The sequence below is a fragment of the Diaphorobacter nitroreducens genome (assembly GCF_002214645.1).
GTDB lineage: Bacteria > Pseudomonadota > Gammaproteobacteria > Burkholderiales > Burkholderiaceae_C > Diaphorobacter > Diaphorobacter nitroreducens.
Map to the genome: position 1 here is coordinate 2,424,843 of NZ_CP016278.1, position 115,343 is coordinate 2,540,185.

Sequence of the window (115,343 nt, forward strand, 5' to 3'; positions counted from 1 at the left end):
TCGGCTTTTACCTCAGCGACCGCCGCCTGCTGGCCGAACGCCAGTCGGCCTGGCAGCACATCGAGGTCTTCGACAACCCGCAGTTCGGCCGCGTGATGCGCATCGACGGCTGCTTCATGACCAGCGAGCGCGACGAATTCTTCTACCACGAGCCGATGGTGCATCTGCCGGCCATCGCCCACCCCGGCGTGCGCCGTGCGCTGGTCGTGGGCGGGGGGGACGGCGGCGCCGCCGAGGAGCTGCTGAAGCTGCCCGGTATCGAGCAGGTGGTGCTGGCCGAGCTGGATGGCGAGGTGATTACCATGGCCCGCGATTGGCTGGGCCAGATCCACCGTGGCGCCTTTGACGACCCGCGCCTGGAGGTGCGCCTGGGCGACGCGCGCGCCTTCATCGGCCGGACCGAGGAGCGCTTCGACCAGATCGTCCTGGACCTGACCGACCCCTTCGGCCCTGCCGTGGAGCTGTACACCGTGGAGTTCTACGCCGCCTGCCGCCACGCGCTGAACCCGGGCGGCGTGCTTTCGCTGCACCTGGGCTCGCCCGTGCACCTGCCCGAGAGCCTGGGGCGCATCGCCGCCTCGGTGCGCGCGGTGTTTCCCATCTTCCGCCCCTATCTGCAGTACGTGCCGCTGTACGGCACGTTGTGGTGCATGGGCATGGCATCGGACAGCACCGACCCCGCCCGGCTCAGCGCCGACGAGGTGGACGCACGCATCGCCGCGCGCGGCCTGGGCGATCTGCAGCTGTACAACGGGGCCGTGCACCATGCGCTGCTGGCGCAGCCGAACTTCGTGCGTGCGCTGCTGGATCGGCCTGCGCTGCCGCTGCACAGCGGGGATGTGCTGGAAGAGGTGCGGGACCCGGCGGAGTTGCCGGAGGTGGTGGTGTCCGCTGCCGCGTAATGTCTAGCCCAATCGCCGCCTAGCGCTTGCTGGGCGAGCGCTGGCAGCTATCTTTTTTAAGCCCCTGCGCAGGGTTGGATGTCGCTGGCCGAGGACGTCCCCGCCAGCGACACAGAATCCCATTAGCTATCAAAAACATAGCTCCCAGCGCTTATTCCATCGCCGCTAGAGCCCAATTCGGCGCTAGACCTTCAAAGCATGTGCTGCAGGAACGCCCGCGCCCGCTCATGCCCGGGATCGGCAAAGAACTCCCCGGCCGGACGCGCCGCGATGAGTTCGCCCTGGTCCATGAAGGCCACGGTATTCGCCACCTCGCGCGCAAAACCCATCTCGTGCGTGACGACCAGCATGGTCATGCGCTCCTCGGCCAGCTCGCGCATGGTGCGCAGCACCTCGCCCGTGAGTTCGGGGTCCAGCGCCGAGGTGGGCTCGTCGAACAGCATGATGTCGGGCTCCATGCACAGCGCACGCGCGATCGCCACGCGTTGCTTCTGGCCGCCCGACAGGCGCGAGGGATAGTTGTCCCGCTTCTGCGCCAAGCCCACCTTGTCCAGCAGGGCCTCGGCGCGGGCGATGGCCGCGTCGCGCGCCAGGCCCTGCACCACCATGGGCGCCTCGATCAGGTTCTCCAGCACCGTGAGGTGTGGGAACAGGTTGAAATGCTGGAACACCATGCCGGTCTTGGCGCCGATGCGGCGCACCTCGGCATCGGACACGTAGGCGCAGCGCCCCTGCGCGTCGGTCGTGGCCAGGGTTTCGCCTTCGATGGCGATGTGGCCGCTGTCGATGGTTTCCAGGTGGTTCAGGCAGCGCAGAAAGGTGCTCTTGCCGGAGCCCGAGGGGCCGATCACCGCCACCACCTCACCGCGGTGCACCGACAGCGACACGCCGCGCAACACCTGCACATGGCCGAAGGCCTTGCGCACGTCGCGCGCCTCGATCATCTGCGTGGCGTCACTGGTCAAACTTGGCATAGCGTTTCTCCAGGCGCTGGAAGCCCCAGGTGAGCACCAGGGTCATGACGAGATAGAAGGCGGCGGCGACGATGAAGGGCGTGGTCGTGAAGTCGCGCTGCACGATGCCGCGCGCGGCGCGCAGCAGGTCGTTCAGGGCCAGCACGTAGATGAGGGACGTGTCCTTGACCAGGGTGATGGTCTCATTGCTCATGGGCGGCAGGATGCTGCGCACCATCTGCGGCAGCACGATGCGGCGCATGGTCTGGCCGTAGCTCATGCCCAGCACCTTGGCGGCTTCGTACTGGCCACGGTCCACCGACTGGATGCCGGCGCGGAAGATCTCGGCGAAATAGGCCGCGTAGTTCAGCGCGAAGGCCGCCACGGCGGCGGGGAAGTCCGGCAGGCGCACGCCGATCACCGGCACGAAGGGCAGCGCGAAGTAGATGAACAGCATCTGCAGCATGAGCGGCGTGCCGCGCATGAGCCAGATGTAGCCATTGACCGCCGCCGACAGGGGCGCAAAGCGCGACACGCGCGCCAGGGCCAGCACCAGCCCCAGGGGCACGGCCAGTACCAGCGTGATCGCAAACAGCTTCAGGGTGACCGCGGCGCCTTGCGCCAGCGGCCCCAGAAGGGAAAGAACGTAGTCCATACGGAGCCTCAGCGTGCGGCGCCAGCACAGCTGCGGCGCCGCGTTCCCGGCATTGTCGCGGCTCGGGGCCTCGACGAAACAACACCGGCCGCCCTGTTCCAAGGCGGCCGGTGCCGGGGTCGCGCCCCTTGCGGGAGAAGAAGCGCGAAGGGTCTTGCTTACTTGATGATGTTCTTGCCGAACCACTGCTCGGCAATCTTGGCGGCGCTGCCGTCCTGCTTCATGTCGGCCAGCGCCTTGTCCAGCTTGCCATGCAGTTCAGTGTCGTCCTTGCGCACGCCCACGCCGTACTCTTCGGTGCCAAAGTTATCGTCCAGCACGGCGTACTGGTCAGGCTTCTTGGCCACGTAGTAGCGGCCCACCACTTCGTCCACCACCACGGCTTCCAGGCGGCCGGTGGTCAGGTCCATCAGGGCGGTCACGTTGTCGCCGAAGGTCTTGAGTTCCTTGAACGACTTGAAGACAGCCTCTTCCTTCTTGATGGCATCCACGGCGCTGGAGCCTTCCTGCGCGCCGACGACCTTGCCGGCCAGATCGGCCTTGGCCTTGATGGCGGAGCCAGCGGGCACCACGATGATCTGGTGGTTCTCCATGTAGGGCGCGGTGAACAGGATGTTCTGCTTGCGCTCCTCGGTGATGGTCAGGCCGTTCCACAGCGCATCCACGCGCTTGCCGGACAGCTCGGCTTCCTTGGCGCTCCAGTCGATGGGCTTGAACTCCACCTCCACGCCCAGGCGCTTGGCGGCTTCCTTGGCCATGTCGATGTCAAAGCCCACCAGCTCGTTCTTCTCGTCGCGGAAGCCCATGGGCGGGAAGTTATCGTCCAGGCCCACGACGATCTTCGTGACGGCGGCCGGGGCGGGTGCAGGCGCGGCTGCGGGGGCGGCGGGTTCCTGCTTGGAGCAACCCACCAGCACGGCGCCCAGGGTCAGCAGGGCAACGGCGGCAAACTTCTTCATGGTGTAGCGATTCTTGAAAAGAACAGTCGGAACGAACAACCGGCCCGGGCACGCCGCTCGACCAGGAAGGTCGCGCAGCAAGCCCATGACCGGGCAAACCCTGAATTGTCCCACCGATGCGGAGACTGCGCCCACTCGCAGCGCTGGAACGGGGGATTTGATGCCAATAACTGCCGCAGCGCCCGTCCAGCAAGCGCGAGAAGCTATCAAAAAATAAGCACAACGGCGCCCAGGGCGCCGTTGTGCGGGTAGACGGGTAAGCAGACTGCGGCTGCGACCGCCTTCTGTAATTGCCCAATGGCGAGGGATTCCCGCCTCAGCGCGGCAGACTGCTTTCCCCCATCAGGAATTCATCCACCGCACGCGCGGCCTGGCGGCCTTCGCGGATGGCCCAGACCACCAGCGACTGGCCGCGGCGCATGTCGCCGGCGGCGAACACCTTGGGCGCGCTGGTCGCATAGCCGCCGGTGAAGTCCGTCGTGGCCTGGGCATTGCCCCGCGCATCCTTGTCCACTCCGAAGGCGTCCAGCACGGCAGCCACCGGGCTCACGAAACCCATGGCCAGCAGCACCAGGTCGGCCTGGTATTCTTTTTCGGTGCCGGGGACCTCGATGAACTTGCCATCCTTGAACTCCACCTGCACGGTCTTGAGGCCCGTGACCTTCTTGCCGTCGCCGATGAACTCCTTGGTGGCGATGGCGAACGCGCGCTCGCAGCCCTCCTCGTGGCTGGAGCTGGTGCGCAGCTTGTACGGCCAGTAGGGCCACACCAGGGGCTTGTTCTCTTGGCTTGGCGGCATGGGCATCAGCTCGAACTGCGTGACGCTGGCCGCACCATGGCGGTTGCTGGTGCCCACACAGTCGCTGCCCGTGTCACCGCCGCCGATGACGATGACGTGCTTGCCGTCCGCGCGGATCTGGCCCTTGAGCTTGTCGCCCGCGTTGACCTTGTTCTGCTGCGGCAGGAACTCCATCGCGAAGTAAATGCCGTCCAGTTCGCGCCCCGGCACGGGCAGGTCGCGCGACTGCTCGGCGCCACCCGTCAGCAGCACGGCGTCGAAGTCCTTGCGCAGCTGCTCGGGCGTGATGGTTTCCTTGGACCAGTTGGTGACCTTGCTGCCTTTGCCCAACCCGTCCTTGGCCGCGCCGATGAAGACGCCGGTACGGATCGTCACGCCCTCGGCCACCAGTTGCTCCACGCGGCGGTCGATGTGCGCCTTGTCCAGCTTGAAGTCGGGGATGCCGTAGCGCAGCAGGCCGCCCACGCGGTCGTTCTTCTCGAACAGCGTGACGTCATGCCCGGCGCGCGCCAGTTGCTGCGCGGCCGCCAGGCCCGCCGGGCCGGCGCCCACCACGGCCACTTTCTTGCCCGTCTTGCGGGCAGCCGGCTGCGGCTGCACCCAGCCGTGCTCCCAGGCGCGGTCGATGATGGCGTGCTCGATGCTCTTGATGCCCACCGCGTCGTCATTGATGTTCAGCGTGCAGGCGGCCTCGCAGGGTGCGGGGCAGATGCGGCCGGTGAACTCGGGGAAGTTGTTGGTGCTGTGCAGCACCGCGATCGCGCTCTTCCAGTCCTGGTGGTAAACGAGGTCGTTGAAGTCCGGGATGATGTTGTTCACCGGGCAGCCGTTGTTGCAGAACGGCGTGCCGCAATCCATGCAGCGGGCGCCCTGCAGCTTGGCCTGGGCGTCATCAAGGCCGATGACGAATTCCTTGTAGTGCTTGAGGCGCTCGCCAACGGGCTTGTAGCCCTCCTCGATGCGCTCGTATTCCATGAAACCTGTGGTCTTGCCCATGATCGTGGTGTCCTGTCTTTGTGCATGCTGCCGCAGCGGGGCCCCAGGCCCCGCCCGCGCGAGTTACTTGGCGGCTACCGCTTCTGTTTTAGGAGCTGCTACCGCAGGTGTAGCCTGCTCTTCCAGCACTTTTCTTTCATAGATTTCCGACAGGGCACGCTTGTACTCGGTCGGGAAGACCTTGACGAATTTGCTGCGCGACGCGGCCCAGTTGTCCAGGATCTCGCGGGCGCGCTTGCTACCCGTCCAGCGGCTGTGGTCCTCCAGCAGCTTCTTGAGCAGGGCCTCGTCCGTCTGGTCGCGGTGCCAGATGCCGCGGCCCATGTGGACCGCCTGCTCCTCGCCCGGCAGGATGCGCTCCAGCGTCACCATGGAGAGGTTGCAACGCGAGTCGAACTTGCCGTCCTCGTCGTAGACGTAGGCAATGCCGCCGCTCATGCCCGCCGCGAAGTTGCGGCCCGTCTTGCCCAGCACCACCACGGTGCCGCCGGTCATGTACTCGCAGCCGTGGTCGCCCACGCCCTCGACCACCGCCGTGGCGCCCGACAGGCGCACCGCGAAGCGCTCGCCCGCCACGCCGGCGAAGAACGCCTCGCCGCTGGTGGCGCCGAACATCACGGTGTTGCCGACGATGGTGTTGCCCACGGCCTCGCCGCGGAACTCATGGCTGGGGCGCACGATCACGCGGCCGCCCGACAGGCCCTTGCCCGTGTAGTCGTTGGCCTCGCCCGTCAGGTTTAGCGTGACACCCTTGCACAGGAACGCGCCGAAGGACTGGCCGCCCGTGCCCTCGAAGTGGATACGCACGGTGTCGTCCGGCAGCCCTTCGGGATGCACCTTGGTCACCGCGCCCGACAGCATGGCGCCCACCGAGCGGTTGACGTTCTTGGCCACCTCCATGATGCGCACGCTCTCGCCGCGCTCGATGGCGGGCTTGCAGCGCTCGATGAGCTTCACGTCCAGCGACTTCTCCAGCGCATGGTCCTGCGACTCGACGTGGTAGCGCGCCACTTCCGGGCCGACGAGCGGCTGCGCGAACAGGCGCGAGAAATCCAGACCCTGGGCCTTCCAGTGTTCGATGCCCTTGCGGGTGTCCAGCAGGTCGGTGCGGCCGATCAGCTCGTTGAAGCTGCGCACACCCAGCTGGGCCATGATCTGGCGCACTTCTTCGGCGATGAAGAAGAAGTAGTTCACCACGTGCTCGGGCTTGCCCGAGAACTTGGCGCGCAGCAGCGGGTCCTGCGTGGCCACGCCCACCGGGCAGGTGTTCAGGTGGCACTTGCGCATCATGATGCAGCCCTCGACCACCAGCGGCGCGGTGGCGAAGCCGAACTCGTCGGCGCCCAGCAGCGCACCGATGACCACGTCGCGGCCGGTCTTCATCTGGCCGTCGGCCTGCACGCGAATGCGGCCGCGCAGGCGGTTGAGCACCAGGGTCTGCTGGGTTTCGGCCAGGCCGATCTCCCAAGGGCTGCCCGCGTGCTTGATGGACGACCAGGGCGATGCGCCCGTGCCGCCGTCGTGCCCGGCGATCACCACGTGGTCGCTCTTGCACTTGGCCACGCCGGCCGCAATGGTGCCCACACCGACTTCGGACACCAGCTTGACCGAGATGTCGGCATGCGGCGCCACGTTCTTCAGGTCGTGGATGAGCTGCGCCAGGTCTTCGATGGAGTAGATGTCGTGGTGCGGCGGCGGGCTGATGAGGCCCACGCCCGGCACGCTGTGGCGCAGCGCGCCGATGTAGTCGGACACCTTGCCGCCCGGCAGCTGGCCGCCCTCGCCGGGCTTGGCGCCCTGGGCCATCTTGATCTGGATCTGGTCGGACGAGGCCAGGTACTCCGCCGTCACGCCGAAGCGGCCCGATGCCACCTGCTTGATCTTGGAGCGCAGCGAGTCGCCATCCAGCAGAGGGATGTCGGCCTGCACCTTGTCGCTGCCGATGATGGACGACAGCGTCTCGCCCTGCTGGATCGGAATGCCCTTGAGCTCGTTGCGGTAGCGCTTGGGGTCCTCGCCGCCCTCGCCAGTGTTGCTCTTGCCGCCAATGCGGTTCATGGCAACGGCCAGCGTGGCATGCGCCTCGGTGGAGATGGAGCCCAGCGACATGGCACCGGTGGCGAAGCGCTTGACGATGTCCTTGGCGGGTTCGACCTCTTCCACCGGGATCGCCTTGGCCGGATCGAACTTGAACTCGAACAGGCCGCGCAGCGTCATGTGGCGCTTGGCCTGGTCATTGATGATCTGCGCGTATTCCTTGTACGTGCTGAAGTTGTTCGCACGCGTGGAGTGCTGCAGCTTGGCGATGGCGTCGGGCGTCCACATGTGCTCCTCGCCGCGCGCACGCCAGGCATATTCGCCGCCGGCGTCCAGCATGGTCTCCAGCACCGGGTCGTCGCTGAACGCGGCCAGGTGGGTGCGGATGGCTTCCTCGGCGATCTCGAACACGCCGATGCCTTCCACGCGGCTGGCCGTACCCGTGAAGTACTTCTGCACCGTGTCGCTGTTCAGGCCCACGGCTTCGAACAGCTGCGCGCCGCAGTAGCTCATGTAGGTGGACACGCCCATCTTGGACATGATCTTGGACAGACCTTTCCCCACCGCCTTGACGTAGTTGTAGATGGCCTTGTCGGCAGACAGATCGCCGCTGAGCTCCTGGTGCATGTCCACCAGCGTCTCCAGCGCCAGGTAGGGGTGCACCGCCTCGGCGCCGTAGCCGGCGAGCACCGCGAAGTGGTGCACTTCGCGCGCCGTGCCGGTCTCCACCACCAGGCCGGCCGTGGTGCGCAGGCCCTCGCGCACCAAGTGCTGGTGGATGGCCGACAGCGCCAGCAGCGCAGGGATCGCCACCTGCGTAGCGCTCAGGTTGCGGTCGCTGATGATGAGGATGTTGGCGCCGCCCTTGATCTCATCGACGGCCTGCGCGCACAGCGAGGCCAGCTTGGCCTCCACGCCCTGCTTGCCCCAGGCCAGCGGGTAGGTGATGTCGATGGTGGCGCTCTTGAACTTGCCGTGCGTGTGCTGCTCGATCTGGCGCAGCTTGGCCATGCCCTCGAAGTCGAGGATGGGCTGGTGCAGCTCCAGGCGCATCGGCGGGTTCACCTGGTTGATGTCCAGCAGGTTGGGCTTGGGGCCTACGAAGGACACCAGGCTCATCACGATGGCCTCGCGGATCGGATCGATCGGCGGGTTGGTCACCTGCGCGAACATCTGGCGGAAGTAGTTGTACAGCGGCTTGTTCTTGTCCGAGAGCACGGCCAGCGGGCTGTCGTTGCCCATGGAGCCCACGCCCTCCTCGCCGTTCTTTGCCATGGGGGCGAGCAGGAACTTGATGTCCTCCTGCGTGAAGCCGAAGGCCTGCTGGCGGTCCAGCAGCGGCAGCGCGGACGCGGCCGGCTGCACGGCCGATTCGCCCACCTTCACGTCATCGAGCTTGATGCGCAGGTTCTCGATCCACTGCTTGTAGGGCTTGGTGTTGACGATGTTGGCCTTGAGCTCGTCGTCTTCGATCAGGCGGCCCTGCTCCAGGTCGATCAGCAACATCTTGCCCGGCTGAAGGCGCCATTTGCGCACGATCTTGCCGTCCGGCACGGGCAGCACGCCGGCTTCGGAGGCCAGGATCACCAGATCGTCGTCGGTCACCACGTAGCGCGAGGGGCGCAGGCCGTTGCGGTCCAGCGTGGCGCCGATCTGGCGGCCATCGGTGAACACGATGGAGGCCGGGCCGTCCCACGGCTCGATCATCGCGGCGTGGTACTCATAGAACGCGCGGCGGCGCTCGTCCATGGACTCGTGCTGCTCCCACGGTTCGGGGATCATCATCATCACGGCCTGGCTGATGGGGTAGCCGGCCATGGTCAGCAGTTCCAGGCAGTTGTCGAAGGTGGCGGTGTCGGACTGGCCGGCAAAGCTGATGGGGTACAGCTTCTTCAGGTCTTCGCCCAGCACGGGCGAGGCCATCACGCCTTCGCGCGCCAGCATCCAGTTGTAGTTGCCGCGCACGGTGTTGATCTCGCCGTTGTGCGCGACGTAGCGATAGGGGTGGGCCAGCGGCCACTCGGGGAAGGTGTTGGTGGAAAAGCGCTGGTGTACCAGGCCGATGGCCGAGACGCAGCGCTCGTCGGCCAGGTCCTTGTAGTACACGCCCACCTGATCGGCCAGCAGCAGGCCCTTGTAGACCACGGTGCGGCTGCTCATGCTGGGCACGTAATATTCTTTGCTGTGCTTGAGCTTCAGGCCCTGGATGGCGGCGCTGGCCGTCTTGCGGATCACGTAGAGCTTGCGCTCCAGCGCGTCCTGCACGATCACGTCGGAGCCGCGGCCGATGAACACCTGGCGCAGGATGGGCTCCTTCTCGCGCACGGTAGGCGACATCGGCATGTCCAGATTCACCGGCACGTCGCGCCAGCCCAGCAGCACCTGGCCCTCGGCCTTGATGGCGCGCTCCATCTCTTGCTCGCAGGCCAGGCGGCTGGCGTGCTCTTTGGGCAGGAAGATCATGCCCACGCCGTATTCACCGGCGGGGGGCAACTCCACGCCCTGACGCGCCATTTCCTCGCGGTAGAGCTGGTCGGGAATCTGGATCAGGATGCCCGCGCCGTCGCCCATGAGCTTGTCGGCCCCCACGGCGCCGCGGTGGTCCAGGTTCTCCAGAATTTTGAGCGCGCCGGTCACGATGTCGTGCCGCTTCACGCCCTTGATATGGGCCACGAAGCCCAGGCCACAGGCGTCGTGTTCATTGCTGGATGCATACAGGCCGTGCTGTTGCAGATGCTGGATTTCGGCAGCCTTGGTCATGGCGCGCTTCCTCAAAGATTCGCAGGGAACGCAAGCGTAGTGCAACGCAACATGGCGGCGCAAGCATTTTAATTGGGGTCAGATACCAAAAAGTCGGCGCACTTTATTGGTGCATTTTTATTAGGGACATATCAATTTCAGGAGCAGAAAACCCAGTCATTACAAAGGAAGTGCAGGCCAGTTACGGTTTGGGTGGAACCACGGAAGCGGGACGCCCCGCGCGTGCTCGGGTGAGCCGACGGGGGGTCAGCTGTTGCAGAGTCTGCACAAATCCGTCATCCCCCAGGGCCCAGCCATTCAGGCCCGACTGCGTCAGTGCCGCCTGTTCGCTGGCGGAAATTCCCGCCTGCACGAGTGCGGCATAGGCCGCGTCGCGGGCAAAGGGGGTGTTGCCCAAGGCCCAGTAGAGGGCATGCGGCGTGATGAGACGGTCACTGCGCAGGCCGATGTAGTGGCCGTGGCTGGACCACCGGAAGTCAGCCGCCGCGGCGCACAGGCCCGCGCGCACGGGGTTGAGGTCCAGATATGCCATGCAGGGCAGCAGATAGCGCTCCGCCTGCAATACGGCGCTGCGGTAGCGCCCTTCCCATAGCGTGCCCGAACGCCCATGGCGCTGGTTGAAGCGCCGCACATAGCTGCGCCCCACGGCTTGCATCATCAGAGGCAGCGATTTGCCCTCCTGCGGCGTGGCCAGCAGGTGGAAATGGTTGTCCATGAGCACATAGGCGTGCACCGCCACCTGCTGCTGCCGCGCATGCTCGACCAGCAACGACCACATGAGCTCCCGGTCCGCGGCATCCAGGAAGATCGGCTGGCGGTTGTTGCCGCGCTGGATGATGTGGTGCGGGTAGCCAGCGAGGGCGAGGCGGGGAAGGCGGGCCATGAAACCGTCTTGGGACCGTTCAATTGCTCTTAAATTTATAGCTTCTAGCGCTTCATTGGCGGGCGCTCGAGGCTTAAATGGCTCATGCCGCCACCGACCCGGCGTCATCCAGACCGAAGCGCGACCCCAGGGCCTGCGCCAACCCGAACTCTTCGAGTATGGCCGCCAGCCGCTCGCGCGCGCTGCGCTTCTTCTGGCCGGTGTAGCGCGCCAGGATCAGTTCGTTCTTCATGCTGTGCTCCCAGCCCACCAACTCCGTCACCGTGACCTGGTAGCCGCTGGCTTCCAGATGCAGGCACCGCAACACATTGGTGATCTGGCTGCCCATCTCGCGCGTGTGGATCGGGTGGCGCCACAACTCGGCCAGCGGCGTGCGCGACAGGCTCAGCGCCTTGGTGCCGCGCAGGCAGGCCGCCACCTCGGCTTGGCAACAAGGCACCAGCACCATGGCACGCGCCTGCTTGCGCAGGCCGAAGGCAATCGCATCATCAGTCGCCGTGTCGCAGGCATGCAGCGCAGTCACGATGTCAAAGCGCTCGGGCAGCTCTGCCGCGCCCGCGGCATCCGCCACCGCCATGTCCAGGAAGTGCATGCGTGCGAACCCCAAGCGCCGCGCCAATTCACGTGAACGCTGCACCAATTCCGCGCGCCACTCGATACCGTAAATCTCGCCACGGCCGAGCTGCTTGAAGAACAGGTCGTAGAGAATGAAACCCAGATAGGACTTGCCCGCGCCATGGTCGGCCAGCAGTGGCGCGTGGCCATCGGCGGACAGCTCGGCGAGCAGTGGCTCGATGAACTGGTAGAGGTGATAGACCTGCTTGAGCTTGCGGCGCGAGTCCTGGTTGAGCCGTCCCTCGCGCGTGAGGATGTGCAGTTCCTTGAGCAACTCCACGGATTGGCCTGGCCGCAGTTCGGCCAGCACCGCAGCGTCGGCGGCGCCCGTCTGCTGCGTGCCCGACTTGGCACGCGCACTGCGGTGCGGCTGCCCGGTGGTGGTAGAGCGGCTCATACTTGCGGAGCACCCTTTGCAGGCGCGCCCACCGGCCAGTGGGGCCCCACGTCCAGATCGGCCCACCCGGCCGCGCCCAGGCGCTCCAGCAATTCCATGTTGCGCTCGAAGATCTCTTGCGCCTCGGGAAACACTTCCACCGCGCGGTCGATGCTTTCCTCGCGCAACAAATGCAGCGTGGGATAAGGCGCGCGGTTGGTGCAGTTGGTCACATCGTCAGCGAGGGTGCCCTCGAACTGAAAGTGCGGGTGAAACGACGCAACCTGCAGGATGCCCGCCAGGTCCATGGATTCGACGAGCTCGTCGGCCAACTCCAGGAAATCGTTGAAATCCAGAAAGTCCGGCATGGCCAGCGGCGCGATGAGCAGCGTGGTGTCCCGCTTTTCGGGAGAGGCTTCGGCCAGCGCCTCCAGCTCGGCAGCCAGGTCTTGCAACAGTTCACGCGCATCCGTGGCATGGCTCACCACGTAGTGGATCTGGTCCTTCACATGCACGCTTTTGGCGAACGGGCACAGGTTGAGTCCGATGACGGCACGCTCGAGCCAGCGCACCATGTCCGCCACAACCACGTTGTCATCGCAGGCGGCTGCATCCTGGCGGGGCTGGTCGGGCATAGGGCTAGTGGTCATGGCAGGCGTGGTCTGAAGAGGGCTCGCATTGTATGTCTCTGCCCTGCCGCACAGGCGGACCGGGGCTGGCGCGTCAGGCCAGCAAGCGCTGACCGGTCAAGCGTTCGTGCTCTCGGGCGGCGAACCGGTCGGTCATGCCTGCGATGAAATCCGCCACCGTGCGCGCACGGCGTGCATCGTCGCCATCCAACGCCCAGCCGGCCTGCGCAGGTGGCATTTGCCGCGGGTCCGCCTGGTAAATGGCGAACAGGTCGCGCACCACCTGGCGGGCACGGTCCGTGGTCTGCATGACCTGGGGATGGCGGTACAGCGACTGGAACAGGAACCGCTTGAGTACCTGCGACTGCGCGCGCATGGCCTGCGAGAAGCCGACCAGGGCCGGCAGCCGGCGCACCGCTTCCACGTCAGCGGGCGCATGCTCTGCCAGCGCTGCGCGCGTGGCATCGATCACGTCGTACACCTGCTCGCTGAGCATGCGACGGATGGCCTCGCTCAGTAAACGGCGCCGCCCTTCGGACTGCGCGAGATGCGGGTAGTCGTTCTGCGCTTGCGCGCGGTAGCGGTCGAACAGCGGTACGTCGCGCAACTGCTCCAGCGTAATCAGGCCCGAGCGCACACCATCATCGATATCGTGGGCGTTGTAGGCAATCTCATCGGCCAGGTTGCACAGCTGCGCCTCCAGGCTCGGCTGCTGGCCGAGGAGGAAACGCCGCCCCACACCGCCGGGTTCGCGCGCCTCCAATTGCTCGGCGTTGCGCCGCGAGCAGTGCTTGAGGATGCCCTCGCGCGTCTCGTAGGTCAGGTTGATGCCATCGTAGGCGGGGTAGCGGTCTTCCAGCGTGTCCACCACACGCAGGCTCTGCAGGTTGTGCTCGAAGCCTCCATGGTCCGCCATGCACTCGTTGAGCGCGTCCTGCCCTGCATGGCCGAAGGGCGTATGTCCCAGGTCATGCGCCAGGCAAATGGCCTCGACAAGGTCCTCGTTCAGCCTCAGCGACCGCGCGATGGAACGCCCCAACTGCGCAACCTCCAGCGAATGCGTGAGCCGCGTACGGAACAGATCGCCCTCATGGTTGAGGAATACCTGAGTCTTGTAGACCAGCCGCCGGAACGCGGTGGAATGCACGATGCGGTCGCGGTCCCGCTGGTATTCCGTACGCGTAGGCGCCGGCGCCTCGGGATGGCGCCTGCCCTGGGTGCACGCCGAATGACAGGCATACGACGCCAAATGCGTCTCAAGCACCAAACAGCCCCATAACGCCCATCAGACAAGCGCAATCAGCTACTATTTTTATAGTAAACATTAGGACGCACAGCACTGGTCGATGACTTCGCGCACCAGCGCATCCGGCGCGGCGCGCATGATGGCTTTGCCGGGTCCGTCGATCAGCACGAAGCGGATCTCACCGCCTTCTGCCTTCTTGTCCACGCGCATGAGTTCCAGATAGCGCCCCGCATTGTCCTGCGCGTCAAGCACCGGTCCCCGTGTGGGCAGACCGGCCCGCTCGATCAGGCGCGTGAGGCGTTCAACGAAAGAGCCATCCACCAAACCCAGCCGCTGCGATAGATGCGCAGCCATCACCATGCCTGCGGCAACCCCTTCGCCATGCAGCCACACGCCGTAGCCCATGCCCGCCTCGATGGCATGGCCAAAGGTATGGCCGAAATTCAAAATGGCACGCAGCCCGGCTTCGCGTTCATCCGCGCCTACCACCGCCGCCTTGATCTCGCAGCTGCGCTTGACCACGTGGGCCAGCGCGCCGCGCTCCCGCGCGACGAGCGCGTCCATGTGGGCCTCGAGCCAGGCAAACAACTCCATGTCTGCGATCGGCCCGTACTTGATCACCTCGGCCAGGCCCGCCGCCAACTCGCGCGCCGGTAAAGTGTCCAACGTGTCCAGATCACATACCACCAACTGAGGCTGATAGAACGCGCCGATCATGTTCTTACCCAGCGGATGGTTGATGGCAGTCTTGCCGCCCACCGACGAATCCACTTGCGCCAGCAATGTGGTGGGCACCTGCACGAAGGGCACGCCGCGCATATAGCACGCCGAGGCGAAACCGGTCATGTCGCCGATGACGCCGCCGCCCAAGGCGAATAAAACAGTTCTACGGTCGCAGCCGTGCTGCAGCAAACCGTCAAAGATCAGATTCAGCGTATGCCAATCCTTGTGTGACTCGCCATCTGGCAAGACGACTTCGTGCAGCTGCGCATATTGCATCCGCAAGGCATTCCGCAATCTCTGTGCATACAACGGTGCAACCGAGGTATTGCTGACAATGAGCGCGGCGTACGCTGCGGGCAAGCCCTTGTAGGTGCCTGCATTCTCCAGCAGACCGTTGCCGATATAGATGGCGTAGCCCCGATCCCCTAGTTCGATCTGTACCGTAGCCATCTTCGCCATACACGCCACTCCATCTACCCAATAAAAACAGGGAGTGAACCACCCCCTGTCGAACTAACTGAACACGTGCCTCAGCGTACCGGCCCGCGATCTGTGATGACCTTGGGAGTAATAAACACCAGCATCTCCCGCTTGGTGGACTCCTTCGTTCTATTTTTGAATAGATTCCCGACCACGGGAACGTCACCCAAGACAGGTATTTGTTCTCTTGGTTGGTTTCTTCCATCTCAAAAATACCCCCGATCACGACAGTGCCGCCGTTCTCGATCAACACTTGGGTCTTGATGTGCTTAGTATCGATGGCCACCCCCTGCGTGGTGCTCTCTCCTCGACTGTCCTTGTTGACGTCCAGATCAAGAATGATGTTGCCCTCAGGGGTGATCTGAGGCGTCACTTCCAGTTTCAATACGGCTTTCTTGAAGGCGATGGTTGTCGCACCGTTCGGAGCGGTAATCGAATAGGGGTATTCCGTGCCCTGTTCGATGAGCGCCTTGGTCTGATCAGCCGTAATTAAGCGAGGACTGGAAACGATCTTGCCCTGCCCATCCGCTTCCATGGCAGACAACTCCAGAGAGAGGAACCGACTGGCGTTGGAATTGAAGATCGACAATGCAAATGATCCGACAGTGGAGACCCCTGATAAAGACGCAGGCAGGCTAACGAACGGCGACATGCCGCTCCCCCCGGTGGGGCCGGCCACATTATCATAGGTACCGCCAACTGCACTTCCGCCTGTGCGCGATCCTCCGCCGAGTCGCACCCCCAAGGAACGGCCAAACGTATCCCGCGCTTCCACGATACGCGCCTCGATCATCACCTGCCGCACCGGTACATCAAGCGTCGCCAACAACTGGCGAACTTCTTCAAGTTTGGCCGAAGTATCCGTAACAAATAGCTGATTGGTGCGCGGCTCCGAGATTGCACTCCCGCGATCCGACAGGAATCGATTGGAGTAACCGCTCGTGGACGATCCACCCTGACTGCTCATGGTCAGCTGGGTGACCATGTCGGCGGCTTTTGCATAATTCAATTGGAAAGCCTGGGTTCGCAAAGGCTCCAGTTTCTGAATCGCTAAAGCGGCTTCGTAATCCTTCTTCGTGCGCTCGTCTATTTCATCTTTGGGCGCGATCCACAGTACCGTGCCAGACTTGCGCATACCAAGCCCCTTGGCGTCCATGATGATCTGGAGAGCCTGATCCCAGGGAACATCCTTCAGCCGCAGGGTCAAAGCACCGGTAACAGTGTCCGATGTGACAATATTGAAATTAGTAAAGTCCGCAATCACTTGCAACAACGAACGAACTTCAATATTTTGAAAATTCAGGGAGAGTTTCTCTCCAGAGTATGCAGGACCTTGCGTCAATTTAGTCAAATCAACCTTCTTCGGCCGCACCTCGACTACAAACTGATTATCACTTTGATAAGCGCTATGCTCCCATTCACCAACAGGGTCAATTGTCAGACGCACACGCTCACCCTGTTGTGATGCAGTAATGGTTTGCACGGGCGTACCGAAGTCAGAAACGTCCAGTTTGCGGCGCAGGCCTTCGGGCAACGATGAACGCAGGAAATCAACAATCAGCCCCTTACCCTGCTGCTGCAAATCGACGCCCACCTGATTGTTAGGCAACCCAACAACAATACGACCGGCCCCATCTGTTCCACGTCGAAAATCAAGATCCTTCAGCGGCAAATTGTCAATATTTTGACTTTCTGCGAATGTCGTCACCTGAGGAGGAGGCATCTTTGCAGCCGAGGACGCAGCATCCAACAGCACCAGGACTGTCTTGCCTTGCAACTCTGCGCGGTAAGAAGTGGGCTGCTTGAGATTCAAGACTACACGCGCCCGCGCTCCTGCTTGCACAATGTTGGCAGACTTGACATTCCCCTGATTGATATCTATTGATGAGCGCCCGGTCCCATTGCTCACTCCAGGAAAGTCCAGTGCAATGCGCGCAGGGTTTTGGATAGAGAACCCAGTGGGCAATTCTGCTTGCGGCTCAGAAAATTCAATCCGCAGAACTTCGGCGCCACCTTGCAAAAAACCAGAGATGGAATCAATAGATCCGCGAGCTTGCGCCACAGACACCGTCAGCGCAGCCACAACTGCAGCTCCCAACATACGCCAGCACGCGTGTAAACGAAGCTTCTCTTGAATCATTTCTTCACCTCATTCCCCTCTTGCAGATCCAGTGTTGTCATACGCTCTACCCAATCGCCCGTCGGATCTTGGACAATCTCTCGCAGGCGCATATTGGTCTCGGTAATACCGACGATTTTCCCGTAGTTTTGTCCTAGATAGTTACCCGCCCGGACTTGATACAGCAACTTATCGACACTGATCAATGCGGTAGGTATACCTGCCTTATTCATGCTTCCCACCATCCGGATTGCATCGAGCGGATACGCCTCCAACGGCTCCTTCCGCCTTGCCATTTCCGGGGCAATCAGTGAAGCATTAGCCGCTGATTCTGCCGAATCCCGCCGCAAAGCCAATGTCAGTTTCATTGAATTAAGGAAGCGCTGATCAATGCGCGCTACGCGCGAGCCCACCGAAGTTTGCTTGTCTGATTTTCACGATGCGAATTCAGTCAGTCGGTTCTGGTCAGTTTTGGACCCTCGCGGGGTGGTTTCACGCCCCTGCCGGGGCCATTGGCCGCGCTCAGGACGCACCTCGGGTGTCAGGTGCCAACAGCGTTCGCTTGGCAATCACCAAATTGGCCAGACCGAACAGGCTGTACAGCTGCGCCCCGTTCTTGGCCAGCCCCTTGTAGCGGACCTTCTTGTGACGGAACAGGTTCTTCACCACGTGGAAGGGATGTTCAACCCTCGCGCGGATCTGCGCCTTGGTGCGCTCCACCGCTTGAACCAGCGCCTTCAGCGGACCTTCGGCCATCTTCTTGATCTTGCCCCGCTTGGCCGCCACGACCCATTCGATGTCGGCCATGATGCGTCCCTGCGCTTGCGCCTGTGTGACCTCTTCGCGCTTCTCAACGCCGGTGTAGCCCGCATCCAGATGAACCTTGGTTTCCTGTCCATGCAGCACCTCGTGCGCATGGGCAACGTCGCTCTCGTTGGCTGCCGTCGTGTGCAGGCTGTGCACCAAACCCGACTGCGCGTCAGCCCCGATGTGCGCCTTCAGCCCGAAGTGCCACTCGTTGCCCTTCTTGGTTTGGTGCATCTCGGGATCACGCGCGTGATCCTTGTTCTTGGTCGAGGGCGGTGCCGCGATGATGGTGGCGTCCACCATCGTGCCCTCCCGCAGCAGCAGGCCTCGCTCGGCCAGGTGGGCATTGATGCCCTCGAACAGCGCCGCCGTCAGCTGGTGCTCTTCGAGCAGGCGACGGAACTTCAGCAGCGTCGTGGCATCGGGCACCGATTCCCGCGCCAGGTCGATGCCCACGAACTCGCGCATGGACTGGCTGTCGTACAGCGCGTCTTCCACCGCCTCGTCTGCCAGACCAAACCACTGCTGCAGGAAGTACATGCGCAGCATGCGCGCAATGCCGATCGGCTGACGGCCCACCCTTCCCGCGCTCGGATACTTCGGCTCGATGAGCGCTTCCAGTCGCGCCCACGGCACAACCTGTTCCATCTCGGCCAGAAACTTCTCGCGCCGCGTGACGCGCTTCTTCTGCGCAAACTCGTAGCTGGCAAAGCTCATCTGCTTCGTCGGGGGTGGGCGTTGCTTCATGAGTGTCTACGCATGCAGGTTTCGGGCCGTATTGTTCAGCGTTTCCTTAAACGGATCAATACCACTATCCGAAACATAATCTTGGGGGAAGAATTGCTTAGGCTCTTTCAGCGGAGTAATACGCGGCTTGGTTGTTGCGCGCAACTCCGACATCCACTGACGAAGCTCTTCTTCCCCGCTGGGTCCGCATCCCGCCAGCGCAAAGACAGCACTCAAGGCAATCAGGGCAGTAATCCGCTTCATTTCTTGCCCCCCTTAGCCGCCTTCTGCGCCTGTATCTCCTCAGGATCCAGATAACGGAACGTTCTTGCTGTCGCCTCAAGCGTCAAATTGCCGGCTACATCCTTTGAAATAGGAGTAATTGCCAGATTGTTCAAGGTAACAATGCGGGATAAGTTGGCCACATCTGAGGCAAAAGCACCCATGTCGTGGTACTTTCCTGCCACGCGAATAGCAATAGGCAGCTCAGCGTAATAGTCCTTGACCACTATTTGCCCGGGCCTAAACAATTCAAATTGCAGACTCCGCCCAAGCCCCGCCTGGTTGATATCAGAGAGCAGAGCAGACATTTCCGCCTTGCTAGGCAGTTGCTTTTCCAATTGAATCACATATTGCTGAATCTGTTCTCGTTGTTTTTTTAACGCTTCCAGACTGACCGCCTTAACCAGCTTTTTCTGGTAATCCTCCCGAAGTGTCTGCTCTGTATTCCGCTCGGCCGTCAGTTCTTGCTCATACTCAGTCAACTTAAAGAACCAAAGAAAGGTAGCGACGCCCGCAGCGATGAGTGCACAAAGCAATGCACGGGGCAACACTGGCCACAAAGAAGGATCTTTAGGATCTAAGTTGTGAAACTGCCGTTGCAGATCCCCCTGCAGCTTTGCGAAATCAAGTTTTGGCTTATTCTTTTTTGCCATGTTACTTCCTCGCAGCCACGGCACTGGCGGCCTCCATTGCCTTCTGCGCTTCGGCGCTTCGCACCAGCCGGAAACGCAGATTAAAAGAGGCAACCCGACGCTGGTCCTTTGGAGTTAAGGCAACATTTGCTGCGACGATTTCCACCAATTCCGGCTTCGAAAACCATGGGGTATTGCTGGCAAGATTGCGCAGCATTTCAGAGACGCGCTCATTAGACTGAGCCATACCCTGCATAGTTACAGTTTGGTCTATTTGCTTCAAACTGGTGATATATACACCATCAGGTAATTGCGCTACCAATTCATTAAGGAGGTGCACAGGCAAATTTCGATCAGATTGCAAGTCCTCTACTGCTTTCTGCCGCGCTTGTAGAGCTGCAATTTCTTCTTCAATAGTCGCGATTTCCTTGATTTGTCCCTCAAGGACTCCGATTTCGCTTCGTAGAAAATTATTGCGATCTTGCTGGTCAGTGATCATCATCTGAAACCACCAATAAATAGCCGCAGCAATGGCAAGCCCCACCAATGCAGAAGCGAGCATGACGGCTTGAAACGCCTCCCGCCTGCGTTTACGAGCAGCCTCCCGATGCGGGAGTAGGTTGATAAGAATCACTGCAGGAACCTCCGCATTGCCAGCCCACAGGAGGTCAAGTAGGACGGCGCCTCGCGCACCATCTTTTTGAGGCGAACCCCCCCGCCCACTTCCATGCCATCAAAGGGGTTGATGACGCTGCACGCAAACCCCGTGTTCTGAATGACGGATTCCGTCAAGCCAGGCAGAGGGGCAGATCCGCCTGCGAGCATGATGTGATCCACGCGGTTGTATGGTGTACTCGTAAAGAAGAACTGCAGCGCGCGGCTGATTTCCTGAGCGAGACTGTCCACGAAGGGGCGCAGGACAGCAGATTGATAGTCTTCAGGCAAGTCGCCATTGCGCTTCTTGCCCTCCGCTTCTTCTTGTGAAAACCCATATTGGCGCACGATCAACTGGGTCAACTGCGCACCACCAAAAGCTTGGTCGCGTTCATACAAGACATCGTCATTCCGAATGACCTGCATGCTCGTCGTCATTGCCCCCACCTCAAAGAGGGCAACGACCGCATCGGCGCCCCGATTGGGCAACCCTTCAATTAGCCGCCCTGCTGCCAAGCGTGCCGCATGCGACTCAATGTCGACGACCACGGGCTTCAGTCCGGCCGCCTCCGCGAGGCCTTGACGATCTTGCACCTTCTCTTTGCGAGAGGCCGCAATCAGCACGTCGACATCGCCTGGCGCGCTCTTGCTGGGGCCCACCACGCAGAAGTCGAGGCTCACCTCGTCCAGCGAAAAAGGAATGTACTGGTTGGCTTCGGATTCCACCTGCACTTCCAGTTCCTGCTCGGACATCCCGCCGGGCAGCGTGATGCGCTTGGTGATCACAGCAGAGGATGGCAATGCAAGGGCGACATTCTTGGTTTTGGTCCCGCTCTTCTTTACAACGCGACGCAACGCCTCGGCGACTTCATCGAACTTTTCGATGTTGCCATCCGTGATCCACCCACGCTCCAGTTGCTCGATTGCACAGCACTCGAGAACCAGCGCCCCTCCCTTATCTCGCCCCAACTCCACCAGCTTGACGCTGGAAGAACTGATGTCCACACCCAGCAATGGGGCAGACTGACGACTGAACAACGACCCCATTGAGATCAAGGTGCCCCTCCGCTACTTATCTATATGACGCAACAAAACTTAACACTTCACATGAATGCTATCAGCAAGGTTCTTCACCAGCCAAGAGTTTTACCTTTCTCACACAAAAGCGGCGTTGTCAAAAGCAGACGATTTTTAGGTGCTATCGCTGAATCGTCGGCCCTATTTTTCGCGCGCTGACCAAGGCAAAGCGCCCCAGCCAAGCCGAAACGCTAAGATTTTTATAATGACGGGTTGCCTCGTATCGAGACCCTATGCCACAGCCTCCCGACAGAACATCTTCCCCGCCCACATCCTCAATGCCACGCGCCGTGCGCTGGCTTCTGCTGGGGTTCACGTGGATCCTTGGCCTGGGCGTCGCCGCAACGTTGACCGGTGCTCTCGCCATCGGACTGGGCCTTGCGGTGGCCTATCCCAATCTGCCTGATGTGTCCGATCTGGCGGACTACCGCCCTAAGCTACCCTTGCGGGTGTACTCCGCAGAAGGCGCATTGCTGGGAGAGTTCGGTGAGGAGCGGCGTAACTTGACGCCCATCCAGGACATCCCCCCTGTGATGACCAATGCAGTGCTGGCGATCGAAGACGCACGCTTCTTCCAGCACGGGGGCGTGGACTACAAAGGGGTGTTGCGCGCTGCGCTGGCCAATCTGGGACGCGTAAAAAGCCAGGGGGCTTCCACTATTACCATGCAAGTGGCGCGAAATGTTTATCTTTCTTCCGAAAAAACATTTACCAGAAAAATTTACGAAATATTACTTACATTTAAGCTCGAGCATCTGTTAACAAAAAACCAGATTCTCGAAATCTACATGAACCAGATTTATCTGGGGAATCGCGCGTATGGATTTGCAGCAGCCGCAGAAACCTATTTTGGCAAGCCGCTGAAGTCCATATCTATTGCCGAAGCAGCCATGCTTGCTGGCCTTCCGAAGGCCCCATCCGCTTACAACCCCATCTCCAACCCCAAGCGCGCAAGGATCCGGCAGCTGTACATCATTGATCGCATGCTGGAAAACGGCTTCATCACTGCCGAGGAAGCCACTGCTGCAAAGCGAGAAGATCTCAAGCTGCGCTCGTCGACGGATTCGACCCGCATCCATGCGGAGTACGTGGCCGAGATGGCGCGTCAACTCATCTACGCGCAGTACGGCCCCGAGGCATACACGCGCGGATTGAATGTGTACACCACGCTGAATGCCGGCGAGCAGGAGACAGCCTACACCGCGTTGCGCAAAGGCATCATGGACTACGAGCGCCGACAGCACTACCGCGGGCCTGAGCGGTTTGTCAGCCTGCCCTCCGCGTCTGAGGAGACCGAAGACGCCATCGACGACGCTCTGGCCAACCACCCGGATAACGGCAATGTGCTCGCCGCGGTCGTGCTGGAGGTCAACGCCAAGAGGATTCTGGCGGCCCGCGCCGATGGCGAACAGATCGAGATCACGGGCGAAGGCCTCAAGCCCGCGCAGTCCGGACTCAGCGAGAAAGCCCCGCCCAACATCAAACTGCGCCGGGGCGCGGTCATCAGGGTTGTACAAACACCCAAGAAGACTTGGGAAATCACCCAGCTTCCTGAGGTGGAAGGTGCCTTCGTGGCCATCGATCCGCGTTCCGGTGCCATACGTGCCCTGGTGGGCGGCTTTGACTTCGACAAGAACAAGTTCAACCATGTCACCCAGGCCTGGCGCCAGCCAGGTTCAGCGTTCAAGCCGTTCATCTACTCCGCCGCTCTGGAAAAGGGCTTCACACCTGCCACGGTGATCAACGATGCTCCCCTGTTCTTCAGTGCGGGCGTGACAGGCGGGCAACCCTGGGAGCCCAAGAATTACGATGGCAAGTACGACGGTCCCATGACCATGCGCGCAGGGCTTGCCCGCTCCAAGAACGTCGTCTCCATTCGCATCCTGCAGGCTGTCGGCCCCAAGAACGGGCAGGACTGGGTGACCCGTTTCGGATTCGAAGCCGACAAGCATCCTCCCTATCTGACGATGGCGCTGGGCGCAGGCTCTGTCACCCCGATGCAGCTCGCTTCGGCCTACGCGGTGTTTGCCAACGGCGGCTACCGCATCAACCCCTATCTCATCACCCGTGTCACGGACCACAAGGGACGCATCCTGTCGGATTTCCAACCTCCCGCCGTCACAGACAACCCCCGCGCCATTGAGCCACGCAACGCGTTCATCATGAACAGCATGCTTCAGGAAGTCGCGCGCTCCGGCACGGCGGCACGTGCACAGGCCACGCTCAAACGCCCCGATATCTATGGCAAGACAGGAACGACCAATGACGCAGTCGATGCGTGGTTTGCAGGCTTCCAGCCCACGCTGGCTGCTGTGACGTGGATCGGTTACGACACGCCGCGCAACCTCGGAAGCCGTGAGACCGGTGGCGGACTCAGCCTGCCCGTCTGGATCAGCTTCATGGAAAAAGCGCTTAAGGGCGTCCCTGTGGCGGAGCCCACCGTGCCCGCTGGCGTCGTGAACGTGAGTGGCGAATGGTTCTACGAAGAATATGCACGCAACGCGGGCGTCGCCAGTGTGGGTATGGAGAGCGCCACCCCCACCGACGGTGCGCCGGCTCCGGGAGCACCGCCTCCACCCGAAGAGCGCAACCGCATCCTCGACCTGTTCCGTAATTGATGAAGAGGCGGGCCTGTGCGCCCGCGCAATCATTTGCGCAGCCCCTCGCTTGTTGGCCGAGCCGCGCTGTCGCCGCTAATCGGTGAACTGGAGCGCTTCCCCCGCTTGCAAAGTGGCGTTGTGGCTGAGCGCTGCAAAGAATTCGCCGGCACCCTTGGTATCCATCCACGCCGTCCCGTCATGGCGGAAGTGATATCCGCCGGATTGCGCCGCCATCCATATCTCGTGCAGCGGCTTTTGAAGGTTAATCACGATCTGGCTGCGGTTGCGGAAAGTGATGGTCACCATGCCCCCCGTACGCTGGCCATCCAGATCAGCGTCGGTGGTGTCGTTGATACGGTCGCAGCTTTGTTCCACCGCCAGCAGCAGCTTTTCTGCACGGTCCATGAATTCGAGGTCGGTCATTACAATTTGCGTATGTTCAGAGCTCGTCAAATTCTAGTCAGGACGATTGTCCTTGCTGTGAGCACGGCAGCCTTCGCGGCCTGTGGCCAACGGGGTCCGCTTTACCTGCCCACGGACCCGGCTGCCGCGCAGCGCGCCACACTCCCTGAAACCCTCAACCCCGCCGCCTCGCGGGCTCCCGCCTCGTCGCCAGCCGATTCCGCTTCTACTACCCGTCCATGACCCATCCCGTTCTGCCCGGCCACCCCCACTTGCACTACCACGACCAAGCGCTTCAGTTGGAGGGCCTTCGCCTTGCCGACCTGGCCCGGGAGTTCGGCACGCCCCTCTACGTCTATTCCCAAGCGGCCATGCTGGACGCCCTGGGGGCGTACCAGCGCGGGTTCGCTGGGCGCAAGGTGCAGATCTGCTATGCCATGAAAGCGAACTCGTCGCTCGCTGTCCTGCAGCTTTTCGCACGCCACGGTTGCGGCTTCGACATCGTTTCTGCCGGCGAACTGCAACGCGTGATTGCAGCCGGCGGCGACCCGGCGAAGGTGATCTTTTCCGGCGTAGGCAAGACGCGCGCAGAAATGCGCCAGGCGCTGGAGGTCGGCATTGGCTGCTTCAACGTGGAGAGCGAGGCAGAACTCGACGTGCTGAGCGAAGTGGCCCAATCCATGGGATTGCGCGCGCCGATCAGCATTCGTGTCAATCCCAACGTGGACGCCAAGACGCACCCCTACATTTCCACGGGCCTCAAGGGCAACAAGTTCGGTATCGCCCATGAACGCACGGTCGCCACCTACCAGCGCGCAGCCGCCCTGCCCGGCTTGCGCGTGGTGGGCATCGATTGCCACATCGGCTCCCAGATCACGGAAGAGAGCCCGTATCTGGACGCCATGGATCGCATGCTGGACCTCGTGCAAGCCATCGAGGCCGCAGGCATCGCGATCCACCACATCGATTTTGGCGGTGGTCTGGGCATCGATTACAACGGCGAAACGCCACCACGGGCCGACGCGCTGTGGGCCAAGCTGTTGGCGAAGCTGGACGCGCGCGGCTACGGTGACCGCCAATTGATGATCGAGCCCGGTCGCTCCTTAGTGGGCAACGCCGGTGTTTGCCTGACGGAGGTGCTCTACCTCAAGCCAGGCGAGCAAAAGAACTTCTGCGTCGTCGATGCGGCCATGAACGATTTGCCGCGGCCGGCGATGTACCAGGCCTACCACGCCATCGTGCCCCTGCAGGCGGCCACCCCGACGGCCGTGTCGCACGTGTATGACGTCGTCGGCCCGATCTGCGAAAGCGGGGACTGGATCGGCCGTGACCGCAACCTGGCGGTGGCAGCGGGCGATATGCTGGCGGTGCTGTCCGCCGGGGCGTACTGCAGTTCCATGGGGAGCACCTACAACACCCGTCCCCGACCCGCCGAGGTGCTGGTGGACGGAGCGCGAGCCCACCTCATCCGCACGCGCGAAAGCGTGAACGACATTTTCCGCAGCGAAAAGCTGGTACCGCAGGGCAACCCTTGATAACCATCAAGGAATAACCATTTCGCCCTGAGTACTATTGCACTTTCATTGCGGAGTCACGTGCATGCCTCAGGAACCTCTTGAACTCTACCGGGACAAGAACCACGCTTGTCTGATGTTCTCGGACCTTGTCGAGGAGGATGGGCAGGCGGTTCAGGCCAACCAGTTCCTGATCGTGGACGACGACACGGGCGCCATCATCGACCCGGGCGGCAATCTGGCGTTCAACGAGTTGTTCATGGGCATGTCCAAGCACTTTCCGCCCCACAAGCTGTCCTATCTGATTGCGTCGCACGCCGACCCCGACATCATCGCCTCGCTGGACCGATGGTTGAGCAGCACCAAGGCGACGCTGGTCATCTCACGCATCTGGGAGCGCTTCGCGCCGCACTTCACCAAGCTCGGCAAAACCGAGAACCGCATCATCGGGGTGCCCGACAGCGGCGGCCGCCTGCCGCTGGGCCGGCACGAGCTGGTGCTGCTGCCGGCGCATTTCATGCATTCCGAAGGCAACTTCCACTTCTACGACCCGGTCAGCCGCATCCTGTTCACGGGCGACCTGGGCGTCTCCATGACCTCGGGCGCCGACGCACGCGTGCCGGTGACCCATCTGGCACCGCACATTCCACGCATGGAAGGCTTTCACCGCCGCTACATGGTCTCCAACAAGATCCTGCGCCTGTGGACGCGCATGGCGCGGCAACTCGACATCGCCATGGTGGTTCCGCAGCACGGCGCGCCCATCATGGGCAAGCCGGCCATCGACGACTTCTTCCAATGGCTCGACAGCCTGATGTGTGGCATCGACCTGTTTGATGACCGCGCCTACCAGATCCCCACGGGTCACATCGATCCCGTCACCCGCCAGGTGCGCCCTGCGCTGCAGGCCGTGCGCGCCTGAAAGTTTGATAAAAATCGGCTCTAGCGCTTACCCAGAAAGCGCTAGCAGCTATCTAATTAATAGCAATCAGACGGCACGGCGGCGCCGGCGCAACCAAGGCCGAGCGAGCAGCAACGCCGCCAGGATGGCGGCATAGACCGCCACCTCGGCAAAGTCGTTCTTGCCCGACCGCATCCAGAAAAAGTGCAGGATCGCCAGCCCCGCGGCCAGGTACACGCCGCGGTGCAGTTGCTGCCAGCGCCGCCCGCCCATCCAGCGCATGGCCCGGTTGAACGACGTGGCCGCCAGCGCCAGGAGCACCGCAAAGCAGCCCATGCCCACCAGGATGAAGGGGCGCTTGAGCACGTCACGAAGGATTTCCGGCACATCCAGCCCCATGTCGAACCAGCCGTAGCACAGCAAGTGGAGTGCCGCGTAGGCGAAGGTGTACAGCCCCAGCATGCGCCGAAAGCGTGCCAGCGGCGGCTGGGCCAGCGCCAGCCTCAGGGGTGTGACTGCCAGCGTGAGGCACAGCATGCGCAGCGTCCAGTCGCCCGTGGAGCGGATCAGGGCTTCGGCAGGGTTGGCGCCCAGGCGTTCGGCGGCCGCCCCATACACCAGCCAGGCCAGTGGTAGCAGGCACAGCACAAACAGCACCGGCTTGGCTGCCGGGTGCAACAACACGCGCGCACCCCAGCCGCGACCCGCCAGCGCGGGAGTACTGCCCGAAAGGCGTGCATGCACCATCAGTAGAACTTGCGCAGATCCATGCCCGCGTAGAGCTGTCCCACCTGGGCCTCGTAGCCATTGAACAGCAGGGTCTTGCGCTTCTTGGCGAACAGTCCGCCCTCGCCGATACGCCGTTCGGTGGCCTGGCTCCAGCGCGGGTGGTCCACATCTGGATTCACGTTGGAATAAAAGCCGTACTCCTGCCGTGCAGCCTTGTTCCATGCGGTACCAGGCTCCTTCTCGACGAAGCGGATCTTGACGATGCTCTTGGCGCTCTTGAAGCCGTACTTCCACGGCACGACGATGCGCACCGGTGCGCCATTCTGATTGGGCAGCACCTCGCCATACATGCCGAAGGCGAGCAGCGTGAGCGGATGCATGGCCTCGTCCAAGCGCAGGCCTTCGGTGTAAGGCCAGTCCAGCACACGCGAGCCCACGTAAGGCATGGTGGCTTTGTCCGCCAGCGTGACGAACTCGACGTACTTGGCACTGCCCTGCGGCTCCACCCGCTTGATCAACTCTGCCAACGAGTACCCCACCCAGGGGATCACCATGGACCAGCCCTCGACGCAGCGCAGACGGTAGATGCGCTCCTCCTGCGCGCTGAGCTTGAGCAGCTCGTCGATATCGAAGCGCCGTGGCTTGTTGACCAAGCCTTCCACTTCTACGGTCCAGGGACGGGTTTTCAGGGTATGGGCGTTGCGCGCGGGGTCGCTCTTGTCCGTGCCGAATTCGTAGAAATTGTTGTACGTGGTGGCGTCCTGGTACTCGGTGACCTTCTCCATGGTCACCGCGCCCGGCACGGCGGACGGCGCACCCGGCAGGGGCGCGAGCCTCCCCGGGCGGCGGACTTGGTCAGCGAGGGCAACACGCCCTGCCCAGCCGGCCATCGCCGCGCCACCAGCACCCGCTGCCAGCAGGCGGAGCATGGCGCGTCGCTGCTCATAGACGGCGCGCGGCGTGATCTCGCCAGCGCAAGGGTGGATGTATCCGTTGTCTCGGGTAGGAATCAACATGGGGGTCCTTCTGGCAGCCGCATCTGCCACAGTCTGCATGAGACACAGACTGCCCGCAGGGCCCGCAGGTTCCCCCTTGGACGCCGAGGGTTACAAGGTTCCGTAGCTGTGCAGACCGCTCAGGAACATGTTCACGCCCAGAAAGGCGAAGGTGGTCACCGCCAGGCCCACCAGCGCCCACCACGCCGACATGGTGCCGCGCAAACCCTTCATCAGCCGCATGTGCAGCCATGCCGCGTAGTTGAGCCACACGATCAGCGCCCAGGTTTCCTTGGGGTCCCAGCTCCAGTAACCGCCCCAGGCCTCCGCGGCCCACAGCGCTCCCAGGACCGTGGCGATGGTAAAGAACGCAAAGCCCACGGCGATGGACTTGTACATCACGTCGTCCAGGATCTCGAAGGACGGCAACCGCTCGGCAATGCGCCGGCGCGCCAGCAAGATGCCCGCCACGATCAGCGCAGAAACGCCGAAATACACCATCCAGTAGCCACCGCCGTTGTCGGCCGCGCCCTGGCGAAAGACGATGGGCTCAAAGCACAGCACCACGCCCAACAGCCACAGCGGTGCCAGTTTCCACCAGCGCGTTTCGCTCGCCTGCTGTTTGATCAGGTAGGCAAAGGCCACCATGGCCGACAGCGCGAACGTGCCGTAGCCGATGAAGTTGGCCGGCACATGCAGCTTCATCCACCAGCTCTTGAGCGCGGGCACCAGCGGCTGGATCTCATGTGCCTCGCGCACGACCGTGTACCACAACAGAAAGCCCACGGCGGCGCTCACCACCAGCATCACGAAGCCGCCGAGCGCGCGGGTTTCGTACTGCTCCTCGTAGTACAGGTAGAACACGGCCGTCATCCAGCAGAACATGACGAACACCTCGTAGAGGTTGCTCACCGGGATGTGGCCGATATCCGGGCCGATCTGGTAGCTTTCGTACCAGCGCACCATGGTGCCGATCAATGCCAGCGCCACGGCCACCCACGCAATGCGCGAGCCGATGCGCATCATCGTCTGCCCTTGACCGCGCGAGAGCATGCCCACCCAATAGAACGCGGTGCTCATGAAGAACAGCATGCTCATCCACAGGATGGCCGACTGGCTCGACAGAAAGTACTTGAGTCCGAAGACCGTGTCCGCGCGCGCCAGGTCGCCCGCGCCATTGTTCTGGTACAGCCCGATGGCCAGCAGCGAGCATGCGGCCACCATCAGCATCAGTGTGCTCAGCGGGCGCCAGAACCAACCCAGCCAGATCGCGCTGGGAATGGAGCCCAGCAAAATGGCCTTCTCATACACATCCATGTACGCCGCATAGCGCTGCAGCGCGAAAACGCCCCCCGCGACCACCAACAACGCAAACAGCCAGTCCCACCAGCTGCGGCGTGCGAAATACCCTTCGCTCAACGTGAGCGTGGTCGTGGCTGTATTCATGAGGCACCTCCGTGCGGGGATGTTCCGATCAATTGGGTGGTGAGCTGCGCGAATTCACGATCCGCGTCCAGCGTCTTGCGGTTGGTGGACAGCGCCATCGTCGCGCGGGCGCCAGTCTCCTGGGGTGCCAGCCATACCCATACGCGGCGTTCGCGCACGTAGAGCATGGCAAACACGCCGATGATCAGCAGCGCGCAACCCAGGTACACCACGTTCTTGCCCGGCGCGCGCGCCACCTGGAACACGCTGGCCTGCACCTGCTTGAAGTCACGCAGCTCGAACGCCAGGGGCACCGGATAGGCCTGTGCATCGCTCAGGCTCAACACCGCCTGCGTCATGAACGCCTGCGTTGCGCCATTCTGTGGCAAGGGGGCCAGGCCTGCACGTTCGCGGGTGATCTGCGCCAGTTCGAACAAGGCGCCGTTGAGGATGCGCACCAGCACCTCGCTGGCGCGGTTGCGCTCGTCTTCGGGCACATTGGCCTCCATGAAGTCCGAGATCGCCTGCAGCCCGCCGCGCGGCCGGCCGCCCGCCGCAGCAGGCTCGTCGATCGCACCGGCGAACAGCGCGAGCGCGCGCCCCGCCGACTGCGCGAGTTGCTCGGCCAGCTCGGGGCGCGCCCCATCCACGGCCGCTGCCGCGTAGCGACGCACCGCCAGCTCGCGCATCTGCGGATCGGCCAGGGCCAGGCGCATGCGCAAGAAGCCGTCCATGCCACCCTCGGCATCCACCGGCACGCGCAGGTAGCGGAAGGGCTCCGCGGGGGTCTCACGCACACCCAGCAAATACATGGGCTGACCGTCGCCCGTGTCCACGGGCAGCATGAAATTGTGGAACTCCCGCGCCTGACCCGCGGTATCGCGCAGCTTGTAGGTGATGCTGGGGCCTACGTTGCGCAGTTCGCGCTTGCTCACGGTCTTGTTGCCGGCACCCAGGCGCGATTCGATCGATTCGCGCAGATCCACCTTGCGCACGTCAGCGCCCGAACCGCTGGCGCCGGTATCGCCGAAGTTCTCCACATTGAGCACCCGAAGCCCCGTGAACTCCAGCGTCATGCCTTCGCCCGAGCCCGAGTGCGTGAGGCGCGTGGAGCCGCCGATCACGCCTTGCACATCGAAGGGCTCCGCGCCCGGCGCCATGGGACGCGCACGCAGGTGCACTTCGGAGCCGCCATCGTCAAAGCTGGATTGGTAGATTTCGATGCCCCGGTAGCTCACGGGATGGTTGACCTCCACGCGCGCCGGCGTGGCCTCGCCCGTGGCGCGGTCGTGGATCACGATCTCGCTGGCGAACAGCTTGGGCATACCGGTGGAGTAATGCTCCACGATGAACTTCTTGAGCTCGACGGCAAACGGCAGTTCCTGCAGCAGTACGCCGTCGGACTGGCTCAGGATGGCGGTGCCGGACTGCGTGCCCTCGGCCACCACGAGATTGCCGCGGAACGTGGGATTGCGCTCGGACAGCCGGTGTTCGGGCTTGACCTCGGAGATCAGGCCAGAGCCCGCATAGGGCGTCTTGCCACCAAACCACATCTGTGCCCGCACGACGAGATCGCCGTCCAGCAGGCCGCCCAGGCACACCAGCACGATGGCGCTGTGCGCGGCGATATAGCCCAGCTTGTTGGCGGCACCGGCCTTGGCGGCCACCATCCAGCCGTCACCTGCCGGGGTCTGGCGCTGCTGCAGGCGCACCTTCCAGCCTTTGGCGACCAGTTGCTGGCCCACGCGGCGCGCGGCCGCCTCGGGCGTTTCGGCCGCCAGCTCCGCGCTGGCCTTGTGGTGGAACGCCTGCAGGCTCTTCTCGCGGATGTCTTCCTTGTAGGTGCGCAGGTCGGCCAGATACTTGGGTGCATGCCGGGCAATGCACAGCGAGGTGCTGACCACCAGAAAGCCCAGGATCACGAGGAACCACCAGGCGCTGTAGACCGCGTTCAGCTTGAGCGCCAGGAACACCTCCGCCCAGAACGGGCCGAACTGGTTCACATAGTTGACGGCCGGCTCGTGCTGCTTGAGCACCGTGCCGATCACCGAGGCAATGCAGATCACGGTCAGCAACGCGATCGCGAAGCGCATGGACGCCAGCAGCTCGGTCATCGACCGCATGGCGTGCGTCCGGGGGGCGCTGCTAGGACCGAAAGTGGTGTCAGACATGAAAGACGCGAAGGCCGGGAGGAATCCACCTACGCCAGTCAACCCTGCGTGCGTAGGCCCATGAGAAAGGGCGGGCCATCCGTTCAGATGAGCCCGCCCGTCTTGGGTGCGATTATCGGCGGTAGGTTCCAAAGGCGCATCGGAGCACCCCTGGAAATTTGACGTGAATCAACGCAAACCGGCAATGTAGTCAGCCACGGCCTTGATCTCGCGGTCGTTGAGCTTGGCGGCGACGTCGCGCATCTGCACGTTGTTGCCACGCTTGCCGTCGCGGAAGTCCACCAGCTGCTTGACCGTGTAGTCGGCATGCTGGCCCGACAGGCGCGGGTACTGGGCGGGAATGCCGGAACCGTTGGGGCTGTGGCAGCCGGCGCAGGCGGCAATGTTGCGGTCCTGGATGCCGCCGCGGTAGATGCGTTCGCCCATGGCGACCAGATCCTTGTCCTTGGCAAAGCCTTCCTTGGCTTGCTTGGAGGCCAGCCACCACGACACGTTGCGCATGTCGTCCTCGGAGAGGATGGCGGCCATGCCTTGCATGATGGGGTCAGCACGCTTGCCGGCCTTGAACTCCTGCAGCTGCTTGACCAGGTATTCCGGGTGCTGCTGCGCCAGCTTGGGGTTGGCTGCGATGGTGGAATTGCCGTCGGCGGCGTGGCAGGCGGCGCACACGGCGGCGTAGCTGGCCTCGCCCTTCACGAGATCAGGCTTCGCTGCCTTTTGCGGCGCCGGGGTTTCGCCTGCGGCAAGGGCCGAGGCAGCGGGGACTGCCAGTGCGGCAGCCATCAGCAGGGAGGCGAGCAACTTCATATCGGGGGATCTTGTGTTATGAGCGCAAAACCCCGCGATTCTACAATGCCCCCTGTTTCGCCCTATCCCTTGGAAAACCCATATATGCCGACCACATCACATGCGCCAGTTGCTGGCTCCCTCCCGCCAGCGCCGGACGCCAAGGTCGCCATGGGGTGGATGCACACCGCGCGCTTCCTGACGACGGCCGCACAGTTGCACCATTTGCCCGCCATCGAGGTGCCCGAGATCGCCTTCGTGGGCCGCTCCAACGCAGGCAAATCCACCTGCATCAACACCCTCACCCAGCAGCGCCAACTGGCGTTTGCATCCAAGAAGCCCGGGCGCACCCAGCACATCAACCTGTTCGCGCTGGGCAAGCAGGGCGCAACGGACGCGGTGCTGGCTGACCTGCCGGGCTACGGCTACGCGGCCGTGTCGCGCTCGGACAAGCTGCGCTGGCAGCAAGTGATGCTGAGCTACCTGGTGAGCCGCGAAAGTCTCACCGCCATCGTGCTGCTGTGCGACCCGCGCCTGGGCCTGACCGAGCTGGACGAGGCGCTGCTGAACGCCGTGCGGCCGCGCGTGGAGGCAGGGCTCAAGTTCCTGGTGCTGCTCACCAAGGCCGACAAGCTCACGCGCGCCGAGCAGGCCAAGGCACTGTCCATCACGCGACTGCAGGCCGGCGGCGGTGAGGTCAGGATGTTCTCCGCGCTCAAGAAGCAGGGCGTGGACGAAGTGGCGCAACTGCTGTGGCAGTGGGCCCACCCCGTCCAAAAAGAGGATGCGGCCGTGGAAGCCCTGCCGCCATCTGAAGACCAAAACTGACACCAGCGCCCGTCCATCAAGCGCTGGCAGCTATGAAAGGCGTAGCGTATGGCGGAGACGATCACCCACACACTGCCGCACGGCATCACGCTGCACTGCCGCGTGGCCGGCATGCCGGGGCGCCCGGTGCTGCTGTTCCTGCACGGCTTTCCCGAAGGCGCGTTCATCTGGGATGCGCTGCTGGGCCATTTCGCCGATCCGGCACACGGCGGCTACCGCTGCGTGGCGCCCTGGCTGCGCGGCTATGCACCTTCCAGCGCGCCGGCTGCAATAGAGGCCTACCGCCCCAAACATCTGGTGCAGGACATCGCCGCGCTGATCGCCCAGGAAGCCGGTGCCGGCACGCCGCTGGCCGCGCTGGTGGCACACGACTGGGGCGGGGCCGTGGCCTGGAACCTGGCCAACCAGCACCCCGGACTGCTCAAGCGCCTGATGGTCATCAACGCGCCGCACCCTGGCGCCTTCTTGCGCGAGTTGCAGGGCAGTGCCGCGCAGCAGGAGGCCAGTGCGTACATGCACTTCCTGTGCCGCCCGGACGCCGAGTCGCTGCTGGCCGAGAACGATTTCGCGCGCCTGTTCGGCTTCTTTCGCCGCGCCGATGGCAGCGCGCCCGGCTGGCTCACCCCTGCACTGCGCGCGCACTACCGCGCGCAGTGGGCGGCGGGGCTTGCCGGGCCTTGCAACTACTACCGTGCCAGTCCGCTGCGGCCGCCGCTGCCCTCGTCTTCCCAGGACGACGGGACACCGGACATCCGCTCCCTCACGCTGCCCGCCGACATGCTGCAGGTGTCCGTACCCACGCAAGTGCTGTGGGGCATGGATGACCCCGCGTTGCTGCCCGGTCTGCTGCAGGGGCTCCAAGCCTGGGTGCCACGCCTGCAGGTGCAGCAGGTGCCGGGCGCCACGCACTGGGTGGTGCACGAGCAGCCGGGGCTGGTGCGCGACACCCTGGCGGATCTTCTTCGCCAGGAACTATGATTTCCGTAGCTGCTAGCGCTTACCAGATAAGCGCTAGAGCCATTTTTACTGGTACACCGAATCCTGCCCCTCCGGGCGGGTCTTGAAGCGCTTGTGCACCCAGTAGTACTGCGCGGGCATGGTGCGGATGGCGGCTTCCAGCTCGCGGTTCATGCGCGCCGTGTCGGCCACATGGTCCTCGGTGGGAAAGTGGTCCCAGGCGGGGGTCAGCTCGGCCACGTAACCCTCGGGCGTCATGCGGCTGTACAGCGCCACCACCTTGGCGCGCCCCAGGCGCGCAAAGCGCGACAGTGACGGGATGGTGGCCGCGTCCCGCATGGCGAAGAAGGGCACGAACACCGAGTCGTTCCTGCCGTAGTCCATGTCGGGCAGCAGGTACAGCAGCCCGCCCTTGCGCAGGCACGAGATGATGGGTTTCACGCCGTCGGCGCGGTTGAGCATGCGCACGTTGCCAAAGCGCTGGCGGCCCGCCATGAACCATGCGTCCAACACCGGGTCGGGGTTGGTGGCGAAGATCGAGGTGAACTCGCGCCGTGTGTTCAGCGGCAAGGCGAGACCGCCTGCGTCCATGCTGTAGAAGTGCGGCGCGAAGACGATGGTTGGCGTGTCGCCTTCCAGCTCGTGCAGCGCGCCCACCAGCTTCACGCGACTGCGCACCAGCGCCTCGGAGCCCGACCACAACCAGCCGCGGTCCAGGAAGGTCTGGCAGAACACCACGAAGGACTCGCGCGCCCACGCGCGGCGCTGCGATTCGGGCACCTCCGGGAAGCACAGGGCCAGGTTGCGCAGCGCCACCCTGCGCCGCGGCACGGCCAGCACGAACAGCACCCGGCCGATGAACCGCCCCAGCGCGCGCAGCGCCGGCAGCGGCAGGCGACCCAGCAGATTCAGCAGCGCGATGCCCGCGCGCGCCATCATGCGCGGCCCTCCGGCGGTGCATCGGCCCCGGCAGAGGTATGCATCTCCGCGCGGGGCTGCTTGTAGCGGGCGTAGCCCCACAGGTATTGGTCGGGGCTTTGGCGGATGAGGTATTCCATGGCTTGGTTGAGCTGCAGCACGGCCGCGTCGAGTGTAGGCGCCAGCGGCTGGGCCAAATCCTCCAGGTGCAACACATAGCCGCGCCCGCGTGGCAGGCGCTCGCACCGCGCCAGGATCACCGCCGCACCGGTCTGCTGCACCAGGCGCGCAGCCAGCGTCATGGTGTAGGCCGGGCGGCCGAAGAACGGCGACCACACCCCCAGCCCCTGCGGCGGCACCTGGTCAGGCAGCAGGCCCACCGCCTCGCCGCGCCGCAGCGCCTTGATCATCTGGCGCACGCCCTGCAACGTGGTGGGCACGGCCTGGATGCCGGGGCGGTTGCGCGCGGTCTGCATCACCTCGGCCAGCCAGCGCTGGCGCGCGGGCCGGTACAGGATGGTGATGGGGCCGTGCTCCGGCGACCAGCGCCGCGCCGCCGCCTGCACCGACAACTCGAAACAGCCAATGTGCGGCGTGAGGAACACGATGCCGCGGCCTTGGCCCCAGGCCCGTTGCACGCATTCGGCCCCGCGTATCTCGCAGGCCGGCGGCTCGGGCCACAGCCACAGACGCGGCGCCTCGGCCACCATGCGCCCCGCGTGCGCTATGGCCGCACGCACGTCACGCAAGGCATAACCCGCGCGCGCGGCGTTGTCGATGAAGCGACGGCGGTAGGTGGGCGATGCGCAAAACGCCACCCAGCCAAGCGCCGCGCCAATGACATGCAGCAACCACAAGGGCAGCGCGGAAACGAGCCGAAAGAGGGATGACATTACAATGACGGTCGTCGCCGAGTTAAATGAGCAACTTGCAGGGCGACGTTAAACACAACTGCTAAAGCGTTCGCCGAGGCTCCATGAGGCTCTGGGCAACGCCCAAATGCTGACAACACGGAGTTTATTCAAATGGCGAACGATTTCCTCTTCACGTCCGAATCGGTCTCTGAGGGCCACCCCGACAAGGTGGCGGACCAGATCTCCGACGCCATCCTGGACGCGATCTTCACGCAAGACCCCCGCAGCCGCGTGGCAGCCGAGACGCTGACCAACACCGGCCTGGTGGTGCTGGCCGGCGAGATCACCACCAACGCACACGTGGACTACATCCAGGTGGCGCGCGACACCATCAAGCGCATCGGCTACGACAACACCGAGTACGGCATCGACTACAAGGGCTGCGCAGTGCTCGTGGCCTACGACAAGCAGTCCAACGACATCGCCCAGGGCGTGGACCACGCCAGCGACGACCACCTGAACACCGGCGCGGGCGACCAGGGCCTGATGTTCGGCTACGCCTGCGACGAGACGCCCGAGCTGATGCCCGCGCCCATCTACTACGCGCACCGCCTGGTCGAGCGCCAGGCCCAGTTGCGCAAGGACGGCCGCCTGCCCTTCCTGCGCCCGGACGCCAAGAGCCAGGTGACCATGCGCTACGTGGACGGCAAGCCCCACAGCATCGACACCGTGGTGCTCTCCACCCAGCACAGCCCCGACCAGAGCGAGACGGCCACCAAGATGAAGGCCAGCTTCACCGAGGCCATCATCGAGGAGATCATCAAGCCGGTGCTGCCCAAGGAATGGCTGCAGGACACCAAGTACCTGATCAACCCCACGGGTCGCTTCGTCATTGGCGGGCCGCAGGGCGACTGCGGCCTGACGGGCCGCAAGATCATCGTGGACACCTACGGCGGCGCCTGCCCGCACGGCGGCGGCGCATTCAGCGGCAAGGATCCGACGAAGGTGGACCGCAGCGCCGCCTATGCTGCGCGCTACGTGGCCAAGAACATCGTGGCCGCCGGCCTGGCGCGCCAGTGCCAGATCCAGGTGGCTTATGCCATCGGCGTGGCGCGCCCGATGAATATCACCGTGTACACCGAGGGCACCGGCGTAATCCCCGACGACCAGATCGCCCAGCTGGTGCAGGAGCACTTCGACCTGCGCCCCAAGGGCATCATCCAGATGCTGGACCTGCTGCGCCCCATCTACGCGAAGACCGCCGCCTACGGCCACTTTGGCCGCGAGGAACCCGAGTTCACCTGGGAGAGGACGGACAAGGCTGCCGCGCTGCGTGCAGCGGCCGGGCTGTAAGGCACGGCGACCCGCGCCAGCGGGTGCGGCACCCTTGCGGCGGCACAAAGCCCAGGCGCTGCGCGCAGCGGCGGGGCTTTGAACCCCACGTCTGCGTCCAGGCAATCACTGAGCTTGGGGGCGGAGTTCGTACCCCGCCGCGTTGCGAACTCATACCAGTACGCCGCCGCGCGGCGCCAAGCGGCCGGCTTGTAAGCCTGTGCAGGCGCGCGTATCAACGCCGCGCGCGCTGCTGGCCGCAGTAGGTGCGCCGGCCACGGTGGCGCAGGAACTGGGCTTTTAGGACCAGCGCCACTTCCACAACGCGTTGCGCGAACGCGTGGCGGCTGCGCCGGGAGATTCTCGGCGCTAAGGGCGGCGGCCTGCTGCAGGGCCGCAGCGATGCCCTGGGCAAGGCCGCGCATGTATGCCCTTGCAGACGCCATTTTTTCCAATACACCCCCGGCACCCCGCGTCCAGGCTGCCTAAGAATGCGCTGTTCACGCCAACCTGTTCCTGCTGCTGGCGGGCACGCCGCCTGTGCTGCAGCGGCTGTACAGCGCCTGGACGGTTGCCATCATGCTGGGATGGGATCTGCTGATGGCCGCCACAGAACGCACGGGCGCCGTGCTGCTGCCGATCGCCGGCGGCGCGGCGCAGCATGCGCTGCGATAACCGGCAGCACTGTCAACACCCTCCTACACGTTGCGGTTTCGCCAGATGACGGAGCGCCTGCGCCGGCGCCCCTACTCTGATGCCCAGCCGCCGCACCCGCCGGCGGCCCATCTCAAGGAGGCCTATCCCATGCTCAAGTACGCGATCATCTTCGCCATCATTTCGCTCATCGCCGGCGCGCTCGGGTTCACCGGCGTGGCCGCTGGCTCGGCCGCCATCGCCAAGGTGCTGTTCGTGGTGTTCCTGGTATTGGCCGTGCTGTTCGTGGTGCTCGCGCTGCTGGGTATCGGGGCCGCGCGCAAAGCCATCAAATAGCGGTGCCGGCCGGATGCGGCCCCGCAGTTGCCTACACTGCAGGCCCTGCACGCTCGCATCCGCGCCATGACACGCACCGTCCACCTGCTCGCCATTGATCCTCAGAACGACTTCTGCGATCTGCCCGCCGCGTGGCACTGGCGCGATCCCCATAGCGGCGCGGTAACTGCCCCGGCGCTGCCCGTTCCGGGCGCGCATGCGGACATGCAGCGCCTGGCAGCGTTCATCCTCGCGCAGGGGGCAGGTATCGACCACATCACTGTCACCCTCGACTCGCACCAGCGCTACGACGTGGCGCACCCCGCCTACTGGCAGCGCAGCGACGGGGGCGCGGCGGCGCCCTTCACCGCCATCACCGCTGCGCAGGTCCGCGCGGGTGCGTTTGCGCCGCGTGACCCTGCCGCGCTGGCGCGCACACTGGACTACCTGGACACGTTGGAAACCCAGGGCCGTTACACCCTCATGGTCTGGCCCGTGCATTGCGAAATCGGCAGCTGGGGCCATGGCGTGCATACCGACGTGCTGGCCGCGTGCAGGGACTGGCAGGCGCATCGCCTGCGCGCCGTACAGTCCGTCTTCAAGGGCATGAGTCCCTGGACCGAGCACTACAGCGCCGTGCAGGCCGAAGTACCCGACGCGGCCGACCCGCACACCGCCCTGAACACCCATCTGCTGGACCAATTGGCCAGCGCAGACCTGCTGCTCATCGCAGGCGAGGCCAGCAGCCACTGCGTGCGCGCCACCACCGAGCACATCATCCAGCACCTGGCCCGCCTGCACCCCGGGTGGAGCCCGCGGCGTCTGGTGCTGCTTACCGATTGCATGAGCCCCGTGGCCGGCTTCGAGGCGCAGCATGAGGCCTTCCTGGAAGCGATGCACGCCCAGGGTGCACGGCTGGCGACTTCAAGCGAAATTTGCCTCTAGCGCTTATCCATCAAGCGCGAGCAGCTCACTTTTTTGAGAACACACGAATCGCCGCATGTACGACACCGCCATCCTCATCGGCCGCTTCGAGCCCGTCCACACCGGCCATCTCGCCCTGCTGCGCGAAGCGCTGGTGCAGGCGCGGCAGGTCATCGTCATCGTCGGCTCGGCCTTCCAGGCGCGCACACCCAAGAACCCGTTCACCTGGCACGAACGCGAAGCCATGCTGCGCGGTGCCCTGCCCGAGGGCGACCGCACGCGCCTCACCGTGCTGCCGGTGCGCGACTACTACAACGAGGCGGTGTGGGTGGAGGCCGTGCGCAACGCGGTGGCGCGCCACAGCCCGCCGCAGGCGCGCGTGGGGCTGGTCGGCCATTTCAAGGACGCCACGAGCAGCTACCTCAGCGCCTTTCCGGGCTGGGAATTGATACGCATGGAGCGCCAGGGCCGCATCGACGCGACTGCCATCCGCGACGCCTACTTCGGCGCCACACCCGCCACCGTGGCCCATGCGCTGCAGCCGCTGGCGCCCATGCTGCCGCCCGCCACGCAAGCGCTGTTGGAGCAGTTCGCCCACACGCCGCACTTCGCCACACTGCAGCAGGAATGGCAGATGCTGCGCGGTTACCGCGCCGCCTGGGCAACGGCGCCCTACCCGCCGGTGTTCGTGACCGTGGACGCGGTACTGCGCTGCCAGGACCACGTGCTGCTCATCCGCCGCGCCCACGCACCAGGGCGTGGCCTGCTGGCGGTGCCCGGCGGCTTCATCGAACAACGCGAGACGCTGTGGCAGTCCTGCCTGCGTGAACTGGCAGAGGAAACGAATTGCGCCCTGCCCGAGGCCACGCTGCGCGCGGCGCTGCGCAGTGTGACGGTGTTCGACCACCCCGACCGCAGCCAACGCGGCCGCACGATCACCCACGCGCACTACTTCGACCTGCAGGACGCTCCGCTGCCCCCGGTGCAGGCGGCTGACGACGCGGCGCATGCCGAGTGGGTGGCCATCGACCGGCTCGCGGGCATGGAAGAAGCGTTCTTTGAAGACCACTTCCACATGCTGGACCACTTCTTGCGCCTCACAGTCCACTGAGGCGGACGGGGAAGTGCGGCTGCCCTCCGCACTCCCGCACCTTGATCGCAGGCCCTGTCGACACTGCGGCCTTGAAACTGTCACGAATGCCTCTATCATTAGCACTCGAAACAGATGAGTGCTAACAACACCGCTGTGTCAGTTCCCTGCGCCCGCGTTGCGGGCGCGTTGTTTGATGTCGCAATCCTTTTTGTTATCAGGAGAGATGCAATGAATCTTCGCCCCCTGCACGATCGCGTGATCGTCAAGCGTATCGAAAGCGAAACCACGACCGCCTCGGGCATCGTGATCCCCGACAACGCTGCGGAAAAGCCCGATCAAGGCGAAGTGCTGGCCGTTGGCCCTGGCAAGAAGAACGACAAGGGCGAGCTGATCGCCCTGAACGTGAAGGTCGGCGACCGCGTGCTGTTCGGTAAGTACAGCGGCCAGACCGTGAAGGTCAATGGCGACGAGTTGCTGGTGATGAAGGAAGACGACCTGTTCGCAGTCGTCGAGAAGTAATCCCTTCTGGTCAACTCATTTTTCATAGCTGCCTGCGCTTGATAGATCAGCGTTGGCAGCCCATTTGATTCAAATTTATAGGAGCCAAAAATGGCAGCAAAAGACGTAGTGTTCGGCGGCGAAGCCCGCGCTCGCATGGTTGAAGGCGTGAACATCCTGGCCAACGCGGTCAAGGTGACCCTGGGCCCCAAGGGCCGCAACGTGGTGCTGGAGCGCTCGTTCGGCGCCCCCACGGTGACCAAGGACGGCGTGTCCGTGGCCAAGGAAATCGAACTGAAAGACAAGCTGCAGAACATGGGCGCGCAGCTCGTGAAGGAAGTGGCTTCCAAGACCAACGACATCGCTGGTGACGGCACCACCACCGCTACCGTGCTGGCCCAAGCCATCGTGCGCGAAGGCTCCAAGTACGTGGCCGCCGGCCTGAACCCCATGGACCTCAAGCGCGGCATCGACAAGGCCGTGGTGGCCCTGGTGGAAGAGCTGAAGAAGGCCTCCAAGGCCACGACCACCTCCAAGGAAATCGCCCAGGTGGGTTCGATCTCCGCCAACTCCGACGAGTCCGTGGGCAAGATCATTGCCGACGCCATGGATAAGGTGGGCAAGGAAGGCGTGATCACCGTGGAAGACGGCAAGTCGCTGGAAAACGAGCTGGACGTCGTGGAAGGCATGCAGTTCGACCGCGGCTACCTGTCGCCCTACTTCATCAACAACCCCGAGAAGCAGTCCGCGATCCTGGACAACCCCTTCGTGCTGCTGTTCGACAAGAAGATCAGCAACATCCGCGATCTGCTGCCCACGCTGGAGCAAGTCGCCAAGGCCAGCCGTCCGCTACTGATCATCGCCGAGGAGGTTGAAGGCGAAGCCCTGGCCACGCTGGTGGTGAACACCATCCGCGGCATCCTGAAGGTCGTGGCCGTGAAGGCGCCTGGCTTCGGCGACCGCCGCAAGGCCATGCTGGAAGACATCGCCATCCTGACGGGCGGCAAGGTGATCGCCGAGGAAGTGGGCCTGACGCTGGAGAAGGTGACGCTGGCCGACCTGGGCCAGGCCAAGCGCATCGAAGTGGGCAAGGAAAACACCACCATCATCGACGGTGCTGGTGCCGCTGCCGACATCGAAGCCCGCGTGAAGCAGATCCGCATCCAGATCGAGGAAGCCACCAGCGACTACGACCGTGAGAAGCTGCAAGAGCGCGTGGCCAAGCTGGCCGGCGGCGTGGCCGTGATCAAGGTGGGCGCTGCCACCGAAGTCGAGATGAAGGAAAAGAAGGCCCGCGTGGAAGACGCCCTGCACGCCACCCGCGCTGCCGTGGAAGAAGGCATCGTGGCCGGCGGTGGCGTGGCACTGCTGCGCGCCAAGCAGGCCGTGGGCAACCTGTCCACCGGCAACCCTGAGCAGGACGCCGGCATCAAGCTGGTGCTGAAGGCTGTCGAAGCCCCCCTGCGCGAGATCGTGGCCAACGCCGGTGGCGAACCGTCGGTGGTCGTGAACGAAGTGCTGAACGGCAAGGGCAACTACGGCTTCAACGCAGCCAACGACACCTACGGCGACATGCTGGAAATGGGCATCCTGGACCCCACCAAGGTGACCCGCACGGCCCTGCAGAACGCCGCTTCCGTGGCCTCGCTGCTGCTGACGACCGAAGCCATGGTGGCCGAGGCGCCGAAGGACGAGTCCGCAGCCCCCGCCATGCCCGGCGGCATGGGCGGCATGGGTGACATGGGCATGTAATTGCCAGAACCCTGTCTGCGCCCTGAAGGCGCAGGCAGCACCCAACCCGCAAGCAGTGCTTGCGGGTTTTTTTCGCCTGCGTGTGTGGCGGGCGACCTTCCGCGGCGCACCGCGCGCGGATCTGGCCCGCCTTTCCCCAATACCCCTACGCAAAAGCAAGCTTTGCGCTCCTCGCATAATTGTATTTATATGTAAATATTAGTAATTCATTGCTAGCGGTTCACTCTGGCCGTACCGCCATCGCACGGCCCTTCGCAGGAGCCTCCGCCATGCACACGACCCCTCGCCGTCTCTTTCCCTGCATCCTCTCCCGCGACCCCTACCGGCGTGTGCGCGTCGGCATGGCGCTGCTCGCGCTGCTGCTGATGAGCTCCAGCGCCCTGGTAATGCTGTTGCTGCACCACCCCAGCGCAAACCACCACCTGGACGCTGTGCGGTGGTGGGCGGCGCTTTCGGTGGGGGGGCTCGCAGTCATCACGCTGCTGATCCGCACCGGCTGGTCCGAGCAGCTGCGCGATCCGTCCCTGACCCTGGTGCAAATGGCGTGGACCATCACCAGCGGCGCCGTGGCTTACGTGCTGGCAGGGGAAGGCCGAGGCGTGGTGCCCTCCGTGCTGGCCATGATCCTGTTCTTCGGTGCGCTGGGCCTGCCGCCGCGCCAGGTCGTAGGCATCGGGCTCTACGCGATGGCGGCGTTCTCGGTGGCGGTGGTCGTCTCGCCGCGTTTCTACGCAACGACTTTTGACGTCATGGATGGCGCCTACGCAGCCATGATCCTGATCGTGCTGGCCGGGTGCATGGTGGTGAACCTGCGCGTGCAGCAGATGCGCCAGCGCCTGGACCGGCAACGTGAGGCGCTGGCCGAAGCCCTCGCGGAAAACCGGGCGCTGGCCATGCGCGACGAGCTCACGGGCCTGTACAACCGCCGCGCCATGGTCGAGCTGATCCAGCTGGAGTGCCGGCGGCGCCGCCGGGGGCAAGGCGCGTTGTTGTTCGCCATGATCGATGTGGACCATTTCAAGCGCGTCAACGACCACCACGGCCACGCCATGGGCGACCATGTGCTGCGGGTGTTTGCCGACGCCCTGCGCGCCAATGTGCGCGAAACCGATGTGCTGGCGCGCTGGGGCGGCGACGAGTTCCTGCTGCTGCTCAGCGACATCGAACCACGCAGCGCCCAGACCCTGCTGGAGCGCACGCGCGAAGCCATCGCTGCCCTGCCCGTGCCCAACGCACCGCCGGGCCTGCGCCTGAGCATGTCCGCCGGCCTGGCGCTGCACCTGCCCCATTCGTCACCCCAGGAAACGCTGGAGCGCGCCGACCAGGCGCTCTACGCCGCCAAGGACCAGGGCCGTAACCGGGTGGCCCTGGCTCCAGAACTCCAGCCGGCGCCTGTAGATGATGCGCCGGCCATGCCCCAGGCAGCGCGCGCCTGAGCCCCGTCAGAGCAGGAAGCGCACCCCGTTTCAGGCCGCCAGACGGCGCAACAGCCCCGCGCTGGACGGGTCCAGCCCCTGCACATCACCCGTGGCCAGACGCGGCTCCAGATCCTTGGCGATGCCTTTGCCCAGTTCCACACCCCACTGATCGAAGCTGTTGATGCCCCAGAGCGCCCCGCTGGTGAACACCCGGTGCTCGTACAGCGCGATCAGCGCGCCCAGCGACGCCGGGTCCAGACGCTCCAGCACCAAAAATGTGCTCGGCCGGTTGCCGCTGAAGCGCCTGTGGCCGTCGGCCTCTTCGGGCCGCCCCATCATCAGCGCCCGGGCCTGGGCCAAAGCGTTGGCCACCAGACGCGGGTGCTGGTCCGGCAAATCACGCCCCGGCTCGCGCAGCGCGATGAACTCCACGGGCACGGTGTCGGGCCCCTGGTGGATCATCTGAAAGAACGCATGCTGCCCATTGGTGCCCGGCTCGCCCCAGACCACGGCAGAACTGGCATAGGGCAGCGGCTGACCGTGCGCATCCACCCCCTTGCCGTTGCTCTCCATCTCCAATTGCTGCAGGTACGCCGGCAGGCGGCGCAGGCCATGGCTATAAGGTGCCATGCTGCGGCTGGAGAAGCCGTGGAAATTGCGGTACCACAGGTCCAGCAGCGCCAGCCGCACGGGCAGGTTGGATTCCAACGGCGCGGTGCGGAAATGCTCGTCCATCGCATGTGCACCCGCCAGCAGTGCGCGAAAGTGCGGCGCGCCCACGGCAATGGCAATCGGCAGCCCGATGGCGGACCACAGCGAATAGCGTCCGCCCACCCAGTCCCAGAAGCCCAGCGTGGTGGTGATGCCGAACTGCGCCGCCGCTTCCAGGTTGGTCGTCAGTGCATAGAAATGGCGCGCCAGCGGCAGCCGCGCCCGCGCGTCCTCGCTGCCGCCCTGGTCCAGGAACCATGCACGCGCCGCCTGTGCGTTGGACATGGTCTCGGCGGTCGTGAAGGTCTTCGACGCAATGAGGAACAGCGTGCTTTCGGGCCGCAGCTGGCGCAACAGGCTGCCCAGCTCCATGCCGTCCACGTTGGAGATGAAGTGCAGGCGCTTGCCCGGATGGCGCAGGTCGTCCAGTGCCTTGACCACCATCGCCGGCCCCAGGTCCGAGCCGCCGATGCCGATGTTCACGATGTCGGTGATGCCGTCGTCAGCGCGCACGCGCTCGGCGAGGGCCAGCATGTCCTCCAGCGTGGCGTGCACGTCGTGCAAGGCAGAGGCGATTTCAGGCGCTACTGTATCGATAGCTGCTTGCGCTTGACCTGTATGCCCTGGAGCCGGTTTTCGCAACAACCAATGCATCACCGCGCGCTGCTCGGTGTTGTTGATCGGCCGGCCCTCGAACATTGCATCGCGGTAGGCCACCACGCCGCATTCACGGGCCAACTGCAGCAGCAGCGCTTCGGTGGGCGCGTCGATCAGGTTCTTGGACAGGTCCGCAAACACATGCGGAGCGTCCTGGCTGAAACGCTCGAAACGCTGCGCATCCTGCGCAAATGCGGCGCGCAGGTCGAAGCTGCGGCCGGCGCTTTCGTAATGGGCACGCAGGCGCTGCCACGCGGTCGTGTGGTCGCAGCGGGTGCGGGGATCGTCAAAATTCATGCAGCGGCTTGCATCAGTTGTTCCAGCTTGGCCGCGTCCGCCGCAAATGCGCGGATGCCTTCAGCCAGCTTCTCGGTGGCCATGGCGTCGGCATTGAGCGCATAGCGAAAGCCCGCCTCGTCGTACTGCACGGGTTGCAGCGCGACGCGGCGTGCCGCCTCGGGGTCGAGCACGCGTGCCACCGGAGCATCGCTGGCGGCCAGCTGGGCCAGCAGTTCGGGGGCAATGGTCAGCAGGTCGCAGCCCGCCAGCGCGACGATCTGCCCGGTGTTGCGAAAACTCGCACCCATGACCTCGGTGCCGATGCCGAAGTGCTTGTAATGGTTGTAGATGGCGCGCACGGACTGCACGCCCGGGTCATTGGCGCCGGCCATGGCGGCCTCGTCCCAGTTTGCGCCGGCCTGCTTCTTGTACCAGTCGTAAATGCGTCCGACGAAGGGCGAAATGAGCTGCACCTTCGCCTGACCACAGGCCACCGCCTGTGCAAACGAAAACAGCAGCGTAAGGTTGGTGTGGATGCCGCGGTGCTCCAGTTGGCGCGCGGCCTGGATGCCCTCCCACGTGGCGGCGATCTTGATGAGCACGCGGTCGATGTGCAGCCCTTCGGCCTGGTACAGCTCCACGATGCGCTCCGCACGCGCCACGGTCGCTGCGGTATCGAACGACAGGCGTGCATCCACCTCGGTGGACACGCGCCCAGGGATGATCGACAGGATCTCGCAACCGAAACGCACGATCAGGCGGTCCATCAACTCGTCGATGGCGCGGCCATGCCAGCGCGTCACGCAGTCCTTGAGCAGCGGCGCGTACTCGGGCTTTTGCACGGCCTTCAGGATCAGCGAGGGGTTGGTGGTGGCGTCCTGCGGCTGGAACTGGGCCAGCTGCTTGAAATCGCCGGTGTCGGCCACCACGGTGGTGTACTGCTTGAGCGCGTCGAGTTGGTTCATGGCGTGTTGTCCAGGGAGAAAGGCGCGGGGAGCCCTGCCCCGGCGCGTAACCGGCAAGTGTATGCGCGGCCACGGCCCGCCCCGTGTCGGTCAATGCCGACCATGAAACTCGATAACATCGTGCACTGGATACGGAGCACATGCGGGCACCGTTTTCCCATCGATCAACCTCTACACATTACCGCAGCTGGCTCATGAGCTTTGATCTGGTCCTCTTCGGCGGCACGGGCGACCTCGCCTGGCGCAAGCTGCTGCCTGCCTTGTTCCAGGCCTTTCGCCACGGGTCGCTGCCGCCGCAGGGACGCATCATCGGCGTGGCGCGCGACGCGCTGAGCGACGACGACTACCGCGCGCTGATTGCCCGGCGCTTTGCCGATGTGGAGGGAGAAAAGCGCCCCAGCGACGAAGAATTCGAACGCTTTGCCGCGCTGTTGCAGTACCAGCGCATGGATCTGTCCCAGCCAGAGGATTACGCCCTGCTGGCGCGGCGCCTGCGCGAGCGCCACGCCGACACGGTGGTGATGTACCTGGCCACCGCGCCCGCGCTGTTCACCACCGTCTGCGAGCAGCTCGGCGCTGCCGGCCTGGCGACGCCCGCCACCCGCGTGGTGCTGGAAAAGCCCCTGGGGCACGATTTGGCTTCCAACCGTGCCATCAACGCCGCGGTGCGCAGCGTGTTCGACGAACGGCAGATCTTCCGCATTGACCACTACCTGGGCAAGCCCTCGGTGCAGAACCTGCTGGCGCTGCGCTTTGGCAACGCGCTGTTCGAACCCCTGTGGCGGCGCGAGACCGTCGCCAGCATCGAGATCACCATGGCCGAGCAGTTGGGCGTGGAGCAGCGTGGCGCCTTCTACGACCAGACCGGCGCGCTGCGCGACATGGTGCAGAACCACGCGCTGCAGCTGCTGTGCGCGATCGCCATGGAGCCGCCCATCAACGCCCATGCCGATGCCATCCGCGATGAGAAGCTCAAGGTGCTGCGTTCGCTGAGTACGTGGACACCCGCCACGCTGCTGCAGGACGTGGTGCGCGGCCAATACTCCACCGGCACCACGGCCTGCGAGGGCGTGCGCGCCTATGCCGACGAGGACGGCGTGGCGCCCGGCAGCACCACCGAAACCTTCGTCGCCCTGCGCACCGAGATCGCCAATTGGCGCTGGGCGGGCGTGCCGTTCTACATCCGCACCGGCAAGCGCCTGGCCGCGCGCGAGGCACACATCGCCATCAACTTCCGCCCCACGCCCCACGCCATCTATCGCACGCCGCTGGGCGCGGCCAACCGCCTGGTGATCCACCTGCAGCCGCGCGACGGCGTGGCGCTGCACCTGTTTGCCGCGGGGCAGGAAAAGCGCGGCATGCGCATTTCCGAAGCCCAGGCGCTGGCGCCCGTGCAGCTGGACCTGGACTTCGACCAACGCTTTGGCAGCCAGCGCGTGGGCGCGTACGAGCGGCTGCTGCTGGACGTGATCGCCGGGCGCCTGAATCTGTTCGTGCGCGCCGACGAACAGGAAGCCGCCTGGCATTGGGTGGAACCCATCATGCAGGCCTGGGCCGAGCAGGACGCCCGTGGCGAAGGCCCACGCCCCTATGCCGCTGGCAGCTGGGGCCCCAGCGCCGCCAGCGCGCTGGTGGCCCGCGAAGGACACACCTGGATGGAAGAATGCTAGACCGCATCACCGCTTCCCTGCCCTCGCTCGCCCCCGCCGAGCAGCGCGTGGCCCAACTCGTGCTGGACGACCCGCGCGCCTTTGCCCACCTGCCGGTGCGCGAGCTGGCCGTGCGCGCGCGCGTCAGCAAGCCGACAGTGGTGCGCTTTTGCCGCAGCATGGGCTATGACGGCCTGGCGGACTTCAAGCTCAAGCTGGCCGGCAGTGTGAGCGAGGGCGTGCCCTTCATCCACCGCAGCGTGGACGCCGACGACAAGACCAACGACGTGCTGGTGAAGGTGGTGGACAACGCCGTGGCCGCCTTCCTGCAGTACCGCAACGCCGCCAGTACCAATGCGCTGGAGCGTGCGGCCGAGGCCATCGCCAGCACCTGGCAGACGGGGCGGCGCATCGAGTTCTATGGCGCGGGCAACTCCGGCATCGTGGCGCAGGACGCGCAGCACAAGTTCTTTCGCCTAGGCATCACCAGCATCTCCACCAGCGACGGCCACATGCAGGTGATGAGCGCCACGCTGCTGGGCCCGGGCGACTGCGCGGTGATCATCAGCAACTCGGGCCGCACGCGCGACCTGATGGACGCAGCCGACATCGCGCGCAAGAACGGCGCAACCACCATCGCCATCACCGCCAGCGGCTCTCCGCTGGCACACACCTGCCGCATCCACCTGGCGGCCGACCACCCCGAGGGCTATGACCGCTACAGCCCCATGGTCTCGCGCCTGCTGCACCTGCTCATCATCGACGTGGTCGCCACCTGCGTGGCGCTGCGCATCGGCGAGCCGCTGCAGCCGGTGCTGCAGCAGATGAAGAACAACCTGCGGGCCAAGCGGTATACCTGAGGACGCCCCCCTGAGCGGCTGCGCCCGGGCCAAGCCCGCTGCGCGGCGGCTGCTGGGATGGGGCGCGCCAGTTCCATGCCGTGCGCCCTATGGGGAAGCACAAAAACAATAGCTGCTACCGCCTGTCCTGCTTTGATTTCAGGCTCAAAATCATCTGAAATCAAGCAATGGCAAGCGGTAGCAGCTCTTTTTTTCAGAGCACCGCTTCAGCGCCCGTAGGTGGCGGTGAAGCTCGCCTTGGCCAGGGTGTGGGCGTTCACCATGAAGCCGGCGAGCGCGGCGGGGGCGTCGTCGGGCACATCGATACGCTCCACCGACAGCGCATGCACCGTGAAGATGTAGCGGTGCGGCTTGTCGCCCGGCGGCGGGCACATGCCGCCCCAGGCGTACTGCCCGTAGTCGTTGCGGATCTGGCGCGCGCCAGCCGGCAGGTGGGCGCCGCCCTTGGCGCCGGCGTTGGCGGGCAGCTCACTCACCGAAGCCGGCAGATCGATCACATACCAGTGCCAAAAGCCCGAGCCCGTGGGCGCGTCGGGGTCGTACACGTTCACGGCAAAGCCCTTCGTGCCCTCGGGCGCGCCGCTCCAGCGCAGCACGGGCGACTGGTTCCGACCGCTGCAGCCAAAGCCGTCGAACTCGAAGCTCTGTGCAATGGTTCTGCCGTCGGCGATGTCGGGACTGGTGAGGGTGAAGGCGGTCATGCGCGGTACTCCTGGGGTTCGTTGACGGGAAACCGTCAGTATGCCCGCGCATTCCCGCCGTTCACTTCACGGGTCCCGTCACTGCCCCGCGAAGCTCTTGGTGCTGTAGAGCTCGTGCGGCAGCCGGTTCAGCACGGGCAGGCCGGTGGCGGCGTCGCGCGGCTGCTTGTCGATGTAGCTGAAGAAGACATCGGCATCCAGCACGCCGATGTCCAGGCGCCGCGCCGCGGGCACGGCCGCCAGCGTCTTGTAGCCGTCGCCGCCCGTGGCGTTGAAGCTCAACACGAAGAGCCTGTAGGTCTTGGCCGGATCGATCGGCCCCCAGGTGCCGGTGGCGGCGTTGCGCACTTCGAGTCCGGAGGCGCGCTGGCCGAAGGCGGCCGAGGCGTTCACGTCGAAGCGCAGGCCGCCGGTATAGGGATAGGGCCCGGTCGATCCGCCCGCCTTGAACACGGCCTCCAGACCGTCTTCGAGCATGGATTTGACCTCCGCACCGGTCACGTCCAGACGGAACAGCATGTTGCCGAACGGCAGCACCTGGATCACCTGCGCTGCTGTCACCGTGCCGTCCAGCGCAATCCGCACACCGCCGCCGCTTTGCAGCGAGATGTCGGCGCCGCCGTACTTGGCATTGCCCTCGTCCACGTAGGCCTGCGCCACCAGCTGCTGGATGTCGCCACCGCGCAGATGCACGCTGCCCTCGGCGTTGCATGTGGGGCTGGAGCCGCCCGAGCCGGGATTGCCCGGCACGCGGCGGAAGCACAACTCCTTCGGCACCACCGCCACGTTGGTCTTGTTGAAGACGGCCACGCGGTCCTTGAACGGCTGCAGCGCCGTGGTGGCAGCGGCGGCTGGTTGCGTCACGCGCAGAAAGCCCTTGGCTGCCACGTCCGCATCGATAGCCTTCTTTTCGGCATCGGTCGGGGGCAATTTGTTGATGGTGAAGTCGCTACCGATCAGCACATGCGGCGTGCCACTGCACTGCGTGACCTCGCCCTTGCCGTCAAAACGCACCTTCAGCTCGCCCACCACCTGCGCGTATTCCCAGGCCTGCACCACGCAGACGTTCTTGCCGTCCTTGTCGGTCACGCGCGTGGGATAGGCGCCACTGGGCGTGCCCACGCCCGTGGTCTTGAGCGCGTCGGGGCCCAGCAGCGTGTGCGAATCGCCGCCCACGATCACGTCCACGCCGCTGAGCTTGGCGGCGATTTCCTTGTCGTAGCCATAGCCCACGTGGCTCATGACGATGATCTTGTTGATGCTCTGGGCACGCAGCTTGTCGATCTCACGCTGCGCCGCCGTGACTTCGTCCTCGAAGGTGGTGTCCGCGTCGGGGCTGGACGAGGCCTTGGTCTTGCCCGCAATCGTCAGGCCGACGATGCCGATCTTCTGGCCGCTGCGCTCCACCACGGTGGAAGGCTGCACGTAACCGGGTGCCTTGGTGGCGTTGAGCGCCGAGCCGGCACCGAACTTCACATTGGCGCTGAGCACCGCCGTCTTGCAGGCCCCCTTCTTGAGCAGGTCCAGGAATCCCTTGAGGCCCGCGTCACCCTTGTCGAACTCGTGGTTGCCCAGCGTGAAGGCGTCGAAGCACACGGTGTTCATCAGCGCAGCATCGGCCTCGCCGTCCGCGCCCGCGCGGTTGAAGTACAGCGTGCCGGTGAGCGCGTCGCCCGCATGCAGCTTGAGCACGTTGGCGCCCGCGGCCTTGGCCAGGCTGTCGAAGGCCGCGGTGACGCGCGCAAAGCCACCGGCTTCGACGGCCACGTCCACAGGCGCGGCGCCGCCCGTGGACAGCTTCAGCGTCTTGGACTTGGCGTCCAGTGTGGAGTGGTGGTCGTTGATGTGCAGGACGGTCAGCTCCAGCGGCTGGGCCTCGTCGTCATCGTTGCCACCGCATGCCGCCAGCACGCCACACGCCGCCAGCGCCACCGCGCCCATCCGCACCCGCCGCCCGTAGGGCTTGTTGGCCCATTGCATCCACGAACCCATGTTCTCGCTCCCTGTTGAATCGTTACAGAGTGGAGATGGTGGGAAGCAAGGATGACAGCGCCGTGAAAGCCCCACGCGGACGCCCGTAGAACAGGGGGCGCGCGGCCCCTTTTTGCTCACATAAAAAGAGCATTTACCGCTTGCTGCACAAGCGTTAGGGCCGTTTTTCTATCAAGCCCTCATACCGCCAACTCCGCCAACGGGATGCGTTTTTCCTGCACGCCGTGGCAGGCCACGCGCGTGCCGCCGTCATCAATGAGCTGGGGGCGCTCGGTGCGGCAGCGGTCGTTGGCGTAGGGGCAGCGTGGGTTGAACGCGCAGCCCGGCGGCGGGTTGAGCGGGTTGGGCACCTCCCCCTGTACGGGCGTGCGCGCGCGGCCGGTGTCGTGCATCTTGGGGATGGCGTCCAGCAGCATGCGCGTGTAAGGGTGGCGCGGGTTCTCGAACAGCACCTTCTTGTCGGCCAGCTCCACCAGCCGGCCCAGGTACATCACGCCCACCTGGTCGCTCACGTGGCGCACCACGGCCAGGTTGTGGCTGATGAACAGGTAGGTGAGCTGCCGCTGGCGCTGCAGGTCCTTCATGATGTTGAGCACCTGCGCCTGCACCGACACGTCCAGCGCGCTGGTGGGTTCGTCGCACACCAGGAACTCGGGCTCGGTGGCCAGGGCACGCGCGATGGAGATGCGCTGGCGCTGCCCGCCCGAGAACTGGTGCGGGTACTTGGCCATGTCCAGCGGCGACAGGCCCACGGACTGCAGCAGTTCGCCCACGCGCTTCTTGAGTTGTGCAGCGTCGGTGATGAGACCATGCTCGCGCAGGGGCTCGCCGATGATGTCCTCCACCAGCCATCGGGGGTTCAGGCTGGCATAGGGGTCCTGGAAGATCATCTGGATGCGCCGGCGCATGGCGCGCGCATCCTTGCCCTTGAAAGCGGCGTGCGCGTCCTGCCCGTCGAAGGTGAGGCCGCCGCGCGTGGGCTCGTACAGCCCCACCAGCAGGCGCGCCACGGTGCTCTTGCCGCAGCCGGACTCGCCCACCAGGGCCAGCGTCTTGCCGCGCTCGATCGTGAATCCCACGCCGTCCACCGCATGCAGCAGCGCGCGCGGCTTGCGCTCGATGACCCGGTTGAGCCAGGGCGCGGAGACATCGAACGTCTTGGCGAGGTCATGCGCCTGCACCAGCGGTGCGGTGGTGGTCGTCGTGGAGCTCATGCAGCCACCTCGCTCGTCACGTCGTGCAGCCAGCAGGCGGCCTGCGTAGCGCCGGCGGGCATGAGGTCGGGGCGCGCCTGGCGGCAGCGGTCGAAGGCGCGCGGGCAGCGCGGGTTGAAGGCGCAGCCCTCGGGAATGGCGTTCAGGCGGGGCATGGCTCCGTCGATCTGGTTGAGGCGCTCGCGGTCCTGATCCATGTCGGGAATGGACGCCATGAGGCCGGCGGTGTAGGGGTGGGCGGGCTGGTTGATGACCTCGTGCACGGGGCCGATTTCGGCCACGCGGCCGGCGTACATCACGGCCACGCGGTCGCAGGTCTCGGCGATCACGCCCATGTCGTGGGTGATCAGCATCACGGCCGCGCCGCGCGTCTTGCAGATGCTCTTGAGCAACTGGATGATCTGCGCCTAGATGGACACGTCCAGCGCCGTGGTGGGCTCGTCCGCCACGATGAGCTGCGGCTCGGCCGCCAGCGCCAGGGCAATCACCACGCGCTGGCGCATGCCGCCCGAGAACTGGTGCGGGTAGTGGTCGATGCGCTGCTCGGCCGCGGGAATGCCGGTGTCCTTGAGCAGGTCGATGGCCCGCTGGCGCGCCTGCGCGGCGCTCATGGGCAGGTGGGTGAGGATGGTCTCCACCAGTTGCTGGCCCACGGTGTACAGCGGGTTGAGCGAAGTCAGCGGGTCCTGGAAGATCGCGCCGATCTTGCGCCCGCGGATGTGGCGCATCTGCTCGTGCGGCAGGTTGTCGATGCGCTGGCCCTGCAGCACGATCTGGCCCGAGGCCACGCGCCCCGGCGGCTCCAGCAGACCGATGATGGACGCGCCCGTGAGCGACTTGCCCGCGCCGGACTCGCCCACCACACCCAGGATCTCGCCCGGTGCGATGGAGAACGACACGTTGTCCAGCGCGCGCAGCGTGCCGCGGCGGCCAGGGAATTCGACGACGAGGTTGTGGACTTCGAGAAGTGACATATCAGTTATCCAGTGCGGTGCGCGCCGCCCGCATCGCATGAAACGGGCGCCCCCCAAAACGAGGGCAGCCGAGCAGGGGTCCGGGCCGGCCGCGCCGCCCCGCAGCGAGGGCTGCGCCCCCCTGCCCGCATGGCGCAGCCATGCGAGAGCGGAGGGAAGGCGCAAAGCGACTCAGGAGGTGTTCCATTTCAGCGCAGGCGCGGGTTGAGTGCATCGCGCAGCCAGTCGCCCAGCAGGTTCACGGACAGCGCGATCAGCACCAGCATCACGCCGGGGAAGACAGTGATCCACCACTCGCCGGAGAACAGGTAGTCGTTGCCGATGCGGATCAGCGTGCCCAGCGAGGGCGACGTGGGCGGCGCGCCCACTCCCAGGAAGGACAGCGTGGCTTCGGTAATGATGGCCGTGGCCACCTGGATGGTGGCCAGCACCATGACCGGCCCCAGCACATTGGGCAGCACATGCTTGCGCATGATGCGCAGCGGCGACACGCCGGTGACGCGCGCGGCCTGCACATATTCCTTGTTGCGCTCCACCAGCGTGGAGCCGCGCACGGTGCGCGCGTACTGCACCCAGCCCGTGAGCGAGATCGACAGGATCAGCACGCCGAAGGCCAGCGAATCGGGCGCGTTGGGGAACACCGCACGCCCCACGCCGGCAATCAGCAGCGCGATCAGGATGGCGGGGAACGACAGCATCACGTCGCACAGGCGCATGAGCACGCCGTCCACCCATCCGCCGCGAAAGCCCGCCACCAACCCCAGCGCCACGCCTACGACGACCGACAGCGCCACGGAGGCCAGGCCCACCACCAGCGAGATGCGCGCGCCGTAGATCAGCGCCGAGAGTATGTCGCGGCCCTGGTCATCGGTGCCCAGGGCGTACTTCCAGGTGCCTTCGGCCTGCCACACGGGCGGCAAGCGCGCGTCCGACAGCTCCAGCGTGCTCAGGTCGAACGGGTTGTGTGGCGCCACCCAGCCGGCAAAGATGGAGCAGAACACGCACACGGCGGCAATCAGCGCCGCGATGATGGCCACGGGCGAGGTGCGAAAGCTGTGGGCCACGTCGCTGTCGTACCAGCGCAAGAGCGTTTGTTTCATGGGCGAAGGGTCAGGCAAAAAAGGGGGGAAGGCGGCAAGGTCGTACGGTCAGGGGCCCACGCCCATCCACTTGAAAGGCATGGTGTTGTCGGCCATCTGCACCAGGCGGATCTTCTTGGACACGCCCCAGGCCAGGGCCTGCTGGTGCAGCGGGATGTAGGCAATGTCGGCGGCCTGCAGCAGCAAGGCCTCGCGCAGCAGCGCATCGCGCCGGGTCTTGTCGGTCTGCGTCTGGACCTGCAGCAGCAGCGCGTCCAGCCGCGAGTTGCAATAGCCCCCCAGGTTGAAGTGGCCCGCGCCTTCGCCGCGCGGGCAGGCCGCCAGCGCGTTCAGCGCACCGTGTGCGTCGTAGGTGGAGGGCGTCCAGCCCATCAGGTAGAAGCCCGCGTCGCGTCGCAGGATGCGCGGGTAGTACTGCGCCTTGGGCTCCGCGCGCACCGTCACGCGCACCTGGAGGGTCGCCAGCTGTGCAGCGATGGCGGTGCACAGCGCTGCGTCGTTCACATAGCGGTCGCTGGGGCAGTCCAGCGTGAGCGCGAAGCCCTCGCCATAGCCGGCCTGCGCCATGAGCGCGCGAGCGGCCGCCACGTCGTGCGGCAGCCGCTTGACGTCGGGCTGAAAGCCATTGACGCCCGGTCCCACGATGAGCGCGGCCGGCGTGGCGGCGCCGCGCATCACGTTCTTGATGAGCGCATCGATGTCGATGGCCTGGTAGAAGGCCTGGCGTACGCGCCGGTCCTTGAAGGGGTTGGCGCCGCGCACGCTGGCGTACGGCAGCTCGTCGCTGTGCTGGTCCATGCCCAGGAACAGCGTGCGCAGCTCGGGCCCCGTGACCACGCGGACCAGTCCGGCGGCGCTCACGCGTTCGATGTCCTGTACCGGCACGGGCTCCATCACGTCCACGCGGCCGGCCAGCAGCGCGGCCACGCGCGCCTCGTTGTCCGGAATGGGCAGGAAGACGACTTGGCGTGCGTTGCTCTCGATGGTGCCCCAGTAGCGCATGTTGCGCTCGAACACGGTGCGCTGCTGCGGGCGGCGCTCGGCCAGGCGGAACGGCCCCGTGCCATTGGCGCGCAGCGCGGCGGCGTGCCCCGCGGCCCCGCGCGCCTCGCCTACCTGCGCGATGCCCTGCGCCTCGCTCCAGCGCTGGTTCATCATGTAGACGTGCGACAGCAGGGCCGGCAGCAGCGGCGTGGGCTCGCGGGTTTCGATCTCGATGGTGTGCGCGTCCAGCTTGCGCACCTCGCGCACGCCGCTCAGGTAACTGCGCATGTCCGAGCCGTCGGACTGCGCGCGCCGCAGCGAAAACACCGCATCGTCGGCCGTGAAAAGCGCACCGTCGTGGAAGGACACGCCGCGGCGCAACTCGAAGCGCCATACGGTGGGGGTGGTCGCACGCCAGGCCAGTGCCAGCGCAGGCACCAGGCTCAGATCCTTGTTGCGTCCCACCAGAGGCTCGTACACATTGCCGGTCAGGCTGAGCTGCAGCGATTCATTGAGCGCATGTGGATCCATCGACAGCGCATCGCCCTGGTTGGCCACACGGATGGTTTGCGCATTAGCTACCAAAATATAGCTGCTAGCGCTTGCAGTACAAGCGCTAGGGCCATATTTCGCATCCAGACCGTGCTCCGCATCATGCTGCTGTACCGTGCGGTCTCACTGCGCTTGCCCCAGGGGCATGGCCTGCTCGACCAGGCCGGCATGCAGGGCCGCGCCCAGGGGCAGCACGTCGTCATTGAAGTCGTAGCGGCTGTTGTGCAAGGTGCTGTTGCCAGCGCCCATGCCCTGCCCCAGGCGCAGGTAGGCGCCGGGCCGGGCCTGCAGCATGAAGGAGAAGTCCTCCGCGCCCATGCTCGGCTCCAGGTCGCGGTCCACGTTTTCTTCGCCCACCAGCGACGCAGCCACGTCGCCTGCGAAGCGCGCATCGCTCTCGGTGTTGATGGTGGCAGGGTAGATGCGCTCGTAGCGAACGGTGGCGGTAGCCCCAAAGCCCAGCGCGATGGCGTTGCACAGCTCCTTGATGCGGCGCTCCACCATCTCCTGCACGGCGGGGTCGAACGTGCGCACCGTACCCACCAGCGTGGCCGTGCCCGGCAGCACGCTGAACGCGCCCAGGTCGCCCGCCTGCACCGCGCACAGGCTGATGACTGCGCTCTCCAGCGGCCGCACGTTGCGCGAGACGATCCCCTGCACGGCGGTGACGATGTGCGCGGCCACCAGCACCACGTCCACCGTCTGGTACGCATGCGCACCGTGGCCGCCGCGCCCGGTCACTTCGATCGTGACGCGGTCGGCCGCCGCCATCATGGCGCCACTGTTGATACCCACGGTGCCGGGCCGCATGGCCGGCCAGTTGTGCATGGCGTACACCGACTGCACGGGAAAGCGCTCGAAGAGCCCGTCCTCGATCATCACGCGCGCACCGCCCAGGCCTTCCTCGCCGGGCTGGAAGATCAGCACCGCCGTGCCGTCGAAATGGCGCGTGGCCGCCAGGTAGCGCGCTGCACCCACGAGCATGGCCGTGTGCCCATCATGGCCGCAGCCATGCATCAGGCCGCTCTTGCAGGACTTCCAGGCGAAATCGTTGTGCTCGGCCATGGGCAGAGCGTCCATGTCGGCCCGCAGACCGATCATGCTGCCGCTGCTGCGGCCCTGGCCGTGGATGATGCCCACCACGCCGGTACGGCCGATACCTTCGTGCACCTCGTCCACGCCGGCGTGCCGCAGCGCCTCGCGCACACGGGCGCTGGTGTAGACCTCTTCAAAGCCCAGCTCGGGGTGGGCATGCAGGTCGCGGCGGAATGCGGTGAGCTCCGGGTGGTACTGCGCGATGTGCGCGAAAGCGCGTCCGCCTGCCTTCAAGCGCTGCTGTACGGCCTGCATGTCAGTGCCCTCCCGCCTTGCCGCCCACGCGCAGGCGCGGGTCCACGGCGAAGTACAGCAGGTCCACCACCAGGTTGATGACCACGAAGATCAGCGCGATCAGGCAGAGGTAAGCGGCCATCACGGGGATGTCGGCAAAGGTCACGGCCTGGATGAACAGCAGGCCCATGCCGGGCCACTGGAACACCGTCTCGGTGATGATGGCAAACGCAATCAGGCCGCCCAGTTGCAGGCCGGTGATGGTCATCACCGGCACCAGCGTGTTCTTGAGCGCATGGCCAAAGTGGATGGCACGGTCGGTCAGGCCACGCGCACGGGCGAACTTGATGTAGTCGGTGCGCAGCACTTCCAGCATCTCGGCGCGCACCAGGCGCATGATCAGCGTGAGCTGGAAGATGGCGAGCGTGATGGCCGGCAGCGTGATGTGGTGCCAACCCTTGGCCGTGAGCAGACCCGTGCTCCACCAGCCCAGTTGCGTGACATCACCGCGCCCAAAGCTCGGGAACCACCCGAGCGTGACCGAGAACACCAGGATCAGCAAAATGCCGATCAGGAACGTGGGCAGCGACACACCCAGCAACGACAGCGTCATGAACACCTGGCTGGTGAAGGTGCCGCGCTTGAGCGCCGCATATACCCCCATGGGCATTCCCACCGCGAGGGCGATGAAGGCGGCCACCAGCGCCAGCTCCAGCGTGGCCGGGAAGCGCTCGGCGATCAGCCGCGAGACCTTGGCCCCCTGGCGCAGGGAGAGCCCGAATTCGCCCTGCGCCGCATTCACCAGGAAGTGCCAGAACTGCACGATGAATGGCTGGTCCAACCCCAGGGCAGCACGCATCTCGGTGATCTGCTCGGGCGTGGCGTCCTGCCCCAGTAGGAAGACCACGGGGTCGCCCACGAACTGGAACAGCATGAACGAGATGAAGGCCACGGCGACCATGACGATCACGGCCTGGATAAGTCGACGCAGGATGAAGGCAAGCATTCTCGGGCTTTTGCAAGATGTCGGGCCATGCTAGCAGGCATCGGGGCGCAGCCAAGGCTCGTCCCCGCAGCGGCCGGGTGCTTAGCCTGGCCGTGGTTCGCCTGCGCGGGTGCTTTCCGCACGCAGGCGATACGTTATGGCACGGCCGCTCACTGGACCTTGACGGTGCGCATGTCGATGCGGTTGTCGGCGCGATGCACCAGCTCCACATTCTTCTTCATGGCCCAGGGGATGACCTGGTCGTACAGCGGCAGATGCGAGACCGTGTCGTTGGAGAGCTGCAGCGCCTCGGTCAGCATGCGCGCGCGCACCGGAGCGTCCGTCTCGGCCTTGATGCGGTCCACCAGGTAGTCCATGCGCTCATTGCGGTAGCGACCCACGTTGTAGTTGCCATCGCCACCAGTGCCCACGCTGCGCACCAGCGATTGCAGGCTGTACAGCGCGTCAAAGGTCGGCACGCCCCAACCCAGCATGTAGATGCTGGCTTCGCTGCGCTGGATCATGGGAAAGTAGGTCACCAGCGGCAGCGTGCGCAGCTTGGCTTTCACACCGATGCGCGCCCACATGGCGGTGACCGCCTGGCAGATGGCCTCGTCGTTGATGTAGCGGTTGTTGGGACAGGCGAAGTCCACCTCGAAACCGTCGGCATAGCCGGCCTCGGCCAGCAGCTTCTTCGCGGCCTCGACGTCGTAGGGCATGCGCTTGCCCACGGCCTCCGACCAGCCTGCGACCTGCGGCGCCACCAGGGTACCGGTCGGCTTGCCCAGGCCTCGCAGGATGTTGCGCGTGAGGGCATTGGCGTCGATGGACTGGTACAGCGCCTTGCGCACGCGCAGGTCCTTCAAGGGGTTCTTGCCCTTGATGTTGGAGCCCACGAGTTCGTCGCGGAACTGGTCCATGCCCAGGAAGATGGTGCGGTTCTCGAGTCCGTCCACCACCTTGATGTTGCCCGACGAGCGCAGGCGGGGCAGATCCTGCGGTGATGGGTCCAGCACCAGGTCCACCTCACCCGACAGCAGGGCGGCAATGCGCGTGGCGGCCGACTTGATGGGGGTGTAGACGATCTCGGTCACGTTGCCTTCCATCTGGCCCCACCAGTTCGGATTGCGCTTGAAGACCATCTTCACGTCGGGCTGCCATGTCTCCAGCGTGTAGGGGCCCGTGCCCATGGCGTTGCGATGGGCGAAGTTCTCATCGGTGCCCTTGATGTCCTTCGGCTCCACCGATCGGTTCTTCTCGGCCCAGGCCTTGCTCATCATGCGCAACTCGGTCATCTGCCGCAGCAGCACGGGGTTGGGCGACTTGAGGAAGATGTCGATGGTCTGCGCATCCACCTTCACCACCTTGTCGATGCCTTGCACATACGGCGTGTAGTTAGATGTCTTGGACATGGCGCGCTGCAGCGAGTACACGGCGTCATCGGCCGTGAAGGCGGAACCATCGTGGAACTTCACGCCCTGGCGCAGCGTGAAACGCACTTGTGTGGGGCTGACCTCTCGCCACGCCGTCGCCAGCATGGGCTCGACCTCGAAGGTACGGCTGTTGTAGTAGACCAGGCTTTCGTACACATACGAATGGATGGCGTTTTGCAGCGCGTTGTTTTGGGAGTGGATATCCCAGGTGGCGATTTCGCCCTGGCTGGCCCACTTGAAGGTCTTGGCATGCGCCGCTGGAACCACGGCCGCCGCGCAGGCGGCCGCAAGAGAAAGGATCAAGGCATTGATTCGCATGGGAATCCTCTTTTATAGAAAGGAGCGACTATGGCAGCGTGGCCGTGGCCACTGGCAAAGGGAAATCCCTGAAATGGTGCATCGCAGATGCGCCGCCATTCATCCGCAGTGCTAATGCAAAACCAATGCCCGGACTGCGTATCTACGCTCGGCAGGGCAAAACCCGTACTTCGAGAAAAAAACAACCTCCCGAAGGAGGTTGTTTGAAATCGGGGCGGGCCCATAAGGGCCCTTCCCTCCCCACTCAATGTGCCTTAGAAGCGATGGCGGACACCCACGGTGATGCCGGTACGGCTGCGTGCGCCGCTCGCCGCATCCAGCACGAGCGCGCTGCCGCCGCTGATGCTGGTGTGGTCCACGCCAAAATAGGCATCGGTGCGCTTGCTGAAGGCATAGTCCGCCACGGCCACGTAGAAGTTGACGTTGCCGTTGGAAGCACCCGTGGCCGAGCCCGACTGCTTACCGCGGAAGTAGTGCGCGCCCAGGTTGAGCTGAGGCGTCAGCTGATAGCCCACGCCCACCTTGAACAGTTGGCGCTTGTTGGCGTCGCCCGGCTGGAAGCCGCCATTGGTCTGGCCGGCCCAGAATTGCCCCAGGATCGCTCCGTCTACGAGGTTACGGAAACCCTGGATCGGGTTGGTCACCGTAGCGTATTTCGCCTTGTTCAGGCCATAGCCCGTGTTGAAGTACCACGGACCCGTGCGGTACGAACCGCCCAGAGTCCAGGCGTCTACGTCGGTGCCGCCTGGCAGCGTCGTGCGCATGTAGCCGCCGCCGACGGCAAACCCGCTCGCGGAGTAGCGCAGGTAGCCGCCAGCCGTCTTCCAGGCGCCACCGCCCAGGGTGCCTGCAACGTAGGCAGGCACTTGCGCCGCCGAGGCAGGCAGGCCAGCTTCCAATGCCTTGGTGTCGTTGTTCTCGTCAAATGAATATTGCAGCGAGCCTACGAAGCTGCGGTCCGGCGTTGCGAAGGTGTACTTCAGCATGTTGCTGGTACGCGCGCCCATGGCCATTCCCAACTCAGGCTTGTAGGCTTCCATGTAGGGGGAATACGGGAACGAAGCGTAGGTACTGGTCACCACGTCGAACAGGACGTTCCACTGACGTCCGGCAGTCAGGCGGCCATAAGGGCCTTGCAGACCCAGATAGGACAGTTGGAAGAAGGGGGTGGAAACACTGCCGTCATCGGCATTGAGACGGTTTTCCAGCACCACCAGGGCCTTGGACCCGCCACCCAGGTCCTCCTCCACATTGATGCCCCAGCGGCTTTGCGACATGCCGCCACCGATCATCTTCGTCAGGCCATCCTTGCCGGCACCTTCGTTGTTGGTGTGACGCACGGCGGCATCCACGATACCCCACAGCTCCACCTTACTGGTACCGGCGGACTGGGCCATTGCCACGCCCGCGCCGCACAGCGCCAGGGCAGCCACAATTTTCTTTTGCATACGACAGACTCCTCTTGGATTGATAACCGGCTCAAGATTCGCAGACACGCCTTGATGAACTCGCTCATTGGACGTGCGCCACTCGCTTCACAACACTCGACTTCTCCTCCACCAGGGGCCCTGCGGCCAAATCGTGTTCTTGGCAGGAAGCGAGGAGGCTTCATTGTTGAAAACCCGCCGAGCAGGGGCAAGGGCCCATCGCTTTACAGCCACAGGGGTTAACCCGAAAAATCGTCGCACAAGAGACACCAAACCGCAGACGAAAAAAAACCGCTGCCCGAAGGCAGCGGTTTTGTCTTCTTTATCCAAGCTGGCCTCACGCCAGCCCGAGATTAGAAGGAGTGGCGAATACCCAGTTGCACGCCAGTCTGGTTCTCGCCAGCGCCGGGGCCGCCGGTGCTCAGGCTCTTGGCAGCCAGACCCAGGTTGGAAGCGTCCTTGTTCTTCATGTAAGCCACGGTGCCGTACAGAGCCGTACGCTTGGACAGGTTGTGGACATAACCCAGGCTGATCTGGTGAGCCTTGGAGTCGATGGCCTTCTGGTCGTACAGAGCGTACTGCAGCTTGACTTCGCCAGCGCCCACGGGAGCGGAAGCACCCAGAGCGTAGGCGTTGACCTTGCGGTCGGAAGCGCCGGGCACGTCATCCTTGGTCTGCTGGACGATGGCGTTCAGCTTCACAACGTTCAGGTTGTAAGAACCAGCCACGGTCAGAGCGTTACGCTCAGCGTCGGCAGCCAGGTTGCGCTGGTCGTACGACACAGCCACGCCCAGGGGGCCGTTTTCGTAGGCAACGTAGCCACCGACGTAGCGGCCGGCCTTGCCGGAGGTTTGCTCGTCAAAGCCATAGCCCAGGCCAGCGGTGAAGCCGCTGAAGTTGGGGGTGTAGTAGCTGATCATGTTGCTCGAACGGATGCCGTTGGCATCGCCGCTCGTGCCGTACCAGTTGCTCCAGCCCATGAATTGGCCGATACCGGTCTGACCGAACAGGTCGTAGGAGCTGGTCTTGGAGTAGCCAGGGGTCAGTTCACGGCCCAGGCGCACTTCACCGAAACCACCAGCCAGGCTGACCGTGGAACGGCGCTGGAAGTTGAAGCCAGCTGCGTTGCCGTTGTCACCGAAGATTTCGCCTTCCAGCCAGAAGCCAGCCTTCAGACCGCCACCCAGGTCTTCCACGCCGCGGAAGCCCAGACGGCTCGTTGCGTTGCCGCTGGTGCTCAGGCCATACACGCTGTCGCCAGCGGCGTTAGCGTTGTCCACGTAGCCGAAAGCGGTGTCAACGATACCGAACAGCGTCACGGAGGATTGGGCCATTGCGGCGCCGGAAGCAGCCAGCACTGCCAGGGCAATCAGGGATTTTTTCATTGCGAGTTACTCCAAGGTTAAACAGAGGGCCCCGGATCGTAGAGGACTTGGAGGTGCGGCTCACGCACAGCCCCGCCGGTTCCCCGGGCCAACCTCCTGGTGGGGAAGTTGGTCCTATTGCAACAGAGCCCGCCAGGTTTCGCAAAGGAAATCCCTCAGAATCGGGCCAAAAGCGGGTTTTCGTTGCTGTACCGCAACATGGCCAAAACGGCAGCAAAACCGTCTTATTGTTGCTCCGAGTAAGCACTTACCGTACGGTTTTTTGCGTTACCTGCGCCATTACGTGCGCGTAAACAACGTTTTTGTTACCCATGGACACACTCCTCATTGCCGCAGATAGTGCCCTGCGAACCTTGTTCGCTCGTCCGAGAGCGGGAGAACCCTCACCGGCACGCTCCCTGCCTGCGGTGGACCTGTCCGTCGAGCAAAGGCGTCTCTCCAGCGCGTTGATGCGCGTCAATCATGTCGGGGAGGTGTGTGCCCAGGGCTTGTACATGGCCCAGTCGTGCGTGACCCGCGACCCCCAGTTGCGCAGCGATCTCCTGGCCGCGGCGCGCGAGGAGACTGACCACCTGGCCTGGACCCGCGAGCGGCTCGACGCCCTGGGGAGCCGGCCCAGTCTCCTCAACCCCTTGTGGTTCGCTGGCGCCTTCGCCATCGGCCTGGTGGCGGCCCGGGTCAGCGACCAGGCCAGTCTGGGTTTTGTGGTGGAGACGGAGCGGCAGGTATCCGCCCATCTGCAAGGGCACCTGCGCCGCCTGCCGGAGGCGGACCTGCCCTCTCGCGCCATCGTCGACCGCATGCAGCGGGATGAAGAACGCCACGCGGCCCAGGCGCAGGCGGCGGGCGCCCTTCCTCTACCGCCCCCGGCGCGTTGGCTGATGAAAGCCGCCGCTAAGGTCATGACGACGACTGCACACTACATCTAGTACGTCCCGCCGCGCTTCAGGCCTCGACGATCTCAAAGCCCGTCGTGATCTGCGCGGTCTTGCCCAGCATGATGCTGGCCGAGCAGTATTTCTCATGGCTCATGGCGATGGCACGCTCCACGGCCGCCGGCGGAATGCCGCGCCCGGTCACCGTGAACTGCATGTGGATCTTGGTGAACACCTTGGGATCGACCTGCGCCCGCTCGGAGGTGAGCTTCACGCTGCAGCCGCGCACATCGTGCCGGCCGCGCTTGAGGATCAGCACCACGTCGTAGGCCGTGCAACCGCCCGTGCCGGCCAGCACGGTCTCCATGGGACGCGGGGCCAGGTTCTGGCCGCCGTTCTCGGGACGGTCGGCGTCGGGCGCCCCGTCCATGGCCAGCACATGGCCACTGCCGGTCTCCGCAACAAAGCCCATGCCGGAGCGCGTGCCGGCGTTGCCGGTCCAGCTGACGGTGCATTCCATGTTGTTTTTCTCCAAAAGTTGGGGTGAATCTGTAGCAAATGATGAACGCAGGTGCGATTTTGCTGCAACGCAACAACCGCAGCGCTACAATGTGCCCATGCGTTACCCGCTTCGCACTGTTCGCACAGCGGGGTTCGCACCGATTGTCTCCTCCATCTCCTCAAAGGATGGATTCAGCCCCAGGCTTTACCGCTTGGGGCTTTTTTTTGCCCTGCGGTGAGCCGTCCCTAACCCTGCGGGCGCGCCGTCCTATGATGTGCGCCCGGCTGAGCGCGCCCTGGACGCCCCGTCCACACCGCAGCGCCGCCCGCCGGTTTGCACCATGACCCAGCCTCTCACCCCGTTCGATTACCTCACAAAGATCCTCACCGCGCGTGTCTATGACGTGGCGGTGGAGTCCGACCTGCAGCCCGCCCGCGCCCTGTCGCGGCGGCTGCACAACAAGGTGCTGCTCAAGCGCGAAGACCAGCAGCCCGTCTTCAGCTTCAAGCTGCGCGGCGCCTACAACAAGATGGCGCAGCTCTCGCCCGAGCAGTTGGCGCGCGGCGTGATCTGCGCCTCGGCCGGCAACCACGCGCAGGGCGTGGCGATGAGCGCCAGCAAGCTGGGCACGCGCGCCGTGATCGTGATGCCCACCACCACGCCGCAACTCAAGATCGAAGCGGTGAAGACGCTGGGCGGTGAAGTGGTGCTGAGCGGCGAGAGCTATTCCGACGCCTACGAACGCGCCGCACAGCTGCAAAAGGAAGAAGGCCTGACCTTCGTGCACCCCTTCGACGACCCGGACGTGATCGCCGGCCAGGGCACGATCGCCATGGAGATCCTGCGGCAGGTGCAGCAGCTGGGCGGCAAGCTGGATGCCGTGTTCGTCGCCATCGGCGGCGGCGGGCTGATCGCCGGCGTGTCCAACTACATCAAGGCCGTGTGCCCTGGCATCAAGGTCATCGGCGTGCAGATGAACGACTCGGACGCCATGGCGCAATCGGTCAAGGCGCATCAGCGCGTCACGCTGCCGGACGTGGGCCTGTTCTCCGACGGCACGGCCGTGAAACTGGTGGGCGAGGAAACCTTCCGCGTCGCGCAGAACCTGGTGGACGACTACGTGATCGTCGACACCGATGCCGTCTGCGCCGCGATCAAGGACATCTTCGTGGACACACGCAGCATCGTGGAGCCCGCGGGCGCCCTGGCCGTGGCCGCCATCAAGCAGTACGTGGCCAAGCACAAGACCAAGGGCGAAACCTACGCCGCCATCCTGTGCGGCGCCAACATGAACTTCGACCGGCTGCGCTTCGTGGCCGAGCGCGCCGAGGTGGGCGAGGAACGCGAAGCCCTGTTCGCCGTCACCATCCCCGAGGAACGCGGCAGCTTCAAGCGCTTTTGCGAGGTGGTGGGGGCCCTGCCCGGCGGACCGCGCAACGTGACCGAGTTCAACTACCGCATCAGCCACGAGCGGCGCGCCCATGTGTTTGTGGGCCTGTCCACCACGGGCCGCGGCGAGTCCGAGAAGATCGCGCGCAACTTCCACAAGCATGGCTTCGAGGCGCTGGACCTCACGCACGACGAGCTGGCCAAGGAGCACCTGCGCCACCTCGTCGGCGGCCATTCGGCGCTGGCGCGCGACGAGCGGCTGATGCGCTTCACCTTCCCCGAGCGCCCCGGCGCGCTGTTCAAGTTCCTGAGCCTGATGCAGCCCACCTGGAACATCTCGCTGTTCCACTACCGCAACCAGGGCGCGGACTATGGGCGCATCCTCGTGGGCATGCAGGTGCCGGCCGACGACGCAGCGCAGTTCGATGCCTTCCTGCAGACGCTGGGCTACCCCTATGTCGAGGAAACGCAGAACCCGGCCTACCGCCTGTTCCTGCAGGCCAACGGCGCATGATGCAAGCCATTTTGGCCTCCAGCGACCGCCCATCAAGCGCTAGCAGCTATTGATTTAATAGTGTTCATGCAGGCTCTGCGCCACTATCTGCTGGCCGTGCAGTTCTTCACGCGCATCCCCGTCACGGGCCGGCTGGCCACGTGGGTGGGCTACAGCCCTGCGATGCTGCGCGCCAGCAGCGCACATTTCCCCGGTGTGGGCTGGCTGGTGGCCGCCGTGGCGGTGGGCAGCTATGCGGCACTGTGGCTGGGGCTGGGCGGCGCGGGCTTTGCACCACTGGCGGCGGCGGTGGGCTGCGCCATCGCCACGGTGCTGGTGACCGGGGGCTTCCACGAGGACGGCCTGGCCGACGTGGCCGACGGGCTGGGCGGCGCCTACCAGCCCGAGCGCGCGCTGGAGATCATGAAGGACTCGCGCATCGGCGCCTTCGGGGCCATGGCGCTGGTGCTGGCGCTGCTGGCCAAGGTGGCCCTGCTGGCGCAGCTCGGCCACCTCGGCTTGTCCAGCGCGCTGGCGGCATTGGCCGGGGGACATGTGCTGTCGCGCCTGTGGCCGCTCGTCATCGTGCGCGCGCTGCCGCATGTGGGCGACACGGCCACGTCCAAGAGCAAGCCGCTGGCGGACCAGATCTCCGTACGCGCGCTGGCGGCCGCGGCCTTGTGGTGTTTTCCGGCGCTAGCGCTTGTATATCAAGCGCTGGGCGCTTTGGTATTGATAGCAAGCCTGCTGGCCAGCGCCGCCGGCGCGGCCTGGATGCTCTGGCGCTTTGCGCGTCGACTGCAAGGCTTTACCGGCGACTGCCTGGGCGCCACGCAGCAGGTGGGCGAGATCGGCTTCTATCTGGGCGCGGCCATCGCGCTGGCGCAACGGGCGGCATGAGCGCGCCGCGCCTGTGGCTGGTGCGCCATGCGCGCCCCGAGGTGGCGCCCGGCTTGTGCTACGGCCGCCTGGACGTTGCCGCCGACGCGCGCCATAGCCGCGAGAGCGCACGCCTGCTGGCGCAGGCGCTGCCACCCCGTCTGGCCGCCCTGCACCACTCTCCGCTACAAAGATGTGAGCTGCTTGCGCAGGACCTGCTTGCCCTGCGGGCCGATTTGGCTTCAAAGGCTGAGCCCCGCATCACCGAGATGGACTTCGGCCAGTGGGAGGGCCGCGCGTGGAACGACATCGCCCGTGCGGACATCGACGCCTGGACCTCGCGCTTCGGCCACCATGCGCCCGGCGGTGGCGAGCCCCTGGCGGCCATGCTCACGCGCGTGTCCGCCGTGCTGGACGAGGCCGCGGCCCAGGCGCACGCCGGCGGTGGCGATGTGGTCTGGATCACGCATGCCGGGGTGGCCCGCTGCGTGCACTGGCTGCTGACGCACGGCGCCGCGCGCATGCCGCTGTCCCATGAATGGCCGCAATCGGCTCCGGGCTACGGCGCCTGGACCACGGTACTTCTGCCACTGAAGGGCCGACCGCAGGCAGCACCGGCGCGCGGTTAGGTTATGGGCGCTTCCGTCGGATATGCAGGCCCCGCCGGCGCGGGATCCCCGCCAGGTCAGGGCCGCTTGCGCGGCATCTCCAGCGCCAGCGTCGTGGCGCCGTCCATCGACGCCCCCAGCCGCGCGGCACCCTTGCCCAGGGACTGCAGCACCAGCCCCGGCTCCACATTCGCGCCCACGCGGTAGGGCTTGGCCGGCTTGCCGTCCACCGCGATCAGTGCAGCGCCGCCGCCGCTGGCCGTGCCGGCCAGCACGCCCATGAGCACGAAGCGGCTGGCTGCGGAGGGTGCCGCCTCGGCGGCCGCCAGCACCGGGCTGGCCCCGAGCAGGCGCGCGAGCGCCTGCGTGTCGGTCACCACCGGCTCGGGCGCCGCGGCAGCCGGTGCCGTGCCGGCCGGGCTTGCGGACAGCTTCAACCCCCAATAGACAGCAGTCGCGCCCGCCAGCGCCCAGAGCAGCAGCGTGGCCAGGCGCGGGGCCCAGCGGCCGTATGTGTTTGTCACCATTGCACGATTATGATTGACCGGATATGTCCATTCCGAGTCGCCGCTTCGAGATGCAGCCCAGCCCCTCCTCCCTCGCGCACCGCGCCCGCCGTCGCCTGTCCGCGGGCTTCACCCTGATCGAGCTCATGGTGGTGCTGGTCATCATCGGCGTGCTGGCCGCGCTGATCGTGCCCAACGTGCTGGACCGCGCCGACGACGCGCGCAGCACGGCCGCGCGCACCGACGTCACCAACATCATGCAGGCGCTCAAGCTCTACCGCCTGGACAACCAGCGCTACCCCACGGCCGAACAGGGCCTGCAGGCGCTGATCGCCAAGCCCAGCGCCGGCCCGGTGCCGAACAACTGGCGCCCCTACCTGGAGAAGCTGCCCAACGACCCCTGGGGCCGCCCCTACCAGTACCTGAGCCCGGGCATCAAGGGTGAGGTGGACGTGATGTCCTTCGGCGCCGATGGCCAGTCCGGCGGCGAGGGCAAGGATGCCGACATCGGCAGCTGGCAGTAAGCCGCAGGGCCCGGCGCCGGCGCCATCCCACGCATGACACGGGTACACCCCAGCCCAGCGGACGCCGCGCAGGGGCCTCGGCCGGCCGCGCCACTACGCCGCGCAGGCTTCTTCTCCCCCCGCCCCTTGCGCAGCAGGCGAGACAGGCAAAGCCGCGCAGCCGTCGCCCAGCGGGGTTTTACGATCCTTGAATTGCTGGTGGTCATTTCCATCATCGCCCTGGCGACCGCCGGCGTGGGCCTGGCACTGCGCGACAGCGGCGCCACCCAACTGCAGCGCGAAGGCGAGCGGCTGGCAGCGCTGCTGGAGTCGGCGCGCGCGCAATCGCGCGCCTCCGGCGCGGCGGTGCGCTGGCGTGCCGATGCCCAGGGCTTTCGCTTCGAGGGCGTGCCGCCCGACACATTGCCCAACCGCTGGCTGGACAGCGCCACCGGCGTGCAGGGCCCTGCGGAACTGTGGCTGGGGCCGGAACCCCTCATCGGCCCGCAACAAGTGGTGATCGTGAGCGGCGCGCACCCCGACCGCGCGGTGCGCGTGGCCACCGACGGGCTGCGCCCGTTTGCCGTGCAGGCGCTGCCATGAGCCACCGCGCGCGAACGGGCACGGGGACGCGGCGCCGGCGCGGCGCGGCGCGCGGCTTCACGCTGGTGGAGGTGCTGGTGGCACTGGGCATCGTCGCCATCGCCCTCATGGCAGGGCTGCAGGCCACCTCCGCCCTCACGCGCAACGCCACGCGCCAGACCGACGTGGTGCTGGCCCACCTGTGCGCCGAGAACGAGCTGAGCCGGGTGCGCCTGTCGTCGCAGATGCCGTCCATCGGCGACACGCGCGTGGCCTGCGAACAGGCGGGTCGGCGCTACGACGTGGCGGTGACGGTTTCGCCCACGCCCAATCCACAGTTCCGCCGCGTGGACGCGCAGGTCTTCGAGGCCGCGTTGCCCGTGCTGCGGCTGTCCACCATCGTGGGGCGGTATTGAGATGCCCCCCCTGAGTCGCTTCGCGCCTCCCCCCTCGGGGGGGACGACGCCCGTGGCCTGGCAAAGCCAGCTCCACGGCGTCCGCCCGCACGGCCTGCGCCGCGGCCTTCCGACAGATCAAGCGCGGCACCGGGTTTGCGCAGAGTCCCCCATGCAAGCAGCGCGCGGCTTCACGCTGGTGGAGCTGCTCGTGGCCATCGCGGTAATGGCGCTGCTCGCCATCGCCAGCTGGCGCGGGCTGGATGGCATGGCGCGCTCGCAGCAGCTCACGCGCGAGCGCACCGACGAGCTGCTGGTGCTGCAGACCGTGCTGGCCCAGTGGGCGGCCGACCTGGATGCCCTGCAGGCCATCGACCATACCGAACCCATCGCCTGGGACGGCCAGGTGCTGCGCCTCACGCGGCGCGGCACGCGCCAGCCCGACGAGGGTGCGCTGGTCGTCGCCTGGGCGCGGCGCAGCGTGGACGGCACCGCCCGCTGGCTGCGCTGGCAGTCCCCCCCGGTGCGCACCCGCGCGGAATGGAATGCCGCCTGGCAGCGCGCAGCCCAGTGGGCGCGCACACCCGGCGAGGCCGAGCGCCGACAGGAAACCGTGCTGATGCCGCTGGCCAATTGGCAGCTGTACTACTACCGCAGCGGCGCCTGGGCCAATGCGCTGTCCACCGATACCAGCGCCAGCGCACCGCGCACGGTCGGCGGGCTGAGCAGCGCCGCCGCCAGCATCCCCGAGGGGGTGCGCCTGCAACTCACGCTGCCGCCGGGTGGCGCACTCTCGGGCGTGGTCACGCGGGACTGGGCCAATCCGCTGCTGGGTGGAGGCAAGTCGTGACCGATTCCTGCCCGCTATCCGCCGCCCTGCCCGCCGCCTCCGACACACGCGACTGGCGCGCACCGGGCGAGGGCCGCCGTGCCAGAGCCCCGACGCACTGGTGGCGCCGCCCCGCCCGCGTAACGGGAGCGGCGGGTGGACGCAAAGCCCCTCAGGGTGTTTCTCATCAAGCCGGCGCCGCACTGCTGGCTGCCATGCTCACCGTGACGCTGGTCGCCACGTTCGCGGCCGCGGCCATGTGGCAGCAGTGGCGCGCCATCGAAGTCGAAACCGCCGAGCGCGCACGTATTCAGTCGGCGTGGATCCTGATCGGCGCGCTGGACTGGTCCCGCCTGATCCTGCGCGAAGACTCCATTGCCCGCAGCGGCGACGGCACCGACAACCTCTCCGAACCCTGGTCGGTGCCGCTGGAAGAAGCGCGCCTGTCCACGTTCCTCGCGGCCGACAGCAACGTGGCCCAGGTGGAAGACGCGAGTACCGACACCACCAACGCCTTCCTGTCGGGCCAGATCACCGACCTGCAGGCCCTGCTGAACCTGCGCAACCTGGCCAACGAGGGGCAGGTGGACGCCACAGCGCTGCGGCAATTCCAGCGGCTCTTCGAATACCTCGGGCTGCCGCGCGCACAGCTGGACATGCTGGCGCGACAGATGCTGCGCGCCGAGGCCAAGGACAGTGACACCGCGAGCGCCGCGCCGCTGCTGCCGCAAAGCGTGGCGCAACTCGGGTGGTGGGGCCTGCCGCAGCGCAGCGTGGATGCGCTCGCGCCTTACGTCACGCTGCTGCCCGTGCGCACCAAGGTCAACCTCAACACCGCCAGCGCCGTGGTGCTGTGGGCCAGCGCCGACGGGCTGGACATGGCCGAAGCGCAGCGTCTGGTGCAGGCACGCGACTCCAACCACTTCCGCAGCGAGGCCGACGCCGCCAAGCTGCTGGGCAACTCCAGCCGCATCTCGGCCACGGTGCATACGGTGTCGTCCAGCTACTTCGAAGTGCGCGGGCGACTGCGCCTGGACATGGCCGTGGTCGAAGAGCGCTCGCTGGTCTACAAACAGCGCGGGGACGTGCGCACGCTGTGGCGCGAACGTGGCGGCCTCGTGCGCCCGACGGCTCCCGGCACTGCGGCCGCTGGCGCGCGGTGACCGGCCGCCTTGGCACGAAGCGTCACATCACGCCCCTAAAATGGTCTGTTAACCCATTCATGAGCACCCTTGTCCTAACCCTGCCCCTGGGAACGCCGGGGCCCGCCGCCGAATACAGCTACACGCTCACGGCCGACGGCCACACCGCCACCCGCCACGCCAGCACCACCGCCGCCTTGCTGCCCGACCCGGGCCGCGCCGGCGAGATCGTGGCCGTGGTGCCTGCGCGCGCGCTGTCATGGCAGCAGGTGACGCTGCCGCAGGGCGCGACGGCCCAGGCCGGCCGGCTGCGCGCGGTCCTGGAAGGACTGCTCGAAGAACACCTGCTCGACGACCCCGCGCAACTGCACTTCGCGCTGCAGCCCGGCGCCCAGCCGGGCAGCCCTGCCTGGGTGGCCGTGTGCGACCGCGCCTGGCTGCGCGGCGCCCTGCAGGCGCTGGAAGCCGCGGGGCGGCCGGTGGACCGCGTGGTGCCCGAGTTCGCTCCCGGCCCCACCGCCAGCGGGCAAGAGGAATGCGACGTGCTCGGCAGTCCCGAGGACGCCCAACTGGTACTGACCGGCCACGGGCCGCAACAGGCCGTGGCCGTGCTGCCGCTGGCCGCGGCCGCCGCGCTGGCGGCGCGCCCCGCCGATGATGCACCGCCCGCCGTGCGCGCCGAACCCGCCGTGGCCGCCCTGGCCGAGCGGCTGCTGAACCGCCCGGTGCAGCTGCACACCGCCAGCCAGCGCGCGCTGGTGGCCGCGCGTGGCGAATGGGACCTGGCGCAGTTCGACCTGGCCAGCACCGGCCACACGCGCGCGCTGCGCAAGCTGGGCAGCGGCGCCAGCGCCTTTGCGCGCGCACCCCAATGGCGGGCCGCGCGCTGGGCACTGGCCGTGGCCGTGGTGGTGCAGGTCGTGGGGCTCAATCTCTGGGCGTGGCAGGACCGCCAGGCGCTGGCGGCCAAACAGGCCGGCGTGCGCAACGCGCTGACCCAGACCTTTCCGCACGTCAAGGTCGTCGTGGATGCACCGGTGCAGATGGAGCGCGAACTGGCGCAGCTGCGCCAGGCCGCCGGCAGCGTGTCGCGGCGCGACCTGGAGCCGCTCATGGCCGCCGCAGGTGCCGCACTGCCCCCGCCGCGCGTGCCCACGCAGATCGAATATGCCAATGGCGAACTGCGCCTGCGGGGCCTGGAGCTGGCACCCGAGGAACTCACCGCCATGAACCAGCGCCTGGCCGCGGAAAGCCTGAGCGCGCAGCCGCGCGATGGCGCCCTGCTGGTGCGCGCCGAGGACCGCCCATGAACACCCGCACCGCTTCGACCTCGCCCGCGCCGGTTCCCCCTGCGCTGGCCGCGCTGCGCGCCCACTGGGCCCGCATGGCGCCGCGCGAACAGTCCCTGGTGCTGGCCGCCGCGGCCGTGGTGGGGCTGGCCCTGCTGTGGTGGATACTGCTGGCGCCCGCACTGCAGCAGCTGCGCGGCTCGGGCGCACGCCACGCAGCCGTGGATGCGCAACTGCAGCGCATGCAGGCCCTGCAGGCCGAAGCGCTGCAGCTCAAGGACGCGCCCCGCCCACCCGGCGGCGAGGCCCTGCGCACGCTGCAGACCACGCTGGCGCAGCAATTGGGCGCAGCCGCGCAGATGAACGTCGCGGGCGACCGCGCCACCGTCACCTTCAAGGGCGCGCCCGCCGAGGCCCTTGCCCAGTGGCTGAACCAGGCGCGCAGCACCGCGCGCGCCGTGCCGCTGGAAGCCCGCCTGGTGCAAAGCGCCGCGCCCGCCAACGCCGCCGCGGCCGCCGTCCGCTGGGACGGCACGCTGGTGCTGGCGCTGCCCCCGCAATAGTCCACGCCCCCTGCCCGTGCCACGCTCCCTGCGCCCGACCCCTTCGCTGACACTGCCGCGCGCGCCCTGGCGCTGGGCCATGGCCGGCCTGTGCCTGGGCGCACTACCCGCGCTGGTGCTGTGGGCCCCGGCGCGCTGGCTGGCCACAGGCGTGCAGCAGGCCAGCGGCGGGCAACTGCAGCTGCAGCAGGCACGCGGCACCGTCTGGAACGGCTCTGCCCGCCTGGTACTGACCGGTGGCGCCGACAGCCAGGACCAGGCCGCCCTGCCCGGCCGGCTGCAGTGGCAGCTGCGCCCCGCGTGGAACGGGCTCAGCGCCCGCCTGACGGCCGACTGCTGCATTCCCGCCACCGCGCCGCTGCAGGTGCAGGTGGCGCTGGGCCTGGGTGCCGTGCGCGCCCAGGTGGCCGATGGCCAGAGCCAGTGGCCGGCTGCGGCGCTCGCGGGCCTGGGCACCCCCTGGAACACCGTGCAGCCGCAGGGCCGCCTGCAGCTGCGCACCCAGGCGTTCGCGCTGCAATGGGCCGCAGGGCGTCTGCAGATGCAGGGCCAGGTGCAGCTGGATGCGCTGGGCCTGTCCTCGCGCCTGTCCACGCTGCGGCCCATGGGCAGCTACCGGCTGCAGGTGCAGGGCGGCGGCGCGCCCACGCTGCAGCTGTCCACCCTGGAGGGCGCGCTGCTGCTGTCGGGCAGCGGCCAGTGGGTGGGCAAACGCCTGCGCTTCACGGGCGAGGCCAGCGCCGCGCCCGGGCGGGAGGCGGCCCTGGCGAATCTTCTGAATATCATCGGGCGGCGCAGTGGCGCGCGCTCCATCATCACCGTGGGTTGACCCTATGACCAACTTGCCCCGCCATTCCCTGCGGTTCACTCTTCATTTGATAGCTGCTAGCGCTTTATTGACGGGCGTTAGCAGCCAAATTCATGCACAAACCTCCGGACAGCGCGCCGGCAGTGTGCGGCCCAGCGAGCCGGTGACGCTGAACTTTGCCAACGCCGACATCGAGGCCGTGGCGCGCACCATGGCCACCATCACCGGCAAGAACGTGGTGGTGGACCCGCGCGTGAAGGGCCAGATCACGCTGGTGACCGAGAACGCGGTGCAGCCCAACGCGGCCTTCCAGCAGTTCCTGGCCGCGCTGCGGCTGCAGGGCTTCACGGTGGTCGAGTCGGCGGGCCTGTACAAGGTCGTGCCCGAGGCCGATGCCAAGCTGCAGACCGGCAACGTGAGCGTGTCCCAAGGCGGCGCGGGCGGCACGCCCGCGGGCGGGCAGGTCGTCACGCAGATCTTCAAGCTCAACTTCGAGAACGCGGCCAACCTGGTGCCGGTGCTGCGCCCGCTGATCAGCCCCAACAACACCATCAACGTGAACCCCGGCAACAACTCGCTGGTGATCACCGACTACGCCGACAACCTGCAGCGCCTGGCGCGCATCGTGGCGGCCATGGACGTCTCCAACGCCAGCGACGTGGAGGTGATCCCGCTGCAGCACGCCATCGCCACCGACCTGGCGCCGCTGGTGTCGCGCCTGATCGAGGGCGGCAGCGCCACTGCCACAGGCACTGCGCAGGGCGTGGCCCAGGGGCAGACCGACAATTCGTTCAAGACCACGCTGCTGGCCGAGCCGCGCAGCAATGCGCTGATCGTGCGCGCGGCCAACCCGGCGCGCGTGGCGCTGGTGCGCTCACTGGTGGCCAAGCTGGACCAACCAGCCGCGCCGGGCAGCTCCGCTGCCAGCGGCAACATCCACGTGGTGTACCTGAAGAACGCCGACGCCGTGAAGCTGGCCACCACCCTGCGCGCAGCGCTGGGCAGCGCGGGGGGCAGCGGCACCAGCAGCGGCGGCGGCACGGGAACCGGCAACCTGTCGGGCGGCCTCACGCGGACCGGCGCATCGGGCCTGGGCCAGACCAGTGGCCTGGGCAACAGCACCAATGCCAGCGGCAATGCCGGCGGCCTGGGCAGTTCGGGCCTGGGAACGGGCCAGGGCAGCAGCGGTAGCAGCGATGCCAACCAGCCGTCCACCGGCGGCATCATCCAGGCCGACCCGACGACCAACTCGCTCATCATCAGCGCGCCGGAGCCGCTGTACCGCCAGATCCGCGCCGTGATCGACAAGCTGGACGGCCGCCGCGCGCAGGTACTCATCGAGAGCCTGATCGTGGAGGTGAGCGCCAACAAGGTGGCCGAGTTCGGCATCCAGTGGCAGGGCGTGCTGGGCAATTACGGCAGCACGCTGGGCGTGCTGGGCAACAACTCCAGCGTGGCCGGACGCAACATCCTGGATCTGGCGCTGGCGGCGGCCACCGGCAACGTGACCTCCATCGCCAATGCCAAGCCGGCCGCCGGCATGAACCTGGCCATCGCGCCGCGCATCAACGGCAAGTACTACCTGGGGGCGCTGGCCAACTTCCTGGAAAACACGGGCGACGCCAACGTGCTGTCCACCCCGAACCTGCTCACGCTGGACAACGAGGAGGCGCAGATCATCATCGGCAACAACGTGCCGTTCGTGACCGGTTCCTACGCCAACACCGGCGGCAGCGGCGGCGCGGTCAACCCCTTCACCACTGTGGAGCGCAAGGACGTGGGCCTGATGCTGCGCGTGCGCCCACAGATCAACGAGAACGGCACCGTCAAGCTCACGATGTACCAGGAGGTCTCCAAGGTCGCGGAGAGCACGCTGTCCAATGCCAACGGCCCCTCCACGAGCAAGCGCTCCATCGAGTCCACGGTACTGGTGGACGACGGCAGCGTGATCGTGATCGGCGGCCTGCTGGAAGACAGCTATGCGCTGGGCCAGGACAAGGTGCCCGTGATGGGCGACCTGCCCGTGGTGGGCGGGCTGTTCCGCAACGAAAAGCGCACGCGCCAGAAGACCAACCTGATGGTCTTCCTGCGCCCCATGGTGATCCGCGACAGCGCCACCAGCGACGCACTGATGGTGGACCGCTACGAGGCCATTCGCGCGCTGCAGCAAAGCACGCAGCCCGCGCCCAGCACGATGATGAGCGGTGTGTCCGAGGCGCCGGTGCTGCCGCCCCTGCCCACCCCCGCCTCGTCCGCCGCGCCCGTGCAGCCCGCGGCCGCACCTGCGCCGCTGGCGCCGCTCGCACCCCAGCCGCCCGCGCGCACCGCCACGCCGCCCAGCATGGGCCAGTCGCCCTACAGCCCACAGTAAGGGGCCCGCCGCATGCGCCACCCCCTGCCCTACGCATTTGCGCGCAGCAGCCAGCTGCTGCTGGAAGACGACGGCCAGCAGCTCGTGCTGTGGCACGGCCCGCAGCCGGACGCCGGCGCGCTGTCCGAAGTGCTGCGCAAGCATGCCGTACACCAGTTCATGCCGCTGGACGCACCCACGCTGGCACAGCGCATCAGCGCGGCGTATTCGCAAAGCGAATCCAGCGCGGCCACGGTGGTGAGCGAGGTGGAAGAAGGCGCCGACCTCTCGCGCATGATGCAGGAGCTGCCCGCGGTGGAAGACCTGCTGGAGTCCGCGGGCGACGCGCCCATCATCCGCATGCTCAACGCCCTGCTCACGCAGGCCGTGCGCGACGGCGCGAGCGACATTCACATCGAGCCCTACGAGCGCCACTCCAGCGTGCGCTTTCGCGTGGACGGCACGCTGCGCGAGGTGGTGCAGCCCAACCGCGCACTGCACGCCGCGCTGATCAGCCGCCTGAAGATCATGGCGGACCTGGACATCTCCGAAAAGCGCCTGCCGCAGGACGGGCGCATCAGTCTGCGCCTGGGCACCCGCGCCGTCGACGTGCGCGTATCCACGCTGCCCAACGCCCATGGCGAGCGCGCAGTGCTGCGCCTCTTGGACAAGAGCGAGAGCAAGCTGAATCTGGAGGCCGTGGGCATGCAGGGCGAGGTGCTGGCGCGGCTCGCGCACCTGATCCAGCAGCCGCACGGCATCATCCTCGTGACCGGCCCCACGGGCTCGGGCAAGACCACCACGCTGTACGCGGCGCTGGCGCGGCTGGACGCCGCGCGCAGCAACATCATGACGGTGGAAGACCCCATCGAGTACGAGCTGCCCGGTGTGGGCCAGACGCAGGTCAATGCCAAGATCGACCTGACGTTTGCCAAGGCCCTGCGCGCCATCCTGCGCCAGGACCCCGATGTGATCATGATCGGCGAGATCCGCGACTTCGAGACCGCGCAGATCGCCATCCAGGCCTCGCTCACCGGCCACCTGGTGCTGGCCACGCTGCACACCAACGACGCGGCCAGCGCCATCACGCGCCTGACCGACATGGGGGTGGAGCCGTTCCTGCTGTCCTCGTCGCTGCTGGGGGTGCTGGCGCAGCGCCTGGTGCGCAAATATTGCGGCGAGTGCCACGGCGCAGGCTGCGACCACTGCGGCCATACCGGCTACGCGGGGCGCACCGGCGTGTTCGAGCTGCTGGTAGTGGACGACGCCATCCGCGCGCAGATCCACAACCAGGCCCCGGAGGCCGAGGTGCGTACCCAGGCCCTGGCCGGCGGCATGACGCTGATGCGCGACGATGGCGAGCGGCTGATCCACGCCGGCATCACCAGCCGCGAAGAAGTGCTGCGTGTGACGCGCGACTGAGCGGACAGGCCGCAGCGGCGCCTTTCAAAAACAGGAGCGCGGCGCGCTTGTCAAGACTGGGTTTTCAATACAAATTGCATTGAAAGCCAATACAGACAAGCGCTAGTAGCTCCTATATCAATAGCGCATTTCAGCGTTCACCTGCGGCCATCGGCTGGGGGGGACGCTTCCCGTGGTCCAGCCCGCGCTGCAGCTCCTTGAGCAGCAGCACCACCTGGCGCGACGCATGCTGGCAGCTCTTGAACGCCTGCTCGGCCCGCAATTGATCGCCCTGCGCCAGATGCGTCAGCAGCACGGCCGCCTGGTGGTGAAAGTACTGGTGGCGGCGCATCAGCATGTCGAAAGCAGGAAAGTGCCCCAGCGCCACGCGCCCGCTGCCGTGCAGCCAGCGGCCCAGTTCGGAACAGGTGTCGTCCACCACCGTTTCGGGGCGCAGCTGTTCGTCGCGCGCGCCCGCCAGCGCTTGGGCCAGCCAGGGCAGCCAGCGCTCGTGCATGACGATGGCAGCCTCGATGTCGAACGCCGCCAGGAGCCGCGAAGCCTCTTCGTCGTACAGCACCAGCGCGCTGGCCTCGCTCGCAGGCAGCGAAGTCCAGTCCTCAGGCGCGGCCAGGCCGTCGGCACGCGGCTGAAACAAACGGCTGAAGAACCCCATAGACACCCCCCGCACGCCCCGTGCATCACTTCCTGGCAGCGTCGCACAGGACGCTAAAAGTGACAATATGTTTCGTGTGTTGATTTAAAACAAATTCAGTATATCAATAGCAAAACGCTATGCACCATGCGGGGACCACTGCACCACCATACCCGCGGCGCAGCACGGATTTCACCCGCTGCCCACAATCGGTGCCATGACCGCACATTCCCTGCCTTTACTTTCCATGCTTGATCTCGTGGCCGTGCGCGAGGGCGGCACCGTGGCCCAGGCACTGCAAGTCGCCGTCCAGACGGCACAGCATGTGGAGGCGCTGGGCTTCAAGCGCTACTGGCTGGCCGAGCACCACAACATGCCGGGCATCGCCAGCTCCGCCACGGCCGTGCTGGTCGGCCACGTGGCCGGGGCCACGCGGTCCATCCGCGTGGGCTCGGGCGGCATCATGCTGCCCAACCATGCGCCGCTGGTGGTGGCCGAGGCCTTCGGCACGCTGGCCGAGCTCTACCCCGGCCGCATCGACCTGGGGCTGGGCCGCGCACCCGGCACCGACGGCGCCACCATGCGTGCCCTGCGCCGCGACCGCGTGGAGACCGAGGCCGACTTCCCCCGCGACGTGGCCGAGCTGCAGCAGCTCTTGGCGCCCGCGCAGCCGGGCCAGCGCATCACCGCCGTGCCGGGCGCCGGCACGCAGGTGCCCCTCTGGCTGCTGGGCTCCAGCCTGTTCTCGGCGCAACTGGCGGCGCAGATGGGCCTGCCCTATGCCTTCGCCTCGCACTTCGCGCCGCGCATGCTGCACGCGGCCATCGACATCTACCGCCGGCTGTTCCGCCCCTCGCCAGCCTGCGCCAAGCCCTACGTGGTGATCGGCGTGCCCGTGATCGCCGCACCCACCGATGACGAGGCGCAGTACCTGGCCAGCAGCACCTACCAGCGCGTGCTGGGCATCCTCACCGGCCAGCGCGGACTGCTGCAGCCGCCCGTAGAGGGTTATCTGCAGAGCCTCGCGCCGCAGGAGCGCGCCGCCGTGGCCGACTTCCTCGCGGTCGGCGTGGTTGGTGGCCCGCAGACCGTGCGCGAGGGCCTGCAGGCGCTGCTGGCCGCCACGCAGGCCGACGAATTCATGCTGGTGAGCGACGTCTACGACCCGGCGCTGCGCCTGCGCTCGCTGGAGATCACCGCCCAGGCGCACGCGGCACTGTCACCCGCAGCGGCTACCATGGCGGGCTGAACGGGTCGACTGCGGCCCGCCCAGTTTGCCCCTGCTCGCCCACCGCCGCTGACTTTCCCGCATGCCCGCCTATTCCTTCGAAGCCCTGGACGCCCAAGGCCATGTGCGCCGCGGCACCCTGGAGGCCGACAGCCCCAAGGCCGCCCGCAGCCTGCTGCGCGCCCAGGCCCTGGTGCCCCTGGATGTGGAGGCGCTGGCCGCTGGCGTCGCCCCCGGAACACCCCCCACGCTGGCGCAGCGGCTGTTCACGCGGCCGGTGTTCAACGCCACGGGGCTGGGCGTGTGGACGCGGCAGCTCGCCGGGCTGGTGGGCTCGGGCCTGCCGCTGGAGCGTGCGCTGACCGCGCTCGCCGAAGAGGCGGACGACGAGCGCCAGCGCCACCTGCTGGCCACGCTGCGCGCCGAGGTCAACGCCGGCTCCACCTTCGCACGTGCGCTGGCGCAGCACCCGCGCGAGTTCTCCGACATCTACTGCGCCGTGATCGGCGCGGGCGAGTCCAGCGGCGGCCTGGCCGAAGTGCTGGACAGCCTGGCAGACGATCTGGAGCAGCGCCAGGCCTTGCGCGCCAAGCTCATCGGCGCTGCGCTGTACCCGGCCATCGTCACCGTGATCGCGATCGTCATCGTGCTGTTCCTGGTGGGCTACGTGGTACCGCAGGTGGCCAGCGTGTTCGCAGGCACCAAGCGCGCCCTGCCCTTCCTCACGGTGGCCATGCTGGCCTTGAGCAACGTGGTGCGCAACTACGGCTGGGCGTTGCTGGGCGGGCTGGTCCTGCTGGCGTTCGGCGCCCGCGCCGCGCTGGCCCAGCCGCGGCTGCGCGAGAAGTTCGACGCCGCCTGGTTGCGCCTGCCGCTCGTCGGCAAGCTGGCGCGCGGCTACAACGCGGCGCGTTTCGCCGGCACATTGGCCATGCTGGCAGGCGCGGGCGTGCCCATTCTCAAGGCGCTGCAGGCCGCGGCCGAGACGCTGAACAACCGCGCCCTGCGCGCGGACGCACTCGACGCGCTGGTGCTGGTGCGTGAGGGCGCGCCGCTGGCCTCGGCACTGGCGCAGAAAAAACGGTTCCCCGGCCTGGTGGCCATGTTCGCGCGGCTGGGCGAACAGACGGGCCAGTTGCCCACCATGCTGCAGCGCGCCGCCACGCAATTGGGCACCGAGGTGCAGCGCCGCGCCATGCAACTGGCCACGGTGCTGGAGCCGCTGCTCATCGTGGCTATGGGCGGCATCGTGATGCTGATCGTGCTGGCGGTGCTCATGCCAATCATCCAGCTCAACCAGTTCGTCAAATGAGTGCCACCCTGCAGGACAAGCTCGTCGTCGCGATCTCCTCGCGCGCGCTGTTCGACTTCGAGGAAGAGAACCGCCTGTTCGAGGCCGGCGACGAGCAAGCCTACATGCGCCGCCAGCTGGAGCTGGTGCATGAGCCCGCGCGCCCCGGCATTGCCTTCCCTCTGGTGAGAAAGCTCCTGGCGTTCAACACGCCCGATGCCGCGCGCGTCGAGGTGGTCATGTTGTCGCGCAACGACCCTGCCAGCGGCATGCGCGTGTTCGCCTCGGCCAAGGCGGCGGGCATGCGCATCGAGCGCGGCGTGTTCACGCGCGGGCGCAACCCGTTTTCCTATCTGCGGCCGTTGGGCGCGCACCTCTTCCTTTCAGCCAACGAGACGGATGTGCGCGAGGCGCTGTCCATCGGCTTTCCCGCCGCGCGGGTGATGATCGACTCCACGCCCGCGGGCGACCGCTATCCGCGCGAGGTGCGCATCGCCTTCGACGGCGACGCGGTGCTGTTCTCCGACGAGGCCGAGCGTGTGTACCAGCAGGGCGGCCTACCGGCCTTCCTGCAGCACGAGGTGTCCCATGCCGCCACGCCGCTGGCCGAAGGGCCGTTCAAGCCGCTGCTGGCCGCGCTGCACCGGCTGCAGCAGCAGGCGGACGCCTCGCAGATGCGCATCCGCACCGCGCTGGTCACCGCGCGCAGCGCGCCGGCGCACGAGCGCGCGATCCGCACGCTGCTCGACTGGGGCATCACCGTGGACGAGGCCATGTTCCTCGGCGGGCTGGAAAAAGGCCCCTTCCTGCGCGAGTTCGAGCCCGACTTCTTCTTCGATGACCAGACGGGCCACGTGGCGTCCGCCGCACGCCATGTTCCGGCGGGGCATGTCAGCAGCGGCATCGCCAACACGGCGGCTGCGCTACAGGGTGATACAGCCCGCCCCCCGCGGCGTTGAACCTGTGGCGGCGCGCCGGCTCTACTCCTGAATGTTGCCTTCACGCTCCTTCCGCCCCTTTACACGCCTGCTGACGGCCCCGGCAGCCTGCGCGTGGCTCATGGCCTGCGCACTGGCGGCTCCGCTGGCCGCTCAGGCGCAGGGCGTGGCCCATGCCACCGCGCCCCGGCACAGCGCCAGTGCGCCCCTGACCAAGGGCGAGATCAAGGCGATCCGCCAGTTCGAGATGCTGGATTTCAACGGCGACGGCAAGCTCAGCCGTGCTGAAGTGGCCATCGTGCCCAAGGTGGCTGCGGCGTTCGATGATGCGGACACCAACCGCGACAATTACGTGACGCTGGACGAGGTGCGCGCCTTCGCCATCAAGTACCGCGCCGAGCGGGACCGCGCCCGCGCGGCGGCGCGCTGAGAGCGCCGGCGGACCCAAAAATACCAGTCCAATTGGCCTCCAGCGCTTTACCAATAAGCGCTAACAGCTACTTATTTGATAGCAACCGCCGGAGCAAAACTCACAAACCGCCCGTGCGCTTGACCTTGGGATCGGAGTACGTGAGCGACTGACGGTCCTGCACCTGCTGGGCCAGTCGCTCCTGGAGGGTGTTCTTATTGATGTCTTGCGCCAGTTCCACCGCGCTGCCGCTGGCACGCCACATCGACTGGATGAATTCCAGCAGTTGCTTGTAGATGGGCTCCTTGGGCGGCTCCTCGGGCTCCTTCGGGGCTTCCTTCTTGGCCTCGGCCAGGGTCCAGTCGCGGTTGTTCTCGTCGGGCGCCGAGGGCTTGGTGGGCTCGCGCAGGCTGGCCCCCTCGCCCAGCCGGTCCGTGGACTCGACAGGATTGGCAGCGTTCACGGGCCGCACCGCCACGGCCCCCGAGGCGCCCGTGGAATACAAGTCAGCGCCCGTGGTACGCCACTGGGCGGGCGATCGATCTACAGGTGGCAGTTGCATGGCATGGGTCCCCTCGTGAATGCGGCCGGCGGCAGTCGCAACTACCACCTCGTCGTACATTCATTACGGCAAACAAAAGGGGAAATTGAGGCCTTATTAGCCTTTTGTCACAAATTAATGCGGCAACCATGTCTGATTGACGTGGGCTATGACAGGGACAAACGGGCACAGGCCGCGCCAGGCAAGCGCCAGACGCTATAAAAAACGCTCCAGCAACTTGCGCGATGCACGGTCCAGCGCCGTGACATCCGGCACATGGAACTGCAGCCCGTCGCTGGCGGCGATGAGCAGCTTGGTGCGCCCCTCCAGCCGGCGGATGTCTTCCTCGCCCTTGAGCACCAACTGCGTAGCGCCGCGGTCGGTGTCCACCTCCCAGGTACTGGGGGTGGAAAAGCTCGACACGGAGCGGATGCGCGTGATGGTGGGCACAAACTCACGCGCAGCCAGTTCCTCCTCGACCAGCGCACGCACGGCGGGCGCCAGCTGTTCCAGGCGGGGCACCCAGGCCAGTTCATGGCCGTCCGGCCCGACCAGCGACAGGCCTTCGCCGGGAGCGGCAATGGGAAAGGCGCGCACGGGCGTCACGCCCACATGCGCGGTGCCGTCGGCCGCGCGCAGCACCAGCCGGCCATGGGGATTACGGTGCAGGTCCCAGCCTGCCGCGAGTGCCGAAGCGGTGGAGGGGAATGTGTGAAGGGTCATCGCGTGTCTTTCTCGCTCAGGTGTTGCCCGCGGGGTGAGCGGAGTGCTCGCGCACTTCGATGCGCACGCCCGCGGCCTGGGCGTCTTCCTCGGCACGGCGCGCCTGCGCCTCGTACAGGCGCCAGTAGGCACCCTGCTTCTCCATCAGTTCGTCGTGCGGCCCCACTTCGACGACCTCGCCCCGGTCCATGACCACCAGGCGGTCGGCCTTGCGCAGCGTGGACAGGCGGTGGGCGATGGCGATGGTGGTGCGGCCCTGCACCAGGTTGTCCAGCGCCTTCTGGATTTCCTTTTCGGTTTCGGTGTCCACGGCGGAGGTCGCCTCGTCCAGGATCAGGATGCGCGGGTCGATGAGCAGCGCGCGCGCAATGGAGATGCGCTGGCGCTCGCCGCCCGACAGGCCCTGGCCGCGCTCGCCCACCAGGCTGTCGTAGCCATGCGGCAGGCGCAGGATGAACTCGTGCGCATGCGCGGCGCGCGCGGCGGCGACGATCTCCTCGCGCGTGGCGTCGGGCTTGCCGTAAGCAATGTTCTCGGCAATGGTGCCGAAGAACAGGAAAGGCTCCTGCAGCACCAGGCCGATGTGGCGGCGGAAGTCCGCCACCGCCATGCGGCGGATGTCCACGTCGTCCACGAGGATGGCGCCGTCGCTCACGTCGTAGAAGCGGCTGATGAGGTTGACCAGGGTGCTCTTGCCAGAGCCGCTGTGGCCCACCAGGCCGATCATCTCGCCGGGGCGGATGGTGAGCGACAGGTTCTTGATGACCGTACGGCTGCCGTAGCGAAAGCCCACGTCGCGCATCTCGATGGCGCCCTGCACGCGGTCCACCTTCACCGGGTTGACGGGGTCTGGCACGTTGCTCACATGGTCCAGGATGTCGAAGATGCGCTTGGCGCCGGCTGCCGCCTTTTGCGTGACGGAAACGATGCGGCTCATCGAATCCAGCCGTATGTAGAAGCGCCCGATGTAGGCGATGAAGGCCGCCAGCACGCCCACGGTGATCTGGTTGCGCGCCACCAGCCAGATGCCGAAGCCCCAGACCACCAGCAGCCCCACCTCCGTCATCAGCGAGACGGTGGGCGAGAACAGGCTCCAGGTCTTGTTGAGCTTGTCGTTCACCTCCAGGTTGTGCTGGTTGGCGGCACGGAAGCGGTCCGCCTCGCGCTTTTCCTGGGCGAAGGCCTTCACAACGCGGATGCCGGGGATGGTGTCGGCCAGCACGTTGGTCACTTCGGACCACACGCGGTCGATCTTCTCGAAGCCGGTGCGCAGCTTGTCGCGCACGGTGTGGATCAGCCAGGCGATGAAGGGCAGCGGCACCAGCGTGACCAGCGCCAGCCACGGGTTGATGGAGAACAGGATCGCCGCCGTCATCACGATCATCAGCACGTCGGTGGCGAAATCCAGCGCGTTGAGCGACAGAAAGACGTTGATGCGGTCGGTTTCGGAGCCGATGCGCGCCATCAGGTCTCCCGTGCGCTTGCTGCCGAAATAGTCCAGTGACAGCCGCATCAGGTGTTCGTAGGTGGTGGTGCGCAGGTCGGCGCCGATACGCTCGGACACCAGGGCCAGGATGTAAGTGCGCGCCCACCCCAGCGCCCAGGCCAGCAGCGCGGCCAACAGCAACCCCCCCAGGTAGAGCAGCACCATGCCGGCGGGGATCTGCTGGCCGCTCTGGTAGGGAATGAGAATGTCGTCCATGAGCGGGATGGTCATGTACGGCGGCACCAGCGAAGCGGCGGTGGAGGCCAGCGTGAGCGCGAAGCCCGCGGCCAGCTGCTTTTTGTAAGGCCGTGCGAAACGCCACAGGCGCAATAGCACCCAGGTGGAGGTCTGCGGCGCCTGCTGGCGCGCACAGGCCGTGCACTCGTCGCTGTCGGGCGGCAGCGGCGTGCCGCACACGGCGCAGCGCGGCACGTCTTGCGCTTCGGGCGCGATGGCGCCTTGCAAGCTGTCCAGGCGCTGCACCTGGGTGTCCAGCCGCTGCTGCAGGTGCAGCGCCTGGGGATGGCGCCCCAGCGTGAAGCGCCACAGCGCCAGGCGCCGGTCGGCATCGTGCAGCTCCACCGTGCCCACGCCGCCATGGTCCAGCAGTCGCAGCGCCATGCCGGGCGCCAGGGGCCATTCCTGCGCCGGCGCGTCACCGGCGCGCGCCAGCAGGCGCCGCTCGGTCAGCACCAGCAGGCCGGGGGCAAAGCGCAGGTCGGGCGTCAGGTCAACCTCGAAGGCGGCCTGCACGTTTTCGTCAGGAGCGAGCACTGCCCGCATCTCGGCCCCCCAGGGGCCAGACAAGACACCCGAGGCGTCCACAGAATGGTGATGTTGCATTTGGTTTTGTATGTCCACCCCCGCACGGACGGGGCGTTGGCGGGCCAGTCCGGGCCCATGGGGGGCATTGTCGGCCACCGGGCCCCAGGCCCTTGCGCCGCCGCGGTATCCCCTCGTAACGCACATCATCAGCCCGCGGCTGACACCCGCCAGTGCTGAGCTGCGCCAGTATCGGCGCACAATCTCTGCCCATGGGCATCGCCACATCCGCCGCAACCCGGCAGATATCCGAATCTTCCACGCTGCACTTCATGGCCAAATTCAACGATATCCAACTCCTGCGCACCACCTATCTGCGCGGCCCCAGTGTCTGGACCTACCGCCCGGTCCTCGAAGTCTGGCTGGACCTGGGGGAGCTGGAAGACTACCCCTCCAACAAGATTCCCGGCCTCAACGAGCGCCTGACCACCTGGCTGCCGGATCTGGTGGAGCACCACTGTGGCGTGGGCGAGCGCGGCGGCTTCCTGCTGCGCCTGAAGGAAGGCACCTGGATGGGGCACGTGCTGGAGCACGTGGTCATCGAGCTGCTCAACCTCTCGGGCATGCCGGCCGAGTTCGGCCAGACGCGCGAGATCTCCCGGCGCGGCGTGTACCGCATGGTGTTCCGCTGCCCCGAAGAGGCCGTGGCCCGCGTGGCGCTGGAGCATGGCCACCGTCTGCTGATGGCCGCCATCAATGACGAGGCATTCGACCTCAAGGCCGCCATCCACGCCATCAAGACCGCCATCAACGACCGCTACCTGGGCCCCAGCACCGGCTGCATCGTGGACGCCGCCAGCGCCCGGCGCATTCCGCACATCCGCCTGAACGACGGCAACCTGGTGCAACTGGGCTACGGCGCCGCACAGCGCCGCATCTGGACTGCCGAGAGCGACCAGACCAGCGCCATCGCCGAGGGCATCGCCCAGGACAAGGATTTCACCAAGCGGCTGCTCGCCTCCTGCGGCGTGCCCGTGCCGGAGGGCCAGATCGTCCGCAACGCCGATGAGGCCTGGGAAGTGGCGCAGGATATCGGCCTCCCCGTTACGGTGAAGCCCTCGGACGGCAACCACGCGCGCGGCGTGACGCTGGAGCTCTCGCGCGAGGCCGATATCAAGGCCGCCTTCGCGCTGGCCGAGCCCGAGGGCTCGGATGTCATCGTCGAGAAGTTCATCGACGGCGTGGAGCACCGCCTGCTGGTGGTCGGCGGCAAGGTGGTCGCCGCCACCAAGGGCGAGACGGTCAGCGTGCACGGCAATGGCCAGTCCACGCTGCGCGAGCTGGTGGCCGTGCTCAACGAAGACCCGCGCCGCGGCCCCGAGCAGGAGTACCCGCTGGACTGGATCGACGTGGAAAAAGGCGCCGTGCAGCTGGAGCTCAAGCGCCAAGGCGTGACGCCCGACACCGTGGTGCCCTCGGGCCAGGCCATCTTGCTGCAGCGCAACGGCAACATGGCCATCGACTGCACCGACGACGTGCACCCCGACGTGGCCTACTACGCCCAGTTGGCCGCGAAAATCGTGGGCCTGGACATCGCCGGCATGGACATGATCCTGCAGGATGTCTCCAAGCCCATGAAGGAACAGGGCGGCGCCATCCTGGAGGTGAACGCCGGCCCCGGTCTGCTGATGCACCTCAAGCCCACCAGCGGCGCCCCCCGCCCCGTGGGCCAGGCCATCGTGGAACACCTGTTCCCGGTCACCGACGAAGGCACGGGCGCGGGCCGCATTCCCATCGTGGGCATTGCGGGCACGCGCCACAACGCGTTCACCGCGCGCTTCGTGGGCTGGCTGCTGCAGCTGTCGGGCAAGCTCACGGGCGTGGCCAGCAGCGAAGGCATGTTCCTCAACAACCGCCGCACACAAAAGAGCGCCACCGCCCACTGGGCCGGCGCGCACCGCCTGCTGACCAACCGACTGGCTCAGGCCGCCGTGATCCAGACCACTGCCCGCTCCATCCTGGAGGAAGGCCTGGCCTACGACCGCTGCCTGGTCGGCGTGGTGACCGACATGGACGGTTTCGAGACCCTGGCCGACCATGACGTGCTGGAGCAGGCCCAGATGACGCGCGTGCTGCGCACCCAGATCGACGTGGTGCTGGACGAGGGCGCAGGTGTGCTCAATGCCGACATCGAGCAGGTGGCCGACCTGGCGCGCCTGTGCGATGGCGAGGTCCTCCTGTATTCCCTGTCGCCAGACAACCCCTTCGTCGCCGCGCATCGGGCCGAGGGCGAAGGCCGCGCCGTGTTCGTGCGCGGCGAGCAGGTGGTGCTGGCCACGGGCGCCAGCGAACGCGTGCTGGGCACGCTGGACGCCCTGAGCCTGCCCGGCGGCCACCGCCCCGACACGGCCGCGATGCTGGCCGCAATTGCCGCAGCCTGGTCCATGGACATCGGGCCGGACCTGATCGCCGCGGGCATCAAGACCTTCGACTATGCCGCGTGACGCCGCACCTGCTTTCAAAAGCATAGCTGCCACCGCTCACCCCACAAGCGCTACAGGCCAATTTGACTGAAAAATCGGGCTGAAAGAAAACACCATGCAGATCACCCGCATCCGCGCCCTGCGCGGCCCCAACCTCTGGAGCCGCAACACCGCCATCGAAGCCGTTGTGCACTGCGAGCCACAAGAGTGCGGCTACGCAGACATCGCGGGTTTTGAAGACCGCCTGCGCGCGCGCTTTCCCAAGATCGGCGCCCTGCAGCCCCATGGCGCCGACCAGCGCCTGTCGCTGGCCCACGTGCTCGAAGTGGCCGCCCTGTCGCTGCAGGCCCAGGCCGGGTGCCCCGTGACCTTCAGCCGCACCCACGCCACGCTGGAAGAAGGCACCTACCAGGTGGTGGTGGAGTACACCGAGGAGGCCGTGGGCCGACTGGCCATGGAGCACGCCGGCGCCCTGCTGCAGTCCGCGCTGGCCGATACCCCCTTCGACGCCGATGCCGTGGTCGCCGAGCTGCGCGAGCTGGACGAGGACGAGCGCATCGGCCCGTCCACCGGCTCCATCGTCGACGCCGCCGTGGCGCGCGGTATCCCGTTCCGGCGCCTGACCAGCGGTTCGCTGGTACAGCTGGGCTGGGGCTCCAAGGCGCGCCGCATCCAGGCCGCCGAGCTGGACACCACCAGCGCCGTGGCCGAATCCATCGCCCAGGACAAGGACCTGACCAAGCGCCTGCTGCACGCCGCCGGCGTGCCCGTGCCGCTGGGGCGCCCGGTGGCCGACGTGGAGGACGCCTGGGTGGTGGCCCAGGAAGTGGGCCTGCCCGTGGTCGTGAAGCCCCAGGACGGCAACCAGGGCAAGGGCGTGGTGGTCAACATCACCACCCGCGAGGGGCTGGAGGCCGCCTACAAGACCGCCCGCGAATTCGGCGACGAGATCATGGTCGAACGCTTCCTGCCCGGCCACGACTTCCGCCTGCTGGTGGTGGGCCACCAGCTCGTGGCCGCCGCGCGCCGCGAGCCGCCCCAGGTGCTGGGCGACGGCCAGCACACCATTCGCGAGCTGGTGGACATCGTCAACCAGGACCCGCGCCGCGGCTCGGGCCACGGCACGGCGCTGACCAAGGTGCGCCTGGACGACATCGCCATCGCGCGCATCGCCTCCGAGGGCCTCACGCCCGATTCCGTGCCCGTGCAGGGCCAGCGCGTGGTGCTGCGCAACAACGCCAACCTGTCCACCGGCGGCAGTGCCACCGACGTGACCGACGACGTGCACCCCGAGATCGCTGCGCGCGCCATCGAAGCCGCGCAGACCATCGGCCTGCACATCTGCGGCGTGGACGTGGTCTGCGAAACCATGCTCAAACCCCTGGAAGAGCAGAACGGCGGCATCGTCGAGGTGAATGCCGCGCCCGGCCTGCGCATGCACCTGGCCCCGTCGTTCGGCAAGCCGCGCAACGTGGGCGTGCCGATGGTGGACGAGCTGTTCGCGCCCGGCCAGGACGGGCGCATCCCGCTGGTGGCTGTCACTGGCACCAATGGCAAGACCACCACCACGCGCCTGATCGGCCAGCTGTTCGCCGCGCACGGGCTGCGCGTGGGCATGACCAACACCGACGGCGTGTACGTGAACGGCCGCCAGATCGACAGCGGCGACTGCTCGGGCCCCAAGAGCGCGCGCAACGTGCTGTTCCACCCCGAGGTGGACGCGGCCGTGCTCGAATGCGCGCGCGGCGGCATCCTGCGCGAAGGCCTGGGCTTTGACCGCTGCCAGGTGGCCGTGGTCACCAATGTGGGCGCGGGTGACCACCTGGGGCTGAACTTCATCACCACCGTGGAAGACGTGGCCGTGCTCAAGCGCGTGATCGTGCAGAACGTGGCCGCCGACGGCTACGGCGTGCTCAACGCCGCCGACCCGCACGTGGCCGCCATGGCCAGCGTATGCCCGGGCAAGGTGATCTTCTTCGCCGTCGACCGCCACCACCCCCTCATGGCCACGCACCGTGCCCAGGGCAACCGCGTGGTGTATGTGGATGGCGACTCCATCGTGGCGGCCGAAGGCTCGTGGCGCGAGACCATCTCCTTGCGCGAGATCCCCATCACGCGCGGCGGCACCATCGGCTTCCAGGTCGAGAACGTCATGGCCGCGATCGGCGCGGCCTGGGGCGTGGGTCTGCCCTGGCAGACCATTCGCCGCGGCCTGGCCGGCTTCATGAACGACAGCGACAACGCGCCCGGCCGCTTCAACGTGATGGACTACCGCGGCGCCACCGTGATCGCCGACTATGGCCATAACCCCGACGCCATGCGCGCGCTGGTGCAGGCCGTGCAGGCCATGCCGGCCCAGCAACGCAGCGTGGTGATCAGCGGCGCGGGCGATCGGCGCGACCAGGACATCGTCGAGCAGACCCAGATCCTGGGCCAGGCCTTTGACGACGTGGTGCTGTACCAGGACGCCTGCCAGCGCGGCCGTGCCGACGGCGAGGTGCTGGCGCTGCTGCGCCAGGGCCTGCAGGGCGCGCCGCGCACGCGCTACGTGACCGAGATCCACGGCGAGTTCCTCGCCATCGACCATGCGCTGGAGCGCCTGCAACCGGGCGACCTGTGCCTGGTGCTGGTGGACCAGGTGGAGGAAGCCCTGGCCCACCTGGCGCAGCGCTGCAGCGAAGCCTCGGCGGTTGCGCCATGAATGCGCGCGGCGGCCTGCGCGCGGGCATGGCAAGCCTGGCCCTGCTGGCGTGCGCCCTGGGCTTGGCTGCCGGGCCGGCCGCGGCCCAGGCCGAGAAGATCGGCACCGTGGACACCGCCTTCCAGTGGATCGGCCGCGACCACGACATCATCGTGGAGGCCTATGACGACCCAGCCGTGCAGGGCGTGACCTGTTATGTGTCGCGTGCGCGCACCGGCGGCATCAAAGGCACGCTGGGCCTGGCCGAGGACCGCGCCGAGGCCTCCATCGCCTGCCGCCAGGTCGGGCCCATCACCTTCGTGCAGCCGCTCAAGGCGCAGCAGGAAGTGTTCAGCGAACGCATGTCCATCCTGTTCAAGCGCCTGCGCGTGGTGCGCATGGTGGACGCCAAGCGCAACACGCTGGTGTACCTGACCTACTCCGAAAAGCTCATCGACGGCTCGCCACAAAACAGCGTGACGGCCGTGCCCGTGGACCGGGCCACGCCGATCCCGCTGCGCTGACAGGTTTCAAGCCAAAACGGGCTGCAGCGCTGGATGGGCAAGCGCTACCAGCTATCAATAAAAGAGCATCACGCCTGCTGCGCGATCTGCCGCAGCGCCTGCTCGAACACCTCGACCGGCTGGCCGCCCTGGATCAGGTGGCGGTCGTTGATGATCACCGCCGGCACCGAATGGATGCCGTGGCCCTGGTAGAAGGCCTCGCGCTCGCGCACCGCCTCGGCATATTCCTGGGACGCCAGCACGGCGCGGGCGCGCGCCTCGTCCAGCCCCAGCTGCGCCACCAGACGCAGCAGCACGCCGTGGTCGCCAGGGTTCTCGCCCTGCGTGAAATACGCGGTGAACAGCGCGTGCTTGAGCGCGCCCTGCTGCTCCGGCGTGCCCTCTTCCTCCAGCCAGTGCAGCAGGCGGTGCGCATCGAAAGTGTTGTAGATGCGGCCGCGCTGGTCCATGTTGAAGGTAAAGCCCAGCTGCGCGCCGCGCGCGGCGATGGCCTCGCGGTTTTGCTGTGATTGCTCCGGCGTGGCGCCGTACTTTTGCTGCAGGTGTTCGCCGATGTCCTGGCCCTCGTGGCCCATCTGCGGGTTCAGCTCGAAGGGCTGAAAGTGCAGATCCAGCGCCACCTCGCCGTCCAGCCGCTTCGCGGCCTGCTCCAGCGCGTGCAGGCCGATGGCGCACCAGGGGCAGGACACGTCGGAGACGAAGTCGATCTTGAGGGAGACGGGTTGGTTCATGGCAAGGGCTCCAGCCGGGGCAAAGCGCCCATGGTAGGGGCGGCGCAATGTCCGCGCCGGCCCCGGGTTTGTTACGCCCCGCTCCCCGCCCCTTCGGCCTGCAGCCATGCGCGCAGCTCGGTCTTGAGCACCTTGCCATAGCTGTTCTTGGGCAGTGCGGGCACCCAGCGGTAGGCCTTGGGTCGCTTGAAGCGCGCGATGTGGTCCAGGCACAAAGCGTCAAGTTCCGCGTCAAGTTCCGCATTCAGCGCGGCATCGTCCACGGCGCCGCCTTCGCCCGCCACCAGGAAGGCCACTACCACCTCGCCCCAGTCGGCATCGTGCTGGCCCACCACGGCCACCTCGCTCACGCGCGGGTGCAGCAGCAGCACCTCCTCCACCTCGCGCGGGTAGATGTTGGAGCCGCCCGAGATGATCACGTCCTTGCTGCGGTCGCGCAGGGTCAGAAACCCGTGCGCGTCCAGGCTCCCAACATCGCCCGTGTGCAGCCAGCCGCCGCGCAGCGTCTGCGCAGACGCCTCGGGATTGCGCCAGTAGCCGGCCATCACCGTATCGCCGCGCACCACCACTTCGCCCAACTCGCCCGTAGGCACGGGTCGGTCCTCGTCATCCACCACCCGCACCTGTACGCACGCATGCGCCACGCCCACCGAGGCGATGCGCTCGGCCCAGCGCGGGTGCGCCGTGTCGGCCAGGTACTCGCGCGCCAGCGCGGTGATGGTCATGGGGCTTTCGCCCTGGCCATAGATCTGCACGAACTTCTGGCCCATGGTGTCGATGGCGCGGCGCAGGTCGTCCACATACATGGGACCGCCGCCGTAGACGATGGTCTTGAATCCGTCCACATTGGCGCCCGTGCGGCGCACATGCTCCACCAGCCGGTGCACCATGGTGGGCGCCGCAAACAGCGACAGCTGGCCCACGTCCGCGGCCAATTGCACCAGCTCGGCCGGGTCGAACCCGCCGGACGCGGGCACCACATGGCGCGCGCCGCGCAGCATGTGGGCGTAGTTGTACAAGCCCGCACCATGCGACATGGGCGCGGCATAGACCATGGCGTCGCCGGGCTGCACATCGTCCACGTCGGTGAAGTAGGCCATGGTCATGGCCAGCAGGTTGCGGTGCGTCTGCATCACGCCCTTGGGCCGCCCGGTGGTGCCCGAGGTGTAGAACAGCGAGGCCACGTCGTCGGGGGCGCGCTCCTGCAGCGCCAGCGGCGCGCCCTGCGCCGCCTGCTCCCAGGCGGATGCCCCCAACACCTGCACCGCCGCGGCGTCGGCGCCCGCAGCCAGCGCCGCATCGTGCAGCGCCGCAGACACGCACACCACGCGCGCGCCGCTGTCGGCAAGCACATAGGCCAGCTCGCGCGCGTGCAGCTTGTAGTTGACGGGCACCGAGATGGCGCCGCACCAGTGAATGGCGTGCAGCGCCTCCAGATACTGGGGACCATTGGCCGAGAAGATGGCCACGCATTCGCCCGGCTGCACGCCGCAATGTGCGCGCAGGTGTGCGGCCAGCGCGGCCACGCGCGCGGCAAGGGTACGGTAGTCGTGCAGCAGGCATGTGCCTGCCAGCAGCGCGGGCCGCTCGCCATGCACCAGAGCGCTGCGCTGCAACAGGTGGGCAATGTTCATGGGGTTGTCGCGTTGTCTCCTGGTGCGACTATAGGCAAGCGCCGGCAGTGCGCACAGTCGCAGAAATACACAAGGGAAATCCCTGGCGGGGATGAGCGCCGACCAACCGATTGCTCCTTTATCAGTAGCACATTGCGCTGGATGGTTAAGCGCTGGGGGCCCTTTTGGCTCACACTACGGGCATGCCATCTGTGCCCTCCGACGACCTGTTTACCGACGACCCCGCGGAGCCATCCACGCTGGCGCTGGGCATGCAGGCCGTGCTGCTGCGCGGCTTCGCGCTGGCACAGGCACCCCAGTTGCTGGAAGAAGTGCGACAGGTGGTGCGCCAAGCGCCGTGGCGCCACATGCAGACCCCTGGAGGCAAGGCGATGTCGGTAGCCACCACAGGCTGCGGGCCGTTGTCGTGGGTGAGCGACCGGCGCGGTTACCGCTACGCTGCGCTGGACCCGCTGACCGGCAAGCCCTGGCCCGCCCTGCCGGCGGACTTCGCGCAGCTGGCACATGCCGCAGCGCAGGAGGCCGGCTTTGCCGCTTTCGTGCCCGACGCCTGCCTGATCAACCGCTACGCCCCCGGCACGCGCCTGTCGCTGCACGAGGACCGCGACGAGCAGGACCTGGCAGCGCCCATCGTGTCCATCTCGCTGGGTCTGCCCGCCACCTTCTTGTGGGGTGGCGCCACACGTGGCGAGCGCGCCTTGCGCGTGCCGCTGCGCCATGGCGACGCGGTGGTATGGGGCGGGGTGGACCGGCTGCGCTTTCACGGCGTGCTGCCGGTGGCGCCGGGCCAGCACCCGGCAACGGGCGAATGCCGCATCAACCTCACGCTGCGCAAGGCCACCTGACGCTACACATTTAATAGCTGCCTGCGCTTACTGGATGGCTCTTGTAGCCATTTTTAACGATAATTTCGCAGAACGGCACATTGTCTTACACCGGCGTAAGACATTCCCCGCACAATGCCCTTTTGCCCTGCGGCAGAGCCCGCTTCCCAAGGACCTTACTTGCGCATCCTCTACGTCGAAGACAACTGCGAACTGCGAGACACCATCGGCCTGCTGATGGAGGGAGAAGGCCGCAGCGTCGCCACCTGCGCCACGGCCGAGGAGGCCTTGCAGCGCGATGCGGCCCAGCCGCACGACGTGGTGGTTTCCGACGTGAGCCTGCCAGGCATGAGCGGGCTGGATCTGTGCCGCCACCTGCTGGCAAGCAACCCCCAGCGCTGGGTGGTGCTGTGCTCGGGCTATCCGCTGGAGCACGGGGTGGGCACGCTGGGCCCGCATGTGCGGTCCCTGCTCAAGCCGTTCGAGCTGGAAGAGCTGGAGGAGTTGCTGGACGTGATCGCCAGCCACCTGCAAAGCGCCAGCCCCGCCTGAGGCGGCACGTGCCCGGCGCTGAAGGCCCGGCATCCCCCCGCCCCCGTCCTGTCAAGCCGCCACCGCGCGCCGCGGCAGCTTCACCGTGAAGCAGGTGCGCCCCGCCTGCGAGGCGGCGTCGATCGTCCCGCCATGGGCCTGCACGATCTGGTGCACGATGAACAACCCCAGCCCCAATCCCTGGTGTCGACCGGCCCGGTTGCGCCGGCCCGTAAATGGCGCGAACAGCCGGGGCAGCAGTTCGGCGTCAATCCCGCCGCCATTGCTCACGCGCAGCACCACGATATCGGCGGCGGCGCCGTCCAGTGACAACTCCACCGGCTGGTCGGGCGTGCCGTGGTGCATGGCGTTGCCCAGCAGGTTCGCCAGCATCTGGCCCAGGCGCTCTTCGTCCCACTCGCCGCGCAGATCCCCTTGCTGCTCAAGCCGCAGGTGGCGCTCGGGGTGGCCGGCACGGACTTCCTGCACCACGCGCTGCGCCTGCGGCCCCAGGTCCATGGGTGCAGGCTCGATGGCCAGCCCGCCATGCTGGCGGGCGCGCGTCACATCCAACAGGTCCTCGATCATGCGGCCCATGCGTCGCCCGGCCTGCTGCACGTTGCACGCCAGAGCCTGCACCTTGGCGGGCTCGGGAGCGCGCTGCAGCACACTGGCCACGGCCATGATGGCGCTGAGCGGGCTGCGCAGATCGTGGCTGAGCACGGCCATGAACATCTCGTTGATGTACAACGCCTCGGTGCGCTCCTGCAGCTCGCGTGCCAGCGCATGCCGCTGGCGCTGCAGGTCGAAGAACACCCGGGCCTTGTTGACCAGCATGTGGGGGTCGACGGGTTTGTAGAGGAAGTCCACCGCACCTTTTTCGTAGCCGCGGAACTGCCAGCCCTGGTCCCGCGAGCCGGCGGTGATGAAGATCAGCGGGATGTGCCGCGTGCGCTCGCTGCCGCGGATCAACTCCGCCAGTTCGAAACCGTTCATCTCGGGCATTTGCACGTCCAGCAGCGCCAGCGCCACGTCGTTGTGGGCCAGCAGCAGCTCCAGCGCCTGGGCGCCGGAGCCGGCCATGAGGATCTCTACGTCCTCATCCTTCAACAGCGCCTGCAATGCGACAAGGTTTTCAGGAACGTCATCCACGATCAGGCATTTCACGCACGCGCCGGTTCGATGACTCACGGCCTGTGCAGCCGGTGGGGCAAAAATCACGAAAGTCCCTCCTTATGCAAGGTGGTCAACAGCGCGGCGATGCGTGCCGGGGGCAGCACCTGATCGGGTTGGATCAGGGCCAGCGCCGCCTGCGGCATGGCCATGGACGAAGCGCTGTCGGGCGACTGCACCACCGTGGCGCCGCCAGCGGCCTGCACTGCGCGCAAGCCCCGCGCTCCGTCACTGTTCGCGCCCGACAGGAGCACGGCCATGAGCCGCGGCCCATATTCATCGGCGGCGGATTCGAACAACACGTCGATCGACGGGCGCGAAAAATTCAGCGGCGCATCCACGGACAGGCATAGCCTCGGCCCCGAATCCACCAGCAAATGATAGTCAGGCGGCGCGAAATACACCGTGCCCGGCTCCACGGGCTCCTTGTCCTGGGCCTCGCGTACCGGCAGGGCGCAGCGCTGGCGGAAGATGTTGCACAGCAGGCTGGGCCGCTCGCGCGGCAGGTGCAGCACGACCAGCAGGGCCGCATGGAAACCCGCAGGCAGCGCGGGCAGCACCGCGCCCAGCGCTTCGATGCTGCCGGCCGACCCGCCAATGGCAATGGCGTCCAGGCGCACGCGTGGCGAAGCCGCCTGCCTCATGCGTCACCTCTCTTCTGAAAGATGCGCTCGGGCGCCACGAAGTCCTCGAATGCCGGCGCGTGCGAGGAAAAGCGCAGGGATTCCTTGGCCCCCAGGCCCAGGAATCCACGCCGGCACAGCGCCTCGCGGAACAGGCCCAGGGCGCGGTCCTGCAGCGTACGGTCGAAGTAGATCAGCACGTTGCGGCAGGAGATGAGGTGCACCTCGGCAAATACACTGTCGGTCGCCAGACTGTGGTCGGAGAAAACGATATGCCGGCGCAGGCTCTTGTCGAACACCACGCGGCCATAAGCGGCGCTGTAGTGGTCGGACAGCGAGGAACGCCCGCCCGAGCGCGCATGGTTTTCGGTGAAGCCGGGCACGCGCTCAATGTCGTATACGCCCGCCTCGGCACGCTGCAGTGCCGTGCTGTTGATGTCGGTGGCGTAAATCAACGAGCGTTCCAGCAACCCCTCTTCACGCAGCAGGATGGCGAGCGAATATGCCTCCTCTCCCGTGCTGCAGCCCGCGACCCAGATCTTGAGCGAGGGGTAGGTACGCAACAGCGGCACCACCTTTTCGCGCAGCGCGCGAAAGTACTCCGGGTCGCGGAACACATCGCTGACCTGCACGGTGAGGTAGTCCAGCAGCGCGGGAAACACCCCGCGCTCGTGCAGCAGCCGATGCTGCAGTTGGGACAGCGTCTCGCAGTCGAACCGCGTGAGCGCGGCCTGGAGCCGGCGCTTGAGCGACGACTGCGCATACCCGCGGAAGTCGTAGTGGTAGCGCAGGTAAATGGCCTCGATCAGCAGCTGCTGCTCGATCTCTGCGGTCTTGCGTTGGTGCGGCAAGTGTTGGCTCCGATATCGTGGGTCCTCGCGCTGGCGCACGCTCACTTGGGCATCCACACCCTCATCAGCGACAGGAGTTTCTCCACGTCCAGCGGCTTGGCGATGTAATCGTTGGCGCCGGCGGCCAGGCATTTCTCCTGATCGTCCTTCATGGCCTTGGCGGTCAGGGCGATGATGGGCAGACGGCGCCACTCGGGGCGCCGGCGGATTTCCGCCATGGCGGTAAAGCCGTCCATCTCGGGCATCATGATGTCCATCAGCACCAGGTCCACGGTGCTCTCGCCGGCGGCGTTGGCACGTTCCAGCGCCTCCAGGGCCTCGCGTCCGTTGCGCGCGATCTCCACGCGCGCCCCCGTGGGCTCCAACACGCTGGACAGCGCGAACACATTGCGCACGTCGTCCTCCACCACCAGGATGGTGCGCCCTTCGAAAGTGGACTCACGGTCGCGCGCCAACTGCAGCATGCGGCGCCGGTCGTCCGGCAAGGTGGACTCCACCTGGTGCAGGAACAGCGTGACTTCGTCCAGCAGGCGCTCGGGCGAGCGTGCGTCCTTGATGATGATGGACTTGGAGAAGCGGCGCAGCTGCTGTTCCTCGTCGCGCGACAAGTTGCGCCCGGTATAGACGATGACGGGCGGAAAGGACACCTCTTCCTGCTCGGCCATCTGCTGCAGCAGCTCGTACCCGTTCAGGTCAGGCAGGTGCAGGTCCATCACCATGCAATCGAACGTGCTGCCCTTGAGCAGGTCCAATGCCTGCCGCGCGGTGGCGGCGCCCACGATCTCCACGCCGTCGGTTGCCAGCAGGTGGCGCACGCTCTCGCGCTGGCGCGCGTCGTCCTCCACCACCAGCACGCGGCGCATGCTCTGGGTGAATTTGGCCTGCATGTGGCGCAGCGCCTGCTCCAGTTCCTCACGCTTGACGGGCTTGAGCGCATAGCCGATGGCGCCGCGCTCCATGGCCTCCTGCATGTAGTCGGCCACCGAGACCACGTGCACGGGAATATGGCGCGTGGCGGGGTTGCGCTTGAGCTGGTCCAACACGCCCAGGCCGGAGAAATCCGGCAGGTTCATGTCCAGCACCACCGCGCTGGGGCCGTATTCCAGCGCCGCCGCCAGGCCGTCGCTGCCCGTCGAGGCGATGACGCACTGAAAACCCATCTCATGCGCGAGATCGCAAAGGATGCGCGCAAACCGCGGGTCGTCCTCGATGACCAGGATGGTGTAACGCCCCTGTTCCAACTGCGCCCGGTCATCCGGCACGACGTGCACGGGGGCGCATGGTTTTGCCGCCGGGGCCTCTGGCTGGCTCGCATGCGGTGGTTCGGCAGCGCGTCCGGCAAGCGTCGGCGCCGCTGGCATCTTTGCCTGGCGCTCGCCTGCATCGCCGACAAGGGGCGCCGTGACGGGCAGGGTCAGCGTGAAGACGCTGCCTTCGCCCGGCGCACTCTGCACCGCGATGCTGCCGCCGAGCAACTGCGCCAGATCCCGGGAGATCGACAGGCCCAAGCCCGTGCCGCCGTATTTGCGATGGGTACTGCCATCGGCCTGGTGGAAGGCATCGAAGATGCGCTCTTGCTGGTCGGGCGCGATGCCGATGCCCGTATCCCGCACAGCAAAGCACAGCGTGTCGTTGTCTCCTGCGAAGACGCGCATGGTCACTTCGCCGCGCGCGGTGAACTTGAGCGCATTGGAAAGCAGGTTTTTGAGAATCTGCGCCAGGCGCTGCGCGTCGGAGGTTATGAATGCCGGCACGCCCGGCTCCACCACCGCGCTGAATTGCAGGCCTTTGTCCTGCGCCTGGGCCCGCAGCGGCTCCATCACGCCCGCCACCACTTTGGCCACCGTCACCGGGCCAATCTCGACCGAGGTCTGCCCCGCCTCGATCTTTGCCAGATCGAGGATGTCGTTGATGAGGTTCAGCAGATCGGTGCCAGCGTTGTGAATGGTCTGCGCATAGCGGACCTGTTCCGCCGTCAGGTTCTGCTGCTTGTTGTCAGCCAGCAGCTTGGCCAGGATCAGGCTGGAATTCAGCGGTGTGCGCAATTCATGGCTCATGTTGGCCAGAAACTCACTCTTGTACTGACTGGCCTGCGCCAAATCGCGCGCCTTGGCCTCCAGGGCGTCCTGTGCAGTCAGCAGGCGCTGCTTTTGGTACTGCAGCTGCTCGGTCTGCGCTTCCAGCTGGGCGTTGCTGTGCTCCAACTCCGCCTGCTGCGCCTGCATCAGGTTTTGGGACTCCTGCAGCATGCGACTTTGCTGCTCCAGTTCCTCGTTGTTGACGCGCAGCTCTTCCTGCTGGGCCTGCAACTCCTCCGCCTGGCGCTGCGTCTCGTCCAGCAGACTCTCCAGGCGCGAGCGATCCAATGCGCCCCGAACAGCCTGGGCCAACTGCTCCCCGGCGCGCACAAGGAAGTCAACCTCGTGCGGAGCGACCGGGCGGAACCACCCCATCTCGACCACCGCGAGCGCTACGCCATTGAGCACGATGGGCATCATCACCAGTTCGGCGGGCGTGGCCTGGCCCGTGCCGGAGGTCACCGGCAGATAGCCGCTGGGCACGTGGCGCACATGCTGAAGAGTGCGGCTCTGCAGCGCCTGGCCCAGCAGGCCCTCTCCCGCCCGCACGGCCGCCGGGCCGGTGTCGGGCGCCAGTGCATAGCCGCCCATGCGCTCGAAGACGCCGTGGCCTTGCGTCACGTAGATGGCCCCCACCCTGGCATCCAACTCCGTCGCCAGATAGCCGATGACAGCACCCGCCATGTCATGGATGCGCTGCTCACCTTGCAGCCGCGTGCCCAGCCTTACGAGGTTGCCTTTGATCCAGTTCTCGACCTCGCGGCTGCGGTACTCCGCCATGGTCATCACCGCGGACGCACAGGTCAGCAGCAACAGCACGGCGGCACTGCCCCATGTCAGGTAGGCCGAGATGCCAAACGCTCCTTCCCACACCTCCCGCTGGGCCTGCAGTTGCTGCTGTTCGGTGTTGAGCATCTCGCGCACCAGCGTGCGGGTGGTTTCCATGGTGGCTTGACCGTCGCCGCGCATGGCCTCCAGGGCCTCCTCGCGCCGGCCCTCGCGCTGTAGCGCAACGATGTGCGCAAGTTCGGTCATGCGCTTGGTGGCCAACCCCTGCAATTGGTCGAAGCGCTGCTGCTCCAAGAGACTCCCGCGCGTCATCCCGCGCAGCTTTTCCAGGGCCACCGGCACGGCCGCCTGGGCTACGGTGAACAAGCCCAGCGTCTGCTCCTGCCCCGACAGCAGGTAGCCCCGCTTGGCGGATTCAGCGTCCTTCAAATGCGACCAGACCATCTGGATCTGCGTGATCCGTTCGACCGTCGCGTTGAGATTGTCCACGGCTTTCGCGCGCTCGTCGTTGGACCGGTAGGTGAGCACAGCGATCAACAGGGCGGCAAATGCCGCCAAAGCAAATCCCACCAACAGGCGGACGGGAATGCCCCCTCGGATGGCCGCACGGGGCCGAGCATCGGAACTGGAGACAGTCATGTGTGACGTGGAGTAAACATTGCCGCGCGATGATAGGAGCAACGGGTCCCTTGCTCCTGTAGGGCAACGTCTTCACCGCAGCGTATCCCTCTGGCGATCTTATGTCGCACCTGCCAGCAGGGCCAATCCACCAGTGGTCAGCAAGGGTTACGCAATCGTCCTAAACTCCCATCCTTTCCCGCGTTACGCGCGCCCGGGGAAGCAGATCCCCGCAGCGGCAAGCGCCGGCTTCCTACCCCTTCCCTCGGTGATCCGCCGCACTGTGCGTTCTGCAGCGCGCATACGGCCCTTCATTTCACTGCCGCAGGTGGCAACGCGCCAGCGCAGCAAAAGGCGGGCAATACCTCGTCTATCGCGCCGGACGGCCGGCGCGTTCCGCAGCCTGTGCTCTCACAGGCCCCCAGGCAAGGGCATGCCCATGCTGGCTCTTGCCGTCGATCTCAAAGGAGTTCCGTGTCCAATAAAGAGCAGTTGATTGAAATGCAAGGCAAGGTAGACGAAGTGCTGCCGGATTCCCGTTTTCGCGTAGTTCTCGAGAACGGACACACCCTCATCGCCTATTCGGGCGGAAAGATGCGCAAGCACCGCATTCGAGTGCTTGCGGGCGACACCGTGTCGCTGGAGATGTCCCCCTACGACCTCACCAAGGGCCGTATCACCTTCCGTCACCTGGAGCCGCGTGCCGGCGGCGCACCGCGCCGCCCCTCACCCCATCGCCGCTAGGCCCCGGCCGATTCGGCCAACGTGGCGATGTCGATGACGAAGCGGTATTGCACGTCGCCCTTCAACATGCGTTCATAGGCGGTATTGATCTCATCGGCGCGGATCAACTCGATATCCGCCACGATGCCATGCTCCGCGCAGAAATCGAGCATCTCCTGGGTCTCGGGAATGCCGCCGATCAAGGAGCCAGCCAGCGTGCGCCGCTTCATGATGAGGTTGAACACATTGGGCGACGGATGGGGCGACGCCGGCGCACCCACCAGCGTCATCGCACCGTCGCGCCGCAGCAGGCGCAGGAAGGCATCCAGGTCGTGCGGCGCCGCCACCGTGTTGAGGATGAAGTCGAGACTGTTGGCATGCGCGGCCATCTCCTGCGGATGACGGGAAACCACCACTTCGTGCGCACCTAACGAGAGCGCCGCAGCGCGCTTGGATTCAGAGGTGGTGAATGCCACCACATGCGCCCCCATTGCGTGCGCCAGCTTGATGCCCATGTGGCCCAGCCCGCCGATGCCGACCACACCCACGCGATGCCCCGGACCCACCTTCCAATGGCGCAAGGGCGAGTAGGTGGTAATGCCCGCGCACAGCAGCGGAGCAACCGCGGCCAACTGCCCTTGCGGATGGCGCACCCGCAGCACATAGCGCTCATGTACGACGATCTGTTGCGAGTACCCACCCAGCGTGTGGCCGGGTGCGTCCTCGGTCGGGCCGTTGTAGGTGCCGACCATGTGGCCGCAATAGTTCTCCAGCCCTTCGTCGCAATCCTGGCAATGCCGGCAGCTGTCGACAATGCAGCCCACGCCGACCAGGTCGCCCGCCTGGAACGCCGACACCTGCGCGCCCACGGCCACTACGCGCCCGACGATTTCATGCCCCGGCACGCACGGATACAGCGTGCCCGCCCATTCCGTACGCACCTGGTGCAGGTCGGAATGGCACACACCGCAATAGGCAATGCCAATCTGCACGTCGTGCGCGCCCGGCGCGCGCCGTGCGATCTCCAGGGGCTGCAATGGACGGTCGCTCGCGTGGGCGCCGTAGGCTTTGACGGTCATGGGGTTCTCCTGTGAATGGCTCACGCCCCTGTTGTACAGGTTCGGTCCGATGCGTTTCGGAACAGAATCCTATCGGCACTTCCGGCCTGAGGCAGGGCCTGCCTTCCTTCGGGCGTCGCTGGAAGGCAGGGCGTTGCTGGAGTAGAACCGCGTCAACGGCCTGGCCATGCCCCCGACCAAGGAGTTGACATGAAGGACACGATGACACCCCCACACCGTGCGGTGGTGAAACGGCTGCTTGCCCACCTCCGCACCGGCCCGGTGGCGTGAAACCGTGACGTCTATGCCAGCCTACTCGGGGTCGGCATCCCACAGCGCTCGCGTCCAAATAGGTCGCCGCTGGACACGCCATGCGTCGTCGTTTGGGCCCGCTGACGATGCAACAAGCCACCACCCAGGCGCTGAAGGCGCCGTTGCCAGGAGCAGACATGAAAACAGCACAACGTGATGTCCTTGTCCAGACGCTGAAAAAGCGGTTCGAGAGCCACATGCACCGGCACCCCACCGTCGCCTGGGCCGATGTCCATGCACGCTTGAATGCCAACAAACTGAAGGCGCTGCAGGACATGGAGGCAACGGGCGGCGAGCCCGACGTCGTCGGCAGTGCCGCCGCGGACGGAACCTACCTTTTCTACGATTGCACGGCCGAGAGCCCGAGCGGGCGCAGGAGCCTGTGCTACGACGCACAGGCCCTGCATGCCCGCAAGCTGCACAAGCCGCAGAGCAACGCCATCGAAGCGGCTGCGGCCATGGGCGTCACCCTGCTGACAGAGGCGCAGTACCGCGCACTACAGGAGGTAGAGGATTTCGACCAGAAAACTTCGAGTTGGATTTGGACCCCGCCAGACGTGCGCGAGCGCGGTGGCGCGCTTTTTTGCGACAGGCGCTACGGCCGGGTTTTCGTGTACCACAACGGCGCCGAGTCGTACTACGCAGCGCGAGGATTCAGAGCGTCGCTGAACGTCTAGGCCGCACCGCCACCCGCCGTGCTTCCTCGCCGGTGGCCGAGACCACGCTGCCGGGCGTTGCCGCAGTGCCCCCACTTCTTGCCTGCCGCCTGCATCAAGCCCTCCGGAGCATTTCGCCCTTCAGAAGCTCGACGAAGGCGCGCGCCGCAGGTGCAATGGCTGTGCCGGGCGGGTACACGGCATAGACGCCTCCTTTGGGCAATGTCCATTCCGGGAGCAGCCGAACCAGCGCTCCACTGCGGATGTCACTCTCCAAGTGAAGCAAACTGCCAACCGAAACGCCTGCGCCATTGAGCAGCAAGGCGCGCAAGGCAACAGCGGAATCGGTGCGCAGCTTGGGCGCCATGCGCACCGTGATGTCCTTTGTCCCGTTGGTGAATGGCCATGTGAGGGGCGCCGGCAGCAAGGTCAGCGCGATCCACCGGTGATGCGCCAGGTCCTCGGGAGCCTCCGGACGCGGACAGCGGGCCAGATACTCGGGTGACGCCAGGACCGCCTGCCCAAATTCCCCCAGTTTCGCAACCCGCGCGCTTGAATTGCGTAACCACCCCACACGGATGCTCACGTCGATGCCCTCGCCAACGAGGTCTTGCACCTTGTCACTGACCACAAGTTCCAAACTGACCTCGGGATGGCGGACAGCGAACTCCGCCACCACCGGCGACATGACCTGAACGGCATATTCAACAGGCGCACTGACACGCAAGCGGCCACGCAGACCCGATCCACGCGATCCGGCGTGTTGCAGCACCTGCTCAAGCCCCTGCATGAGAGGCGCGCTTTCTTCGAACAACCGTTGCCCCGCATCGGTGAGCGTAACCGTGCGCGTCGTACGGTGGAACAGGGCCGAGCCCAGCACGTTTTCCAGACGACGAATCTGAAGACTCACCTGCGGACGCGCAATGTGCAGACGTTCGGCGGCAGCCGTGAAGCTGCGCGCATCGGCGACGGCCAGGAAAGCGCGCAACAGGTTGAGATCGCCCACGGGGGATGGCATGATTGGTTCGAATTAGATACCAGTATTGTTCTTTTTGTCCTCTTTTTCTGACGATGCGGCAAGAGGATCATTGACCCCGCACCCCGAATCCGCGGGTCAAAGAAAGGAACATTCCATGCGTATCGCACTGATCGGCGCCACTGGCTTTATCGGCTCCGCCATCCGCCAAGAGGCGCTCTCGCGCGGTCATCACGTGACCGCCATCGTGTCCAACCCCGCAAGACTCCCCGCCGAGCAGGGCCTTGAGGTTCAGGGCGCAGATGCCCTGGATTCTCAGCAATTGCGAGCGGTTCTCCGTGGGCACGACGTCGTGATCAGCGCATTCAGTGGCCATGCCAACTCCGACGTATATGGCTATTACCTCAAAGGAATGCACTCCATCATCGATGCAGCGCGTGCCACGGGCGTCCGCCTGCTGGTCGTCGGCGGGGCGGGCAGTCTGGAGGTCGAGCCCGGCGTGCAATTGCTCGACACACCGTCGTTCCCTGAACAATGGAAAGCGACGGCCGAGGGTGCCCGAGCAGCCCTGAAACTGCTGCGCGAAACACCCGATGTGGATTGGACGGTACTGAGCCCCCCGCCCATGATCCACCCGGGAACCCGCACCGGACAGTACCGGACCGCGAACGATGCCGTGATCATGGGCGATAGCGGGCCCAGCGACATCTCGCTGGAGGACTACGCGGTCGCCATGGTGGATGAAGCAGAGTCCGCGAAACACCTCGGCCGGCGCTTCACCGTGGCGAACTGAGAGCGAACTGAGAGCGAACTGAAAACGAACCGAAAGCCCCGTGCCGGTTCGCGCCCGACCCGGGCCGATCCTCTGCCCCGGCTTTCGCTGCACCAATGAAACACCGATGCCGGCGATAGGCATCGTTGGAATACCACAACCGGGCGGCGGCAACCGTCGCTATTCGCGCCAAATAAAGTCGTAAACAGCGAACTAGCATCCACGCGCACTTGCGCCTTGCTCTTCCGTGGAGCGCGCACGCTAAAGTCGTAAACTCATCGACGACGCATTCCACAGCCTAATATCGACAGCACCGCACACAGCGCTCTCGTGCGGAATGCATACAACATCAGTTTTGGCTTGCAGACCTTAGGGAACACCTCACCGTCAAGCTGAGCGAGCAGAACTCGGCCCCACTCAAAAGCACATGGCGTAGCTTGCGGACACCTTTCCACCGCTTGTCTACCAGTGGAAGTCCACTCAGGTTACACGCGCTTAGCACCGCTGATGCTTATTTCCAAGTTATGTAAACTGGGTAAGCGCATAGTCATGACATTGCTCAGCTACGACTATGGTGTCCATGGACATCGGCGGGTCGATGCCTAGCCTCACTTGCACTAGCGGCGACGGAACGGCTCTCCTGGCGATGAGTTGTGGCGCTCGTCGGCGATCTCAAACAAGCACTGCAAATAAGGCTGCACTTCCGTCCAGCGCGCTCTCTCATCGTAGAACCGGGCCAGCGTCCGCGTGGCCTCTACAGCATCAGGCCATTTCTCAGCAATGCTCACGCGGGTCATCGCTTCGCGGCTATCTTGCTCGTCATGCAGGTGGCCGTCCTGAGCTCCGTAGGTGTGAAATTCCACGATGCGTCGGGGCTGAGGCCACGCGGCGTCTTGGCAAGTACCGCCGGGTGGCGAGGCCTCGCGGGTAGCATGGGCTGCCGCAAAGGAGTCTTGGACGGTATGCAGGACCGAGCCAAATGCAACGTGGTGCAGGTAAGGCAGCAGCTTGTCCTGTCGTCCAAGGACGTAGAGATCTGAGACACGCCACTGTGTGCAGCCAAAGTGCTCCTGGAGCGTTGGATTGTCCAGATCGCGCAGGAAGGCGTCGGGTTTGATTTCTCTCGATGCAACCTTCCATGCGAACTCCAACCAATCCAAAACCTTGGCACGGGTGGCACCTGGATGTACGCCCTCCTCGCTGGCCATGGCATGCAAGAACTGCAGATCACCAAAATGGGAGCGGGTCATCAAGTTACCGCGCTGGATGCCAGCAGCTTTGCTGCAGCCCACGATGGGCTTGATCTGGGCTTTCTTTTCTGCATCCTTGAATAGGCAGTACCAGCACAGCGGTTGTGTCGAGAAGCGAATGGTTTCTGACACTTTGCAGGACTTGCCCAGGTAGGTGCAATTGCCTTCCTCAGTGGACAGTTTGAAGGGTGGCAAGTCGTTCCATCGGACCCCGTAGATGACATAGGGCGTCGCGAATGGAAGATCGCGAGCGCTACAGACAGGGTCTTGAGCAAGGCCAGCCGGCTCCACCGGGCAACCCATGGCAATCTGGGTGATCTCCTCATGCACCCGCCCTTTGATCAGAACGCCCAAACGACCTGCGACCGTAGCTAGCGAGTCTTCAGTCTCGTTGGTAAGTTTGGATTCAAATGCTGAGCCCATGGGGGCGATTTGAAAAGCGGCGGCTGCACTGCAGAGGGTCAAAATACCTGCGCCCACAGCCAGTGCGCGAACGCCATTGAATGCCTGTTGCAGTGAAGACTGGCGATGGCGAATTTTGGTGTGCTCTGTGCCTTGCATGTCTCTCCTCCCGAGCCATAACTTTAGGCAGATTTAGTATTTGGGCAAGAGATATAGAAACAGGGGGAAAGCGCCCCACGTGCAACACTGTTGGGGGCAATGTGCGGAGCATGGCACTCCTGTCAGGTTTCGGCTTTAGGCTGGTTGCAGCCGCTGAGATTTGGCAAGCCTGTGACCGCTGCCGCCGATACCAGACGTTGGCCTGTTATCTGACTAAACGTCCGCTGTGCACTTCAAACCGGAAGTTGGCCTTGTGGAGATGCGTAGGAACCTGGAGGTGGTCAATTTTCGAGATGAGCTGAAGAAGTACACGGCCCAACTCGCATCAGCCAGGCCACTCGAATTGGACGATGTCGTGAAGGAAGTGAACCACGGACTTGCATCCCTCGTGCAGCGACATGCCAAGGCAATGGAGGAAGTCAAAGCGAAGTACTGGCCGAAAGTCGCCGGCGTGGCCGCCGCCACTGCGATGGGCGGCTTGGCCGGAGGCGCCATGTCTTTCTTGCCCGCGCTCGCCGCCGTCTCCGCCGTGGCAACGCCAGTTGGCGCGGCCATCGGGGCGCTGGGAGGCGGAGCCCTGGGCGTCGTGAAAGAGCTCGCTGGCGCTAAGGCTGAACGAAATCAGCTCGCAAGGCATTCGTTGGTCGGCATGCTTGCGGCCGCGAAGGCGCACAAGTAGTTCACCAAGGCTTCGTTGACAGCGAGAGCGGTCGTTGAATACCATCTGCCTGCGGTTCAAGCCGAACCGCGGGCAAGTTGGCGCCCATCAGTGCACGCACCAGGTTCTCCTGGCACGGTGAAGCCCAGTTGAGACGCAGTACCCCGACCCCGGCTCTTTGAACTCCCGGAAGGCCAGACAACGCGTGCCGTCCCTACGTGTCTTCCCCGAAGGAGCTCAACTGTGGCCAAAGTGAAGGCGCCGCGCGCGCCGCTGTCCCCCGAACTGCAAGCTGCCGCTCTCTGGACCTACGTCCAGGCGAAGCTGCCACGCTTCTCATCGCAGACCGCTCTCGCGGTCGTCAACAACCTTGAGCCGCTCCCCGGGGAAGACCTGAAGCACCTGGCCAAGCGGCTGAAGCCGCTGCTGGAGCGCCAAGGCATCCGAATCAAGCACACGGCTTGCCTAGAGGCGGCTGCCCGGATGCTCGGTGCGGCGAACTGGCACGAGTCCGAGTACAACGGCCCGGAGCCGACGCTGGAACTGACGGTACTTGCAGGCTCTGGGAACGGAGTGGACCAATACTTGGGCAAGGTCGAGACCTTTGCCACCTGGCGCGAAGCCGTGCCGCGCATGGCGCACTGGTGCGACCTCCGCTACGCGCAGTCGCCCGTGAAGACCTTCAAGGTGCACGTCGGCGAGGACTACGTGATGGTCGGCACGCCGGAGCCGCGCGGACCGGATAGGCCGGGCGACTTCACCAACATCCCCATCTTCACCCTTCGACCCCGCGACGACCGCAGCGAGTGGCTTGAGGCCGCGCCGAGTGCGTTTGAAGCACTGCGTCGGCACTTGGAAGAACGTGGCGTGGCCGCCTTGGAAGGCATCGCCGTCATGCAGCTGCTGCAGCGGTACTCTGACCCGAAATACGCCTTCGGCCTCGGCCGCGCAAGCGTCACCGGGGACGCCCCGAACGCAGAACTGGTCCTGCTGCGCGACGACGACGAACTGAACCCGCACAACGCGTTCGAGATGGCGCGTGGAGACGAAATGACGTGCTGGGCTCAGCTCGAGCTGGCTTCGAGCGACCGTGGCGGCACCGATTCTGCGAAGGTGGACGGCCGCAGCTGGGTCATTGGAGACGCCCGATACACGTGGGAGCTGCACATCATCCGGCCGAAGGAGTACGTCCCCGGCCTCGAGATGCGCCAATTGAACGAAGAGGACACGGAGCGCCTGCTTCGCCGTTTTCGGCTGGTCAAAAACATCTTTTCTGGTCGCGTGCGGCACCACGAGGTGCTGAAGCGGATCGAGTACCTGGGCGGTCCCCGCGAAAAGTACCGCGTGGACCTGCACCGACTTCTGCTGGCCGCAAAGGCCGCCGGGCATACGTGGGAAAGCCTCTTCGAAGCGATGGGAGTCAAGGAGACGATGCAGGCCGAGCTGCCGGTCGGCTTCATCATGAGCGCCGCGGAGTTGCTGTCCCCCAAGAAGCCAAATGTGTTCTTCGCCCTACCGAACATCTCCGAGATGGCACGCGCCGATGACGACCTCGTACTTCGCACGCTGCTGCCGCGTGTCGACACAGTCCGCTACCGGACCCACGACGTGTCTGAAGAAAAGAAGCCCGTGGTGCGGGAGGCCGTGGAGGAGCTCATTGACAACCTACGGATCCGCAAGATGCGCCAAGTCGGCATGTTTGCGAATGAACACGACCTGCCGCTGCTTGTTCACGCCCACGACGGCGAGGAGCTGCGCCTGACGCTGAAGGAGCACGGTTTGGTGGTCTACGCCGGCGTACTCCCGAACTTCTTTCCGCTCGACGACCTGGGTGACAAGTTCAAGGGCACGAACGTCGCGCCGTTCGCGTTCGGGCACGCCCTGTACCTGCACATTCAGCCTGAGTGACCTGAAAGCGGGGCAGGCTTGCTTCGCCTCAGCAATTTCAGTAATATCAAAGCGCGGTTCGTAGCCGAATCGTAGGCAAGTTGGCGCCTGTCAGTGCACGCTAGCTCGGTGGTGCGGCCCTGAGCAACCGGCAAAGCCAGTTGGTAGTACCGAATCGAATCCCGGCTTGGTGAGTTTCAGGAAAGCCGGACAACGCGTGCCGTCCCGAGTGGCTTTCCGTATGGAGCTCATCAGTGACAGCCATTGCCTCCGCGGCCTACGCCGCCCATCCTCTCGATGACGAGTCCCGCGCCATGGCGCTGTGGACCTTCGTCCAACTCAAAACCCCTCGGTTCTCCAGCGCTGACGCACTGGCAATCGTTCGCGACCTCGGGCTGCAGCCCGGGTCTGAGGTCAAGGCGCTCGCAAAGCAGCTGCGAGCGGCCCTGCAGGCCCGGGGCATCGCACTTAAGCACACCAACGCCCTCCAACTCGCCGCGCAACTCGCCGGCTTCAAGAGCTGGCATGAGGGCGGGTCAGTTTCCACGAAGAAGCCCCTCTCCCTTCGCTTCCATGCCGCCACGTGGCTGAATCGCGAGCTCGAGGACTGGGACGACGCGGTAGACGTCATCTCCGACTACTTCCTTGGCGACATCAAGGCGAAGGGGCTCCGGAGTTACCGGTTCGTGTTCATGCCGGGCGCCTTGGGCATCCAACAGCCCCTCCTCGAGGCCCACAACGCAGTTGGCCGACGCGTGCCGCTGCTGGAAATTGTGTGGGACATGGATGATTCCAGCCAGCTGCGCGCCGCGGTGACCGCTGCCGAACGCGTGCGCCGGCGGTTCGAGGAATCCGAGCACCAGGCAATCGTCGACGGCGTGGCCGCCATTCAGTACTGCCTTCAGAACCCCCATCCGGAGGGACACCCAGACGACCCGCTCAACAGCGAGCTTGTCGTCTTGGACTGCGACCCGGGACCGTACTCGGCGGCCGAAGTGGCACGGGGCAACGAGCTTCAGTGCTGGCGCGAGCTCGTGAACCTGATGGAGGACAGCCACCTGGAGCCCGCATCGCCGATTGAGCTGGACGGCCTGGACTGGGTGTGCTCGCCCACAAAGCGGTACCGGTGGCAGTTGCAGACGTTGCGGTCGACGGGTGGAGCAGTTCCTCAGATTGCCACGCGAGAGCTGACCCGCGACGAAACCGCGAAGCTGCTGCGCCGTCGCAACCGCATCGTCCGGAACCGGAACTACATGGTTCCGGAGGACACCGTCCGTCGGATGCAGGTGTTCGACTCAGAACGGCCTGATGTCATGGTGCATTGGGGCGCGGTGTCCGCGCATGTCCTGGCTGACCGCGTTCCGCGGGAGGTCGTCGACCAGGCGCTCGGTATGCGAAAGACCGGCGAGAAGCTCAGCCTGCGCGCGTTCGAGAACCTGTCGACAGAGTTGAACGCCGACGACCCGCAGTCGTTCATCCTGCTGCCGGCGCGCAAGCAACTCGCCTTGCTCCAGGACGATGGCTTGCTGCGAGCGCTGGTATCGCGCATCGAAGACGTCGAGCCCATCATGCCGAGAGGCCTGGACGATGAGCGCGCAGAGAAGGCGCAGGAGCTCGTGAACAGCTTCTGCGTCTCCCTGCGGATGGACGCTCGGGACGACGACGCGCCCATCAACTTCGTCATGCCGCGGCACAGCCCTTACCTGATTAGCGCCGGGGCCGGGAAGGACCTCCTTGATGGTCTGGCGAAGCTCGGTCTAGTCGCGTACGGCGGGCTCACCACGCTTGCCCGCTGGGTCACCCGGAACGGGAAGGACGGCAAGGAGCGCTACATCCGGGCCTGCCGGGCGCTGCTCCTGGACATCGACTATGCGGAGTCAGTGCCCCGGGGGACGAAAAATGCGTTCTCTGGTTCGCTAAACGGGGACGAGGAGGAAGCCAAATGAGCTTCAAGACCCCCAGGACCGCCAGCGCTATTTTCCAGAGAGGCTTCAAGGAGCCGTATCTCAAGGCCTCTGAGCGTCCCTTCGTCAAACTGCTGAACTGGTACACCGGGTTCGGCAAGACCTACACCGCCGCGGCGTTCAGCATCGAGCTGTTCACCAAGTGTGATGTCATCCCGGTGTTCATCGCCCCGCTGCAGTCGCTCGTTGCCGGCTTCAGCGACGAACTGGCCAAGCACCAGAAGGTGGGCGAGTACGCCGACGAAATCGAAGCCGCCATCAAGGAGCGGGGCTTCGCCATTCCCATGCACCGCCTGTACTCAATCGAGTACCACCTGAACGACCGCAGCTTCTTCCAAGCCTGCCTGGCGCTCGTCGGCTGGCTCGAGCGGCACCAGAACCTGTTCCCGCGGCTGGAGACATCTGTCAAGCACGCCGACACGGACAAGAGCGTTCGCGCGCGGGTCAACGAGCTCCGGCAGAAGGCGCTCTACTGCGAGAAGTCAAACTTCCTGACCATGGCCACCTCGGACGACACGTACGAGGACACCCGAACGGCCTACATCAAGGCCGCACAGCGGGCCCGCACGTTGGCGGACGGCCTGGTCTGGCGTCTCATCAAGTTGGACGTCGAGACGCGCCACTTGAAGCAGGACGCCGACCGGTTCATGCGGGCGAAGGAAGTCGCTGAACTGGTTCGCCGGCTGCACCCCCTGCAGGCCTTCCTCGACAACCCGGGCGTCATCGTTAGCACCGCCTCCAAGGCGCAGGTCGGCCACCAGGTCTACGGTCCTGACGGCAAGGGCGGCTTCAAGGCGCACAAGTACGACAACCTGCCGCTCTTCCTGGAAGAACTGAACCGGGACGGCAGCTACTTCGGCCGGCTGGTCTCTGGCCGGCCGGACTCCGCCCGCGTCGTCACCTTCGTCGACGAGGAAGAAGACTCCTACTGGTACCTCTTCGACCAGCGCAAGTCCGTGGTGAACTCCGGCGGGCGCAACGACCTGAACCTGGTCATCTCCGAGTTCTTCCAGTACTTCGACCTGCGCTGGCCCATGGCCTTCGAAAAGCTGCGGCGCGACGGCCCGACGGACCTCGCCCTGGCCACGAAGGTGTACGACCACCTTGAGCACTTCGCACTAGTCAGCAAGGCCGTCGAGGATGAATTCGCGATGGAGGTGTCCCGCACCAGCGCGAAGTACATCAACGACGCGCGCCGGGTGGAAATCCTGCGCAAGCACCTGACCGCCCAGGCACCGGCAACGGCCACTCGGTTCGATGACAACGAGCTGCTGCTGGTCCTTGCGCAGCTCCATGACCGCAACGACGCCCACGCCGACTTCAAGCGGTTCCGGCAGAAGGCCCGGGTCCTCAAGCGCATCCGAGACTACGTCCTCACCATCACGCGCCAGGGCAGCACCGCCTACGAGACCTTCCGGGACCTGCACGAGCTGGTCGCCAATAAGAAGTTCTTTACCATGAGCCGGTCGACCTACGGCGAGGTCCTGGACCAGCCCGGGCAGACGTTCTTCACAGAATCCGCCAGCGTCATGGACACGGAGTTCCTGCGCCAAGTGCAGCTGACCCGTGACACCGCCCACCAGACCATTCGGCTGGACTACCACGACGGCGACGTGCCTGCGGACGCGTTCACGCTGCTCGACTACTTGAACCTGGTGGTCTTCATGGCGTCGGTGCTGGCCGCCACCAGCGGCGAGAACGCCATCGAGATGTCCAAGACCGACCAGGAGCGCTACCCGAGCCTGGACCGCTTCCGCTCCGACGTTCGTCGTCTGTTCGATGGTCGCGCGACGGAGGAAGGCCTCGCGGCTGAGACCAGCGACAAGGAGCTGCTGACGGACACGTTCCTGTTCAAGGACACCAAGAGCGTGGTCACGCTCGAGGAGAGCCGGAACCAGCACGAGGAATACAACATGACGGCGGACGTCAGCTTGACGCTGACCATCACG

General features: G+C 65.8%; 96 protein-coding genes and 3 pseudogenes (2 of these 99 cut by a window edge). 46 read left to right on the top strand and 53 right to left on the bottom strand.

The window, feature by feature from the left end; genetic code table 11:
* Positions 1-902, top strand: the 3' portion of a protein-coding gene (gene speE / locus BA022_RS11420) for a polyamine aminopropyltransferase (protein WP_088887559.1). The gene continues 61 nt to the left of window position 1, outside the view; 902 of the gene's 963 nt are visible here — the last part of the coding sequence; its start codon lies beyond the left edge, outside the window; its stop codon occupies positions 900-902.
* A gap of 191 nt (positions 903-1,093) precedes the next feature.
* Here the strand turns inward: speE and BA022_RS11425 are convergent, their stop codons facing one another.
* The 17 genes and pseudogenes from BA022_RS11425 to BA022_RS11505 form a co-directional block, all read right to left on the bottom strand.
* Positions 1,094-1,876 carry an amino acid ABC transporter ATP-binding protein gene (locus BA022_RS11425; protein ID WP_011804195.1) on the bottom strand — a complete coding sequence of 261 codons (783 nt, stop codon included), beginning with the start codon at positions 1,874-1,876 and terminating at the stop codon, positions 1,094-1,096.
* Complete coding sequence (locus BA022_RS11430; RefSeq protein ID WP_012655708.1) at positions 1,857-2,510, bottom strand: amino acid ABC transporter permease; 654 nt, start codon at positions 2,508-2,510, stop codon at positions 1,857-1,859. Before BA022_RS11430 ends, BA022_RS11425 begins: the two co-directional genes overlap by 20 nt.
* A gap of 158 nt (positions 2,511-2,668) precedes the next feature.
* Positions 2,669-3,469, bottom strand: coding sequence for an amino acid ABC transporter substrate-binding protein (locus BA022_RS11435; RefSeq protein WP_041835888.1), 801 nt, complete (start codon positions 3,467-3,469; stop codon positions 2,669-2,671).
* Positions 3,470-3,785: 316 nt separating this feature from the next.
* The gene (locus BA022_RS11440; protein WP_088887560.1) at positions 3,786-5,264 is read right to left on the bottom strand and encodes a glutamate synthase subunit beta; all 1,479 of its coding nucleotides are present in this window, start codon (positions 5,262-5,264) and stop codon (positions 3,786-3,788) included.
* Positions 5,265-5,327: 63 nt separating this feature from the next.
* On the bottom strand, positions 5,328-10,061 hold the full coding sequence (locus BA022_RS11445; RefSeq protein ID WP_088887561.1) for a glutamate synthase-related protein: 4,734 nt from the start codon (positions 10,059-10,061) through the stop codon (positions 5,328-5,330).
* A gap of 181 nt (positions 10,062-10,242) precedes the next feature.
* The gene (locus BA022_RS11450; protein ID WP_088887562.1) at positions 10,243-10,944 is read right to left on the bottom strand and encodes a transposase; all 702 of its coding nucleotides are present in this window, start codon (positions 10,942-10,944) and stop codon (positions 10,243-10,245) included.
* A gap of 82 nt (positions 10,945-11,026) precedes the next feature.
* Positions 11,027-11,956, bottom strand: coding sequence for a class I SAM-dependent methyltransferase (locus BA022_RS11455; protein WP_228403571.1), 930 nt, complete (start codon positions 11,954-11,956; stop codon positions 11,027-11,029).
* A complete protein-coding gene (locus BA022_RS11460) occupies positions 11,953-12,585 on the bottom strand; it encodes a DUF1415 domain-containing protein (RefSeq protein ID WP_088887563.1) in 633 nt (210 codons plus the stop codon). The genes BA022_RS11455 and BA022_RS11460 overlap by 4 nt, the downstream gene beginning before the upstream one ends.
* A 73-nt stretch (positions 12,586-12,658) precedes the next feature.
* Positions 12,659-13,831 carry a deoxyguanosinetriphosphate triphosphohydrolase gene (locus BA022_RS11465; protein WP_370633096.1) on the bottom strand — a complete coding sequence of 391 codons (1,173 nt, stop codon included), beginning with the start codon at positions 13,829-13,831 and terminating at the stop codon, positions 12,659-12,661.
* Positions 13,832-13,888: 57 nt separating this feature from the next.
* On the bottom strand, positions 13,889-14,992 hold the full coding sequence (aroB, locus tag BA022_RS11470; protein WP_088887564.1) for a 3-dehydroquinate synthase: 1,104 nt from the start codon (positions 14,990-14,992) through the stop codon (positions 13,889-13,891).
* Between the two features lie 71 nt (positions 14,993-15,063).
* A pseudogene (gene pilQ / locus BA022_RS11475) lies at positions 15,064-17,153 on the bottom strand (type IV pilus secretin PilQ).
* Positions 17,150-17,506: pseudogene (locus BA022_RS11480) on the bottom strand (pilus assembly protein PilP); the annotation flags it as partial. The pseudogenes pilQ and BA022_RS11480, both read right to left, overlap by 4 nt.
* A gap of 148 nt (positions 17,507-17,654) precedes the next feature.
* Positions 17,655-18,686, bottom strand: a complete 1,032-nt coding sequence (locus BA022_RS11485) for an IS5 family transposase (RefSeq protein WP_088887271.1) — start codon at positions 18,684-18,686, stop codon at positions 17,655-17,657.
* Between the two features lie 6 nt (positions 18,687-18,692).
* Positions 18,693-18,929 (bottom strand): pilus assembly protein PilP, encoded by a 237-nt coding sequence (locus BA022_RS11490; protein ID WP_228403573.1) that lies wholly within the window; start codon positions 18,927-18,929, stop codon positions 18,693-18,695.
* Complete coding sequence (locus BA022_RS11495) at positions 18,926-19,600, bottom strand: type IV pilus inner membrane component PilO (RefSeq protein WP_088887565.1); 675 nt, start codon at positions 19,598-19,600, stop codon at positions 18,926-18,928. The genes BA022_RS11490 and BA022_RS11495 overlap by 4 nt, the downstream gene beginning before the upstream one ends.
* A 1-nt stretch (position 19,601) precedes the next feature.
* Positions 19,602-20,213 carry a PilN domain-containing protein gene (locus tag BA022_RS11500; protein WP_088887566.1) on the bottom strand — a complete coding sequence of 204 codons (612 nt, stop codon included), beginning with the start codon at positions 20,211-20,213 and terminating at the stop codon, positions 19,602-19,604.
* Positions 20,210-21,280, bottom strand: a complete 1,071-nt coding sequence (locus BA022_RS11505) for a pilus assembly protein PilM (protein WP_088887567.1) — start codon at positions 21,278-21,280, stop codon at positions 20,210-20,212. Before BA022_RS11505 ends, BA022_RS11500 begins: the two co-directional genes overlap by 4 nt.
* Before the next feature lie 308 nt (positions 21,281-21,588).
* On the opposite strand from BA022_RS11505, the gene BA022_RS11510 reads away from it, so the two are divergent.
* Entirely contained in the window at positions 21,589-23,928 is a 2,340-nt protein-coding gene (locus BA022_RS11510; RefSeq protein WP_418236085.1) for a penicillin-binding protein 1A, read from the top strand.
* A 75-nt stretch (positions 23,929-24,003) separates the two neighbouring features.
* On the opposite strand, the gene cyaY is transcribed toward BA022_RS11510, so the two are convergent.
* Complete coding sequence (gene cyaY / locus BA022_RS11515) at positions 24,004-24,333, bottom strand: iron donor protein CyaY (protein ID WP_012655694.1); 330 nt, start codon at positions 24,331-24,333, stop codon at positions 24,004-24,006.
* A gap of 12 nt (positions 24,334-24,345) precedes the next feature.
* Here cyaY and lptM point away from each other — a divergent pair, with 12 nt between their 5' ends.
* From lptM to BA022_RS11530, 3 genes are all read left to right on the top strand, one after another.
* Positions 24,346-24,555 carry an LPS translocon maturation chaperone LptM gene (gene lptM / locus BA022_RS11520; RefSeq protein ID WP_088887569.1) on the top strand — a complete coding sequence of 70 codons (210 nt, stop codon included), beginning with the start codon at positions 24,346-24,348 and terminating at the stop codon, positions 24,553-24,555.
* Complete coding sequence (gene lysA, locus BA022_RS11525; protein ID WP_088887570.1) at positions 24,552-25,847, top strand: diaminopimelate decarboxylase; 1,296 nt, start codon at positions 24,552-24,554, stop codon at positions 25,845-25,847. The genes lptM and lysA overlap by 4 nt, the downstream gene beginning before the upstream one ends.
* A 64-nt stretch (positions 25,848-25,911) precedes the next feature.
* Positions 25,912-26,748, top strand: coding sequence for an oxygen-binding di-iron domain-containing protein (locus BA022_RS11530; RefSeq protein ID WP_011804166.1), 837 nt, complete (start codon positions 25,912-25,914; stop codon positions 26,746-26,748).
* Between the two features lie 66 nt (positions 26,749-26,814).
* Here BA022_RS11530 and BA022_RS11535 read toward each other — a convergent pair whose 3' ends face one another.
* From BA022_RS11535 to BA022_RS11555, 5 genes are all read right to left on the bottom strand, one after another.
* Positions 26,815-27,474 (bottom strand): protein-methionine-sulfoxide reductase heme-binding subunit MsrQ, encoded by a 660-nt coding sequence (locus tag BA022_RS11535; RefSeq protein WP_187305963.1) that lies wholly within the window; start codon positions 27,472-27,474, stop codon positions 26,815-26,817.
* Positions 27,474-28,472, bottom strand: coding sequence for a protein-methionine-sulfoxide reductase catalytic subunit MsrP (msrP, locus tag BA022_RS11540; RefSeq protein ID WP_047350982.1), 999 nt, complete (start codon positions 28,470-28,472; stop codon positions 27,474-27,476). Before msrP ends, BA022_RS11535 begins: the two co-directional genes overlap by 1 nt.
* 90 nt (positions 28,473-28,562) lie before the next feature.
* Positions 28,563-29,897, bottom strand: a complete 1,335-nt coding sequence (ccsB, locus tag BA022_RS11545) for a c-type cytochrome biogenesis protein CcsB (RefSeq protein ID WP_088887571.1) — start codon at positions 29,895-29,897, stop codon at positions 28,563-28,565.
* Complete coding sequence (locus BA022_RS11550) at positions 29,894-32,047, bottom strand: cytochrome c biogenesis protein ResB (protein WP_088887572.1); 2,154 nt, start codon at positions 32,045-32,047, stop codon at positions 29,894-29,896. The genes ccsB and BA022_RS11550 overlap by 4 nt, the downstream gene beginning before the upstream one ends.
* Positions 32,048-32,215: 168 nt before the next feature.
* On the bottom strand, positions 32,216-32,854 hold the full coding sequence (locus tag BA022_RS11555) for a c-type cytochrome (RefSeq protein WP_011804161.1): 639 nt from the start codon (positions 32,852-32,854) through the stop codon (positions 32,216-32,218).
* A gap of 84 nt (positions 32,855-32,938) precedes the next feature.
* On the opposite strand from BA022_RS11555, the gene yihA reads away from it, so the two are divergent.
* Together yihA and BA022_RS11565 are read left to right on the top strand one after the other, a co-directional pair.
* Complete coding sequence (gene yihA, locus BA022_RS11560; RefSeq protein ID WP_047350979.1) at positions 32,939-33,661, top strand: ribosome biogenesis GTP-binding protein YihA/YsxC; 723 nt, start codon at positions 32,939-32,941, stop codon at positions 33,659-33,661.
* Positions 33,662-33,709: 48 nt separating this feature from the next.
* Positions 33,710-34,639, top strand: coding sequence for an alpha/beta fold hydrolase (locus tag BA022_RS11565; RefSeq protein WP_088887573.1), 930 nt, complete (start codon positions 33,710-33,712; stop codon positions 34,637-34,639).
* 45 nt (positions 34,640-34,684) lie between these two features.
* On the opposite strand, the gene BA022_RS11570 is transcribed toward BA022_RS11565, so the two are convergent.
* Positions 34,685-35,557, bottom strand: a complete 873-nt coding sequence (locus BA022_RS11570) for a lysophospholipid acyltransferase family protein (protein ID WP_088887574.1) — start codon at positions 35,555-35,557, stop codon at positions 34,685-34,687.
* The gene (locus BA022_RS11575) at positions 35,554-36,429 is read right to left on the bottom strand and encodes a lysophospholipid acyltransferase family protein (RefSeq protein WP_088887575.1); all 876 of its coding nucleotides are present in this window, start codon (positions 36,427-36,429) and stop codon (positions 35,554-35,556) included. Before BA022_RS11575 ends, BA022_RS11570 begins: the two co-directional genes overlap by 4 nt.
* Before the next feature lie 132 nt (positions 36,430-36,561).
* Between BA022_RS11575 and metK the strand changes: the two genes are divergently transcribed.
* From metK to BA022_RS11610, 7 genes are all read left to right on the top strand, one after another.
* The gene (gene metK, locus BA022_RS11580; protein ID WP_012655683.1) at positions 36,562-37,743 is read left to right on the top strand and encodes a methionine adenosyltransferase; all 1,182 of its coding nucleotides are present in this window, start codon (positions 36,562-36,564) and stop codon (positions 37,741-37,743) included.
* A 783-nt stretch (positions 37,744-38,526) separates the two neighbouring features.
* Positions 38,527-38,712 carry a DUF1328 domain-containing protein gene (locus tag BA022_RS11585; protein WP_011804154.1) on the top strand — a complete coding sequence of 62 codons (186 nt, stop codon included), beginning with the start codon at positions 38,527-38,529 and terminating at the stop codon, positions 38,710-38,712.
* 66 nt (positions 38,713-38,778) lie between these two features.
* Positions 38,779-39,636 (top strand): cysteine hydrolase family protein, encoded by an 858-nt coding sequence (locus BA022_RS11590; protein WP_088888602.1) that lies wholly within the window; start codon positions 38,779-38,781, stop codon positions 39,634-39,636.
* 55 nt (positions 39,637-39,691) lie between these two features.
* Complete coding sequence (locus tag BA022_RS11595) at positions 39,692-40,726, top strand: bifunctional nicotinamide-nucleotide adenylyltransferase/Nudix hydroxylase (protein ID WP_012655679.1); 1,035 nt, start codon at positions 39,692-39,694, stop codon at positions 40,724-40,726.
* A 210-nt stretch (positions 40,727-40,936) separates the two neighbouring features.
* Positions 40,937-41,227: a co-chaperone GroES gene (locus BA022_RS11600; protein ID WP_011804151.1), complete on the top strand. Its 291-nt coding sequence runs from the start codon at positions 40,937-40,939 to the stop codon at positions 41,225-41,227.
* Positions 41,228-41,317: 90 nt separating this feature from the next.
* Positions 41,318-42,958, top strand: coding sequence for a chaperonin GroEL (gene groL / locus BA022_RS11605; protein ID WP_088887576.1), 1,641 nt, complete (start codon positions 41,318-41,320; stop codon positions 42,956-42,958).
* Between the two features lie 269 nt (positions 42,959-43,227).
* Complete coding sequence (locus tag BA022_RS11610; RefSeq protein ID WP_088887577.1) at positions 43,228-44,394, top strand: GGDEF domain-containing protein; 1,167 nt, start codon at positions 43,228-43,230, stop codon at positions 44,392-44,394.
* A 30-nt stretch (positions 44,395-44,424) separates the two neighbouring features.
* On the opposite strand, the gene pgi is transcribed toward BA022_RS11610, so the two are convergent.
* Both pgi and tal read right to left on the bottom strand, forming a co-directional pair.
* Positions 44,425-46,041 carry a glucose-6-phosphate isomerase gene (gene pgi, locus BA022_RS11615; protein WP_088887578.1) on the bottom strand — a complete coding sequence of 539 codons (1,617 nt, stop codon included), beginning with the start codon at positions 46,039-46,041 and terminating at the stop codon, positions 44,425-44,427.
* Complete coding sequence (gene tal, locus BA022_RS11620; RefSeq protein ID WP_088887579.1) at positions 46,038-46,988, bottom strand: transaldolase; 951 nt, start codon at positions 46,986-46,988, stop codon at positions 46,038-46,040. Before tal ends, pgi begins: the two co-directional genes overlap by 4 nt.
* A gap of 194 nt (positions 46,989-47,182) precedes the next feature.
* Here tal and zwf point away from each other — a divergent pair, with 194 nt between their 5' ends.
* A complete protein-coding gene (gene zwf / locus BA022_RS11625) occupies positions 47,183-48,658 on the top strand; it encodes a glucose-6-phosphate dehydrogenase (protein ID WP_088887580.1) in 1,476 nt (491 codons plus the stop codon).
* On the top strand, positions 48,652-49,497 hold the full coding sequence (locus BA022_RS11630; protein WP_088887581.1) for a MurR/RpiR family transcriptional regulator: 846 nt from the start codon (positions 48,652-48,654) through the stop codon (positions 49,495-49,497). The genes zwf and BA022_RS11630 overlap by 7 nt, the downstream gene beginning before the upstream one ends.
* A gap of 206 nt (positions 49,498-49,703) precedes the next feature.
* On the opposite strand, the gene BA022_RS11635 is transcribed toward BA022_RS11630, so the two are convergent.
* The 11 genes and pseudogenes from BA022_RS11635 to BA022_RS11685 form a co-directional block, all read right to left on the bottom strand.
* Positions 49,704-50,198, bottom strand: coding sequence for a YbhB/YbcL family Raf kinase inhibitor-like protein (locus tag BA022_RS11635; protein ID WP_088887582.1), 495 nt, complete (start codon positions 50,196-50,198; stop codon positions 49,704-49,706).
* 78 nt (positions 50,199-50,276) lie between these two features.
* Positions 50,277-52,190 carry a bifunctional metallophosphatase/5'-nucleotidase gene (locus tag BA022_RS11640; protein ID WP_088887583.1) on the bottom strand — a complete coding sequence of 638 codons (1,914 nt, stop codon included), beginning with the start codon at positions 52,188-52,190 and terminating at the stop codon, positions 50,277-50,279.
* Between the two features lie 179 nt (positions 52,191-52,369).
* Positions 52,370-53,404, bottom strand: a complete 1,035-nt coding sequence (locus BA022_RS11645) for an ABC transporter ATP-binding protein (protein WP_047350968.1) — start codon at positions 53,402-53,404, stop codon at positions 52,370-52,372.
* Positions 53,401-54,378: pseudogene (locus tag BA022_RS11650) on the bottom strand (ABC transporter ATP-binding protein). The gene BA022_RS11645 and the pseudogene BA022_RS11650 overlap by 4 nt, the downstream one beginning before the upstream one ends.
* 188 nt (positions 54,379-54,566) lie before the next feature.
* On the bottom strand, positions 54,567-55,478 hold the full coding sequence (locus BA022_RS11655; RefSeq protein ID WP_011804140.1) for an ABC transporter permease: 912 nt from the start codon (positions 55,476-55,478) through the stop codon (positions 54,567-54,569).
* A 48-nt stretch (positions 55,479-55,526) separates the two neighbouring features.
* Complete coding sequence (locus BA022_RS11660) at positions 55,527-57,047, bottom strand: ABC transporter substrate-binding protein (protein WP_335583069.1); 1,521 nt, start codon at positions 57,045-57,047, stop codon at positions 55,527-55,529.
* Positions 57,048-57,137: 90 nt separating this feature from the next.
* Entirely contained in the window at positions 57,138-58,364 is a 1,227-nt protein-coding gene (locus BA022_RS11665) for a M20 aminoacylase family protein (RefSeq protein WP_088887584.1), read from the bottom strand.
* 1 nt (position 58,365) lies between these two features.
* On the bottom strand, positions 58,366-59,349 hold the full coding sequence (locus BA022_RS11670; protein ID WP_012655668.1) for an ABC transporter permease: 984 nt from the start codon (positions 59,347-59,349) through the stop codon (positions 58,366-58,368).
* A gap of 149 nt (positions 59,350-59,498) precedes the next feature.
* Entirely contained in the window at positions 59,499-61,079 is a 1,581-nt protein-coding gene (locus BA022_RS11675) for an ABC transporter substrate-binding protein (RefSeq protein ID WP_088887585.1), read from the bottom strand.
* Positions 61,080-61,333: 254 nt separating this feature from the next.
* Entirely contained in the window at positions 61,334-62,527 is a 1,194-nt protein-coding gene (locus BA022_RS11680; protein ID WP_012655666.1) for a porin, read from the bottom strand.
* 332 nt (positions 62,528-62,859) lie between these two features.
* Entirely contained in the window at positions 62,860-63,891 is a 1,032-nt protein-coding gene (locus tag BA022_RS11685) for a porin (protein ID WP_088887586.1), read from the bottom strand.
* Between the two features lie 311 nt (positions 63,892-64,202).
* On the opposite strand from BA022_RS11685, the gene coq7 reads away from it, so the two are divergent.
* Positions 64,203-64,820, top strand: a complete 618-nt coding sequence (gene coq7 / locus BA022_RS11690) for a 2-polyprenyl-3-methyl-6-methoxy-1,4-benzoquinone monooxygenase (RefSeq protein WP_047349133.1) — start codon at positions 64,203-64,205, stop codon at positions 64,818-64,820.
* A gap of 16 nt (positions 64,821-64,836) precedes the next feature.
* Here coq7 and BA022_RS11695 read toward each other — a convergent pair whose 3' ends face one another.
* Positions 64,837-65,286 carry an OsmC family protein gene (locus BA022_RS11695; RefSeq protein ID WP_011804132.1) on the bottom strand — a complete coding sequence of 150 codons (450 nt, stop codon included), beginning with the start codon at positions 65,284-65,286 and terminating at the stop codon, positions 64,837-64,839.
* 322 nt (positions 65,287-65,608) lie between these two features.
* On the opposite strand from BA022_RS11695, the gene ilvA reads away from it, so the two are divergent.
* The 3 genes from ilvA to BA022_RS11710 all read left to right on the top strand — a co-directional run bounded on the left by ilvA (position 65,609) and on the right by BA022_RS11710 (position 68,658).
* A complete protein-coding gene (gene ilvA / locus BA022_RS11700; protein ID WP_088887587.1) occupies positions 65,609-67,171 on the top strand; it encodes a threonine ammonia-lyase, biosynthetic in 1,563 nt (520 codons plus the stop codon).
* Between the two features lie 66 nt (positions 67,172-67,237).
* Positions 67,238-68,050, top strand: coding sequence for an adenosylcobinamide-GDP ribazoletransferase (locus tag BA022_RS11705; RefSeq protein WP_088887588.1), 813 nt, complete (start codon positions 67,238-67,240; stop codon positions 68,048-68,050).
* Entirely contained in the window at positions 68,047-68,658 is a 612-nt protein-coding gene (locus tag BA022_RS11710) for a histidine phosphatase family protein (protein WP_088887589.1), read from the top strand. Before BA022_RS11705 ends, BA022_RS11710 begins: the two co-directional genes overlap by 4 nt.
* A 56-nt stretch (positions 68,659-68,714) precedes the next feature.
* On the opposite strand, the gene BA022_RS11715 is transcribed toward BA022_RS11710, so the two are convergent.
* Positions 68,715-69,164 (bottom strand): type II secretion system protein N, encoded by a 450-nt coding sequence (locus tag BA022_RS11715; RefSeq protein ID WP_011804128.1) that lies wholly within the window; start codon positions 69,162-69,164, stop codon positions 68,715-68,717.
* A gap of 50 nt (positions 69,165-69,214) precedes the next feature.
* Here BA022_RS11715 and gspG point away from each other — a divergent pair, with 50 nt between their 5' ends.
* From gspG to BA022_RS11765, 10 genes are all read left to right on the top strand, one after another.
* A complete protein-coding gene (gspG, locus tag BA022_RS11720) occupies positions 69,215-69,667 on the top strand; it encodes a type II secretion system major pseudopilin GspG (protein ID WP_162844519.1) in 453 nt (150 codons plus the stop codon).
* A gap of 33 nt (positions 69,668-69,700) precedes the next feature.
* On the top strand, positions 69,701-70,249 hold the full coding sequence (locus BA022_RS11725; RefSeq protein ID WP_012655660.1) for a prepilin-type N-terminal cleavage/methylation domain-containing protein: 549 nt from the start codon (positions 69,701-69,703) through the stop codon (positions 70,247-70,249).
* Positions 70,246-70,644, top strand: coding sequence for a type II secretion system minor pseudopilin GspI (gspI, locus tag BA022_RS11730; protein WP_088887590.1), 399 nt, complete (start codon positions 70,246-70,248; stop codon positions 70,642-70,644). Before BA022_RS11725 ends, gspI begins: the two co-directional genes overlap by 4 nt.
* 151 nt (positions 70,645-70,795) lie before the next feature.
* Entirely contained in the window at positions 70,796-71,473 is a 678-nt protein-coding gene (locus BA022_RS11735; protein WP_012655658.1) for a PulJ/GspJ family protein, read from the top strand.
* A 194-nt stretch (positions 71,474-71,667) separates the two neighbouring features.
* Entirely contained in the window at positions 71,668-72,615 is a 948-nt protein-coding gene (gene gspK / locus BA022_RS11740; protein ID WP_088887591.1) for a type II secretion system minor pseudopilin GspK, read from the top strand.
* A gap of 59 nt (positions 72,616-72,674) precedes the next feature.
* Positions 72,675-73,904, top strand: a complete 1,230-nt coding sequence (gene gspL / locus BA022_RS11745) for a type II secretion system protein GspL (protein WP_088887592.1) — start codon at positions 72,675-72,677, stop codon at positions 73,902-73,904.
* Positions 73,901-74,446 (top strand): type II secretion system protein GspM, encoded by a 546-nt coding sequence (gene gspM, locus BA022_RS11750; RefSeq protein ID WP_088887593.1) that lies wholly within the window; start codon positions 73,901-73,903, stop codon positions 74,444-74,446. The genes gspL and gspM overlap by 4 nt, the downstream gene beginning before the upstream one ends.
* A 16-nt stretch (positions 74,447-74,462) precedes the next feature.
* Positions 74,463-75,275: a type II secretion system protein N gene (gene gspN / locus BA022_RS11755; protein ID WP_088887594.1), complete on the top strand. Its 813-nt coding sequence runs from the start codon at positions 74,463-74,465 to the stop codon at positions 75,273-75,275.
* A 4-nt stretch (positions 75,276-75,279) separates the two neighbouring features.
* Positions 75,280-77,625 (top strand): type II secretion system secretin GspD, encoded by a 2,346-nt coding sequence (gspD, locus tag BA022_RS11760; RefSeq protein WP_088887595.1) that lies wholly within the window; start codon positions 75,280-75,282, stop codon positions 77,623-77,625.
* A 12-nt stretch (positions 77,626-77,637) separates the two neighbouring features.
* Positions 77,638-79,026, top strand: coding sequence for a GspE/PulE family protein (locus BA022_RS11765; protein WP_047349121.1), 1,389 nt, complete (start codon positions 77,638-77,640; stop codon positions 79,024-79,026).
* 130 nt (positions 79,027-79,156) lie between these two features.
* Here BA022_RS11765 and BA022_RS11770 read toward each other — a convergent pair whose 3' ends face one another.
* Positions 79,157-79,681 carry a CZB domain-containing protein gene (locus BA022_RS11770; protein ID WP_088887596.1) on the bottom strand — a complete coding sequence of 175 codons (525 nt, stop codon included), beginning with the start codon at positions 79,679-79,681 and terminating at the stop codon, positions 79,157-79,159.
* A gap of 196 nt (positions 79,682-79,877) precedes the next feature.
* Here BA022_RS11770 and BA022_RS11775 point away from each other — a divergent pair, with 196 nt between their 5' ends.
* The 4 genes from BA022_RS11775 to BA022_RS11790 all read left to right on the top strand — a co-directional run bounded on the left by BA022_RS11775 (position 79,878) and on the right by BA022_RS11790 (position 83,547).
* Positions 79,878-80,909 carry an LLM class flavin-dependent oxidoreductase gene (locus tag BA022_RS11775; RefSeq protein ID WP_088887597.1) on the top strand — a complete coding sequence of 344 codons (1,032 nt, stop codon included), beginning with the start codon at positions 79,878-79,880 and terminating at the stop codon, positions 80,907-80,909.
* Between the two features lie 61 nt (positions 80,910-80,970).
* Complete coding sequence (gspF, locus tag BA022_RS11780) at positions 80,971-82,200, top strand: type II secretion system inner membrane protein GspF (RefSeq protein ID WP_088887598.1); 1,230 nt, start codon at positions 80,971-80,973, stop codon at positions 82,198-82,200.
* Positions 82,197-83,138, top strand: coding sequence for a 5'-nucleotidase (locus tag BA022_RS11785; RefSeq protein WP_011804114.1), 942 nt, complete (start codon positions 82,197-82,199; stop codon positions 83,136-83,138). The genes gspF and BA022_RS11785 overlap by 4 nt, the downstream gene beginning before the upstream one ends.
* A gap of 31 nt (positions 83,139-83,169) precedes the next feature.
* Positions 83,170-83,547 carry an EF-hand domain-containing protein gene (locus BA022_RS11790; RefSeq protein ID WP_088887599.1) on the top strand — a complete coding sequence of 126 codons (378 nt, stop codon included), beginning with the start codon at positions 83,170-83,172 and terminating at the stop codon, positions 83,545-83,547.
* 100 nt (positions 83,548-83,647) lie between these two features.
* Here BA022_RS11790 and BA022_RS11795 read toward each other — a convergent pair whose 3' ends face one another.
* From BA022_RS11795 to BA022_RS11805, 3 genes are all read right to left on the bottom strand, one after another.
* Entirely contained in the window at positions 83,648-84,088 is a 441-nt protein-coding gene (locus tag BA022_RS11795) for a hypothetical protein (protein WP_012655649.1), read from the bottom strand.
* A gap of 195 nt (positions 84,089-84,283) precedes the next feature.
* A complete protein-coding gene (locus tag BA022_RS11800) occupies positions 84,284-84,790 on the bottom strand; it encodes a cyanophycin metabolism-associated DUF1854 family protein (RefSeq protein ID WP_011804111.1) in 507 nt (168 codons plus the stop codon).
* Positions 84,791-84,806: 16 nt separating this feature from the next.
* Entirely contained in the window at positions 84,807-87,119 is a 2,313-nt protein-coding gene (locus BA022_RS11805; protein WP_088887600.1) for a cyanophycin metabolism-associated ABC transporter, read from the bottom strand.
* Between the two features lie 251 nt (positions 87,120-87,370).
* Between BA022_RS11805 and BA022_RS11810 the strand changes: the two genes are divergently transcribed.
* The 3 genes from BA022_RS11810 to BA022_RS11820 all read left to right on the top strand — a co-directional run bounded on the left by BA022_RS11810 (position 87,371) and on the right by BA022_RS11820 (position 92,725).
* Positions 87,371-89,542 carry a cyanophycin synthetase gene (locus tag BA022_RS11810; RefSeq protein WP_088888603.1) on the top strand — a complete coding sequence of 724 codons (2,172 nt, stop codon included), beginning with the start codon at positions 87,371-87,373 and terminating at the stop codon, positions 89,540-89,542.
* 94 nt (positions 89,543-89,636) lie between these two features.
* The gene (gene cphA, locus BA022_RS11815) at positions 89,637-92,222 is read left to right on the top strand and encodes a cyanophycin synthetase (RefSeq protein WP_088887601.1); all 2,586 of its coding nucleotides are present in this window, start codon (positions 89,637-89,639) and stop codon (positions 92,220-92,222) included.
* Positions 92,219-92,725, top strand: a complete 507-nt coding sequence (locus BA022_RS11820) for a CreA family protein (RefSeq protein WP_012655644.1) — start codon at positions 92,219-92,221, stop codon at positions 92,723-92,725. The genes cphA and BA022_RS11820 overlap by 4 nt, the downstream gene beginning before the upstream one ends.
* Positions 92,726-92,793: 68 nt before the next feature.
* Here BA022_RS11820 and BA022_RS11825 read toward each other — a convergent pair whose 3' ends face one another.
* Both BA022_RS11825 and BA022_RS11830 read right to left on the bottom strand, forming a co-directional pair.
* Positions 92,794-93,456, bottom strand: coding sequence for a DsbA family oxidoreductase (locus tag BA022_RS11825; RefSeq protein WP_088887602.1), 663 nt, complete (start codon positions 93,454-93,456; stop codon positions 92,794-92,796).
* Between the two features lie 71 nt (positions 93,457-93,527).
* The gene (locus BA022_RS11830) at positions 93,528-95,090 is read right to left on the bottom strand and encodes an AMP-binding protein (protein ID WP_088887603.1); all 1,563 of its coding nucleotides are present in this window, start codon (positions 95,088-95,090) and stop codon (positions 93,528-93,530) included.
* Between the two features lie 182 nt (positions 95,091-95,272).
* Here BA022_RS11830 and alkB point away from each other — a divergent pair, with 182 nt between their 5' ends.
* Both alkB and BA022_RS11840 read left to right on the top strand, forming a co-directional pair.
* Entirely contained in the window at positions 95,273-95,935 is a 663-nt protein-coding gene (gene alkB, locus BA022_RS11835) for a DNA oxidative demethylase AlkB (protein WP_088887604.1), read from the top strand.
* A gap of 159 nt (positions 95,936-96,094) precedes the next feature.
* Positions 96,095-96,466, top strand: a complete 372-nt coding sequence (locus BA022_RS11840; protein ID WP_088887605.1) for a response regulator — start codon at positions 96,095-96,097, stop codon at positions 96,464-96,466.
* Positions 96,467-96,517: 51 nt separating this feature from the next.
* On the opposite strand, the gene BA022_RS11845 is transcribed toward BA022_RS11840, so the two are convergent.
* The 4 genes from BA022_RS11845 to BA022_RS11860 are packed head-to-tail and all read right to left on the bottom strand — an operon-like array spanning position 96,518 to position 102,598.
* Complete coding sequence (locus tag BA022_RS11845; protein ID WP_088887606.1) at positions 96,518-97,666, bottom strand: hybrid sensor histidine kinase/response regulator; 1,149 nt, start codon at positions 97,664-97,666, stop codon at positions 96,518-96,520.
* Positions 97,663-98,262: a chemotaxis protein CheB gene (locus tag BA022_RS11850; protein WP_088887607.1), complete on the bottom strand. Its 600-nt coding sequence runs from the start codon at positions 98,260-98,262 to the stop codon at positions 97,663-97,665. Before BA022_RS11850 ends, BA022_RS11845 begins: the two co-directional genes overlap by 4 nt.
* Positions 98,259-99,092, bottom strand: coding sequence for a CheR family methyltransferase (locus BA022_RS11855; protein ID WP_012655637.1), 834 nt, complete (start codon positions 99,090-99,092; stop codon positions 98,259-98,261). The genes BA022_RS11850 and BA022_RS11855 overlap by 4 nt, the downstream gene beginning before the upstream one ends.
* 41 nt (positions 99,093-99,133) lie before the next feature.
* Positions 99,134-102,598: a response regulator gene (locus BA022_RS11860; protein ID WP_228403575.1), complete on the bottom strand. Its 3,465-nt coding sequence runs from the start codon at positions 102,596-102,598 to the stop codon at positions 99,134-99,136.
* 453 nt (positions 102,599-103,051) lie between these two features.
* Between BA022_RS11860 and infA the strand changes: the two genes are divergently transcribed.
* A complete protein-coding gene (gene infA / locus BA022_RS11865; protein ID WP_011804098.1) occupies positions 103,052-103,321 on the top strand; it encodes a translation initiation factor IF-1 in 270 nt (89 codons plus the stop codon).
* Here the strand turns inward: infA and BA022_RS11870 are convergent.
* Complete coding sequence (locus BA022_RS11870; protein WP_088887608.1) at positions 103,318-104,379, bottom strand: NAD(P)-dependent alcohol dehydrogenase; 1,062 nt, start codon at positions 104,377-104,379, stop codon at positions 103,318-103,320. The genes infA and BA022_RS11870 overlap by 4 nt on opposite strands.
* 377 nt (positions 104,380-104,756) lie before the next feature.
* Between BA022_RS11870 and BA022_RS11875 the strand changes: the two genes are divergently transcribed.
* The gene (locus BA022_RS11875; RefSeq protein ID WP_012655634.1) at positions 104,757-105,347 is read left to right on the top strand and encodes a DUF4256 domain-containing protein; all 591 of its coding nucleotides are present in this window, start codon (positions 104,757-104,759) and stop codon (positions 105,345-105,347) included.
* A 94-nt stretch (positions 105,348-105,441) separates the two neighbouring features.
* Here the strand turns inward: BA022_RS11875 and BA022_RS11880 are convergent, their stop codons facing one another.
* A complete protein-coding gene (locus BA022_RS11880) occupies positions 105,442-106,344 on the bottom strand; it encodes a LysR family transcriptional regulator (protein ID WP_088887609.1) in 903 nt (300 codons plus the stop codon).
* 115 nt (positions 106,345-106,459) lie between these two features.
* Here BA022_RS11880 and BA022_RS11885 point away from each other — a divergent pair, with 115 nt between their 5' ends.
* Entirely contained in the window at positions 106,460-107,095 is a 636-nt protein-coding gene (locus tag BA022_RS11885; protein ID WP_088887610.1) for an NAD(P)-dependent oxidoreductase, read from the top strand.
* Between the two features lie 596 nt (positions 107,096-107,691).
* On the opposite strand, the gene BA022_RS11890 is transcribed toward BA022_RS11885, so the two are convergent.
* Positions 107,692-108,885 (bottom strand): hypothetical protein, encoded by a 1,194-nt coding sequence (locus BA022_RS11890; RefSeq protein WP_228403577.1) that lies wholly within the window; start codon positions 108,883-108,885, stop codon positions 107,692-107,694.
* Positions 108,886-109,111: 226 nt separating this feature from the next.
* Here BA022_RS11890 and BA022_RS11895 point away from each other — a divergent pair, with 226 nt between their 5' ends.
* The 4 genes from BA022_RS11895 to BA022_RS19490 form a co-directional block, all read left to right on the top strand.
* Positions 109,112-109,564, top strand: a complete 453-nt coding sequence (locus tag BA022_RS11895; protein WP_148665171.1) for a hypothetical protein — start codon at positions 109,112-109,114, stop codon at positions 109,562-109,564.
* Between the two features lie 222 nt (positions 109,565-109,786).
* Entirely contained in the window at positions 109,787-111,451 is a 1,665-nt protein-coding gene (locus BA022_RS11900; RefSeq protein WP_088887612.1) for a hypothetical protein, read from the top strand.
* Positions 111,452-111,684: 233 nt separating this feature from the next.
* Complete coding sequence (locus tag BA022_RS11905) at positions 111,685-113,376, top strand: glyoxalase superfamily protein (RefSeq protein WP_088887613.1); 1,692 nt, start codon at positions 111,685-111,687, stop codon at positions 113,374-113,376.
* Positions 113,373-115,343, top strand: partial view of a hypothetical protein gene (locus tag BA022_RS19490; RefSeq protein WP_228403579.1) — the 5' end (the start) only. Its footprint extends 2,148 nt past the window's final position; only the first 1,971 of its 4,119 coding nucleotides appear in the window; its start codon is at positions 113,373-113,375; its stop codon lies beyond the right edge, outside the window. Before BA022_RS11905 ends, BA022_RS19490 begins: the two co-directional genes overlap by 4 nt.

Bases quoted from the DNA above. Each gene is read 5' to 3' on its own strand.
- msrP (WP_047350982.1), bottom strand. From the start codon at position 28,472: ATGTTGATTCCTACCCGAGACAACGGATACATCCACCCTTGCGCTGGC.
- BA022_RS11590 (WP_088888602.1), top strand. From the start codon at position 38,779: ATGACACGCACCGTCCACCTGCTCGCCATTGATCCTCAGAACGACTTC.
- BA022_RS11830 (WP_088887603.1), bottom strand. From the start codon at position 95,090: ATGAACATTGCCCACCTGTTGCAGCGCAGCGCTCTGGTGCATGGCGAG.
- gspM (WP_088887593.1), top strand. From the start codon at position 73,901: ATGAACACCCGCACCGCTTCGACCTCGCCCGCGCCGGTTCCCCCTGCG.
- BA022_RS11425 (WP_011804195.1), bottom strand. From the start codon at position 1,876: ATGCCAAGTTTGACCAGTGACGCCACGCAGATGATCGAGGCGCGCGAC.
- BA022_RS11450 (WP_088887562.1), bottom strand. From the start codon at position 10,944: ATGGCCCGCCTTCCCCGCCTCGCCCTCGCTGGCTACCCGCACCACATC.
- BA022_RS11775 (WP_088887597.1), top strand. From the start codon at position 79,878: ATGACCGCACATTCCCTGCCTTTACTTTCCATGCTTGATCTCGTGGCC.
- BA022_RS11680 (WP_012655666.1), bottom strand. From the start codon at position 62,527: ATGCAAAAGAAAATTGTGGCTGCCCTGGCGCTGTGCGGCGCGGGCGTG.
- gspD (WP_088887595.1), top strand. From the start codon at position 75,280: ATGACCAACTTGCCCCGCCATTCCCTGCGGTTCACTCTTCATTTGATA.
- BA022_RS11875 (WP_012655634.1), top strand. From the start codon at position 104,757: ATGCAACAAGCCACCACCCAGGCGCTGAAGGCGCCGTTGCCAGGAGCA.
- BA022_RS11665 (WP_088887584.1), bottom strand. From the start codon at position 58,364: ATGCAGGCCGTACAGCAGCGCTTGAAGGCAGGCGGACGCGCTTTCGCG.
- BA022_RS11820 (WP_012655644.1), top strand. From the start codon at position 92,219: ATGAATGCGCGCGGCGGCCTGCGCGCGGGCATGGCAAGCCTGGCCCTG.
- BA022_RS11715 (WP_011804128.1), bottom strand. From the start codon at position 69,164: ATGGTGACAAACACATACGGCCGCTGGGCCCCGCGCCTGGCCACGCTG.
- alkB (WP_088887604.1), top strand. From the start codon at position 95,273: ATGCCATCTGTGCCCTCCGACGACCTGTTTACCGACGACCCCGCGGAG.
- BA022_RS11655 (WP_011804140.1), bottom strand. From the start codon at position 55,478: ATGAAACAAACGCTCTTGCGCTGGTACGACAGCGACGTGGCCCACAGC.
- BA022_RS11705 (WP_088887588.1), top strand. From the start codon at position 67,238: ATGCAGGCTCTGCGCCACTATCTGCTGGCCGTGCAGTTCTTCACGCGC.
- coq7 (WP_047349133.1), top strand. From the start codon at position 64,203: ATGGACACACTCCTCATTGCCGCAGATAGTGCCCTGCGAACCTTGTTC.
- BA022_RS11435 (WP_041835888.1), bottom strand. From the start codon at position 3,469: ATGAAGAAGTTTGCCGCCGTTGCCCTGCTGACCCTGGGCGCCGTGCTG.
- metK (WP_012655683.1), top strand. From the start codon at position 36,562: ATGGCGAACGATTTCCTCTTCACGTCCGAATCGGTCTCTGAGGGCCAC.
- BA022_RS11460 (WP_088887563.1), bottom strand. From the start codon at position 12,585: ATGACCACTAGCCCTATGCCCGACCAGCCCCGCCAGGATGCAGCCGCC.
- BA022_RS11610 (WP_088887577.1), top strand. From the start codon at position 43,228: ATGCACACGACCCCTCGCCGTCTCTTTCCCTGCATCCTCTCCCGCGAC.
- BA022_RS11635 (WP_088887582.1), bottom strand. From the start codon at position 50,198: ATGACCGCCTTCACCCTCACCAGTCCCGACATCGCCGACGGCAGAACC.
- BA022_RS11485 (WP_088887271.1), bottom strand. From the start codon at position 18,686: ATGAAGCAACGCCCACCCCCGACGAAGCAGATGAGCTTTGCCAGCTAC.
- BA022_RS11710 (WP_088887589.1), top strand. From the start codon at position 68,047: ATGAGCGCGCCGCGCCTGTGGCTGGTGCGCCATGCGCGCCCCGAGGTG.
- BA022_RS11555 (WP_011804161.1), bottom strand. From the start codon at position 32,854: ATGAAGTTGCTCGCCTCCCTGCTGATGGCTGCCGCACTGGCAGTCCCC.
- ccsB (WP_088887571.1), bottom strand. From the start codon at position 29,897: ATGAATACAGCCACGACCACGCTCACGTTGAGCGAAGGGTATTTCGCA.
- BA022_RS11600 (WP_011804151.1), top strand. From the start codon at position 40,937: ATGAATCTTCGCCCCCTGCACGATCGCGTGATCGTCAAGCGTATCGAA.
- BA022_RS11585 (WP_011804154.1), top strand. From the start codon at position 38,527: ATGCTCAAGTACGCGATCATCTTCGCCATCATTTCGCTCATCGCCGGC.
- BA022_RS11810 (WP_088888603.1), top strand. From the start codon at position 87,371: ATGGCCAAATTCAACGATATCCAACTCCTGCGCACCACCTATCTGCGC.
- lptM (WP_088887569.1), top strand. From the start codon at position 24,346: ATGTTCAGAGCTCGTCAAATTCTAGTCAGGACGATTGTCCTTGCTGTG.
- BA022_RS11630 (WP_088887581.1), top strand. From the start codon at position 48,652: ATGCTAGACCGCATCACCGCTTCCCTGCCCTCGCTCGCCCCCGCCGAG.
- BA022_RS11790 (WP_088887599.1), top strand. From the start codon at position 83,170: ATGTTGCCTTCACGCTCCTTCCGCCCCTTTACACGCCTGCTGACGGCC.
- BA022_RS11675 (WP_088887585.1), bottom strand. From the start codon at position 61,079: ATGCGAATCAATGCCTTGATCCTTTCTCTTGCGGCCGCCTGCGCGGCG.
- lysA (WP_088887570.1), top strand. From the start codon at position 24,552: ATGACCCATCCCGTTCTGCCCGGCCACCCCCACTTGCACTACCACGAC.
- BA022_RS11850 (WP_088887607.1), bottom strand. From the start codon at position 98,262: ATGAGGCAGGCGGCTTCGCCACGCGTGCGCCTGGACGCCATTGCCATT.
- BA022_RS11530 (WP_011804166.1), top strand. From the start codon at position 25,912: ATGCCTCAGGAACCTCTTGAACTCTACCGGGACAAGAACCACGCTTGT.
- gspK (WP_088887591.1), top strand. From the start codon at position 71,668: ATGCTCACCGTGACGCTGGTCGCCACGTTCGCGGCCGCGGCCATGTGG.
- BA022_RS11535 (WP_187305963.1), bottom strand. From the start codon at position 27,474: ATGGTGCATGCACGCCTTTCGGGCAGTACTCCCGCGCTGGCGGGTCGC.
- BA022_RS11595 (WP_012655679.1), top strand. From the start codon at position 39,692: ATGTACGACACCGCCATCCTCATCGGCCGCTTCGAGCCCGTCCACACC.
- gspI (WP_088887590.1), top strand. From the start codon at position 70,246: ATGAGCCACCGCGCGCGAACGGGCACGGGGACGCGGCGCCGGCGCGGC.
- BA022_RS11825 (WP_088887602.1), bottom strand. From the start codon at position 93,456: ATGAACCAACCCGTCTCCCTCAAGATCGACTTCGTCTCCGACGTGTCC.
- BA022_RS11685 (WP_088887586.1), bottom strand. From the start codon at position 63,891: ATGAAAAAATCCCTGATTGCCCTGGCAGTGCTGGCTGCTTCCGGCGCC.
- BA022_RS11490 (WP_228403573.1), bottom strand. From the start codon at position 18,929: ATGAAGCGGATTACTGCCCTGATTGCCTTGAGTGCTGTCTTTGCGCTG.
- yihA (WP_047350979.1), top strand. From the start codon at position 32,939: ATGCCGACCACATCACATGCGCCAGTTGCTGGCTCCCTCCCGCCAGCG.
- BA022_RS11770 (WP_088887596.1), bottom strand. From the start codon at position 79,681: ATGGGGTTCTTCAGCCGTTTGTTTCAGCCGCGTGCCGACGGCCTGGCC.
- cyaY (WP_012655694.1), bottom strand. From the start codon at position 24,333: ATGACCGACCTCGAATTCATGGACCGTGCAGAAAAGCTGCTGCTGGCG.
- BA022_RS11800 (WP_011804111.1), bottom strand. From the start codon at position 84,790: ATGACCCTTCACACATTCCCCTCCACCGCTTCGGCACTCGCGGCAGGC.
- BA022_RS11735 (WP_012655658.1), top strand. From the start codon at position 70,796: ATGCAAGCAGCGCGCGGCTTCACGCTGGTGGAGCTGCTCGTGGCCATC.
- BA022_RS11510 (WP_418236085.1), top strand. From the start codon at position 21,589: ATGCCACGCGCCGTGCGCTGGCTTCTGCTGGGGTTCACGTGGATCCTT.
- BA022_RS11880 (WP_088887609.1), bottom strand. From the start codon at position 106,344: ATGCCATCCCCCGTGGGCGATCTCAACCTGTTGCGCGCTTTCCTGGCC.
- groL (WP_088887576.1), top strand. From the start codon at position 41,318: ATGGCAGCAAAAGACGTAGTGTTCGGCGGCGAAGCCCGCGCTCGCATG.
- BA022_RS11890 (WP_228403577.1), bottom strand. From the start codon at position 108,885: ATGCAAGGCACAGAGCACACCAAAATTCGCCATCGCCAGTCTTCACTG.
- BA022_RS11575 (WP_088887575.1), bottom strand. From the start codon at position 36,429: ATGTCATCCCTCTTTCGGCTCGTTTCCGCGCTGCCCTTGTGGTTGCTG.
- BA022_RS11785 (WP_011804114.1), top strand. From the start codon at position 82,197: ATGAGTGCCACCCTGCAGGACAAGCTCGTCGTCGCGATCTCCTCGCGC.
- pgi (WP_088887578.1), bottom strand. From the start codon at position 46,041: ATGAATTTTGACGATCCCCGCACCCGCTGCGACCACACGACCGCGTGG.
- BA022_RS11495 (WP_088887565.1), bottom strand. From the start codon at position 19,600: ATGGCAAAAAAGAATAAGCCAAAACTTGATTTCGCAAAGCTGCAGGGG.
- BA022_RS11870 (WP_088887608.1), bottom strand. From the start codon at position 104,379: ATGACCGTCAAAGCCTACGGCGCCCACGCGAGCGACCGTCCATTGCAG.
- BA022_RS11570 (WP_088887574.1), bottom strand. From the start codon at position 35,557: ATGATGGCGCGCGCGGGCATCGCGCTGCTGAATCTGCTGGGTCGCCTG.
- BA022_RS11455 (WP_228403571.1), bottom strand. From the start codon at position 11,956: ATGAGCCGCTCTACCACCACCGGGCAGCCGCACCGCAGTGCGCGTGCC.
- BA022_RS11670 (WP_012655668.1), bottom strand. From the start codon at position 59,349: ATGCTTGCCTTCATCCTGCGTCGACTTATCCAGGCCGTGATCGTCATG.
- BA022_RS11885 (WP_088887610.1), top strand. From the start codon at position 106,460: ATGCGTATCGCACTGATCGGCGCCACTGGCTTTATCGGCTCCGCCATC.
- gspG (WP_162844519.1), top strand. From the start codon at position 69,215: ATGCAGCCCAGCCCCTCCTCCCTCGCGCACCGCGCCCGCCGTCGCCTG.
- tal (WP_088887579.1), bottom strand. From the start codon at position 46,988: ATGAACCAACTCGACGCGCTCAAGCAGTACACCACCGTGGTGGCCGAC.
- BA022_RS11440 (WP_088887560.1), bottom strand. From the start codon at position 5,264: ATGGGCAAGACCACAGGTTTCATGGAATACGAGCGCATCGAGGAGGGC.
- zwf (WP_088887580.1), top strand. From the start codon at position 47,183: ATGAGCTTTGATCTGGTCCTCTTCGGCGGCACGGGCGACCTCGCCTGG.
- BA022_RS11860 (WP_228403575.1), bottom strand. From the start codon at position 102,598: ATGACTGTCTCCAGTTCCGATGCTCGGCCCCGTGCGGCCATCCGAGGG.
- BA022_RS11640 (WP_088887583.1), bottom strand. From the start codon at position 52,190: ATGGGTTCGTGGATGCAATGGGCCAACAAGCCCTACGGGCGGCGGGTG.
- BA022_RS11765 (WP_047349121.1), top strand. From the start codon at position 77,638: ATGCGCCACCCCCTGCCCTACGCATTTGCGCGCAGCAGCCAGCTGCTG.
- BA022_RS11725 (WP_012655660.1), top strand. From the start codon at position 69,701: ATGACACGGGTACACCCCAGCCCAGCGGACGCCGCGCAGGGGCCTCGG.
- cphA (WP_088887601.1), top strand. From the start codon at position 89,637: ATGCAGATCACCCGCATCCGCGCCCTGCGCGGCCCCAACCTCTGGAGC.
- BA022_RS11645 (WP_047350968.1), bottom strand. From the start codon at position 53,404: ATGAGCTCCACGACGACCACCACCGCACCGCTGGTGCAGGCGCATGAC.
- BA022_RS11695 (WP_011804132.1), bottom strand. From the start codon at position 65,286: ATGGAATGCACCGTCAGCTGGACCGGCAACGCCGGCACGCGCTCCGGC.
- BA022_RS11795 (WP_012655649.1), bottom strand. From the start codon at position 84,088: ATGCAACTGCCACCTGTAGATCGATCGCCCGCCCAGTGGCGTACCACG.
- BA022_RS11430 (WP_012655708.1), bottom strand. From the start codon at position 2,510: ATGGACTACGTTCTTTCCCTTCTGGGGCCGCTGGCGCAAGGCGCCGCG.
- gspF (WP_088887598.1), top strand. From the start codon at position 80,971: ATGCCCGCCTATTCCTTCGAAGCCCTGGACGCCCAAGGCCATGTGCGC.
- BA022_RS11805 (WP_088887600.1), bottom strand. From the start codon at position 87,119: ATGCAACATCACCATTCTGTGGACGCCTCGGGTGTCTTGTCTGGCCCC.
- aroB (WP_088887564.1), bottom strand. From the start codon at position 14,992: ATGGCGAAGATGGCTACGGTACAGATCGAACTAGGGGATCGGGGCTAC.
- BA022_RS11505 (WP_088887567.1), bottom strand. From the start codon at position 21,280: ATGGGGTCGTTGTTCAGTCGTCAGTCTGCCCCATTGCTGGGTGTGGAC.
- BA022_RS11565 (WP_088887573.1), top strand. From the start codon at position 33,710: ATGGCGGAGACGATCACCCACACACTGCCGCACGGCATCACGCTGCAC.
- gspL (WP_088887592.1), top strand. From the start codon at position 72,675: ATGAGCACCCTTGTCCTAACCCTGCCCCTGGGAACGCCGGGGCCCGCC.
- BA022_RS11550 (WP_088887572.1), bottom strand. From the start codon at position 32,047: ATGTCTGACACCACTTTCGGTCCTAGCAGCGCCCCCCGGACGCACGCC.
- ilvA (WP_088887587.1), top strand. From the start codon at position 65,609: ATGACCCAGCCTCTCACCCCGTTCGATTACCTCACAAAGATCCTCACC.
- BA022_RS11445 (WP_088887561.1), bottom strand. From the start codon at position 10,061: ATGACCAAGGCTGCCGAAATCCAGCATCTGCAACAGCACGGCCTGTAT.